Here is a 115,343-nt window from a genome sequence, read left to right as displayed (position 1 = left end):
AACTTCTCGATAAGCGTAGTGGCGATGCGCTGGGCGCCGCCGCAGTCCGCCAGCAGCTTGCCCAGCATGGCGCCGAAGCCCATGATCAGCGCCAGGCTGCCCAGGGTGCCGCCCACGCCGGCCTTGATGGAGCCGATCACTTTATCGACTGGCATACCCTGAGCGATACCCACCGCCAGAGCAACCAGAACCAGAGAGATAAAGCCGTTCAGCTTAAAGCGGATCATCAGCAGCAACAGCAGCGCGACGCCGCCTGCAACAATCACTAATGGCATAATTTTTCTCCAACCTTTTTATCGCAGACTCTCTTTACGATAGGCCGTAAAGCGCGCGTTTGTTGTATTTTTAGGCTCTTCCCGGTGTTAGAAGACGAGCTGTAGGTGGTGCTGAGTCAAGGGTTCTATTTCTCCCTGTAGCGACCCTATCGCGCCGCCACAAGGTCATTGACCTCGTTGTTACCGGTATCATGATACCGGTAACAACAGCAGTGTCGGAACCGGGTAACGGGCTAAAATTCGCGTTCTGGGATAGAGATCAAACTTATGGGGGTAACGCGCGGTGGGCTTACAGATGACTAGCAAAACGCGCCGGGCGGCGCGATTTTCAAATTAAAATTGATGAAACAAAGAGTTAAAAGCGATCAGATGCTGCCGCCGGGGATCACGGTAAAACCGACGTCCACCATGCGCGGGCTGACCGTTTCGCCCCGCAAACGCGCCAACAGGCGTTCAGCCCCGATCTGCCCCATACGTTCACGCGGCGTCAGGACGCTCGCCAGTTTTGGCACCATCACCTGACCGATATCGTGGCCGTGAAAACCGGCAATCGCCATATCTTTGGGGATCGACAGCCCTTGGCGCTGGCACTCAAAGGTCGCGCCAATCGCCAGGTCATCGTTGGTGCAGAAAATACTGTCGATCTGCGGATAATCGCGCTGCGCCTGACGCAGCAGTTCGCCACCGGCGGAATAGGACGACGAACGCGCGGTCATGACGCTGTACGGCTCGAGACCGGATTCGCGCATCGCCTGTTCATAGCCCTGTTGCTTGATAATGGTACGTTCATCCTGACGCGCCCCGAAATACACCACGTGGCGATGACCGTGCGCGATGATTTGCTGGGTCATCTGGCGTGCCGCCTCAAAGTTGTTGAACCCCACGGCCAGGTCAATGCACGGTGAAACGCAGTCCATCAGTTCGACAACCGGGATCCCTGCCACCTCAATCATCTTCATGGTGCGCGGCGTATGGTGGCGTTCAGACAGGATCAGCCCATCAATGTTGTAAGACAGCAGCGAGGTCAGGCGCTGTTCTTCGCGCTCCGGCAAATAGCCGTAGTGCGCCAGCATGGTCTGGTAATTGTGCGCATCGGTGACGCTCTCGATGCCGCGCAGCACTTCAGCAAACACCTGGTTGGTCAACGACGGCAGCAATACGCCAATGGCGCGACTGGTGGAGTTGGAAAGGATATCCGGCGCACGGTTGGGAATGTAGCCCAGCTCATCCAGCGCGACGGCAATTTTTTGCTGCAAGATGGCAGAAACCTGCTCGGGATTACGCAGATAACGGCTCACCGTCATCTTGGTAACGCCAACCTTGTCTGCGACATCTTGAAGTACCGGCCGTTTTTTCTTCATTATCAATGAACTGGCTAACCGTGAATGGGCGCTCATTTTAGCAAAAAAAAACCGCTGCCGATATTGTTGGTTATCGGACGTCACAACGCAAAAAGGGCTCACTGTGTGAGCCCTCAGTATTTACCGCTTTATCAGACCGGCGGCAGATCGAACAGCAGAATTTCACTGTCTTCATCGGCATGAATCGACAGCGCAGCTTCATCCCACACCGCGAACGCATCGCTGGTGCCGGCCTGCTGACCATTGACCACTACCTTGCCACGCACCACCTGGATCCACACGCGACGACCGGCTTCAATCGGGCATTCTGCCTGTTCGTCTTGCTTCAATGCCCAGCGGGACAGCGTCATGTCCTGGAACACTTTCAGTGAACCGTCGCGCGCATCCGGCGACAACACCAGTTGGCGGCCCTGTGGCGCATCAAACATGCGTTGCTCATAGCGCGGCTCCAGCCCGACCCGATCGGGAATGATCCAAATCTGGTACAGGTGCAACGGACGATCGTTATTGCCGTTGTACTCGGAGTGACGCACCCCGGTGCCGGCACTCATGATCTGAAACTCACCGGCCTGGATCTGCTCTTTATTGCCCATGCTGTCCTGATGTTCTACCGTGCCGCTCAGCACGTAGGTCAGGATTTCCATGTCTTTATGCGGGTGGGTGCCAAAACCCTGCCCTGCGTCGATCACGTCTTCGTTGATCACCCGCAGCGCCGAGAAGCCCATAAAATCGGCATCGTAATAGTTGGCAAAGGAGAAGGTGTGCCAGCTATCCAGCCAACCATGATTGGCATGACCGCGATCTTCTGCCTTACGTAAATAAATCATATTCAACTCTCCTCAATGTTTTTTTACAGTCTAGTCCTGGCAGCAGAATATGAAAGCGTAAAAAACTCATCCCTCTGTTCAAAAATTTAGATGGAGTTGCAAAGCCATTGGCAGGGAATTTGTTGAAGGCGGGTGAGCTGAAAACAGGCAAAAAAAAAGCCAGCACCCGAGCTGGCTAAGTAATACTTGGAAGCAATGTGAGCAATGTCGTGCCTTCGCAGCGAGGGTATCAAAGGTTGATACTCTCCCCGGAACACATCGCAATAATAATCATTATCATTCGCACCTGTAAAGCGTTTTTTTAACCAATCCGGAATAATATTGACTCGACACAATAAACCGATAAATTCAGAGGTTATTCAACCGGTAAGCCAAAGGAGCAGCGTAATGAGTGAAATCGTAGTTCGTCACGTGGAAACGGCAGATGCACAGGCCCTGCATCAACTCTATTCTCAGCCGAAGGCTTACCGTGACACGCTACATCTTCCGCTACCGTCGGTCGAACTATGGCACAAGCGCCTCGCCAACCTCGAACCGGGCACGCATAGCCTGGTGGCCTGCATCGACGGACAGATTGTCGGTCAGTTGAGCGTGATGCTGAATCAGCGTGTGCGCCGCCGCCACGTGGCGACCTTTGGCATCGGCGTCGATGACCACCACCACGGCAAAGGTGTCGGCAGCAGCCTGATGAAGGCGATGATTGACCTGTGCGACAATTGGGCAGACATCGAACGCATCGAGCTGACGGTATTTACCGATAATCAGGCGGCCATCGCGCTATACCGCAAGTTCGGTTTTGAAATCGAAGGGACCAGCCGCGCTTACGCCATGCGCGACGGCGTACTGGTAGATTCTTACCATATGGCTCGCTTTCGCAGTGAACAGCAGAAAAAATCAGCCTCATGAGTGAGATAAAAAGTGAACCAGGGGCGGCAAACCGCCCCTTCACCGTCAGCCGTCGCACCTTCGTGCAAACGCTGGCCTGCGTAACGGGTGCTATCGGCATCCTCTCTCCCACCACCTTCCTGGGGGCCGCAATGCCAAGTTCTCCCGCCGTTCGAACCGGCACCCGTAACCTGATTACCGACGTGCCCGGCCTGAAGGTCGGGGTCGCTCAGGACAGCCGGGTGCGTACCGGCACCACGGTGATCCTGCCGGATAGCCCGGCGATCGCCGCCGTCGATGTGCGCGGTGGCGGCCCGGCAACCCGCGAAACCGATGCGCTGGGGGAAGACAATCTGGTGCAAACCCTTGATGCACTGGTGCTGAGCGGCGGTTCGGTGTATGGCCTGGCGGCGGCAGATGGCGTCGCAGCCTGGCTGGGGCAACAGGGGCGTGGTTACGCCCTGCGTCCGGCACCGGGCGTACCGGTCTCTCCCATCGTACCCACCGCCTGCCTGTATGATCTAAGCAACGCTGGCGAGAAAAACTGGCAGCTCGACCCACCCTATCGCCAATTGGGGATAGAGGCCGCCGGTAAGGCAGGCCTCGACTTTCCGCTCGGCACCGTGGGTGCCGGCTATGGTGCCATGACCGGCATGGGCAAGCTGAAAGGCGGGCTGGGTTCGGCGTCGATCGTGGCGACCAATGGCGCTACCGTCGGCGCACTGGTGGCGGTCAATAGCCTGGGGTCGGTCGTCGCCCCCGGGACACGTGCCTTCTGGGCGACGCCTTATGAAATCGACGGCGAGTTTGGCAATGGCGGTGCCGCAGCGCTGGCGCAGTTGAATGGCCAGGGCGAAGACTGGATGCCAGAAGAACCGACGGGCGGCAGGAAGAACACCACCCTGGCTTGCATCGCCACCGATCTGGCGTTGACCCGGGTGGAGCTGAAACGCGTGGCGATGATGGCGCAGGACGGCATGGCACGCGCTATCCGCCCGCTACACAGCCCGTTCGACGGCGATGTGGTGTTTGCCTTATCCACCGGGCAGCGTGAGGTGCAAGGCAGCCGAGAGCTGGCGGTGCTGCAGATAGGTGCACTGGCGGCGGACACCCTGGCACGGGCCATCGCCCGTGGTGTCTATGCGGCGACCCCATGGCCCGGCGGACAGGTAACCACCTGGAAAACCCTCGCCTGACGTTGCCAATAAAAAAGGGCGCATCGATGACTCGAGCGCCCCTTGCCGATCGCCTGCGAATTAAATGCCGGCGGTCTCTTTAATATAACGGCGCGCCTTCACCGCATACTCAAACGGGTTGGCCACCGCCGGATCCTGCTCGGCCTCCACCACCATCCACCCTTTGTAACCGCGCTCATCCAGCAGTTTAAACACCGGACGGAAGTCGATCACCCCATCACCCGGCACGGTAAAGGTGCCTTTCTTCACGCCGTCGAGGAAGCTGAGTTTGTTGGCCTTTACCTCGGCCACCACGTCGTCACGCACATCTTTCAGATGCACATGGTTAATACGCGGCAGGTATTTTTCCAGTATCGCCATCATCGCCTGCTGGCTGCCTTCTGAATAGTAAGCATGGCCAGTATCAAACAGCAGGTAGACGTCGTCGTTCACCATGCTCATGTAGCGGTCGATCTCGGCGGTAGTTTGAATGCCGGTACCCATATGGTGGTGCAGACAAACCTGCATGCCCTTGCCGGCAGCAATCTTGGCCAGCTCATTGTAGCCATCGGCCACTCGCTGCCACTCTTCATCGCTGAAATACGGCTTCTCTTCGAACACCCCTTTGGTGGTGCCCTGAATGCTTTTGCTCTGCTCGGAGCAGCCAATCACCTTGGCACCCATCGCATGCAGGAAATTCATATGGTTAATAAATTCATCAATGGTTTTTTCTTTCAGACCATCGGCGAAGAAGGTGCTGAACCAGGCGTTGCAGATTTGAATGCCGCGGATATCCAGCATCGGCTTGAGCACCGCCGGATCGCGCGGATACTTGCTGCCCACTTCGCTGCCGGTAAACCCGGCCAGCGCCATTTCACTGACGCACTGCTGGAAAGTGTTCTCTTTGCCCAGGTCGGGCATGTCGTCGTTGGTCCAGCCAATCGGGGCGATGGCCAGTTTTACGTTGTCTTTATTCATTTTCAGCCTCAATCATAGGAGCAGCACGCCGGTGATTTCACACCCACGCAGCCGAGAAATTTATTTACCCAACAGCTCTTTTTCGATGCGCTCTCGGGTCGCTACCGCCTGAGTTTTCATTCGTTCCGGATAGCCAAACAGCGAGGTGCAGATAATGGATTCGCCGCCCACCTTAAAATTACGATTGGCAAATTCCATATCGCGCAACGTCTGGAACAGGGCATCGAAATCCACTTCCCCTTCGCCGATACCCATATGCTGGTGCACGGCGGCGTCTACACCCGGCGGGTTGACGATATAGCGGCAGTGCTTGGTATGGTTCATGGTGTCGGCGATCAACACGTGCGAGAGATCGTCACCGGCATATTTCAGCATGCCGGCCACGTCGCCCTGACCTTTGTCGTAGTAGAAGGTGTGCGGCACGCTGTAGAGATACTTCACGTGATCGCTGCGTAACGACTTGACGATATCGGCGGTTTCGTTGCTCAGCTCGCAGAAATCCCACGGGTGCGATTGGATTTCCATGCGGATGCCTTCGCGCTCGATAATCGGCAGCAGCTCCTCCATTGAGCGGTACCACAGTTCTTCACAGATCTCCGGCTCATTGGGGTTACCCGCCAGCTCGGTATTGATCACCTGCACGCCCATTTCCACTGCGATTTCAATCATCCGGCGCCAGTTTTTGACCGCCGCCTGGCGGCGATCTTCGCCCGGACCGGACCAGCGATACACCACGATAAACGAGGAAATCTCCACGCCGGTGGCCTTCAGCGCATTTTTGTATTCCGCCATCACTTCGCGCCCGGCTTTCGGATGCTTGTAGAACGGATTGATCTGCGGGTGTGGCGACTGCTCAATATACTGATAGCCCCAGTCCGCCACCTGCTCAACCATTTTAGTGATGCCAAGGTCCCTGATGACATCCACATCAAAAGCGATCTTCATGGTCATTCCTCTTTAAACGTAAGTGCGGCGCTCAACCCATCAGTTGCCGTAAAAAGCCGGCCGCGGCGGCAAGGTCACCGGCACAATTTCACCGCTGAGTTGCGCGGCCACGCAGGCGTCGGCAGTGACAGAAGCGGCATAACCATCCCAGGCGGAAGGCCCGGTCAGCTTGCCGGCCAAGACGTCATTGATAAAGCCTTGCAGCTCGACGTCATAAGCATCGATAAAGCGGTCTTTCCAGTCGGTCAGAATTTCGGTAGACAGTCGGGCGCCGCTGCGCATCTGCACCGAAGACGGCTCTGGCAGCTTGGCAATGCCGGTTTCACCCACCACCTCACACTGGATGTCATAGCCGTATTGGCAGTTAACGAAAATTTCGACGTCGATGCGCGTGCCTTTGGCGGTTTCGAACAGCACAATTTGCGGATCTTTCAGGTGCGGGAACGCCTTGGGGCTTTTACGCGGGAACACGACCTGCACCGAGACATAGTCGTCATCCAGCAGCCAGCGCAGCACGTCAATCTCGTGGATCAGGGTGTCGGTGATCGCCATATCCGTGGTGTAAGCTTCGCCGACGGTCGGGTTGCGGTGTGCGCAGTGCAGCATCAGCGGTTCGCCAATTTGCCCGCTGGTCAGCACCTGTTTTAACGCGCGGTAACCCTGATCGTAAGGGCGCATAAAGCCCACTTGCACCAGACGTTTACCGTGTTTCGCTTCGGCCTCGACGATGTTTTTGCAGCCCTGAGCGGTGACCGCCAGCGGCTTTTCACAGAATACCGGCTTACCGGCGGCAATCGCGGCCAACACAAACTCTTCGTGACTCGGGCCCCAGGAAGTGACCAGCACCGCCTGCACGTCCGCCGCATTGACCAGATCGTGGCCGTTGTCATACACCTTGGCGTCCAGCTTCAGGTCGCTCACCACCTTGGCGGCGCTGTCGCGATTGATGTCGTTGACCGCCACGATACGGCTGCCCTGCAACACTTTGCTGCAGCGGCGAATGTGATCCCGACCGATTGCACCGGTGCCAATAACCCCAATGTTCAATGTCATTTTCGTTATCCTCTTCAAATAGTTGCGGCAGACGCAAGGTCTGGGTAATCAAACGGGATCCTGATCAGTAGTCGCGGGCCTTATCGATGTTTTCCTGCAGCTTGCGGGCCACGGCGACGATTTTTTCGCTGTCGGCAACCTGGGCACCGCCCACGCGCCACCAGCTGAGATATTTGTGCACCATGGTTTTTGGCAGCACCTTGATGTCCAGCAGGGTCGACACGGTTTGCCGACGGGCATCGGCCAGCGCTTCGATCAGCTGCTGCTCGGTGGTCACGCTGTAGGTCTTGCAACCGTAGGCCGCAGCCAGCATGGCAAAGTTGACCGGCACCAAATTGCCGTCGAGCTTGCCGCCCTGCGGGTCGCGGAAGCGGAACTCGGTGGTGTAGCTGTCCATGCCGTGTTCCATCTGCAGGTTGTTGATGCAGCCGTTGGTCATGTTGTCGAGCAGCACCACGTTGATTTTGCAGCCTTCCTGAATCGAGGTGACCAGTTCGGAATGCAGCATCATAAAGGCGCCGTCGCCAACCATCGCATACACCTCGCGGTTCGGCTCAGCCAGCTTGACCCCCAGCGCGGCATTGACCTCATAGCCCATACAGGAGTAGCCATATTCCACGTGATAACCCTGCTCGCCGTGGTTGTGCCACACCCGTTGCAAATCACCCGGCAGGCTGCCCGCGGCGGCGACGATCACGCTGTCCTGCGGCAGATGCTGGTTCAGCACCCCCAGCACCCGGCTTTGGGTTAACAAGGAGTCGGTCTTTTCGATAAATTCGGCAAACACGCGGTCACGATCGAGGTGATCGTCAATTTCAGGAACAAAACCTTCTCCGGTGTATTCCACCGCATAAACCCGGGCGGTTTCCTGCTGTTGCGCGCTGCGTGCGTCGGCAATGGCATTACCCCAGCCGGCGCGATAATCTGCCTGTGCCAGCCGTTCGTTCAGTGCGGACAGCGCTTCGCGGGCATCGGCCAACACCTGCACGCCGTCGAGCTTGCCGGCGTCAAAAGCGCTGACGTTAATATTGAGGAAATCGACGTCCGGATCCTGGAACAGCCATTTTGACGAAGTGGTGAAGTCGGTATAACGGGTGCCCACGCCAATCACCAGATCGGCCTGACGGGCCAGCGTATTCGCCGCCAGACAGCCGGTTTCACCGATGCCCCCCAGGTTGAATTCATGGCTGCTAGGCACCGTGCCTTTGCCCGCCTGAGTTTCGGCAAACGGGATGTGGAAACGCTCGGCGAAGTCACGCAGTGCCTGGCCGGCCTGCGAGTATTTCACCCCGCCACCGCACACCAGCAGCGGGCGACGTTTAGCGGTCAGCAGCGCCAACGCATCCTCCAGCATGCCTGCAGTCGCCGGGCGGCGATCGAGCCGATGCACACGCTTTTGGAAGAAATAGTCCGGGTAGTCATAGGCTTCGCCCTGCACGTCCTGCGGCAGGCACAGCGTCACCGCGCCGGTTTCCGCCGGATCGGTCAGCACGCGCATCGCATTGATGCAGGCGCTCATCAGCTGTTCAGGGCGCACTATGCGGTCCCAGTACTTGCTCACCGCACGGAAGGCGTCATTGGTGCTGATGCTGAGATCGTAAGACTGTTCAATCTGTTGCAGCACCGGGTCCGGCTGGCGTGAGGCGTAAACATCGCCCGGCAGCAGCAATAAAGGAATGCGGTTGGCGGTGGCGGTCGCGGCGGCGGTGATCATATTGGCGGCGCCGGGCCCGACGGAAGAGGTGCAGGCATAGATCTGCTGACGCAGCTTCTGCTTGGCGAAGCCGGTCGCTGCGTGGGCCATACCCTGCTCGTTACGCCCCTGATGCACCACCAGCTCACCGCTGTCCTGCTCCAGCGCCTGCCCCAGACCGAGGACGTTGCCGTGGCCGAAAATCGCAAAGATGCCTTTGACGAATTTGGTTTCCACGCCGTCGACCAACAGGTACTGGTTGTCGAGGAACCTGACGAGTGCCTGTGCCATGGTTAACCGGATCTTGCCCATTTACTCACCCTTTTAGATTAGTCTCGCCCGCGCCGGCACCAGCTGCATGCCGAACCAGATAAGCTGTGTGATACTCGCCGTCAGCAAGCGCTGTGTCCTGCTTAAGCCGACAACCTGAAACGTGTTGGGATTATAAACAAATATATTTTTCATAAAATCACATTACAGAAGAAACATTTCATTTTGCGATAAAGATCCCATAATGATGAAAACCCCGTTTCATCCATGCCTTTAGAATTCACTGACTTAGCCACCCTTTCACCCGTTGAGGCGTCCACCCAACACCGCCTGAACTCACAGCAACCCTTGGCACCATCAGCCTGTGACACCAAGGATATCCTTGCCGACCCTCGGCGTTTTCACCTCAGGGCGGGCGGGGTTTTCGATGCCCTTTACCGTTGTAGCAACGGGGTTTTAAATGCATCACATTTTTGGGGTGTAAATTTCATTCAATCTTGAAATTGAAATTTTTATTCCTCATACTCCAAAAATGCTTCGCAGTCGGGGTTTCGCTTAATACAGAAGGAAACGGGTATGGCTACACAAGAAAAACAGCTTGATGTCATTTGTCTCGGGCGTATCGCCGTCGATTTCTATGCACAGCAAATCGGTGCACGCCTGGAAGATGCCAGCACATTCTCAAAATATCTCGGCGGCTCTTCCGGCAATGTGGCTTACGGCACGGCCATTCAGGGTCTGAAGTCCGGCATGCTGGCCCGCGTCGGCGACGAACATATGGGCCGTTTCCTGCGCGAAGAACTGCAGCGCGTTGGGGCCGACACCCAAAGCCTGATTACCGACCCCCAGCGCCTGACCGGCCTGGTGATCCTCGGCATTAAAGATCAGGAAACCTTCCCGCTGATTTTCTACCGCGAAAACTGCGCCGATATGGCGTTGACGCCGGACGATATCGACGAGGCCTACATTGCATCGTCGCGGGCATTGGCCATCACCGGCACCCACCTGTCGCATCCGAACACCCGCGCGGCAGTGTTGAAGGCGCTGGAATACGCCAGACGCCACGGTCTGCGCACCGCGTTGGATATCGATTATCGGCCGGTGCTGTGGGGCCTGACATCGCTGGGCGACGGTGAAACCCGTTTCGTCGAGTCAGAAAAAGTGACCCGCGAACTGCAAGAAGTGCTGCATCACTTTGATCTGATCGTCGGCACCGAAGAAGAGTTTCATATTGCCGGCGGCAGCACCGATACCCTGACCGCGTTGAAAAACGTGCGCAAGGCGACCCAGGCCACGCTGGTTTGCAAACGCGGCGCCCAGGGCTGTTCGGTATTTGAAGCGGAGATCCCGACAAGCTGGCAGCAGGTCAAACTGCACTCCGGCGTAAGGGTTGAGGTACTGAACGTACTGGGTGCGGGCGATGCCTTTATGTCCGGCCTGCTGCGCGGTTACCTGAACGATGAAGGTTGGGATCAGGCCTGCCGCTATGCCAATGCCTGCGGCGCACTGGTGGTTTCGCGTCACGGCTGTGCGCCGGCGATGCCGACCAAGCAGGAACTGGATGACTACCTGCAGCGCGAGCAGGAAGTGAAACGTCCGGATCGCGATGCGCGGCTTAACCATCTGCACCGGGTCACTACCCGCAAACAGCAGTGGCCGGAGCTGTGCGTGTTCGCTTTCGACCACCGCAAACAGTTGGCGGACATGGCGCGAGAAGCCAACGTCAGCGAGGAACGCATTCCCAAACTGAAAACCCTGCTGCTGACCGCGGCGCAACAGGCCGCCGAGGTTGCCGGGTTGCAGGGCAACAGCGGCATTCTGGCCGATACCACCTATGGGCAGGCGGCGCTGAACAGCATCACCGGCCAGGGCTGGTGGATTGGCCGACCGATCGAGCTGCCCAGTTCACGCCCGCTACGACTGGAGCACGGCAATATTGGCTCGCAGCTGATCGACTGGCCGCAGGAGCACGTGGTGAAGTGCCTGGTGTTTTACCATCCGCATGACGCCGCCGAGCTGCGTCGCGAGCAGGATGAACTGATTGGCGACGTGTATCGCGGTTGCTGCAAGTCCGGCCACGAACTGTTGCTGGAGGTGATCCTGCCGGAAAGCAACGCCGACAAGGCCGAAAGCTACTATCTGGAGATGTTGCAATATTTTTACACGCTGGGCATCAAGCCCGACTGGTGGAAATTGCCGCCGCTGAGCGCAGAAAATTGGCAGCGGGTGGGGGCTTTGATAGAGGCGAACGATCCATTCTGCCGTGGCGTATTGATACTGGGGCTGGACTCACCGGAAGAAACGCTGAAGGCCGGTTTCGCCGCGGCGGCAGACGCCCGTTGGGTAAAAGGTTTTGCCGTCGGCCGCACCATCTTCGGCCAGCCTTCACGCCGCTGGTTGCAGGGCGAACTGGATGACGCCGGCTTAATCGAGCAGGTGAAACAAAAATACCTGACGCTGATTGGCTTCTGGCGCCAATACCGCCCAACCTCTCACTCGTCTTAATCGACAAACCCTCCCCTTAAACGATTTTCGCCGCTTTAAGGGGATTTTTTTGCCGGTTTTCTGTGAAGTAACGCAACTTGCAATCGAATAAATCGCTTTTTGGTGAAATGAAACTTCCGCTCCATCTGTTAGAATGAGCTGTCAATAATTCAGGCGTCAGGCCAATACGCCTTAGCCCACACTGCGAGCCGAATGGATGAACAACCCAACTCAACTTTCGCTGTTACAGGACGAGATCCGCCACCGTTATGAAACGCTGAGCAAGCGTTTGAAACAGGTGGCGCGTTACATTTTGGATAACAGTAACAGCATTGCTTTCGATACCGTCGCCTCCATCGCCGCACAGGCCAGCGTCCCGCCGTCGACCCTGATCCGCTTTGCCAACGCGTTTGGCTTCAGCGGTTTCAACGAAATGAAACAGGTTTTTCGCCAGCACCTGATGGAAGAAACGGTCAACTATACCGAGCGGGCCCGCCTGTTTCGCCAGACCTCTACCGACGATAACGTTGCGCCGGAAAAGCCGGCGGAAATTCTTAACGTTTTCACCATGGTCAATGCTCAGGCCCTGCAACAGCTGGCGATGCAAACCAGCCCCGAGCAGTTGGATCGCGCAGTTGAGTTGCTGAACAACGCCGAAAATATCTACGTGATCGGTTTGCGTCGTTCATTCAGCGTCGCCTCGTACCTCACCTATGCCTTGCGTCACCTGGAGCGCCGGGCCTTTCTGATCGACGGTTTGGGCGGCATGTTTACCGAGCAACTCAGCATGGTGAAACCCAATGACGTCGTGATCGCCATCAGCTATTCGCCGTATGCGCAGGAAGCGTTGGAACTGGTGGAGTTGGGCGCCAAGCGTGGCGCACAGCAGATTGCCATTACCGACAGCCAGGTCAGCCCGCTGGCCGCCTTCAGCGACGTGTGCTTTGTGGTGCGCGAAGCGCAGGTGGACGGTTTCCGCTCCCAGGTCGCCTCTATGTGTCTGGCGCAAACCCTGGCGGTATCGCTGGCGCTGAATAACGCCAAAGAAGAGTAATACTTGCAGGATCAACAAGGCCCGGCTAGCCGGGCCTGATGCGAATTATTTCGCCGCTGGGTATCCGTCGCTATTAATCCAGGCGTGGTCTTTTTCCCAGGTGAATTTCCACAGGCGCACCGGCCCGGCCATCACGTTGAGATAGTAGTTGTCGTAACCGGCCAGCGTTGCCACCGGGTGGTAGCCGCGCGGCACCTTGACCACGTCGCGGTTATAGACCGCCATGCACTCGTCCAGCGACCTGTCGTCGGTATAGACCCGTTGCATGCAAAAGCCCTGTTCCGGCTGGATCCGGTGATAGTAAGTCTCTTCCAGATAGGTTTCATCCGGCGAATCTTCCTGATCGTGTTTGTGGCTAGGGTAAGAGCTGGTATTGCCCTCATCCGTGTACACTTCCACCACCAACAGGCTGTCGGCCGGCGCGCTGTCCGGCAAGATATTGTGTACCAGACGCTGGTTGCGCCCTTTACCGCGCCGCTCTACGCCCACGTCTGCCGGGGTGATCAGCCGCGATGGCAGGTGCCCGTGGCTCGGCGCGCTGCAAACCGCCAACTCCAACGCACTTTCCGCGCGCACTTCAATTCGATCGTGATGCGGCACATACACCGCATAAGGCGGGGTGCGCTCAAACGGGCTCATCCGTTTACCGATGCTCGGGTATTCCGCTCGCAGGGTAGCGACAGAAGCGATACCGGCGACCAGCACCAGGCACAGTTCTTTGTCGCCGCTTTCCAACTGCAGCGACTGACCGGCTTCGAGACGATAGACGTCAAACCCGACAAAGCGCCAGTCGGCATTCTCCGGGGTGACGTGCTGGATGCGCCCCTCGGCATTTGGCTGCTGACATTTGGCGAGCAATGAAGACATGGTAATTCTCCCAATTAAGTATGAATAGACCCCAAATAATTGGCGTTGCATCATCGTAGGGGCGCTGCATGCAGCGCCCGCATAATCGGGGCGAATTTATTCGCCCCCTACCGGGTGACTGGGCCAAATACACGCAGCCAACACAGATGCGGCTTGAAAGACGACGGGTATAGTGCCTTAACCCAGCGTCGGCATACTGTATTCAGACACCGTTTGCTGCCCGGTTGGCCAGCGGGCGGTGGCGGTTTTCATCCGGGTGTAGAAACGCACGCCGTCGGTACCGTGAACGTTTAATGCACCGAACACCGAGCGCTTCCAGCCACCAAAGCTGTGGAACGCCATCGGGACAGGCACCGGGACGTTGACCCCCACCATGCCGGCCTGCACTTCCTGCACGAACTGGCGCGCATAGTGACCGTTACTGGTAAAGATAGCGCTGCCGTTACCAAATTCATGGCTATTCACCGTATCGATGGCGGTCTGGTAGTCCGGCACGCGGACAATGCCCAACACCGGCCCGAAGATCTCTTCACGATAGATACGCATTTCCGGCGTAACGTGGTCAAACAGGGTACCGCCAACGTAGTAGCCGTCCGGGTAACCCGCCACTTGATAGTTGCGGCCATCGGCCACCAGGGTAGCGCCCTCTTCCACGCCCAGATCGATATAACCCAGGACTTTCTTCTGATGCGCCGAGGATACCAGCGGCCCCATCTCGTTTTCTTCGCCACCCTGTTTAAGCCCTGGACCAACGCGCAGCTGAGCGATCAGCGGCTTCAGTCTGGCAATCAGTTTATCGGCCGTGTCGTCGCCGACGACCACCGCCACCGGCAACGCCATGCAACGCTCGCCGGCCGAGCCGAATGCGCCGCCCATCAGGGCATTGACCGTCGCGTCCAGATCGGCGTCAGGCATGATGATGGCCTGGTTTTTCGCCGCGCCGAAGGCCTGCACCCGCTTGCCGTGGGCACTGGCGGTAGTATAGATATGTTCAGCCACCGCAGAGGAGCCGACAAAGCTCACCGCCTGAATGTGGGGATCGGTGCACAGCTGCGCGGCTTCTTCGTTTGCGCAATGCACCACGTTGAATACGCCGTCCGGCAGCCCGGCTTCTTTCAGCAGTTCGGCCATGCGAACCGAGGCCGAAGGCACCAGCGCCGGGGGCTTGAGCACAAAGGTATTGCCGCAGGCCAGCGCGATAGGGAACATCCACATCGGCACCATCGCCGGGAAGTTGAAGGGGGTGATACCCGCGACCACGCCCAATGGCTGCATCAGCGAGAAGCTGTCAACGCCGCTGCCGACGTCCGCAGAATATTCGCCCTTGATCAGATGTGGAATGCCGCAGGCAAATTCCACCACTTCGATGCCGCGGGTCAGTTCGCCCAGCGCATCGGAATACACCTTGCCATGCTCGCTGACAATCAGCGCCGCCAGCTCGTCGCGATGCTGTTCCAGCAGCGCCTTAAAATTGAACATGATGCGCGCACGGCGCAGCGGTGTGGTGCGCGACCAGTCGGCAAATGCCTGGTGGGCCACGTCAATGGCCTGCTTCACCTCGGCGGCAGTGCTCTGCGTCACGCGGCGTTCAACCTGCCCGGAAGCCGGATTATGCACGTCGACGGTTTGATTGCTGCTGCTCAGGCACACCTGCCCGCCAATAAAGTTACCCACGGTTTTCATGTCTCACCCTCTTTTAAGTCCGCTGTCGCCTGACCGTCTGCGGCCGTAGCGTTTTCATCACACCGCTTGCCGGAGACTGCCCGCAAGCAGGCTAAATCCTGACCGGATGAAGCAAACTCTATTTCATTGAAAAAAAAGTTTCAAATAAATTATTTTAGAAAATTTGTTTTTAGTGCGGAAGGTCGCAGTTTTGCCACGTCACCGTGCAAGGCCATTACATGAAGGAAAAAAAGCGGTCCCTGTGTTCACGCGCCAACGGCAGGGAATTAGCCCTGACTTTTATACAGAAACAGGCAGCCCACGGGGAAAGACGACCCGGCTAGACGCTAAAGGATCGCGCGGTAACGCTTGAGGGGCATTTGCGGTTTTTTTTGAACTGGATCTAAAAATCAATATTTCATTATTCACTAATTATGAAATAAATGTTCTTGTTTACCGAAGCGTTAATTCGACTATCACCGCCTTAATGACAGGCAGGGTCCAACCCCTTCCGCCTCCTCTTCCCTACAACCAACAGCGCGGGTGGAAGCCAGGAAAAAAATCGGAGCAACACATGTCATCTCAGCGTAAGCATAATACCGGGTACATACTGCGAATATGCGGCATTGCGGCACTTGGCGGCATTTTGTTCGGCTACGACACCGCCGTGATCTCCGGCGCGATCGAATCCCTGAAAACCTATTTTAATCTCAGCCCCGCCGAAACCGGCTGGGCCGTTTCCAACGTGGTGATCGGCTGCGTGGTCGGTGCCTTTGCCGCCGGGCCACTGGCCGGGCGATACGGTCGTAAGAAGGCCCTGATGCTGGCGGCAGTGCTGTTCACCATTTCGGCGGTGGGTTCTTCACTGGCGCCCACTTTCACCTGGTTTGTGATTTACCGCATTATCGGCGGTTTGGCGGTGGGTATCGCCGCGACCGTTTCGCCGATGTACATGTCGGAAGTCTCACCCAAAGACATGCGTGGCCGTGCGCTCAGCATGCAGCAATTCGCCATCGTGTTCGGCCAAATCGTGATCTTCTACGTTAACTTCAAAATCGCCAGCATCGCCAGTGAAGCCTGGCTGGTGGAGATGGGCTGGCGCTGGATGTTCGCCTCCGGCGTGCTGCCCTGCATCCTGTTTTGCATTTTGGTATTTATCATTCCAGAGTCGCCACGCTGGAGCGTGATGGTCGGCCGGGACGATCAGGCGCTGGCGATGCTGACCAAAGTGTCCAACGCCGAACATGCGAAAAAAGTGCTGCAGGAAATCAAAGACTCGATAAAACAGGATCAACAAGCCAGCCAGAAAAAACTCAGCTATGCCGATAAACGGGTACGCTTCATTCTGTTCGTTGGCTGCATGATCGCCATGCTGCAGCAGGTCACCGGGGTTAACGTAATGATGTATTACGCGCCGGTGGTGCTGAAAACCGTCACCGTAAACGCGCAGGAAGCGCTGTTCCAAACCATCTGGATCGGCGTGATGCAGTTGGTCGGTTCCGTCATCGGTGCCATGTTGATGGATCGCATGGGCCGCATCCCGCTGATGCGTTGGGGTACGCTGGGCGTCATCGCCGGCCTGCTGATCACCTCCTATGCGCTCTATACCGAGGCCACCGGCTACTTCGCGCTGTTTGGCATGCTGTTCTTTATGGTGTTCTATGCGCTGTCGTGGGGCGTGGGCGCCTGGGTCCTGGTGTCAGAAATCTTCCCCAATCGCATGCGCTCTCAGGGCATGAGCATTGCCGTCGGCTGCATGTGGCTGGCCAACTTTGTCGTGTCTCAGACCTTCCCGATGATCAACGATAACCCTTATCTGTTCTCCAGCTTCCACGGTGCCTTCCCAATGTGGGTGTTCGCCGTCTGCTGCCTGTTCAGTTACTGGTTTATCGGCCGCTATATTCCTGAAACACGAGGGGTATCGCTGGAAAAAATGGAGGACGTGGTCATGGCAAAACGCTATCGCCAACCTCAACCCGAAATACAACGCACGCCGCTATAGACCTGTAAATATCAGGCTTTATCAACTCATTCAGGAGTAATGCATCATGACCATTGCGCCAGACCGTTTTTGCATCAACCGCAAGATCGCGCCAAATCTCGATTTGGAACAGTTTTTCAGCTTGGTGAAAAAGTGCGGGCTCAACAAAGTAGAGCTGCGCAACGATATGTCGAGCGGCAAGGTGACCGATAACCTGAGCAACGATCAATTAAATGCGTTGGCAGAAAAATACGGTATCGAAATCGTCACCATTAACGCGCTCGGCATGTTTAACCTGCTGGACGATCAAGCCGCGTTGCTGAAAAACGCCGAGGCGCTGTTGTCACAAGCTCAGGCAATCCGCAGCAAGGCGCTGGTACTGTGCCCGCATTGCAGCGCGGGCGATAACCGCAGCGAAGAGCAGAAAAAAACCGACACGCTGGCGGCCCTTAAGCTGCTGGCTCCGCTGTTCAGGCAATACGGTGTACAGGGCTATGTGGAGCCGTTGGGGTTCGGTATCAGCTCACTGCGCTCATCGCTGCTGACGCAGTCCCTGATCCGGGATTCTGGCGCGCCGTACAAAATCGTGCTGGATACCTTCCACCACTATTTAAGCGACGTCACGCAGCCTGAATTTGATGCGCAAATTCAGATCGACGGCATTGGGCTGGTGCACCTTTCCGGGGTGGAAGATCTGCGTGCTAAAAGCGCATTAAGCGACGAAGAACGCATCATGCTGAGTGACAAAGATCGGCTGGAGAGCAAAAAGCAGGTGCAGGATCTGGAGCGCCTGGGCTACACCGGCATTTACGCCTTCGAGCCGTTTTCGTCGCAACTGGACAGCTGGACGGCAGCGGATATAGAACGTGAAATCCGTCAGAGCATCGCTCTGCTGCAAGGGTAGCGGCCGCAAAGGGGCGAGCATGCTCGCCCCTGATTTAACCGGGCGCCCCTACCCTTATTTTCTCCAGATTATTTCAACGTGCTGACCACCAGCTGATGGCGCTCGTTGTAGAACTTCCGGTAGGCCAGGTAGCAGGCGATGATGGTCGACAGGCTGGCGGTCGACAACAGCATGAAAGTCACCATAATCTGGTACTTAATCGCCTTGACCGGATCGATACCGGCGAAGATCAGACCCGACATCATGCCCGGCAGGCTGACCAACCCCACGGTTTTGGCAGAGTCCACCGTAGGGATCAACGAAGCACGGATACTGTCGCGGATCAGCGCCGCCGAAGCGAACTTCGGCGAGGCGCCCAGGCTCAGCATCTCCTGAATCTTCTGCTGATCGCTTTTGAAACGCTGCCCCAGGTTGTTGTAGCACAGGCCAACTGCCACCATCGCATTGCCGGCCACCATGCCGGAAATCGGGATCACCTGCATTGGGGTAAACTCAATCGAACCGGTCAGTACCAGCACCGCCAACGTTAATACCGCGCCGGTGGTTATGGCAATAAACGACGTCATAAATGCATGATCGATATATTTACTGCGCTTTTGCGCGTTGTAGGCGGCGTTAAAGCAGATAAACAGCACCATCAGCACCGTCAGAATGGCGTTATTTACATCAAAAATGTATTTCAGCACGTAGCCGACAATGATCAGTTGCACCACCGCCCGGCAAATACTCCAGATAATGTCTTTTTCCAGCGCCAGCTTTTCTTTATGGCTGATTAAAATAGCAATAATCACCAATACCATCGACAAAGCCAAAGATTCATTGCTGATGTTATGCTGGTTCATTGGTCGTCTCCTGCGCCCGAGCGCCATGCGCACTCAAAGTAATCACATCATCCGCATGTTTGATTTCATCTTTATCATGCGTAACCCACAACACCGCGACGCCATGCTGCGCGACCAGTTGATGAATAATTTCATTAACGTTGCGTTTATTATCTTCATCCAGCGCACTGGTGATCTCATCCAATAACAGAACCTTGGGCATAAACTGCAGGTTACGGATCAACGAAATTCGCTGCTTCTCGCCGCCCGATAATTCGTTAACGCTTTTATCCAGCATATTTTCCGCTAGCCCAAAGCGCACCAGGTCGGCCTGCATCTTTTTCCTGTCCGGTTTTTGTTTGCGAATCTGGTAGGGCAACGCGATATTGTCATACACGCTGTCGCCAAACAGCGAAGGGGTTTGAAAACAGTACGACACCTGTTGACGATACTCTTCCGGCGGTATATCGGTAATGGCCTTACCGGCAAAGATAATTTTTCCACGGGTTGGGTCGATCAAGGAAGATACGATTTTTAGCAGGGTACTTTTTCCGCAGCCAGACGGGCCGGTAATCAGTTTAAATTCGCCCTGATTCAGACCGAAAGACACGGAATCTAAAATAACCTGCTCGTCTATTTGATAATGAATATCATCCAATAACAGTATTTCTTTGCTTTCCTTCATTATAAGCACGCATCCCTCATGAAAATATTTGCACCCAGGCCCTCAGTATACGGCCTCAAAAATTGCACTGCCAATGGCTGGTCATTAGTCGTAACAAAGGAGTCGGGCTGAGGCGCTTTTCGCTCCGTCAGCCCTGTGTTGATCCGCTGTGAAGGGTAGTCAAAATGACGAAACAGGAAAGGAATTACATTTTTTTGGGTGATGCACAAATATACCAGCGTAACGAATTATTGATGCTGCGATGAGTACAACGAACTTTACCCTCTTTTTCCAATGCCAATAACAGCGTGCGCGTGGTGTAAATATTTTCACCGCATTTGTCTGCCAGCTCCCTGGTTTTAGGCCAGTGTTCCGGTGCCGGAGGGTGATGTTCCCCTGCACCCGACGCACGCTCCATACAGAGTTTTCGTAACACGTTTAGCATATGTGACTTCCTGATTTCATATGTTATCGGCGCCTTGGCCATCGCGTACTCCTTGGGTTACTTTTGCCTGCTCCTGTCCTGCGGCAGCACGTCGGCCACGCGCAAGGTGTAAATCATCGTGGCGCCCGGGGGGATTGCGGGCGGGCTTCCTTTGTCGCCGTATGCCAGAACTGGCGGCACCACCAGCGTCATGGACCCATGCTTGTTCAATTTGCCGATGGCGGCGCGAAACAGCGGTGGATATTGCGACAAAGGCAAAGAGATAGTGGTGCCGGCCAAGTCCATATCCTTGATCACTTGCCCATCGGGCAGGCTCTCGCGTACCACGATATCGACGTTATCATTGGCGTTTATCTGCCCGCTGCCGGCATAGTCCACACGGTAATAAAAACCGAGCGCATCTTTTTGCACGCCAGGCTGCTTGGCGAAATCGGCGAGGTAGGTTTTACCCTCCCCCCGTATCGCCTCCTGTCGCTGCTGTTGGGCCTGCTGCAAGGCAGCGTCTGCGGCCTTTAGCGCGCGGTCGATGGCGGCATCATCCAACCGTTGCTGCCCCGCCAGCGTATCGGCAATGCCCGCCAGCAAGCGCGGGCGATCTGCTTCAATTCCCAAGCGGCGGTTCTCTTCCTGTAAATGCAGAATGTCACGCCCCAGCGAAACCCCGGCGGCGTAGGCCTGCTTATCGGCATCGCTGGCCAGCTCCGGCGGTTGTCGCTGCGCGGCTAGCTGACGGTTGAGCTGCAGCAACTGCTGCTCTTGCTGCGTGACGATCCGCTGCTGCCGTGCCAGAGCCGCCGCCATGGCGATCAAGTCTGGTGGCGTGGCGATAGCCTTACGGATCCCTTTTAACGCGGCCACCAGCGGCCGGATATCAATCGGGTCTGGTTTGGGTGTTGCCTTGAGGGCTGGCGCCGCCGGTTGAGCCTGAGCCGCCAGCTGCTGTTCCAATTGGCGGATGGTTTCGGCTTGCCGTTGCAGGGCCTGATTCAGCGCAGTCAGACGGGCGTTGTCTCCGCGCGTAACAGCGGCGGGCCTGGGTTTGGCAGTCACCGGCTGAGGCGCTGCAGGTGCACTTTCCACCACCGGCACCGCCTGCTGTTGCTCGGCAAATTTCAGCAATGCGGGAATGCCGTCATCCTTGCCAGGTGCAGTCTCTGCCGCCGATGCAGCGCCCCCTACCAACAACAGCAGCAAAGCAGCGGCTCCTTCCGCATACCTTCTCATGATTACAGGCTCTCCACCCGGCTCGACAGATCGGACATCAGCTCATGCTCAACGTCGGCGCAGAATTTCTCGGTTTTATATTTATAAAGCGCATCTATGGCTTTACGGGTGCTTTCATCGACATTACTGCGAATGCCGGCATATCCCGAGGCGTTGGACAACAGCCCGTTAAAATAAGCAATCCGTTTCTGATAGCTTTGCGGATTAATATTCTTAAGTGAGTTGACCCGTTGCTGACAAAGCGCGATCCGTTGCTCATCAGTGTTTTCCTTAGGATTACTCTGTGAAACTTTTTTCATGGCAACCGTGCCGGTGCCATTTTTTCCTACGCAACCGGACAGCAGTAAACAGGACATTATCATCAGCGCCGTAGCGACGGCGGAACGGCGAGTTGAATCATTAATTATGGTAATCATTCCGTTTATCATCCCTTAATTATCACTTAGGTCATTATTATGTCGCGAAGCCCTGCTTTATCTGACTGCTTCTGATTAATCCTAACGAGTTAAATAACAAAAACGCACAATAACAGTCGGGCATTGGTAATAATCCGATACACATCTGTATTGTTATGTTTTTGTTAAAACTCAAAAAGAAATTATCGTAGCCACAATGAATGAAAGTCACATCCCAGGCCAGTATTACCGACGCGTTCACCCATAAAAACAAAGAGTTAACTTTTTACCCGCGATTAACGCGCAGAATTCATCATCTGCTGTCTGAGGGCGATATTATCAAAACAATATTGCTAATTGTAGTGCGAACACTAATTCTGGCGATCTAATATCTCGCATATTGCTATTTATATAGTCATTTATTCTGGATAATATTTGTATACGATCTATTGATTTTCAATTATATATATTTCTTTTTCCTTTTGGTTTTATATTCTGTATTTGACTTAACTTAATAAAAGCTATTTCCAACCGCACCTATTATTTGCAAGAATAATCCCAGCAAGACGCTATGGTGATATACCTATTTTTCTTTTATGGATTTCGCTTGTACGACTTCCAAAATATTTCGTTATTCACTCATGAATAACGGAGGGTGGCGTATTGCCCAGAGCAAAAGGATCTGGCTCCAACTACGGCGTCGGCGACATGACGTTGCCGCTGTTGTGGGGGATTTAGATGTGCTGTTCTTTTTATTTAAATACTCTCTACAGGAACTTGAGAAATGAAACTGAATAAATTAATGCTGGCAACCGTGATTGCTTTCGCTTCTGCATCTGTTGCTCACGCCGCATCTAACCAGGGCAGCGGTAAAGTCACTTTTACCGGTGAAATTATTGATGCGCCATGCAGCGTAGCACCGGAATCTGTTGATCAAACTGTCCCTATGGGCCAAATCAGCAGCCGTCTGCTGGCTAAAGAAGGCAAATCCAGCTCTGAGCCATTCAGCATCGAACTGAAAGATTGCTCTATTGCGACCATGAAGAACGTCCAGGTGACCTTCACCGGTACGCCGGATCCAGATAACAGCAAACTGCTGGCACTGAGCGGCACCGCAACCGGCGCTGGCATCAGAATCTATGACAACCTGCATTCCAAAGACGTTGAACTGGGCACCGCAACCGATGGTCAGGGTCTGACCGAAGGTAATAACTCTCTGAAATTCGCCGCTTATCTGCAAGGCAGCAGCGCTTCTGGCGCCGTGGTCCCAGGCGAATTCACCAGCGTTGCAAACTTCACACTGGCTTACCTGTAATCCCCCCTCGGGGACGCTACTTTGGTGTCCCCGTTTTACCTGCACGGACATTGGGTAACGGGACCAACGGCTACAGGGAGACGCCAGCATGACAAACCGGATTTCGGGCGTACTGCTTATCGCGCTCAGCCTTTGCAGCGCAGAGGCGACGGCGAAAAATCAGGGCCACGGCACACTCAACCTGGGTGGCGAAATCGTCGAAACCCCCTGCGGGATTGCCAGCGAAAGCCTGGACCAGACCGTTGATTTCGGCCTGATCTCGATGACCGATGCGGCATTGGATACGCAGCCGGTACTGATCGGCAGCCGCCGCAACTTTGAGATCAAGCTGGTGAACTGCGAATTGGCCAGCATCGTGAAACCCGACTTTATCTACCGCGCGGCCACCGTCACTTTCAACGGCATCGCCGACAGCCGAGATCCCGATCTCTTGGGGGTTTATGGCGAAGCCCAGGGCGTGGCTATTGAGCTACTGACCGCCAACGGCGTTCAGATACCGCTGGGCAGTACCACCGCGGATTACCAGATTGTCGCCGGCGACAACACGCTGCGCTTTGGCGCTCAGTTACGCATTCATCCCGACAGGGCCAGGGCCGGCGGATTCAGCTCACTGGCGAAATTCACCCTGTCTTATCTGTAAGTAACGCCTCGTTAGGCGGGTGCCGCCGTCAGGCACTGAATGACATCACGTATTACGTATTCAGGTCGTACAGGATGACCTGCTATTGGGCGCGGATTTGCCATGAGTGATTATTCTATGACGTCATTACTGACACGGAAAAAAATACCCCTTACCGTCATTCTATCTTTCCTCTGGGTGCATTCGGCTTTTTCCGCCACGGAATTCAATACCGACGTATTGGATATTGGCGATCGCAGCAAAGTGGATTTATCGCGTTTTTCCGACGCCGATTACGTCATGCCCGGCGCCTATTTGCTGGATATCAAAATCAACCAGAAAACCTTGCCGCAGCGCAGCATTCAATATTATCCGTCGCCGGATAAAAAGGATCGCTCTCGCGTCTGCCTGCCGCCGGATCTGGTCGAGAAAATGGCGCTGAAAGAAGACGTCCTCAAAAAAATCACTCTGTGGCACGACAACAGCTGCGCCGATATCAGCGGCATCAAAGGGGCAACCATCTCCGACCGCATCGGCGGCGGCGTCTTGGCCATCACCATCCCGCAGGCCTGGATGAAATATTCCGATCCGGACTGGACACCGCCGGAGCAGTGGGACGACGGCATTCCCGGACTGCTGCTGGACTACAGCATCAGCGGCCAGGTCGGCAAGCAGAGCCACAATAACAACACCGCCGAAAATCTCAGCAGCTACGGGACGGTGGGGGCTAACCTGGGCGCCTGGCGTCTGCGCGCCGACTATCAGGCCAATTACAATCAGCAGGCCGGCGAGCGCGATAACAACTTCGACTGGAACCAGATCTACGCCTACCGCGCGCTGCCGATGCAGGCTGCCAAGCTGACGCTCGGTGAAATCTTTCTCGACTCGGGGGTCTTTGATTCTTACCGCTTTACCGGTCTGAATCTGGCCAGCGACGAGCGCATGCTGCCGCCAAACCTGCAGGGTTATGCGCCGGAAGTACGCGGCATTGCCAAGAGCAACGCCAAGATCACCGTCTCGCAAGAAGGCCGTACGCTGTACGAAACCACCGTGCCCGCCGGGCCGTTTGCCATTCAGGATCTCAACAGTTCGGTACGTGGCCGGTTAGACGTGAAGGTGGAAGAACAAGACGGCACCGTCTCCACTTTCCAGGTCGACACCGCCACCATCCCTTACCTGACGCGCCCCGGCTATGTCCGCTACAACGTCGCGGTGGGTAAGCCTTCGGCATACGATCACCGCACGCAAGGGCCACTGTTTTCCGCCAGCGACTTCTCCTGGGGGCTGACCAGCGCCTGGTCGCTGTACGGCGGCGCCCTGCTCGGCGGCGATTACAACGCCTGGGCGCTCGGCCTGGGTCGCGATCTTAACGTGTTCGGCGCCATGTCGGTGGACGTGACGCAGTCCATCGCCCGTTTGCCCAATGAGCCTACCGCCAGCGGCATGTCGTTCAAGGTCAACTACGCCAAGCGCTTCGATGAGCTGAACAGCCAGATCACCTTCGCCGGCTACCGCTTCTCACAGCGCAAGTTCATGAACATGTCGCAGTATCTGCAAGAGCGCTACAACGACTATGACGAACGCTACAACGGCCGCCAAAAAGAGCTGTACACCATTACCGCCAGCAAAACCTTTATGGCGGAAGACAGCGCCAAGGCGATCACCGCTTACCTGACCTATTCGCACCAAACCTATTGGGATGCCAGGGCGCAGGATCGCTACGGGTTATCCGCCAGCAAGCTGTTCAACGTCGGCAATGTCAGCAACGTGACCGCATCGCTGTCGGCCTACCGTACCACCTATCACGGCCGCACCGATGACAGCGTGATGCTGAACTTCAGCGTGCCGATCGGCGATCGCCGCCGGCTCGGTTACTCACTGCAAACCAGCAACAGCGACGTGACGCAGATGGCGTCTTACAACGATTATACCGACCCGAACAACACCTGGCAGGTCAGCGGCGGCTTTAACCAGTCCGGCAAATCGCTGGCCCGCGGCTACTACAGCCATAACGCCTCGTTCGGCTCGCTCAACGCCAGCGCCTCTTACCAGCAGGACAGCTATTCGTCGATCGGCGGGACCTTCCGCAGCGGCATTACCGCTACCCGACACGGCATAGCCGCCCACCAGAACTCCAGCAACGGTGGCAGCCGGATGATGCTGGACACCGACGGCATCGCCGGGGTGCCGATCAACAACGGCCGCGCCTACAGCAACCGCTTCGGCCTGGCGGTGATCTCCGATATCACCAGCTACTACAACACCGACACCCGCATCGACGTCAATACCCTGGCGGACGACGTGGAGGCCACCCGAGCGGTGGTGCAAGGCACGCTGACTGAGGGCGCCATCGGCTACCGCCACTTTGAGGTGGTGAAAGGCAGCAAGCTGCTGGCCACCATCAAGCTTGCCGATGGCAGCGAACCGCCGTTCGGCGCCACGGTGCTGAGCGAAAAAGGCCGTGAGGTAGCGGTCGTGAACGACGGCGGCTCGGTCTACCTGACCGGCGTGCAGCCGCAAGAGCAGCTGGACGTCGCCTGGGAAGGCCAACGCCAGTGCCGCATTGTTATACCGGGCGCCGCCAAGCCGCTGGACCAGCTACTGCTGCCGTGCGCCAAACTGTAATCCGTAACGCAGAGAATTGATGATTATGAACAACGTTCCGTTAGCAAAAATGGCCGCGCTGGGCCTGGCTTTGACCGCAGCAGTACCGGCCGCCAACGCAGCGATATCGCTGGATCGTACTCGCGCCGTTTACCTCAGCGACGCGAAATCAATCAGCCTGAATATCGTCAACGAAAACAAGGAACTGCCTTTCCTGGCGCAGTCCTGGCTGGAAAACGAGCAGCACCAGAAAATCACTTCGCCGCTGGTGGTGTTACCGCCGTTGCAGCGGGTTGAAGCCAATGAACGCAGCGTGGTGCGCATCACCAAGACGCCGGAGGCCGATCGTCTGCCGCAAGATCGCGAGTCGGTGTTCTATTTCAACCTGCGTGAAATTCCGCCGAAAAGCAGTAAAACCAACGTGATGCAGTTGGCACTGCAAACCCAGATCAAACTGTTTTATCGGCCAAAGGCCATCGTCGCGCCAAAAGGCGAAGTGTGGCAGGAGAAGCTGGTATTTCGCAAAAGCACCGGCGGTTTCACCGTTGAAAACCCTACGCCGTTTTACATCACCCTGACCGGCATGACTCGCCAAACGCAGAAACAGGGCGGCGGCGCGCTGGGCGACTTCCAGCCGGTGATGCTGAAACCGAAATCGAGCGAAACCATTAAGGTGCGCGACAACGGCCTCAACAGCTTTGTCATCACCTATATCAATGACTACGGCGGTCACCCGGAGCTGCGCTTCGCCTGTAACGGCAGCGTGTGCAACGCCGTGCCCGAGACCAAAAAATAAGGAGATTCCGCATGGCTGAATTCACCGGCGGCCGCCTGCGGCCCCTGCTGATCGCCGCGCTGCTGGTTAGCGGCAGCGCGACGGCGGCAACGCCACTGGGCGTGATCCAAGGCACCACCGGCACCGTCAGCTTTCATGGCGGCCTGCTCAGCTCCCCGTGCAGCCTGACGCCGGACAGCCAGGATCAGTCGATTGATTTGGGTGATGTTAACGCGCGCGATTTTCAAAACGCCGGCGATCAGAGTGCGCCGGTACGTTTTCGCCTCTCGTTCCGCAACTGTCTGCTGGGGGCCAAAGCCTTGGCGGATAACCCGGCAGGGCAACGTAACGGCGATGCCGGGCAGCTCTATTTGCAGGGTGAACAGGCCGCCACGCTGGTGTTTCTCGGCGAAAGCGATATCAACAACCCCGACCTGCTGAAACTGAACGGCGGCGTACAGGGCATCGGCCTGCGTTTGAAAGATCAGCAGGGCCATGCGCTATCGCTCAACCAGCAGAGCCGGCCTTACATTCTGCAGCCCGGCAGCAATACGCTGTGGTTCAGCGCCAGCGTGGAATCCACGCAGCGGGCAGTGATGGCGGCCGGTTTTTCCGGCGTGGCGCACATTCAGGTGATTTACCTGTGAGGTTCACAAACGTGATGAAAAAAACCTACCTTAACTCCTGCCTGCCGCTGGCACTGGCGCTGACGGCTCCAGCCGTGTGGGCCAACGGCTACGTCACGCCGGACGGCGGAGCGAAACAGTTTTATATCGACCTGAATGAAAGCAATATCACCAACAAGGTCGGTTTTACCAAAGAGTTTCCCTATTCGTTAGGCGGCACTTATACCGGCAAGGTCTATTGCGACACCCCGATCCCCGTTAGCCCACACTTTTATAAGTCGGATTCGGCATTGCCTGCGTCCGAATACGGCAATGGCTATTTAAAACTGAATGACTTCCTGGACTTGAAAGCCGAAGTTTGGATCGCCGGCAATAAAAACGCCTATATCACCGTACCGTTTTATAACGAGTCCAATCTGCTCAACCAGCACTCCTGCAAACCGCCTTATTTGCAGGTCAATAACTATGGCAGTGGCTCCAAAGGCAAAATCACCTTCCGGGTACGCAAAAAAATTATTAACGGCGTACAGATCAATGACCGGCAGATCATCGAGATGTATGGCCGTTTGGGGTCAACCGACGCAGGTTTCGGCCCCAATCCGATGGCGCAGGTGTTTATTCAGTCCGCCATTCTCTACGTGCCGGATAAATGTGTGGTGAACGAAGGCCAACTGATCAACGTCGAGTTCGGTGAAATCGGCGGCAGCAATCTGAACGGCGCCAGCTACCCACAAAGTATCCCGGTGCGCTTCCAATGCGAAGGCGGCAGCTTCGAAGACGGTACGCTGAACATCAAACTGGCGGTCTCCGGCACCCCGGCGCCCTTCACCAATAACGCATTTAAAACCGATAAAACCGACCTCGGTATCGAGATCAAACATAACGGCCAGTTGGTGATCCCGAATGAGTTTTACCCGGTGCCAAATATCGGTAACGGCGGTAGCTGGAACCTGGTTGCCGCGCCATTGGCCAACGGCGGTAAAGAAATCGCGGAAGGGGAATTCAACGCCTCTGCCACCATTGTGGCGGCTTTCGAGTAATTCAGGGAGAAACAGACGATGCGTTTACGCGCTTTAGCGATGCTCAGTTGCACGCCGCTACTCTTTTCGGCACTGCCGACGCTGGCGGATACCGAGCTGGTCGGCTCACCGCTGCAGTTCCACGGCACCGTGGTGAGTCGCCCCTGCAATATCGAACCGCAATCGGCCGATCAGGTGGTGGAAATGGACACGGTGATCGTCAAAACCCTGTACCGCTATGGCCATAGCAACCCGGTGCCGTTCAACATCAAGTTGACCGACTGTAAAACGGCGGTGTTTAAAACCGTCAATGTCACCTTCAGCGGGAACGAGGACAGCGAACTGCCGGGCAAGCTGGCGATCAATAACGGCGCCAACGGTGCCGCGATCGCCCTGTTTGACAGCAAGGGCGCGGACATTGATTTGAACCAGGCCACCAGCGCGGTGACGTTGCAAGACGGTGCCAATATTCTGAATTTCACCGCCTATGTGCAGGGCCATCCCAGCGCGATACAGAATAAAACCATTACCGAGGGTGAGTTCAGTTCGGTAGCCAATTTCGTACTGGCTTATCAGTAAGTCGGCGCCGCAGGAACACGTCATGATGTCCAAATCTAAAGCAGCCTGGTTATTCGGGTTGGCGGCATTTTATTGCCTGATCGCCATGCACATTTACTGGCCCAATCGCGGCGGCAGCGGATTCTATCTGCCGTGGAATCTGGTCGGCGGGATCTTCATCGCCCTGTTGATCATAGGTGCGATGCTGTTCAGCCGTCCGCCGCTGGCCACCTCCGGCTTCTTTAACCTGCTGGCGTCCGGCAGCCTGATTTTACTCCTGCCGCTATTGTGGGCTCAACAGCCCTGGTTAAGCGAAGCCTTGCCGCGCCTGATGGGATTGGTGCTGGGTGTTCTGGCCTACTTTGCGCTGCTGCAAATCCCGCTCGATCGCCGGTGGCGGCGCAGGCTATTGATGCTGCTGCTGGCAGCGACGGTTATCGAAGCCTTGCTGGGCCTGGTGCAATACAGTTTGCTGCAGCCGGGCAACTGGATGGGCTACAACACCCTGAAAAACCGCCCTTACGGCATCTTCCAGCAGTGGAACCTGATGGCCAGCTTTATGGCCACCGGCCTGGCGTTGGCGCTGTATCTGCTGAGCGCCCGTCGCCCTTTGTCGCGCAGTTTGCAATGGCTGGCCGCCGCCATGCTGCTGCTGGCACCGCTGTTGTTGATCGTTATCGCCTCCCGCGTCGGACTGCTGGCGGCCCTGCTACTGTCTCCGTTCCAACTGTGGATGCTGTACCGCCTTAACCGCCGCCGCGCCGGCATCGCCCTGCTGTTGTTGATGGCCGGGGTAAGCGCCGGGCTGTTGCTGGTGATGCTAAATGGCGCTACGCGGGCGCTTATGCTGCCGGAACCGATTTTTTACCGACTTACCTACTGGCAAGAGGCGCTAGACATGATCGCCGAACGTCCCTGGTTAGGTTGGGGTTACGGCCATTTTCAGCACGATTTTCTGCATCATTTTTACACCACTCACAGCAGCGGTATGGAAAGCGTTGCCATCAGCCACCCGCACAACGAGATATTGCTGTGGGGCGTCGAAGGCGGTCTGCTGAGCCTGAGCGGTATCGCCCTGATCGTCTGGGGACTCTGGCGTTTGCTGCGGCACAGCCGCCCCGTTCCGCTACGGCCCGCGCCCTGGCTGGCGGCATTGCCGATCCTGCTGCACATGATGGTGGAATACCCGCTTTATCTCTCCGCCGCCCACTCGGTGCTGCTGCTGGTGATTCTGCGCGTTAGTGACCTCCGACGCCGTTTGCGGCTGCCCTCCCATTCGCAGCTCCCGCTGCGGCTGACCACTGCGGGCATCGCTGCATTGATGGTGCCGTATCTGCTTAACGGCCTGCACAGCGCGCTGATCATTACCGCTGTGGAAAAAAGCGGCCTGCGGCAATTCGGCCCCATGAGCCAGGTCATCACACCGACGCCCTGGCAGGTCCGTTACGACTATGACATGCAGTTGCGACAGCTGCTGCAATACCCGCAAACCCGCGATATGGCTACGTTGCTGAGCTACCAGCAATGGGCTGAAAACGAAATCCGCGTGCGGCCAGACGCCAATATTTACATCAATTTGATGGCGGTCAGCCGGCTACTGCAACAGCCCCAGCGAGCCGCCGATCTGCAACGCCAGGCCAAGCGACTGTTTCCGCACGATGCGCGCTTTGAGGAGTAACTATGCTTAATATCCGGTTCACCCTGTTGGGCAGCGATAACTTTTATCAGCTCGGACTGCGCCTGCTGGTAGAGGATTACCTCCATAACCTGAATGCAAGCAGCCGCGGCGCCTCGGCCGATTTGCTAAATATGGAGCCGATAGAAATCGTCTTCCGCACGCTGGAAGACAGCTGCGGCTGTGCCCGCTGCTACCAGAGCCCTTATCAGACGCCGCGCCATCGGCAAATGACCGTGCTGATCCTCAACGACCGAGATGCTCACTACGAGCACAAGCATCCGGCGCTGTTTAGCATTAATCGGCGCGATGATGATGCCGTCGTTCGCGCAAAACTGCAGCTGGCGCTGGAGCGCTTCTGCCAGCAGCCCTGGGTCGCCCTGCACGCCAGCGGCATCTGGAAATGCCGACAGTGCCGTATTGCCGCCCTGAGCAGCTGCGAAAAGAAGGTGCTGAAGCTGATGAGCTCCGGCATGTCCGCCTGTACCATCGCCGGTATGCTGCAGCGCAGCCAGAAGACCATCAGCGCCCATAAGCGCTCGGCGATGCGCAAGCTGAACGTCCACAAAAGCATTGAATTGAACAAGATGCTGCTGAATCAATTGGGATTGAACTGAGTGGCCGGCGCAGTCAGGCCGGTGCGAATTTACGCTGCAGGAAAATTTCCGCCAGCATGCACCGCGCCCCGCCGCCGCCCAGATCCTCAATGATATCAATAGGTCCAAGCGCCAGGCGCGCATAGCTGCCGATCAGCGTTTGCTGCTTCGGGGTGAAATGAGCCCAGGCCCGGGTGGACATGGCGTAAACCGGGTGGCCGTCTTTGGCGCGCAGCTCCAGCACGTTGCACGCAAAGGCCTCCATCTGGGCAAAACTGACATCGATAATGGTTTTTCCGCTGCGTGTGAGCGAGACGATCAGCGCACTTTTTTGCGTTTCGTTGCGAATGCTTTCAAGGCAAACAAAGGCATATTCCGCACCGACGCTCAGCATCACGTTGGTGTGATAGATGGGCCGATTATGGCGGTCCGCAGCCTCGAACCAGACAATCTGGTAGCCGGAGTGTCGTTCAAATTCGCGGCCTACCTCCGGCGAACTGCGTGAAGACCGGCAGGCGTAAGCCAGCTTATGCCGGTGATCCAGGATCAGCGATCCGGTACCCTCCAGAAAGCGCCCCGCCAGTTCGTGGGCGGAAAGATCAATTTGCCGTTCAACCACAAAATCATTGGCGAGCTGCGTGATAATGTCCTGGCGGCGCTCCCGTCGTCGGTTCTTCGCTTCCATCGGAAAGGTGAACAGGCTGCCGTCCCCCAGCAGAGCAATCCAGTTATTGGGAAATAACGCATCCGGCGTTTCCTGCCCGCCAGTATCCTCTATCACCGTAACGTCAATACCGGCTTGCGTCAGTGCGTCGACGTAATCATTGAAGGCAGTTAATGCCAACGTTGCCTGATTTTCATTATGTTCCGTGATTTTTTGAAAGAAGTTGCTGTGCCGGGTTTCTTGATTGGCGGCGAAGCCGAATGGCCGCACCATAAAAACGGATTGGGTGGTTTGCATGATGTTTCTCACAGGGTTCGGGATAGCGACGCCGCCCTATTATGGAAAATCAATTTGACGCCAAACAGTGTGATAACTGGCTAAATTGCTCTATATTTTTACAAATCGCCACTTCAAACCGAAACTTTGCCACCATGAACGATACCGACCGCCAAATCCTCGCGCTGCTGCGCGAAAATGCCCGTAGCTCGGTGACCGAACTGGCCAATAAGGTCCGGGTATCACGCGCTACGGTGCAAAAAAGAATTGAGGCGCTGGAGGCGCAAGGGATCATTACCGGCTACACCATCCGTGTAAAACCGGGGGTGGAACATAACCGCATCCGCGCCTGGATGTCCGTGGCGGTCGAAGGCACCAAGGCGCAAAGCGTGTTGCAACAGCTGCGCGGCGAGCCCGCGGTGTTTACCCTGCACACCACCAACGGCAAGTGGGATATTTTGGTGGAGATCCGCACCGACAGCCTGGAGAACTTCGACAAAATCCTGGGGCGAATTCGGCGCATTGCCGGCATTTCCAGCACCGAAACCAGCATCCTGCTGTCGACACACAAGGCCTGACTTAAGGTTTGTGCTGATGGAACATCGCCGCGAGCATTTCCACGATCAATGCCGCGTAGCGGTTATCGGGATCCAGATCCGGGTCGAATACCGATACCGTCATGCCGCAGCACAGCGGATTTTGCAGCAGCTTAGCCCCGATATTTTCCAGCCAAAGACGATCGATACCGGGGCTGCCGGGGGAATCCACCGCCGGCATCACGGCCTGATCCAGCACGTCCACATCAAGGTGCAACCAAAATCGCCACGCTGGCTCGGCGGCCAGCATCTGGTCGATATGCCGTATAATTTCCGCCCTGCCCATCAGGTTGGCGGCAAAAACATCGATACGCGTGATGGCAGTCTGATTGATATCCGGCCAGGCGAAGTCCGCGTCGCGGCACTCTCGCTCACCCAATTGTAAAACCTGGCGATCCGGTACCAACGGCCCCACCACGCCGGGCCATTCGGTCAACAACGCCTCCCCGCGGCCGGTTGCCAATGCCAGATCCATCCCCGCCACCGCGCCCAACATCTGCTGAGGGTCGTAGTTGCCGGGATGACGAAAGTCGCTGTGCCCATCAATGTGCACCAGCGAAAGTGGCCCTGCGCGGCGCGCCCCCGCCAGCGCGCCCAACAAAATTGAGCAGTCACCGCCAATCACCAGCGGGAAGTCACCACGCGCTTGCACCGCGGCCACCTCTGCAGCCAGCTCTAAATTGAAAGCGCGAATGGCATGGCCATTCCGTATGCGGGTGCCCGAGGGGGCCAGCGGAGAATAGGTCGGCGACACTAACTCATGGATGGCCTCAGCCGCCAGCCGTTGAGCCAACCCCTGTGCCATCAGCGCCTGTGGCGCTCGCCAGGTACCGGGGATATGGCCGGGCCACAGAGGGCGCAGCCCCAGATTGGTCGGGGCCAGAATGATCTGCATGCGGGTCACCTAATGAAAAACTCTCTTCAAGCCAGCTTAGCCTATGAGTCGGTTTTCGCCTCACGGCATCAGGAAACAGGCTGCGGTATTGCCACGATAAACCGGCTCTATGCGTTTTCTGCCTCGCCCATTAAAGCAAGAGGTGCCTTTTTACGCCTGTCCTTGGCCGTTTGCCGCTTTAGTTCGCGGGTTACCATGACCGTTTATGCGTTTATCGGTAACAGGACAAGGTGCTTGGCAGTGGGAAAACCCTTTTTACGCAGTGGCCGTTTGGATGATGTGCTTGCATTGGGCGAGAATGGACAGCCGGTTTACGCCTGCGCGTTGCAGCTGCGGGAAACTCTGCGCATTCGTCAACAGCAGCCGGCCGCTGATTGTCTGGCTATCCCGCAACCTAACGAGGCGGGCACTCACATTGACTGGTACTCGCCTTTCCCTGGAAAAGTCACCTCCTGGCTGGCAGCGAACGAGGCTCAACGCGCTCAGGCGGTGCACCTGTTGGAGCGCAGCCTGGCAACCTTCAACGCCCTGATCGCCGAGACACAGACGACCGACCATCCCAGCCAACGCCTTTTCGGCGCCTTGTTAAGCAAGGCGATGCAAATACCCGATCCCAACCATGTTTATCTGGTCGACGATAAACCGGTGCTGACCTTTTGGGGCTTTATCAGGCCACAGGCACAGTGTCAGGACGATCCGCTGGCCTGCCTGCGCCCAGCCGAAGAGCCGGCAGAAAAACCGACGCCAATTGCCGCCAGTCCGCGCGTAGAGGTGGCCCCCGAGCCTCAACCTGCTGCGGAACCCGCATCCCTGACGCCAGAAATTATCCCCGCGCCGGTGCGCCGGCCGTGGCGCCGCTATGTGTGGATGGCGCCAGTGATAGCGATCATGGCCTTGCTGGCGGGTTGGCTGAGCCAAACGAATCCCCCACCAGCCACATCTCCGGCGGTGCTGGTACCACCACCTTCGCCTGTCGGTGTCGCCAAGCCGATCCCCACGCTGCATCTGCCATTGGCACACGCCACGCTAATGCCGCCGCCGCCCGTCCCGGTGGTGTTGCCGCCGGCGGACAAAAATTCGCTGGTACTGCCAGCCGAAGCGGTCAAGGCCGGCTCCACCCGTTTTCTCAACGGCAGATGGCGCGCGACGGTGGCGTTGAAAGATCCGCTGACCGGCAAACGGCCCAGCCTGCAATACCGTCTCAATAACGGCAAAGGCACCGCCAGCATCACCTACGGCGACGCCATCACCTGCCGGGCGCCGATAGAGGCCGGGCTGATGCAGTCAGGCAATCTGGTGATCAACAGCCGCACCAAAGCGCGTTGCAGCGACGGCAGCCGCTACCCACTGCCGGAAATCGTCTGCAGGCAAAATGAGACCGGCCCGGCGGAATGCACCGGCCGTTACGCTGCGGACACGGTTTATCCCATGACGTTAAAGCGCGAGAGTAAATGATGCTGGCCCCCCTTACGGACTATAAAAACGCCATTACGCTGATTCAGGACAGCGGCATCCAATTTCTGGACTTTGCCCTGACGCCGGTTTTGGATGCCGATTTTCCGGGCAAGTTTGTCCGCCAGACGGCGAGTGGCCCACTTTTACGCCTGCAGTGGCATGCCGACAGCGGCAAATACCTGTTGCCCGCGCAGCCGGGGCAGGTCGATGAAGTGGTGCGCCCTGAATTCAGTTATCCCCTGCAGCAATCTTTGCGGCTGTTGGATAAGACCTGGCTGCCACTGCCGTTCTTTCGCTACACCCCTTCCGGGGCGTTTCTGGCCGGGCCGGAGAACTGGGCACGCATGCAGCTCCTTCAGTTGGACACCCCCGATCAGGACGGCAACTCGCTGCGGGTGGTGCTGGCATTCGATACCCGTATCGCGACGCCAGGCCTGGAGGCGTTAGCCCCGAGCGAAAGCGATCTCGACACCGGACTAAGCTTCGCGCTGGCCCACCGCAATCACGATCTGGGCGAGTTTCTCGATCTGACCTGGGTGGACGGTTGGCTGCGCGAAGTCTTTACCGAAGGCGCCACCACGCTGGAACAACGTGCCGAAGCTCAGATCTACACCGGGTTGAAAACTTTCGAATATCAGGCGCACTACCTTAACGTGTTGAACATGCTCGGCGACCAACTGGCGGTGCCGCAGATAAAGATCATCGCGGCTACGCTGCAGCAGCCCGCGGTCAACGTGGACGTGATTCTGGACGTCGGCAACTCCCATACCTGTGGCGTGCTGGTCGAAGACCATCCGGAAGAAAGCAACGGCCTGAAGCAGACCTATGAACTGCAGCTACGCTCGCTCAGCGCGCCGCACTGCGTGTACAACGAACTGTTCGAAAGCCGGGTCGAGTTTTCTCAGGTCTCGTTCGGCAAACCCGGCCTCTCGTTCCAGAGCGGGCGCGACGACGCCTTTGTCTGGCCTTCCATCACCCGCGTGGGCCGCGAGGCCGCACAGCTGGCGCAACAACGGCAGGGCAGTGAAGGCACCACCGGTATTTCCAGCCCCCGCCGCTACCTGTGGGACGAAGAACGCTATGCGCCTGGCTGGCGTTTTAACGGCAAGCAGGAGCCGATGGCCACCGCCGCTCCCTTGACCACCCTGTTAAACGATGAAGGCGTTCCGCTTTCTGCGCTGCCGTTAGCGGAACGGCTACCGGTATTCGCCGCCCATTACAGCCGCAGCGCGGTTATGACGCTGATGCTGACCGAGTTGCTGGCGCAGGCGCTGATGCAAATCAACAGCGTCGCCCAACGGGCAAAAATGCCGAATGCCACCGCCCCGCGCCGCCTGCGAACTCTCATCCTGACATTGCCTTCGGCGATGCCGAAACCGGAACGGGAAATTTTCCGCCGCCGTATGCAGGAGGCGATTGGCCTGGTGTGGAAAGCCATGGGCTGGCACCCGCTGGACGCACCGTTCGACGGCAAGCAAACCCGCTTCCCCGTTCCGCAGGTGCACATGGAATGGGACGAGGCGACCTGCGGCCAGATGGTTTATCTGTACAACGAAACCCAGGTGAACTTCGCCGGCCGTACCGACGCCTTTTTTGCCAGCATGGCCCGGCCGGATCGCCCTTTGGCAGCCGATGAACCGGCAGGAAAAACGCTGCGTATCGCCTCCATCGATATCGGCGGCGGCACCACCGATCTGGCAATCACCCAGTACAGGCTGGACGATGGCGTAGGCAATAACATCAAGATCAACCCTCGCCTGCTGTTCCGCGAAGGCTTTAAAGTCGCCGGTGACGATATTTTGCTGGACGTGATCCAGCTGTTTATCTTGCCCGCCGTGCAGCAGGCTATCGAGGACGCTGGGGTCGCGGCCCCGGTGGCCGTGATGGATAAGCTTTTCGGCAATGAAGGCCGCATGGACGGATTTTCCACCCTGCGCCAACAGGCCGCGCTACAGATTTTCATGCCTGTCGGGCGTGCGTTGTTGGCAGCCTATGAGGATTACGACCCGCTGGATGCCCAGGCCGAAGTGGCCGCCAGCCTGGGCGATCTGTTACCTCAAGCCCCAACCCCGCAAGTGCTGGCGTTTATCAACGGCGAGATCCAGCGCGAAACCGGCACTTCTTCTTTCGATATTTTGCACACGCCGCTGGTCGTCCGCCTGGGTGACTTGCACAGCGCCTTCTTGTCTGACCGGATCGGCATTGGCCGCTGCCTGCGGCTGCTGTGTGAAGTGGTGGCGCTGTACGCCTGCGATGTGTTGCTGCTGACCGGCCGCCCGGCACGTTTCCCCGGCGTCCAGGCCCTGCTGCGCCATCTGCAGCCGCTGCCCGCCAGCCGCATCTTGCCGCTCGAGGGCTATCACACCCGCAGTTGGTATCCGTTTAACAAGCGTGGGCGTATCGATAACCCCAAATCCACCGCCGCCGTGGGAGCGATGCTGTGCCTGCTGGCCATCGACCTGCGCCTCGAGAGTTTTTACTTCAACGTTGGGGATTTCCAGCCCTATTCCACCGTTCGCCATCTGGGCATGCTGGACGGCAATAACATGCTGGCGGACGATAACGTCTACTATCGCGATATCGATCTGGATCGCGCCGATTTTGCGCTGGATCCCGCCGGCTGCTTCCAGTTGCGCGGTCCTTTGCGCCTTGGGTTCCGTCAGTTGGACAACCCGCGCTGGCCGGCATCGCCGTTATATACGCTGACCATCACCGATCCCCTGTTGGCACGCAAGCTGGCTGGCGATGCGGTCATCAGCCTGCGGTTGGCCATTACCGGCAGTGAAGCGCAAGGTGCCGAGGGCGTTAAAATTGCCCAGGCCATGCTGGCCGACGGCAGCCCGGTTCACGCACATCAGCTACAGCTTAAACTCAATACCCTGGCTGCCAGTGCCTCTGGTGCAACCCATTACTGGATCGACAGCGGGAGCATTTATCAACGATGAAACCTATCACTTCAGACCCGATAAACCGCCTCAGCGACGGAATTATCCAGGCCATTGACTGGGTCGCCGGCGCACGGCAACAGTCCGCTCGCCTGGACCGGGAAGCCGATAACCTGACGATCCGTTTGCGCCGCAGCTATAATCAGGCGCGGAAGTTGGACACCGCCACACCTCACCGCGTCGCCATCGGCCTTTATGGTCATAACGCGGCTGCCAAAGCCCACCTCTTGGCGGCATTGGCCCCCGGCGCCGCGCTGCTTTCAGAGGATTGCCCGCTGGCAGTACGCTACTGCGCGCCCGCCGTCGTAACATCCCCAGCTTATCCGGTGAGCATCACCTTGCTGGATAACGCGCAGTTGCTCGCCATAACGGCCAGTGCAGTATTGATGAACGGCTTTCGCCCGGATGGAGACGCACGAGCCATTGCCGCACACCTGAATACATTGGAACGCCATCGCCAGCCCATGGCGATTGACGGCATGGACAGCAATGCCATCGTGGCGCTGTGGGACACTCTTCGTCACCACGGCGGCAAATGGCAACAGGCGCTGGACCGCCACTTCTGGCCGCAGGCCGTCTCATTGGCCCCCTATCTGAGCATTGACGACCGGGCCCGCCTGTTCGCACCGCTGTGGGGTGAAGACCCGGCGCTGACCATGCTCTATCGTCAGTTGGCGCATAGCCTCCAGACGCTGGGCTGCAGTGAACGCGTACAGGCCGCTCTGCAAGCTTTGGATCCCGATACGGGTATTCAGCATGCCCACGCGGTCACCACGCCAGCCGAGGTGAAACTTTCTGTAATGACAGAAAACGGCGCCGTCGTGGATGTCGCGCAGGCCGATCTCGCGTGGTTAGCTGCCGAAGTGACAACACCTCTGCCCGCTGGGCTGCCCGTCGACACTGAGCTTCTCGACATTCCAGCCAGCCTCCGTCGTTCAGAAGGCGATCTGACATGGCGTATGCAACAGGCCAAACGCGTCAATCTGCTGACCCACTACGCCGATAATCTACAGACCAGTCTGTTGCTGGTCAGCGATGCCGCCGGCACGCCACAGGAGGCCAGTCGAACCGGCCATGCGCTGGCCTATTGGGTTAAACGCACCCAGGGGGAAAGTGCTGCGGTACGCAGCCGTCGTAAGCCCGGTTTAATCTGGGCAATCACGCCGTTCGACGCGTCGCGCGAAGGGAAAGCCCGCCCCGACGACGCCGTTCAGCGCTACGTCGGTGAGCCCGGCGACAGTTGGGCCACCCTGTTGGCCATGGATGAACGCGACTGCCGCCGCATGACGGACTATTTGATGGCGCAGGCGCGCCCGGCATTGAAACAAGCGCGCATTCAGGAACTGCAACAAGAATTGCGGCGTGAGCTGAGTGAAAGCCTGCTCGGCAACTGGCTTGCCGCTGCGGATCCGCAGCGTGTGCAACAGCGTAGCCAACAACTGCTGCGAGCCTTGCAGGCGCAGGCTGGAGCGCATGGTGAATTGCTGGAATGGCTGTTGCCGCAGCGCGACAGGCTACGCCAACTCTTCGTGCAGCAACAGCATGCTTCACCGGCACCGACTGTCGCCGCACCGCCGTTCGATATGGAGATCGACCTGTTTGGTGAGGAAGATAGCGCCGCGACCGGCTCGGTGGAACATGGGCGTTCTTCCTTTGCCCAAAAGGTATTCGCCGACTGGGTTAACCATCTGCGTTGCCTGCCGGACAATGCCCAACTGCTGACCCTGTTGGGCGTCGAAAAACCGCAGCTGGAACTGCTGGTCGATGCGCTGATTAGCGCCGCCTGCCGTCTGGAGATTGACGCAACGCTGGAGCGCGCATTGGCTGCAGGTACCCTGCCGGAACAGGGGGAGGATCGTCAGGTCAGCCAGGCGCTGACGGTATTGAGCGATTTCGTTGCCTGGCTGGGCTTCCAGCAGCGCGAGGCGGCTTTACGCCCCGCCAGCCGCATCAATCCCGGCCAGCCAATCTTTACCCCACCACCGCAGCCCGCGGTCGACTGGGGCAATCAGCAGCGCTTGACCAAACTGGCGCCCACGCCGGCGAAAAATGCCGCCTTCTATATCTACGACTGGCTGGTCGGGCTGCAGCGGCTGCTGGCGGAAAATGCGCAGGCGGGCTCTACACTCGCAGCCGCGCCGCATGCCGCGCTGGAAGCCATAGTGGCAACCCTTGCCGGCAATGACGGGCACTGACAAATTCAGGTAGGGCCACGTAACTTAGTGCAGGTAACGACGCTGCAACGTGAAAGGCGACGGGTATATTATACTGATTAATTATCCGTCGATCTGAGGACATCAGCGTGCGCCCATTCAGCCTGAAGAAAATCGATCACCTGGTACTGCGCGTCACCGACCTGGAAAAAAGCCTTCAATTTTATACCCAGATACTGGGATGTGAAATCGCCAGACGGCGTCCCGATCTGGGGCTGGTGCATCTGCGCGTCGGCGTTTCCATGCTTGATCTGGTCGACGTCGAGGGCGTGCTGGGTAAAAAAGGCGGCCAGCATCCCGATGCTCGCCAGCAGAATGTCGATCATTTCTGTTTGCGCATCGAACCTTTCAACGAGGGCGAACTGTTAGCGTATTTGCGATCGCAGGGGATCAGCGTTGATCCCCCCGAATCCCGATTTGGCGCAGAGGGCGACGGGCCGTCTCTCTATTTCACCGATCCAGACGGCAATCGCGTGGAGCTGAAAGGCCCAGCGGCGTAGCGTCGCAAGGATATTCCGCAGTATTGAATGATTGGTTCCCGCCGCCGGCTTAACCCTATTGCCTGATACCGTGCAGCGCCATCAGCGCCTCGACGCAGGGCTGATGCTCAGCCACCCACCTGCGCGCCGTATTGTGCTGCTCCCACTTGATGTCCGTCAGGTGCGCCATGTCAAAACGCGGCATATCCTGCTGATCCAACGGATAAAGGTGCGGGCGTACGATTTCAAACATCGCCTGCCCGCAGGCTGAGATTGCCGCGATGACTTCGGGATCCTGCGTGGCAAGATCCTGTTTGAAGTAAAACCGGAAAGGATAAGCCGATGCAGGCGGCTGGACATGCCGGGAATCCAGCCCCAGGCTGCTGAGATAGGTATGCGTAAGCGAAGGAGCTTGCTCATTTGCGCTACGGGGGATCATGATCACCGGATAACTTTCCAGTACGCCGGTCTTGGGCGAGTCTTGCTTGAAAATAGAGTTGAAGAACGCCTGATCGACCGGAATTTCCGACGTATCCATGCCATTTTCAAGCCGATCGCGATAATACTCGCGCATCTGCGAAGAGAACATCACGCCGTAGCCGCTTTTTCCTGTGGGTTGAATATCGATTTTGAGGAAATCGTAAACAGGTAATGCCTGGCTATCCGCTTCATGTTCCGCACGGCAAAAAACCGACAAATACGACAATTGCAATGAGGCAGTGGGCAGCGCAGAAGGATAATTGGTTTTAAACAGCGTATTGGCGCGGTTCAGGAACCAGGTCAGGGCTTCTGGACCACTGTGTGCCAGATCGTTGATATTGTTATAGCGCAGGAAACCATTGGCGTGGTTTTTTAATTCTGTAACCTGAAGTTCTGGGGTAATAGGTATTTGCCGAACAAAGAAAACGCCATTCATAATAATTTCTCACTCGAAAACATGAAAAATAATTATAGATGAGGTTTTTCACTCGCTGTAAATAATAAAAATCAGGTTATCCACCATTAATTAAATCAATTTAGACAGAATAATTAAACTAAAAATAATACCAAAAAACTTGATTTACAAATAATTTAAATACCGCTAAATACAATAAATTGAATATCGACGGATTACTCTGTTTCGTGCGGTACGCATGATTTATTTATCGGTCTTACACCATAATTTTATTTGCTGCGTCGGTTCCGCCCGACGCAGCAAATGCCGGCTTTTACATCATCCCGGCAGAAATTATTGCTTTTGAGCCGCCAGCGCCTGAGCGCAAGCCCAGGCAGAACTCCAGGCCCACTGGAAGTTATACCCCCCCAGCCACCCTGTCACATCCACCACTTCGCCAATAAAGTACAGGCCCGGCACCTTGGCGGCCTCCATGGTCTTGGAGGACAGCTCTTTGGTGTCGACACCCCCGAGCGTCACTTCCGCCGTGCGGTAGCCTTCGGTACCGTTGGGTTGTACGCGCCAATTCTGCAAGATTTCCACCAACGCTGCCTGCTGCGTCGGGTTCAGTTGCTTTAATGTCGCTTCCGGCAGTTGGCCCAAGGTCTGCAAACATTCCACCAACCGCTTCGGCAGGTGCAGCGCCAGGGTATTTTTCAGGCTTTGATTAGGGTGTGCCTGACGTTGCTCATTGAGGAAGCCCGCCAGATCAAGCGTAGGAAGTAAGTTAACACTCACAAACTCACCGGGCTGCCAGTAGCTGGAAAGTTGCAATACCGCCGGCCCGGACAGGCCACGATGGGTAAACAGTATGCTTTCGCGGAAGCTGACGCCGTTTTCTGCGGTGATCACTGCCGGCACAGAGACACCAGACAGGGTCTGCAAATGCTCCAGCAGCGGTTTATGCAGCGTAAAAGGCACCAGCGCGGCGCGCGTCGGCAATACCTTCAGGCCAAACTGCTCCGCCAGCTTATAGCCGAACGGCGTCGCGCCCAGGCCCGGCATCGACAATCCACCGCTGGCCACCACAAGTGAGCGAGCGCTCACTTTCTCACCATTCAGCGCCAGTTCGAAGCCTTCTGCGATTTTTTCTACGCCCAGCACTTCGCTGCGCAGGCGTGTCGTCACCTGACCCTGCTCGCACTCTTTCACCAGGAGTTCGACCACCTGCTGCGCCGAGTCGTCGCAAAACAGTTGCCCCAGGGTCTTCTCGTGGTAGGCGATGCCATGACGGTTGATCAGATCGATAAAGTCCCACTGGGTGTAGCGTGCCAGCGCAGATTTGCAGAAATGCGGGTTATTCGACAGATAAGCGGCAGGCTCCGTGTACATGTTGGTAAAGTTACAGCGTCCGCCGCCGGACATCAGGATTTTGCGCCCCGGTTTTTTGCCGTTGTCGAGCAGCAGCACCCGGCAGCCGAGTTGCCCTGCCTGCGCCGCGCAAAACATGCCCGCTGCGCCCGCACCTATTACCACGACATCAAACTGTTCCACCTGCGCCTCTCTGAATAAAAACCACAATCGCGACAAAAGGCCGCTATTTTACGCCGTATCGCTACCGGTAACCGACAACTTTACGGCGGCAGATTGTAAAGCCATGCCGCCCTCAACGCCATAGTAAGAAAATATTACAGCGAGACATTCAGCATAACGCGCTGATATTTCATGTATTTGTCATACCAACGCCATCATTTCGTCATATCGAAATCAAAAAAACGTCATATTTTCCTTTTCCCCGGCCCCGGTTGTCACTGATAATGCGCGGCGTTCATGTCCACAAACTGGCGTAACGCTTATGCTGCATTTGTTCGCTGGCCTGGATTTCCATACCGGCCTGATGTTAATTCTCGCATTGTTGTTCGTGTTGTTTTATGAAGCCATTAACGGTTTTCATGACACGGCCAATGCGGTTGCTACTGTAATTTATACCCGTGCCATGCGTTCGCAACTTGCGGTTGTGATGGCTGGCTTGTTCAACTTTCTTGGCGTTATGCTCGGCGGTTTGAGTGTTGCTTACGCCATTGTTCATCTGCTGCCAACCGATCTGTTGTTGAACGTCAGTTCAGCGCACGGATTAGCCATGGTGTTCTCCATGCTGCTGGCGGCTATCATCTGGAACCTCGGCACCTGGTATTTCGGTCTGCCGGCCTCCAGCTCTCATACGCTGATTGGCGCAATTATCGGTGTGGGTTTAACCAACGCACTGATGACCCACACTTCGGTGGTGGATGCGCTTAACGTCCCGAAAATGATCGGTATTTTCCTGTCATTGCTCATCTCGCCGCTGGTCGGCATGATGGTCGCCGGGTTGATGGTGTTTGCCTTGCGCCGCTATTGGAGTGGCACCAAGAAACGCCAGCGTATGCACATGACCCCTGCGGAACGTGAAAAGGTCGACGGCAAACGCAAGCCGCCGTTCTGGACCCGTATCGCACTGATCCTGTCTGCTATCGGCGTTAGCTTCTCGCACGGCGCCAACGATGGTCAGAAAGGCATCGGCTTGATCATGCTGGTGCTGATCGGCGTTGCGCCGGCCGGCTTCGTGGTCAATATGAATGCAACCGGCTATGACATCACCCGTACGCGTGATGCCGTGACCCACCTGCAGCAATATTACCAGCAGCACAGCGACGCCTTGGCGCACGTGGTCACTCTGACCCCACTGGTGCCAAGCCCGGATGAGGACGTCTCGCCGGATAAACCTATCGAGTTCCACTGTGACAGCGCGCGCGCCATGCCGGCGATTGAGCTGACCCAGGGCTTGCTGAACAATCTGCAAAGTTACGATCAACTGACGGTAGAACAGCGTAGTCATCTGCGCCGCCTGCTGATGTGCGTAACGGATACCGCAGACAAGATCGCCAAGCTGCCGGAAACCTCGGCCCAGGACCAACGTTTCCTGAAAAACCTGCGTCAGGATCTGCTGCAAACCGTTGAGTATGCACCGATCTGGATTATCGTCTCGGTTGCTCTGGCGTTGTCACTCGGCACCATGGTCGGCTGGCGTCGCGTCGCCACCACCATCGGCGAGAAAATCGGTAAGAAGGGCATGACCTACTCTCAGGGCGTGTCGGCTCAGATGACCGCTGCCTTGTCGATTGGCGTTGCCAGCTATACCGGCATGCCGGTTTCCACCACCCACGTACTCTCTTCGGCGGTAGCCGGGACGATGATCGTGGACGGCGGCGGCGTGCAAAGCAAAACCGTGAAGAACATCCTGTTGGCCTGGTTGTTAACCCTGCCAATCTCGATTCTGCTTTCCGGTTTGCTGTACTGGTTGGCGCTTAAGGTGATCTAAGCAGTTTGCCTGATGAGAAAGGCGGCCCTGGTGGCCGCCTTTTTCTTTGTCTGTTACAGAAAGAATCGGCCGGATTCAATACCAAATCATCAGCGCAACCAGGCTGATCACCACCAGTCCGCACAGGGCTGAGGTCAGCATAAACTGCCCGCGCACACGCTCACAGCGGCGAATAAACTCCGGATCATGGTGCTCGACATAACGCTGCGAGAAGATATAGCGCACCAGCCGTATCTGCTTGCTCGGCTGGCCATGAGCGGTAAAGAAACCACCGCCGTCGACATATTGATACAGCAGCGGGTCACAGCCGCGCAGAACCACCAACAGCGCGCGCAGAGAAGAGTAATACCGCACCATGTTTAACACACACACCACACACAGAGCCCAAAACAGCGCGACGGTACTGATCATGATTGCCTCCTCAAGGCGTTGTTATCCACGGCGCTCCGCCGGGTCCAACTGCCCTACCTCTATCACCCATTACTGCTGGAGCTTACCGCTCCGATCCCCTTTGCACAGCACAGGCCGCGCATAACCCACCGCCTCTGGAAACACCCCATCGCCATGCAGATGCACACGCGCAGGTTTGATACAGAGGAGAAATGATAAGGCCTATAGTCATTATTGTAGGTTAATGAAACGCAAACTGGCCTGAGCAGTAGATAAAATTTACCGCAAGCCATCCATTTGTCATCCATCTATTGGTTATAACTGATAACCGCCCTGCCTGAGGCCGCCGGAGTTTTCCACTGCCCTAAAGGGCATTTGGGGCTATACTCTGTTTAAGAATGCTTATATTTCAATCGGTCAACCCAGCAACCGCATCATGGGCGATAGGCTTTTCTGCCCAGCGGGTGTAAAACTGACGGTAGGAAGATAAAGAGAGTTTTTTGATGCGGTGCAGTGTGATCGCCTCAACATATCATTGTGTTATCTGAATGATAAAATGAAACCTGAAGCGCCAGGCTGGTACGCTAAATGCCTGCTAACCTTTTAATCGGCATTATATGGAAGGAGTATTCTCATGGCTTACAAACACATTTTGATTGCGGTAGACCTATCCCCGGAAAGTAAAATCCTGGTGGAGAAAGCCGTATCTATGGCGCGTCCGTACAACGCCAAAGTTTCCCTGATCCACGTAGATGTTAACTATTCCGACCTGTATACCGGCCTGATCGACGTTAATCTCGGCGATATGCAAAAACGCATTTCCGAAGAAACTCACCACGCATTGACCGAACTGTCGCAGAATGCCGGCTATCCGATCACCGAAACCCTGAGCGGCAGCGGCGATTTGGCGCAGGTATTGGTTGATGCCATCAAGAAATACGATATGGACCTGGTCCTGTGCGGCCACCATCAGGATTTCTGGAGCAAGCTGATGTCCTCCGCACGTCAGTTGATCAACACCGTGCACATCGACATGCTGATTGTGCCGCTGCGTGACGAAGACGAAAAAGCCGAAGATTAAGTCGGCGCCGCTAAACAGACTTGCCCAACGCCCGCGATTGCGGGCGTTTTTCATTCCGCCGACATCAATAATCGCTTGATAATCAACCGCCCTCCAGTGATATAGTCGCTAAAGACACAACATCCTCCCCCAGGTTTTATCCATACCAATATTTATAAAAATAGTGGGGGAAATTAATAGTATTACCCTATGAATTTCGGGCTGTAGCCGGGCAACAACGCTGCAGCTTGAAAGACGACGGGTATAAAGGAGTTATCCATGGAAAATACCGTATCGGTAGAGTCTTTCTTGTCCTCGCTTCAACAACATAATCCCCATCAGCCGGAATTTTTACAGGCGGTCAGGGAAGTCTTCACTTCGCTGTGGCCTTTTATCGAGCGTAATCCGCGCTATCGCGAATATGCGCTGCTGGAGCGTTTGGTAGAGCCCGAGCGTACCATCCAGTTCCGCGTCAGTTGGGTCGACGATCGCGGCCAGGTGCAGGTCAACCGCGCCTGGCGCGTGCAGTTCAACTCAGCCATCGGGCCTTATAAAGGCGGCATGCGCTTTCATCCTTCGGTCAATTTGTCGATTCTGAAGTTCCTCGGCTTCGAACAGACGTTTAAAAACGCCCTGACCACCCTGCCGATGGGCGGCGGAAAAGGCGGTTCGGACTTTGATCCCAAGGGGAAAAGCCAGGCGGAGATCATGCGTTTCTGCCAGGCGCTGATGACCGAACTGTACCGTCACCTCGGGCCGGATACCGACGTGCCCGCCGGCGATATCGGCGTTGGCGGCCGTGAGGTCGGCTTTATGAGCGGCATGATGAAAAAGCTGTCCAACAACACCGCCTGCGTGTTCACCGGCAAGGGGCTTTCATTCGGCGGCAGCCTGATCCGTCCAGAGGCCACCGGCTATGGGCTGGTCTATTTCACCGACGCCATGCTGCAACGTCACGGGCTGGGTTTTGAAGGCATGCGGGTTGCGGTTTCTGGTTCAGGTAACGTGGCGCAATACACCATTGAGAAGGCACTGGAGCTGGATGCGCGTGTGATCACCGTATCAGACTCCGGCGGTACTCTGGTCGATGAAGCCGGCTTTACCACCGAAAAACTGGCCCATTTGGTGGAGATCAAGAATCAGCGCTATGGTCGCGTGGAAGATTATGCCCGCGAACGTGGCCTGACCTATCTGGCCGGCCAGCAGCCCTGGAACGTGCCGGTGGATATCGCCCTGCCGTGCGCCACCCAAAACGAGCTGGATTTGGCTGCAGCACAGACGCTGATCCGCAACGGGGTTAAAGCTGTGGCGGAAGGCGCAAATATGCCGACCACCATTCAGGCGACCGATGCATTCCTGGACGCCGGGGTGCTGTTTGCGCCGGGCAAGGCGGCCAACGCCGGTGGGGTTGCCACCTCCGGGCTGGAGATGGCGCAGAACGCCGCGCGCATCGGCTGGCGCGCCGAGAAAGTGGATGTACGTTTACAACATATCATGGCGGATATTCATCATGCCTGCGTGGAATACGGCGGCGAGGGTAAGCAAACCCACTACGTACACGGCGCCAATATCGCCGGATTCGTCAAGGTAGCCGACGCCATGCTGGCGCAGGGCGTGTTGTAACAGGTTCATAAGGTGATCTTGTTCACACATTGCTAAAATGCTTCAATGCCGGCGCTCAGTCCGGCATTTTTACCCCTGCAAAACCCGATTGCCCCGCCTCATTTGTTTTATATATGTAAATAATTATGGTTTTTATTGTTAATTTTATGATGATTTTTCGTGGTAAAATTACCACCACTGAATTATTAAACAATTAATTAACATTAAAACCGTCATATTTTTACTCCAATGTGCACAGATCACAATTTCCCAACTCTCGTTACGTCCCCTCTTCCATTCCTTTGTAATCTGCTCAGGTGGAAAAACAGCCACCCCTACAGATAAAAAAGGTACAGCGAATGAAATTTAACCTCGCATTATTAAATGCATGTGTGGTTTCTGCGTGCATGTTATCGACAACACCTGCCTTTGCTGCTGAAAAGTACGAGATTGCCGTGGTTGCCAAAGTGACCGGCATTCCCTGGTTCAACCGTATGGAAGTCGGCGTTAACGACGCGGCCAAAAAGCTCGACGTCAATGCCTACCAGACCGGGCCGTCCACCCCAGACCCAGCCGCACAGGTGAAAGTGATTGAAGACCTGATCGCCAAGAACGTCAACGCCATCATCGTGGTGCCTAACGACGCCAAGGTGCTGGAGCCGGTGCTGAAGAAGGCGCGCGAGAAAGGCATCGTGGTGCTGACGCATGAATCCCCGGACCAGCAGATTGGCCAGTGGGACATTGAAACCATCGACAGCGAGAAGTATGCGCAGGCCAACGTCGATGAGCTGGCGAAAGACATGGGCGGCAAAGGCGGCTATGCCATTTATGTCGGCTCGCTGACCGTGCCGTTGCACAACGCCTGGGCGGATTCCGCCATCAAGTACCAGAAAGCCAAATACCCGGACATGTTCGAAGTCACTTCGCGCCTGCCGGTGGCGGAAAGCATCGATAAGTCCTACGCCACCACGCTGGATTTGATGAAAACCTATCCGCAGATGAAAGGCATTATCGGCTTCGGCTCCCTCGGCCCGATCGGTGCCGGCCAGGCAGTCGCCAAGAAACGCGCCAAGGACAAGATCGCCGTAGTCGGTATTGCCATGCCGGCACAGGCCGCGCCTTACCTGGCACGCGGCGACATCAAGAAAGCCCTGTTGTGGGACCCGAAAGACGCCGGTTATGCCCTGGTGACGGTGGCCGATCAACTCTTGCAGGGCAAAGAAGTGACCAAAGATTTGTCGATCGAAGGTTTGGGTAAAGCCGACGTCGACATGGATAAAAAAGTGATTCGGTTTAATAAAATTCTTGAAGTCACCAAAGATAATGCCAAATCGCTAGGATTTTAATTTTCAGTAATATTACGCCACACCGGGAAAGTCATGAAACAACGAAGGGCGCAATATAGTGCGCCCCGAGTTTCAGTCACTACCATAATAAAAACCTGCACAGGTTAACGCTATGACCACATCCACCGCATTTATCACCCTGGAAAATATCAGTAAGAGATTCCCAGGCGTGCTGGCCTTGGACCAGATCAACCTGACGCTAAATATTGGCGAAGTGCATTGCCTGGCCGGGCAAAATGGCTGCGGAAAAAGCACCATCATTAAAATTATTTCCGGCGTTTATCAGCCGGAAAAAGGCGCCAATATTTCGCTTGAGGGTAAACTTTTTCATTCTCTGACGCCGCAGCTGTCCGGCTATTACGGTATTCAGGTAATTTATCAGGATCTGTCGTTATTCCCCAACCTGACCGTGGCGGAAAATATCGCCATTCACCGCTACCTGCCCGGCGGCCATTTCTGGGTGCGCAAGCAGGTGATGCGCCAGACGGCGCTGGATGCCATGGCGCGCGTCGGCGTGCGTATCGATCCCGACAAGAAAGTCGAAAAACTGTCGATTGCCGATCGCCAACTGGTGGCCATATGCCGTGCCATTGCCGCCGACGCACGGCTGGTGATCATGGATGAGCCAACCGCTTCGCTGACGCGGCAAGAGGTCGACGGCCTGCTGCGGGTGGTCAACGAACTGAAAGCGGCGGGCATCTGCGTGGTGTTCGTCAGCCACCGACTGGATGAAGTGATGGAGGTCGCCGACCGCATCAGCGTGATGCGCGACGGCAAGCTGGTCGGCACTTATCCCGCCAGCCAGTTGGACAGCCATGAACTGGCGTTCCTGATGACCGGCCAACGCTTCCATTACAGCCAACTGCCGGCGCTGGCGTCCACCGACAGCGCACCGCTGCTCGAGGTTCGCAATCTCAGCCGACGCGGAAAATACCAGGACATCAATCTTTCACTGCACGGCGGCGAGATCGTCTCGATCGTCGGGCTGCTTGGCGCGGGCCGTACCGAGCTGTGCCTCAGCCTGTTCGGCATGACCCGTCCCGACAGCGGAGAAATTCGCATCGACGGCCATCCGGTCCAACTGCACAACAACCGTGAAGCGGTGCGCCAGGGTATCGGCTATGTGTCGGAGGATCGTCTTACGCAAGGGCTGATCATGGAGCAGTCGATCTACGACAACACCATCGTCACGGTCTTCGATCAACTGCACACCTCGCTCGGGCTGCTGGACCATGCCAAAGCGACCGAGCTGGTTAACCGGCTGATTCGCGATCTGAACATCAAGGTTTCCGACAGCGCGCTGCCGGTAAAAACCCTGTCGGGCGGCAATGCGCAACGTATCGCCATCGCCAAGTGGGTGGCAACGCAGCCGAAGATCCTGATCCTTGATTCGCCTACCGTCGGAGTGGACATCGCCAACAAAGAGGGGATCTACCAGATCGCCAAAGATCTGGCCGCGCTCGGCATGGCGGTGCTGATGATCTGCGACGAAATCCCGGAAGCCTATTACAACAGCCATCGGGTGATGGTGATGCGCAAGGGCGAGCTGATCGCCGAGTTTTCGCCGCACCACAGCACCGAACAACAGATCGCCGAGGTGGTGAATGGATAAGTCATTATTGGCCCGCCTGGCCGGCCGGCACGAGTTTTACCTGGGCCTGCTGGTGTTGTTGCTGGCAATAGGCCTGAGCGTCAGCACCAGCGAGTTTCTGACGCTGGGTAACCTGACGGATGTCGCCACCAGCTACGCCATTCTCGGCATTCTCGCCTGCGGCCTGTTCGTGGTGCTGATAGCCGGCGGCATCGACATTTCATTCCCGGCGATCACCGCCATCGCGCAGTACGTGATGGCCAGTTGGGTCATTCAACACGGTGGCGGCTTCCCGCTGGCGTTCGCACTGGCAATGGGCGTCGGCCTGCTGCTCGGGCTGGTGAACGGTTTTCTGGTCTACTGGCTGAAGGTGCCGGCGATCATCATCACCATCGCCACGCTGAACCTGTTCTACGGCTTACTGGTTTACGCCACCAACGGCACCTGGCTGTACGGTTTCCCCGACTGGTTTATGGATGGCATCAGCTGGTTCTCATTCCAGGGGGCCGACGGTTATGACTACGGCCTGACGCTGCCGCTGCTGTGCCTGCTGGCGGTGATTATCGTCACCGGTGTGCTGATGAACTTTACCCGCCTCGGCCGCCAAATTTTCGCCATGGGCGGCAACCGCGATGCGGCGTCACGCCTGGGGCTGAACCTGCTGCGGCTGCACTTCTACGTTTACGGCTACATGGGCATTCTGGCGGGTATCGCCGCGGTGGTGCAGGCGCAGATAACCCAGTCGGTAGCCCCCAACTCCCTGCTCGGTTTTGAGCTGACGGTGCTGGCTGCGGTGGTGCTGGGCGGCACCAGCATGACCGGTGGGCGCGGCTCCTTGACCGGCACGCTGCTGGGCGTGGTGCTGTTGGCCTTCCTGCAAAACGGCCTGACGCTGCTCAGCGTGTCGGCCTATTGGCACCAGGTGTTCAGCGGCGCGATCATTTTGATCAGCATCAGCAGCACCGCCTGGAATGAAAAACGCAAGCTGGCCAAGGAGCTATGACATGATCCAGTTAACCCGTCTGATCCCCAACGATCGGATCATCCGCCTGCAGAGCGCGATCATTATCGCCGTGGCGCTGCTGTTCGCCGGGCTGCTCGGATCGCGCTTCTTCAGCCTCGGCAATTTCCAGTCGATCGCCTCGCAGCTTCCGATCCTCGGCATGCTGGCGCTCGGTATGGGCATCACCATGCTGACCGGCGGCATCAATCTGTCGATTATCGCCGGTGCCAACGCCTGCTCGCTGGTGATGGCAGCCATTATCGTCAGCCACCCGGACCAACCGCTGTTTCTGGCGCTGGCACTGCTGGCCGGGCTGCTGGTCGCCGTCGCCATTGGCGCGCTTAACGGCGTGCTGGTCGCCTGGATTGGCGTTTCGCCCATCCTCGCTTCGCTCGGCACCATGACGCTGATCACCGGCCTGAATATTCTGCTGTCCAACGGCGCGGTGATCTCCGGCTTCCCGGCGGCGATTCAGTATCTCGGCAACGGTAGTCTGCTCGGCATTCCGGTAGCGCTGCTGCTGTTCCTGCTGGTATCCGTTGGCCTGTGGCTATTGCTGGAGCACACCACGCTCGGACGCAGCCTGTATCTGATTGGCTCCAACGAGCAAGCCACCCGTTTTAGCGGCGTAAACACCGCCCGGGTACAGATTGCGGTCTATATTTTGTCCGCCCTGCTCGGCTGGGGTGCGGCGCTGCTGATGATGGCCAAATTCAACTCGGCCAAGGCCGGTTACGGCGAATCCTATCTGCTGGTGACCATTTTGGCCTCGGTGCTGGGCGGCATTAACCCGGACGGTGGGTTTGGCCGGGTGCTGGGTCTGGTGCTGGCGCTGATTGTGCTGCAAATGCTGGAAAGCGGCCTCAACCTGCTGGGCGTCAGCAGCTATCTGACCATGGCCCTGTGGGGCGGTGTGCTGATCCTGTTTATCGCATTACAGAATCGAAAAGCCTGACTGGAGAAAAACAATGGCGAGCTATTTTATTGGCGTAGATGTAGGCACCGGAAGTGCGCGCGCAGGGGTATTCGATCTCAACGGTCACATGGTCGGGCAGGCCAGCCGAACCATCGACCTGTATCGTCCGAAAGCGGACTTCGTTGAGCAGTCTTCGGACAATATCTGGCAGGCGGTGTGCAACGCGGTGCGCGATGCGGTCAACCAGGCCGACATCAACCCGATTCAGGTTAAAGGACTGGGTTTTGACGCCACCTGTTCTCTGGTGGTGTTGGACAAAGAGGGCCAACCGCTGACCGTCAGCCCGTCCGGCCGCACCGAGCAGAACATCATCGTGTGGATGGATCACCGGGCCATCACCCAGGCCGAACGCATCAACGCCACCAAACACCGGGTGCTGGATTTCGTCGGCGGCATCATTTCGCCGGAAATGCAGACCCCCAAAATGCTGTGGTTGAAACAGCATATGCCGACCACCTGGGCCAATGCCGGTTACCTGTTTGACCTGCCGGACTTCCTCACCTGGCGGGCCACCCAGGACGCCACCCGTTCACTGTGTTCGACGGTGTGCAAATGGACCTATCTCGGCCATGAACAGCGCTGGGACAAAAGCTATTTCAAACAGATTGGATTGGAAGACGTGCTGGAGCACGATGCCGCCAAGATCGGCAGCGACGTCAAAATGATGGGCGAACCGCTCGGCCACGGCCTCACCCAGCGTGCCGCCAGTGAAATGGGCCTGATTGCCGGCACGGCGGTCAGCGTCTCGATCATTGACGCCCACGCCGGGACGCTAGGCACGCTTGGCGCTACCGGGGTTTCCGGTGAAGTGGCAGATTTTAACCGCCGCGTTGCGCTGATTGGCGGTACTTCCACCGGCCATATGGCGATGTCCCGTACCGCGCGTTTTATTGGCGGCGTATGGGGGCCGTATTACTCGGCGATCCTGCCGGAATACTGGCTGAACGAGGGCGGCCAGTCCGCCACCGGTGCGCTGATTGACCACGTGATCCAGTCGCATCCTTGTTACCCGGAGCTGCTGGCACAGGCAAAAACCCAGGGACAGACGATTTATGAAGTGCTGAATGCCCTGCTGCGCCGCATGGCAGGTGAGCCGGAGGAGATTGCCTTCCTCACCCAGGATATTCATATGCTGCCGTATTTCCACGGCAACCGTTCACCACGTGCCAACCCGACGCTGACCGGTACTCTGACCGGGCTGAAGCTGTCGCGTACCCCGGAAGATATGGCCTTGCATTATCTGGCGACCATCCAGGCGATTGCGCTGGGTACCCGCCATATTATTGAAACCATGAACCAAAGTGGCTACAGCATCGACACCATCATGGCCAGCGGCGGCGGTACCAAAAACCCGATTTTCGTGCAGGAACATGCCAATGCCACCGGCTGCGCCATGCTGTTACCGGAAGAGAGCGAGGCGATGCTGTTGGGGGGAGCGATGATGGGCACGGTGGCGGCCGGGGTATACGACACGCTGCCGGAAGCCATGAGCGCCATGAGTCGCATAGGTAAAACCGTGACGCCACAGACCAACAAAATCAAACGCTATTACGACCGTAAATACCGCGTGTTCCATGAGCTGTATAACGACCACATGAAATACCGCCAACTGATGCAGGAGGAAGCCTGATGCAGCAGGAATGGCAGCGGGCCACTGAAGCCTGGGCAATCTACAGCCGGGAACTGGCACAGCTGAGCCAGCGCATCGACGCACAAAGCTGGCAACGGTTGCTGACGGCATTGGCCGAGTGCCGGGGGAAAATCGTGGTTACCGGCGTCGGGACTTCCGGTATTGCGGCACGCAAGATAGCCCATATGCTGGCCTGCGTGGAACGGCCAGCCATCTACCTGAACGCCACCGATGCAGCCCACGGCGATCTGGGCTTTTTGCGCAGCGACGATTTGATGATTCTGATTTCGCGCGGCGGAAATTCCGACGAATTGACCCGCCTGCTGCCAACGCTGCAGGCCAAGGGTGTGCCGCTGATCGGCGTGACGGAAAATCCGGATTCGGCGATCGCCAAAGCAGCACGGTTGGTGATCCGCACCGGAGTAGAAAATGAGATAGATCCACTGAATATGCTGGCAACGACGTCTATCGTGCTGGTATTGGCAATCTTCGACGCGGCCTGTGCCTGCCTGATGGAACGCAGTGGCTACGACAAAGAAACGTTGCTGGCGGTACACCCAGGCGGTGACGTCGGCAAGCGCTTGCTGCAGGGGAAGTAATCCACGGGTGTTGTTGGTAGGGCTCAGCATACCTACGCCGAGCCCATTATCTCTATCAGGCTTTGTTAATCGCCTCGAGAATCACTAACCGATCGCTCAGGCGTTTTTTTGCCACCGGATCGCTGGCGGCGGCCAATTCTGCCTTCAATGCCGCCTGTTGCTGCTGACGGGCCTTCGGCTCGCCGATCAGCAGTGGCTTCACGTTGAACGACGCGACATTACCGTAGCGCCCATCTTCACTGGTAGGTACGCTGATTTTGCCGTCGTTCAGCAGTTTTTCGACGATTTTACGCTCACGTTCGTAGCCTTCCAACCCAACCAACTGCCAGCGCTGCACCGCCTGTCCCTGATACTGGCCTTTTTTCACTTCGGTCAGATAACGGATAGTCAGGTTGCGGATGGTTCCGGCCTCTTCGCCATATTCAGCCTTGCTGTCCGACAATACCGGGAACTGCATACCTTCCAGTGCGCCGCCTTTTTGCGTCAGGTGCCCCATGCGATAGCTGTTCATGCCCAGACGGATCGGCGTGCTGTCAGTCACCGGCGTGCCGTCGGCCATGCGCAAATCACGGATGCGCTGCCCGACCGGTTGGCGCAGGTCGATTTTATAGGTCACGCCATCGAAGAAATCATTGGTGGAATACTTGGACGCGCGGCGCTGCGGGTTGAAGCTGTAGGTGACATCGCCGTCCTGCAGCTGATTGAAGTAGCCCGCCGACCATTCCATGTACTTCTTCAGCTCTTTGCCACTGAGTTGGTACACGGTGATCTCGCCGCCGGCATATTGATAATTGAAGGCGATATCTTTGGCCGTAATGGTACCGACGTTTAATTTCGGCCGGTCATTATCAATCTGCAGCGCGATCACCTGCGCCTGTGGCGCATAGTAACGGCTTGCTTCCTGATACAGTTTGCTGATGCCGGTATCCTGCACGTGTACCTGCGGGATCCCCTTCACGGCATCCGGCGGCACCAGATCCTGGCCGCTGAGCTGGGCAATCGGCCGGTTGGCGTTGGCGCGCAAAATCTTGTGATAAGGCTGATAAATCTCTTCCAGCTTTTTATCCGACGCGATGCCTTTGATTGGGTAGGTATAGCTGTCTTTGTTGATCAGCACGTACTTGCCGTTGTGCTGCTCAAACTGCAAATCGATGCGCGACAGCGCACGGCCATATTTGTCCGGTTCGGTAACGATCACGCCGTTAATCACTTCTTTATCGACTTTGACGTGCATGTGCCCGGCGACGATCGCCGCCAGTTCCGGGTTCGCACGAGCGATATCGCCAACGCCGGTGCCAGGGCGCTGGTTCTCGTTGTCGATGCCCATGTGCGCCACCAGCACGATAGCGTCCACTTCACCCTGAATTTGCTGAATGACCTGCTTCACCGCCTGTACCGGATCGGTAAAGTTCAGCCCTTTCACCCGGTCGGTGCCTTTGGCGAACTCTGCGGTCATCGGCGTATCCATGCCAATAATGCCGATTTTCACTCCCTGACGTTCAATGATTTTATACGCTGGCAGGTAGGGTTTGCCGCTCTCCCACAGAATATTGCCGGCCAATGCCGTGCCCTTGAACTGGTTCAGTGAGGTGGAAAGCGGTTTGAGGCCGAAATCGAATTCATGGTTACCCATCACCCAGACGTCATAGTCCAGCGCGTTAAACCCGAGGATCATCGGGCTGGTTTTGTCGTTTTTAAAAGTCTCGACAAAGTTGCCCTGGATGGTGTCGCCGGCATCGACCAGGATCACGTTGGGCTGCTTCGCCCGTACCTGTTGCACCTGAGTGGCGATTTGGCTCAGGCTGCCGGCCAGGTTTTCGGTGTCGGTCGAATAATCCCAGGGCACAAAGGTACCGTGCAGATCGGACGTGCCGAGGATGGTGATATTGACTGGTTCAGAAGCCATTGCAGAGGTACCCAGGCAAAGCAAAACAGCAAGGAGTGTCTTCTTCATTATCATCTAATTATAGGGAGGGGAACGAACAGGAATCATGCGATCTGGAACACAAGCTTGCCAGTATCTTTGCAAGGTAAAAAATAAAATTGGGAGGTGGATCAATGAATACCTCCCTATTTCGCCCTCTATGCCCTAAATAATTGGCGTTGTATCAAGGCGGCAAGTTTGTAAGTCCCCAGGAGCTTACTCAAGTAAGTGACTGGGGCGCACAACAAATCTGTCGGGAACAGATTTGAACAACGTTTGCGTTGGCCCCGTTAAGGGGCGAGGCCCATGGACGGGCCGAGTAATGCAGCCAACACAGATACAGCGTCAAGTATGAAGAGGATAGGGCATATAAATATCGAAACGGTGACTTTTGGTGGTCGAGGCCGCATGCGCGGGCACGTTAGCCAATGGTGGAGCATAATCCGGCCGTTTAACCACCACGCGCTTGGTCGCCAGACGGCGTGCCGGCTCCAGCAGACCATCGGCATCGTCGTCGCTGCCCACCAGCGACTGGAACACCCGCATCTCTTTCTTCACCAGCGCGCTTTTCTGCTTGTGCGGGTACATGGGATCCAGGTACACCACCTCGGGGGGGAATCGAGCTCGGCTAACGCCGTCAGACTGGAGGCATGCAGCAGAGTCATGCGCTCGCGCAGCCATGGGCCGATTTCCGCATCCTGATAGCCGCGTTGCAGTCCATCGTCCAGCAAGGCAGCCACCACCGGATTACGCTCCAGCATCCTCACCCGGCAGCCCAGCGAGGCCAGCACAAAGGCATCGCGCCCCAGCCCTGCCGTAGCATCCACCACGTTTGGCCGATAGCTGCCCTTGATGCCGACCGCTTTCGCCACCGCTTCGCCACGCCCGCCGCCAAAGCGGCGTCGGTGCGCCATAGTGCCGGAAATGAAATCGACGTAGATCGCCCCCAGCTTGGGTTCGTCACGCTTACGCAACTCCAGACGTTGCGGCGTCAGCACCAGCGCCATCGTCGCGTCGTCGTCCGAAACCAACTGCCAGCGTTCCGCCAGAATAGACAAGGCGCCGGGATCGGCGCCTTCTTCACACAATAAACACACGCTCACCGGTGGGGTTATCCTTTAATGCCGTAATGGCGCAGCATAGCATCCAGCTGCGGCTCACGGCCACGGAAGCGTTTGAACAGTTCCATCGGCTCTTCGGAACCGCCACGCGACAGGATGTTGTCGAGGAAGGATTTACCGGTTTCGGCGTTGAAAATCCCCTCTTCTTCAAAGCGCGAATAGGCATCTGCCGACAACACTTCTGCCCACAGGTAGCTGTAGTAACCCGCCGCGTAACCACCGGCAAAGATGTGGCTGAAAGCGTGCGGGAAACGGCCCCAGCTTGGAGAAGGCACAACCGCCACCATTTTTTTCACTTCTGCCAACGTCGGCAGGATCTGCGCACCTTTCTCAGGGCTGTATTCGGCGTGCATGCGGAAGTCGAACAGGCCAAACTCCAACTGACGCAGGATGAACAGCGCAGCCTGGTAGTTTTTGGCGGCCAGCAACTTGTCCAGCATCTCCTTCGGCAGCGGCTCACCGCTTTGATAATGGCCGGAGATAAATGCCAGCGCTTCCGGCTCCCAGCACCAGTTTTCCATAAACTGGCTCGGCAGTTCGACCGCATCCCATGGCACACCGCTAATACCGGAAACACCGGCGGTGTCGATTTGGGTCAGCATATGGTGCAGACCGTGGCCGAACTCGTGGAACAGCGTGGTCACTTCGTTATGGGTGAACAGCGCCGGCTTGTCGCCCAGCGGACGGTTGAAGTTACAGGTCAGATAGGCAACCGGTTTTTGCAGCTCGCCGTTGGCCTTGCGCAGGCTACCGACACAGTCATCCATCCAGGCCCCGCCGCGCTTGTTTTCGCGGGCATACAGGTCGAGGTAGAAGCTGCCGCGCAGCTCACCGTTAGCGTCGAACAGATCAAAGAAGCGCACTTCTGGATGCCAGGTATCCACATCCTTACGCTCTTTGGCAGTGATGCCATAAATGCGTTTCACCACTTCGAACAGGCCTTGTACCACACGTTGTTCCGGGAAGTAGGGGCGCAGTTGCTCATCGCTGATCGAGAACAGGTGCTGTTTTTGTTTTTCGCCGTAATAGGTGATGTCCCAGGCTTCCAGCTCATCCACACCGTAATGCTGTTTGGCAAAGGCACGCAGCTGCGCCAGTTCCTGCTCGGCCTGCGGACGGGCGCGTTTGGCCAAATCACTCAGGAAACCCAGTACCTGCTCCGGGTTTTCAGCCATTTTGGTCGCCAGCGACTTGTCGGCGTAGCTGTCAAAGCCCAGCAACTGGGCCAATTCGTGACGCAACGCCAGCGTTTCCGCCATCACTTCACTGTTGTCCCATTTGCCGGCATTTGGCCCCTGATCGGAGGCGCGGGTAGCGAAGGCACGATACATTTCTTCACGCAGCGCGCGGTTATCGCCATAGGTCAGCACCGGCAGATAGCTTGGCATATCCAGCGTCAGCAACCAGCCTTCCTGCTCTTTGGCCTGCGCCATCGCCTGAGCCTGAGCCAGCGCGCTTTCCGGCAGGCCGCTCAGTTCGGCTTGATCGGTGATCAACTTGCTCCAGCCCATGGTGGCGTCGAGCACGTTGTTGCTGTAAGTGGAACCCAGTTCGGAAAGGCGGGCGACAATCTCGCCATAGCGACGCTGTTTTTCCGGCGACAGGCCAATGCCCGACAGTTCGAAATCACGCAGCGCGTTTTCTACCGACTTGCGCTGCGGCACTGTCAGTTGATTGAAGGCTTCGCCTTCTTTCAGGCTACGGTAAGCCTGGTATAGCCCTTCGTGTTGCCCTACCCAGGTGCCGTACTCAGACAGCAACGGCAGCGCCTGCTCATAGGCGGCACGCAGTTCCGGGCTGTTTTTCACCGAGTTCAGATGGCCGACCGGCGACCAGATGCGCGACAGGCGATCGTCAGACTCCGCCAGCGGCTGACACAGGTTATCCCAGGTAAATGGCCCCGGTTGCGCGACAACGCGCTCTACCGCAGCGCGACAGTCGTCCAAGGCGGATTGCACCGCAGGCACGATATCTTCTGGGCGAATGGCGGAAAACGGCGGCAGGGAAAACGAAGTCAGCAACGGATTTGTCATAGGGCAGTCCTGATTAGCGTTGGGGCCCGCCACGACGGGCAGGCCTTAAAATGCGTATGAATATCTAACATGGTGCCAAGCGGCAGGAAAATCAATGGCCCGGCGTTGATAGATAGTGCCTTAAACCGCACTCTGACGGATCTTCGCAGCCAGCACGGCCAGATGCTCATCGTCAGCGCGCGCCGCGTCGTGGGACGAAAGGTAACCCTCATAGCGGTCGAAGAATTTCGCCGAGGTCGATTCGATAGGCTGCCACTGTTCCAGCGCAGCGGTACCGTGCATCGGGATCAGCTTGGCATGCACATGGTCGACGCCAAAACCTTCGAACACCATGCCGCAGCGGCCCACGTCGTCAAACGCCCGGTCGAGCAACTGCGCTACCCGCTTGGTCGCCAACATCAGCTCGCTGAGTACCTCGTCCGGCAACGCAAAGGCATAGCTCTCATAGTGCGCCTTGGGGATCACTACGCTGAAACCCTCGGTATTCGGATAAATGGAAAGGAACGCCATATGGTTCTCGTCTTCCCAAATTTTATGGCACGGCACTCTGCCCGCCACCATTTCGCAAAAGATGCAGCTCATCGTATCCTCCTGAATGGGACGGCGAGCCAAGAGCCCGCCGCAAAAAGCCTTTCAGCAACATAGCGGATATTTTGCCTTTTGACTGCTATTCCCCTGCATTTCCCGCCCAAACGGCCGGACGCCGTTGATGCCACGGCGCTGCCCGTTCAAGCTGCCCTGCCAACCGCAGCAGTTGATCTTCGCGGCCAAAACCGGCAACAAATTGCATGCCTATCGGCAGATTGTGCTGCGCATCATGCGCCAGCGGCACCGACATCGCCGGCACGCCTGCCACATTAAACACCGGCGTGAACGGTGAATGATCGAATAAATGCGCGGTCCACTCCAGGCCACTCATATCCGCCGTTCCGGTACCGTAGCGACCAATGCGCCAGGGCAAGTCAGGCATGGTCGGGGTCAACAACAGATCGTACTGCTGGAAATAGGCGCCCACGGCACGAGTCACCCGGTTACGCACCTCAAGCGCCGCAACCATATCCACCGCCCTGGCGGCCAACCCGTAGTGGTAACAGGCCAGCGTTTCCGGCTCCAGCATGTCGGTTGAAATCGCGCGTCCGGTGGTTTGGCTCAACCCCTCAACCCAACCGACCAGATTGGCGCACCAGATCTGCGCATTGGCGAATACCAGTTCCTGCCAACTGACGCCGATCGGCATCTCCGCCTCAGTGACCTGATGGCCCAGCTCGCTCAGCAGCACTGCGGTGTCGTTGGTGGCCTGAACGATTTGCGGTGCAGTTTTCCCGCCATTCCACGCCTGAGTCATCATGCCAATACGCAACCGACCAGGCTCGCGGGTGACCTGTGACAGCCAGCTTTCTGGCTGCGGTGCCGTGTAATAAGGTTCGCCGGGATGGGGATGTTGTAGCGCATCCAGTAAAGCGGCACTGTCGCGTACCGTGCGACTCAGCCCCAATTGAACGCCAAAGCCGTTGAACACTTCATCCATCGCCGGACCATGTGATACCCGGCCGCGCGTCGGTTTAAGGCCGAACAACCCATTGGACGAAGCAGGCACGCGAATAGAGCCTGCAGCATCAGTGGCATGCGCCATAGGCACGACCCCGGCAGCAACCGCCGCGCCAGCACCGCCGCTGGAACCGCCCGCGCTGAAATCAAGGTTCCAGGGATTGCGCGTAGCACCGTAAAGCACCGCTTCGGTGGTGGTGCTGAACGCCATCTCCGGCGTGGTGGTTCGGCCAAAGGTCACCAGCCCCGCGCGATGGATATTGCGCATCAGATAACTGTCTTCCGCGGCAATCTGCCCCTGCGCCAACCGGCTTCCCAATTCAAGACGCTTGCCGGCCATGCTGATGGCGATATCCTTGATCAGAAAGGGAACGCCTGACAGCGGGCCGCGCCTCTCCCACTGAGGTTGTGGCCAATGCCCCACCACCGCGTTGATCGCCGGGTTTACCGCCTCAACCGCAGCCCTCGCCGTTTGCTGCAGCTCTTGTGCACTGACTTCACCCGCCTGTACCAATGCTGCCAACCCCAGCGCGTCGTAGCTAACGTACTCGCTCAGTTTCATCGTCTCTTCCTTCATCCGTTATGGTTTCGCCGGCTTTTCCGACGTCCGTTCCACGGTAGGAGGATTGGCGCTATAGTTGAAATTGATAGATTTAATACGAGGAATAGTTATCAACAATTTAAAGCGGGTCGATCTCAACTTGCTGGTCACGCTGGAAGCGCTGCTCAGCGAACGCAACGTGACGCGGGCGGCGGCACGCCTCAATCTGAGTCAGCCGTCGGTCAGCATTCAACTGGCCAAACTGCGCGAGATTTACCATGATCCCCTGCTGCTGCCCGGCCCGCGAGGGATGTTGCCCACGGCGCGCGCGCTAAGCCTGTTGACGCCTCTGCGCCAGACGCTGGCCGACCTCGGCCGCCTGCTGGCGCCGGAACACCCCTTTGATCCGCTGCTGGCTGAAATGACCTGGCAACTGGCCGCCGCCGACGCCGCCGAATATGCCATCCTGTTGCCGATGCTGCCCAAACTGCGGCAGGCAGCACCCCAATCCCGCCTGGCGATCCGCGAAGCATCGCCGAAACACATGAGTCGCGATCTGGCGGATGGCGTGATCGACCTCGGTTTTTTGTCCCGGGAAGAAGCCCCCGCCGAGCTGCGCCACCGGCAGTTGTTTCGCGAGGAGTACCTGCTGGTAGGCCGCCGTGACCATCCGTTGTTGCAAAGCCCCCCTTCGCTGGAGCAGTTTTGTCAGTTGGAGTTCGTGATGGTTTCGCAAGACGGCGGCGGTTTTCGCACCCTGATTGACACGCTGTTGGAAGCGCAGGGATTAGCGCGGCGTGTAGTGATGTCACTGCCGCACTTCCTGTTCATCCCCGCACTGCTGGCGAGATCCGATATGGTCGCGATGCTGCCTTCACGCATGCTGGGCGAACTGCTTGGCGACCTGCGCACCTGGCCGGCCCCCTTGGCAATACCCGGCTATGACATGGTAATGGTGTGGCATGAACGCTCGCACCTGGATCCGGCCCATGGCTGGTTACGTGAGCAGGTGGTCAACGCCCTGGAGTCCCCGTCGATATCACTGTAAAACTTCAACCAGCTCAAACTGTTGAAACACCAGCCACATCTGGGGCGAGAACGTGCCTTCACGCGTAAAAAAATCCTGGTGCCCCTGCCGCCAGAACGCCAGGCTCTTATCCCCCTCACCTTCCTGTGCCGCCATCTCGGCCGTAACGTCACAATAGCGAATCAGCTTCAATGACAGGATCCTGATGACGCAGGCCGGTTCGCCGCGGCCGTCAAGCACGACGTTGTAATCCCCGAGCATCGGCTCTTGCTCTTGCCGATATGCAAGATAAGAACAGCAGGTGGCGGTTTTTTGCCCCTCAAGCACCCGTTGCAACAGCTCGTCCGCCAGCATGGGGCTGTCGCCGAACGCCCAGCGAGACGCGCCAGGGTATTTAGCCAAAATGGCCGCTTTAGTCATCGCCTTTCTCCTTGATTGAAGGGCTGAGGTCACGCATTTCACTTTTTCCCGCCCAGACAGTTTATACTGTGCAGAATATAAGCCTTTATTCTGTTCAGCAGGCTCCGTCGGGAGCACAAGGAATTACCACAAGCCATGTTAAGTTACCGCCACAGTTTCCACGCCGGCAACCACGCCGACGTGCTTAAGCACACCGTTCAAAGCCTGATCATCGAATCGCTGAAAGAAAAAGAGAAGCCGTTCCTGTACCTGGATACCCACTCCGGCGCAGGTCGCTATCAGCTGAGCGGTGAACACGCCGAACGCACCGGGGAATACCTGGAAGGCATCGGTCTGCTGTGGCAACGTGATGACCTGCCGCAAGAGCTGGCAGCCTACATGAGCGTAGTGCACAACTTTAACCGCACCGAAAGGCTGCGTTACTACCCTGGCTCGCCACTGATTGCCCGTCAGCTGCTGCGTCCGCAGGATAAAATTCACCTGACCGAACTGCACCCGAGCGACTTCCCGTTGCTGCGCAGTGAGTTCCAGAAGGACGAGCGTGCCAAGGTGCAACGCGCCGATGGCTACCAACAGTTGAAATCCCAACTGCCGCCGCTGTCGCGCCGCGGGCTGATCCTGATGGACCCGCCGTACGAAATGAAAACCGATTACCAGGACGTGGTAAAAGGCCTGCAGGAAGGCTACAAGCGCTTTGCCACCGGCACCTACGCGCTGTGGTACCCGGTGGTGATGCGCCAGCAAATCAAGCGCATGCTGAAAGACCTGGAAGCCACCGGCATCCGCAATATTCTGCAGATCGAACTGGCGGTAAGACCCGACAGCGACCAGCGCGGCATGACCGCCTCAGGCATGATTGTGATTAACCCGCCGTGGAAGCTGGAACAGCAGATGAAAAACGTGCTGCCATGGCTGCACAAAACCCTGGTGCCGTCAGGCAATGGCCACCATTTGGTGAACTGGGTAGTGCCGGAATAAGCTTCCGGGGCGCGGCCTGCCGCGCCTTTACCCCACCTATCACAGCCATTGACGCAATCTTTGCGACAAACCTGCATCAGGCGTTAAACTCTTACGCTCTTCGATTCACACAATTCATGGAAATCCCAGATGACCAAACATTACGATTATCTAGCAATTGGCGGCGGCAGCGGCGGCATCGCATCGATCAACCGGGCAGCCATGTACGGCCAGAAATGCGCACTGATTGAAGCCAAAGAACTGGGCGGCACCTGCGTAAACGTGGGTTGTGTACCGAAAAAAGTTATGTGGCATGCGGCGCAAATCGCCGAGGCCATCCACCTGTACGGCCCGGATTACGGTTTCGATACCACCGTCAACGCGTTTGACTGGAAGAAGCTGGTCGCCAACCGCACCGCTTATATCGACCGCATTCATAATTCCTACGACAACGTGCTGGGTAAAAACAAAGTCGACGTGATCAAAGGCTTCGCGCGCTTTGTCGACGCCCACACGGTGGAAGTGAACGGTGAAAAAATCACTGCCGACCATATCCTGATCGCCACCGGCGGCCGTCCAAGCCACCCTGACATTCCGGGTGCAGAATACGGCATCGACTCTGACGGTTTCTTCGATCTGGACGCCATGCCAAAACGCGTTGCGGTGGTGGGTGCTGGTTATATCGCTGTAGAAATCGCCGGCGTGCTGAACGCGCTGGGGGCTGAAACCCACCTGTTCGTGCGTAAACACGCGCCACTGCGGACTTTCGACCCGATGGTTGTCGAGACCTTGGTGGAAGTGATGAACACCGAAGGGCCAAGCCTGCACACGGAATCCGTGCCAAAAGCCATCGTCAAAAACGCCGACGGCAGCCTGACGTTGCAGTTGGAAAACGGCAAGGAATTCACCGTCGACAGCCTGGTGTGGGCGATTGGCCGCGAACCGGCAACCGATAACCTGAACCTGGCCGTTACCGGGGTGAAAACCAACGAAAAAGGCTACATCGACGTCGATAAATATCAAAACACCAACGTAAAAGGGATTTACGCCGTGGGCGACAACACCGGCGCCGTCGAACTGACTCCGGTTGCCGTAGCCGCAGGCCGTCGCCTGTCCGAACGCCTGTTCAACAACAAGCCGGAAGAGCACCTGGATTACAGCAACATCGCCACCGTGGTGTTCAGCCACCCGCCGATCGGCACCATTGGCCTGACCGAACCGGAAGCGATTGAGAAATTCGGTGAGGACAACGTGAAAGTGTACAAATCTTCCTTCACCGCCATGTACAGCGCCGTGACGCAGCACCGTCAACCGTGCCGCATGAAGCTGGTCTGCGTGGGTAAAGAAGAGAAAATCGTCGGCCTGCACGGCATCGGTTTCGGCATGGACGAGATCCTGCAGGGCTTTGCCGTAGCCATTAAAATGGGCGCGACCAAGAAAGACTTCGACAACACCGTGGCGATCCACCCGACCGCCGCAGAAGAGTTTGTGACCATGCGCTAAGCTTGGGCACCCGCTAAAACTCAGGCCAGGTTAACCCCCTGGCCTTTTCTTTTGGTCCTCTTTACCCTTTACTTCGACACAAACCTTCATTTTCTGCCATTATTTTGCCTGATATATGGGCAAGGCTCATGCAAGCATCCGCGACTCTGGAGAACATTGATGCTGTTCAATCTGTTTAAAAACACGCTGTGGGCATTTTTTGCGCTGGCCATCCTTCAAACCAGCGCGCTAAGTTTCACCCTGGAAGTCGCGGGAAACATCGAAAACACCACCGATCCGGTAAAGAAAAGCTATCTGTTTACCGATAAACAACTGTTGGCAATGCCGGTGCGCAGCATCACCACCTCTACCTCCTGGACGCCGCAAAGAAAGTTCGAAGGGATTGGCGTGGCGGACATTTTGGCGCGCGTCGGCGCCAAAGGCAGCACGCTGACATTTTATGCGCTGAACGATTATTACATCGACGTGCCGCTGTCAGATGTCGAAAAATACAACATGATTTTGGCTTACAAAATGGACGGCGTCATGCTGAAGATCAGAAACTTCGGCCCGCTGTTTTTGGTTTACCCGAGGGATGCCGCCGGGCCTGAGTTAAATTCTCCGCTCTACAACTCGCGCTTCATCTGGCAAGTGGACAGGATCGTAATCAAATGAAGCTCACAGGGTTTAAAAGCGGCAGCAGGCTGGCGATCCCGGCTATCTTTGCCGCACTGTTTCTGGTTGCCTCTACGGTGACGCTGTATTACTACAGCGCGACCCTGTCGAAAAAAGGGTTGTATGCTATCGCCGGCACGCAGGAAAATTACTCCTGGTCGATCGCCAAATTCTCGATCAAGCTGGCGGAATTCGACACGCTGGTCGAACAGTTGAAAAACGCACCGCAGGTGGATAGCGAAGATCTTCGGCTCAAATTTGAAATCCTTTATTCGCGTTTTTACGTGCTGGAAACGGTCTCCGAATCCACCCAGCCGCTGTATGCCGAACCGGGTTATCCCGAAGTCGTCACGCACATGCGCGAGAAAATGGATCAGATTGATAATTTGCTGAACAGCCCGAAAATTGATTTCTCTCTGATTTCGCAGGCGATGAAGCAAATCAAGCCCTATGCGATTGAGATGGCTAACCTGACCGATCATGCCGAAGTGAAGCAGCGCACCGCGGCCTACGAAGACTATATCGAGAAACGACACATCATTTTCTATGGTCTGGTGATCGTGATGTTTTCAGTGATCGCGCTGATCGCCATCACGCTGATTGTGCTGCGTCAGCAGCGCCTGACCATCCGCCAGCAGGCCAAGGCGATTGAGGCGGAAAAAGCCACCCGCACCAAAAATGCCTTTCTGGGCGCCATCGGTCACGAGCTACGCACCTCGCTACAGAGCATCATGTCCGCCATTGATGTGCTGGTGAATACCCAGGTGTCGGCCGAGCACGCGGACACTTTCCAAAGGCTGGAAACCGCCGCACAGCAAATTGAAAGTCAGATGAAAGACCTGACCGATTACGCCCATCTCGACAGCGGTATGATGGAACTGCGTATCGCTCCCTTCGATGCCCAGCGGCTGGTTGAAGAAACGGCGAATGAAATCAAAACGCTGCGCCAGAAAGATCAGGTCACTTTGCTGTGTGAAGTGGAATGCGGCCATCTGCAGATACATTCCGATCCGCTGCGTATTCGGCAAATTATCGTCAATCTGCTGACCAATGCGTTCAAATACACCGAAAGCGGCACCATCACGCTGCATAGTTGCTTGCGCAGCCAGGCTACCGGCAGTTCGCTGATTATTGAGGTCACCGATACCGGGATTGGTATCGAAAAGGGAATGCTGGATCAGATATTCCGGCCCTTCACCCAGCTTGATCAATCACATACCCGCCAGTATGGCGGCGTCGGCATGGGGTTGGCGATTGTGCACGGGCTGGTGACGCTGCTCAACGGCACCATTACCGTCTACAGCGAGATCAAAAAAGGCAGCACCTTTATCGTCAGCATTCCGGTAGAAGTCAGTAACGAGGAAAAGTTGGGTGAAACACCGCTCCACCAGCAAAGTTTGCCGCAGAAACAGCAGCATATTTTGGTCGTCGATGACAATAAATCGGTGAGTGACGCCTTCTCGGCGCTGCTGGACAAGCTCGGCTATCAGCATGAGCTGTGCAACTCGTCTGAAAGAGCGCTGCAAAAACTGCTGCGGCGTCCTTACGACGCGTTGCTGCTGGATCTGCAAATGCCGGGAATCGATGGGGCCGCACTGGCTAAAAAACTGCGTGACCAACGTGGCCCCAACCGCCATATCCCGATTATCGGCATCAGCGCCTACACCCCTGAGCAACTGTCTGTCGAACAGCGGGCGCTGTTCGACAACTATTTAATGAAACCGGTTCGGCTGGACGCCTTGTCTTCCGCACTGGCTTCACTGCTCGCTACTAAAGGTTGAAGCACCGCAACAGTGCGGCTTCGATAACGTGAAGCCGCACGGGTTTTTCATAAGGGCCCAGCACATCATAGTCACGCATCGCCCTGGCGATTTCAGACTCCCGCTGGTCGGTACCCAGCTGACCGGTCAGCACTAAAACCGGCGCGTCTGGGTTATCCGACGCGCGGATGGTTTCAATACAGCGATCTGCCGTTTCCTGACCGATCAACCAGTCGACCACGTAACCATCGAACAGGCTTTGCTGCAGTGCCTGACAAAAGCTGCTGACGTCGTAAAATGCCACGGCATGGAAACCGCGCCCGTTTAGGTATTTGGTCAACTCATCGGCCGCCAGATGCGAATCATCGAGCACCGCAATGCTCAAACGCTCGTCTTCGACGGCGGCGGGGCGAACCTCTATCAGTTCCACACAATAGCGTTGCCCTTGCGGTGCATCATCCGCGCGATAAATGCCCCATTGCCCAGCCTGCTGCAGTGCGACATATTCCGCAGTCCGCCCGCCAATCAGCTCATGGCCGATATAACCGACGCAGGCTAATTCCACCCCGCCCACGTAAAAGATGGCATCACGTGCAATAGTTTGCGCGGAGACGTCATGTTCAGCACCGGTATCTACGATCGCAGCTGGCGTTTCCCCTAATGCCGCCGCGACGTCGTTAATCTGCTCCAGAGTCCAGGGACTTTGCCCTTTCAGCTTGCGATGCGCATGCGAAAAACTCAGATCCAGAATACGGCTGAGTTCCTTGGCATGCTGCCGCTTACCAATCCCATAATGTACAAACAGTTCCCTGACCCGGTTTGCAATCGACTGTGAATCGAATTTCTGATGATTGTTATCCATTTTTTCCTTCGATTTTTTTTGCTGTTTTTTCAGTCGTTTTCATACTTGCCGTGCAAAAAAGCGATCTAAAACTGGTATATGGTACAATGTATTATCTAAACATTGCTTGACATACCACATTATATAGTCAAACATGGTATCAGAAGAGACACACAGCAACACCACAATAAAAATATAACAATAGTGAAATCGCATCACCAATAATCACAATAACACCAGGGAAAGCTCATTTCGGTTGCTGTACTGAGAGAATGTATGCAACAGACCCTCACCGAAACTTGAGCCGTAGCGCTAATCTGTTTTACCCGCATTTGAACCGAGATCCGCAAGGGTCTCGGTTTTTTCTTGCCTTATTTTTACCTTAACCCTGCCGCTCCACACCGCCGCCTGCGGGGAAACCATGCAAAAAAATAGGGCCAGCAAGCTGGCCCTATGGGTTTAAATCCCGAAAGTGAAATGTGTTGGATCAGAACTTCCAGGTAAAACCGGCGTTGACGCTGTTGTCCTGGTAGTTTTGCGACAGCAGCCCGCCATAGCCCAGCGACAGCGTGGCGTTCTTGTTCACCGCCACTTCCGCACTGGCTTTCAGCACCGCACCGTCACGCGACGCCGACACGCTGTTCACCACGAACGGTGAGCTGCCGCCGTTGAACTTCAGCCCGGTACCGCGATCCAGATCGCCGTACTGATGCTGCCAACCCAGCTCGCTGCGCAGCGCCACCGCGGTGGTTTTGCTCGCTTGCCACTCGGTGTCCGCACGCAGCCCCAGCGTCGAGACCGTCGCGTCGGTGTGTTGCTTGTCACCGTGCAGCGCCGCCGCCCCACCGTCTTCCGCGATGCCGTTGTTCTGGAAGTTGATGTACGCCAGGTTGGCGAACGGCTCCAGATTCACCCAGGCCGCTTTTATGCTGTATCCCGCTTCGGCGAACACCTGCTCGGTGCGCGCACTGTACTTCGCAGTTTCGCGATCTGACTGCATGCCGTAGTTCACCGAGCGTGAGGTATCGAAACGGTGCCAGGTGTAACCCCCACCGGCACGCAGAGCCAGTTCACCAAACTGTTTGCCGCCGTACACCGCCAGGTGGTAGTTGTCGCTGTCAGCATTCGAGCCATAACCGCCGTCCAGCGAAGTGCGGGTATAACCGGTCGCGACCCCTAACCGCCATTCGTCCGCCAGCGCCGAGTCCAGCCCCACCAGCACGCCGTAGGTGGATGCCTGATAGCCCGTGGCATTGGCATCGCCCGACGCGTGGTCCCAGGCCCCCAGCAGCTGCGCCCAGGCGCCACCGTCGTCGTCAGCTTTGATGTCCGGCGAGGTCGCCAGCCCTTCCGCCTGACGCAAACGGCCGTTCAGCGCGTCGCGCAGGTAGCGGCTGTCGTTCACCTGTGCCGAAGCGATATCCGCGTGGATCTGCCCCGACAGTTGGCGGAACGCCTGCCGCGCTTCCCCCGCCGAACCGGCGTTGAGGATGCTTTCAAACACCGGATTGCCCGCCGCCAGCGCATCTGCCGCTGCCGCCACCGCCCGCTCGTTCTGCGTTGCCGCCACGCTGGCGAAACTGGTGTCATTACGGCCGACGTTGAGCGTTACCTGATTTGGCTGATAGGTCAGCCCGGTGCCCAGGAACAGGTAGTTCGGCGCCACGGAATCAAACTGCCCACGGATACCCTGCTGGGCGGTCAGAATGTTGTACTGCTGACCCAGCAGGCTGCGAACCTCGTTTTGCGACAGCAGGTTGCTGCTGTTTTCCAGCGATACCGTCACTTCACCGCCGCCGATCGTCGCCGATCCGTTACTTTGGATCCGATCGCTTTGGCCGTTCGCCGCCACTTCCACCGCGTAACGGGAGCCTGGTTCGAAGCGGACGTCACGAGTCACGTTCAGCGTACCGATCGAATTGCCCGGCGCCACGGTACCGCCGCTGCGGGCAGTTAACGACCCTAGCGTACCGGTGCCGCCCAGCACGCCGGCGCTTTGCACCGTCACGTCCGAAGTCACCGAACCATTTACCGCCAGCAGGCCGGTATTGACCCACGTCGGGCCGGAGTAGGTGTTGTTACCGGTCAGTACCAACGCCCCCTGGCCCTCTTTGGTCAGGCCGCCATGGCCGTTGATATCATTGGAATACACTTCAAGCGAGCAGTGGTAGTCATCGCAGACTCTGGCATGCAACGTACCCTCATCGATGATCGCCCCCATGCCAGGAATGTTGGCGACAAATTGCGACGAGCCATAAGCCACGCCCGTCGGGTCCGGAATACGAAACTCCTCGGGGATATCATCGACGGTATAGAACATGCCCGGACCGTTAATCGCCTTGCCCAGATTGATCATCCCCCAGCCATACAAGGCATCGATGCCCGGAGCCCCCATATCGGTCGCGGTCGTTTTAAGCACATCGGCAATTTGCGCCGACGTCATGTACGGGAAACGCTGCAGCAATACGGCGACTGCGCCGGTCACGTGCGGCGTCGCCATTGAGGTACCGTTTTTATTGCCATAGTCGGAGACCAACTGGTTCGGATCTGAACCGTTGGCTACGGTGCTGTAGATTTTACTCCCCGGCGAGGAGACGCAGAAGCTGGCGGTATAGCCGCAACGCGAAGAGAAGCTGCTGATGGTGTAAGGCACGCTGTTGGTGGAGGCGTCATCCTGCGCGACGCTGGCAACCGACAGCCAGTTAGGCGCAATATCCGGCACAAAATAGGCCAGGCCGCTGATCACATCCGGTTGGTTGTAGTTACCGTCGTTACCGGCGGCGAACAGCACCAGAATATTTTTACGTGCCGCATCGATAGCCCCCTGATAACCCGCCCCCGCCAGGCTGCCCAGCAAGGGTTTCACCTGATCAAACTGTTCCTGCGCGTCCTTCAGCTCGAAATGCAGCGCATCGGGTTTCTTGCCATTATCCGAGAGAAAATCCGGAATGCTGACGCCCCAACTGTTGTTGATCACCCGCACGCCGTTGTTGATCATCGCCTGCCAGCCCGCGTTGGTCACGCTGCCATCCAGCCCGAGGAACTCACCGTAGGCCGGGCCGTCATTGTCGTTATCGACGCTGATGATTTGCGAATCAAAGGCGACGCCGTGCATGCCGGTGCCGTCACGGTTGGCACCGCTGATACCGGCAACGTGGACGCCGTGGTTACTTAACTGCCCCTGTGAACCACTGTAAAAATGGAAAGTACCGTCAAAGTAAAAGCGATCGCCGGCCTTAATCCCCTCACGATGCGGATCGGTATAGGCGCGATAGCCTTCGGTGACAACGTTAGTCAGCTTGCCGTCACCGGCAAATTCCGGATGCTGGTTCACCGGGGTATCGAAGATCCCCACCTTTTGCCCTTTGCCGGTATAACCTGCCGCGTAAGCCTCGTCGGCATGGATAGCCCCCAACCCCCAGTTAGCATTGAATTCATTGCTGCGCCAACTGGCCGGATCGCCGCTCTTCCCCCCTTCGGTATAGGTCGCGGCCTGTGCACCACCGGCGGCCAACAACGCGCATAACAGGGCGTTCAGTTTCCATGTCGGCGCCAATGCCGGTTTGTTGTTTCCTGCAGATTGCTTCATTCCCTTATCCCTTGTTGTTTTTGGTAAAAACCGCCCCAGCGGGACGGTTGTTCCGTTTGTTTTTTAAGATCAGAAATGCCAGGTAAAACCGGCGTTGACGCTGTTGTCCTGGTAGTTTTGCGACAGCAACCCGCCGTAGCCCAGCGACAGCGTGGCGTTCTTGTTCACCGCCACTTCCGCACTGGCTTTCAGCACCGCACCGTCACGCGATGCCGACACGCTGTTCACCACGAACGGTGAGCTGCCGCCGTTGAACTTCAGCCCGGTACCGCGATCCAGATCGCCGTACTGATGCTGCCAACCCAGCTCGCTGCGCAGCGCCACCGCGGTGGTTTTGCTCGCCTGCCACTCGGTGTCCGCACGCAGCCCCAGCGTCGAGACCGTCGCGTCGGTGTGTTGCTTGTCACCGTGCAGCGCCGCTGCCCCACCGTCTTCCGCAATGCCGTTGTTCTGGAAGTTGATGTACGCCAGGTTGGCGAACGGCTCCAGATTCACCCAGGCCGCTTTTATGCTGTATCCCGCTTCGGCGAACACCTGCTCGGTGCGCGCACTGTACTTCGCGGTTTCGCGATCTGACTGCATGCCGTAGTTCACCGAGCGTGAGGTATCGAAACGGTGCCAGGTGTAACCCCCGCCGGCACGCAGCGCCAGTTCACCGAACTGTTTGCCGCCGTACACCGCCAGGTGGTAGTTGTCGCTGTCAGCATTCGAGCCATAACCGCCGTCCAGCGAGGTGCGGGTATAACCGGTCGCGACCCCTAACCGCCATTCGTCCGCCAGCGCCGAGTCCAGCCCCACCAGCACGCCGTAGGTGGATGCCTGATAGCCCGTAGCATTGGCATCGCCCGACGCGTGGTCCCAGGCCCCCAACAGCTGCGCCCAGGCGCCACCGTCGTCGTCAGCCTTGATGTCCGGCGAGGTCGCCAGCCCTTCCGCCTGACGCAAACGGCCGTTCAGCGCGTCGCGCAGGTAGCGGCTGTCGTTGACCTGTGCCGAAGCGATATCCGCGTGGATCTGCCCCGACAGTTGGCGGAACGCCTGCCGCGCTTCCCCCGCCGAACCGGCGTTGAGGATGCTTTCAAACACCGGATTACCCGCCGCCAGCGCATCTGCCGCTGCCGCCACCGCCCGCTCGTTCTGCGTTGCTGCCACGCTGGCGAAACTGGTGTCATTACGGCCGACGTTGAGCGTTACCTGATTTGGCTGATAGGTCAGTCCGGCCCCCAGGAAGGGAGAGAAGGTAGATGTGGAGGTAAACTGCCCACTGATACCCTGCTGGGCGGTGAGAATGTTGAACTGCCGGCCGATCAGACTGCCTGCGTTGCCCTGCGAAAGCAGATTGACGTTTTTTTCTTGCAACACCGCCACCTCACCGCCGCCGATCGTCGCCGATCCGTTACTTTGGATCCGATCGCTCTGGCCGTTCGCCGCCACTTCCACCGCGTAACGGGAGCCTGGTTCGAAGCTGACGTCACGAGTCACGTTCAGCGTGCCGATCGAATTGCCCGGCGCCACGGTACCGCCTCTGCGCGCGGTCAACGAACCCAGCGTACCGGAACCGCCCAGCACGCCGGCGCTTTGCACCGTCACGTCCGAAGTCACCGAACCATTTACCGCCAGCAGGCCTTGATTGACCAGGGTTGGCCCTGCGTAGCTGTTATTGCCGGTCAGCACCAGTGTGCCGATGCCCAATTTGGTCAGGCCGCCATGGCCGGAAATATCGTTGCTCCAGACATCCAACCCACAATGAATATCGTCACACACACGCTCGGTAGGTTTGCCTTTGTCCAGTACTGCACCGATGCCTGGCAGATTCACCACAAATTGGTCCGGGCCGTAGGCACCGCTCACGCGGAACTCCTCCGGGATATCCTGTTCGGTGACAAACATCCCCGGGCCGTGGATCGCTTTGCCCAGATCAATCATCCCCCAGCCGTAAAGCGCATCGATGCCCGGCGCGCCCATATCAACCGTGGTGGTCTTCAGCACCGAAGCCACCTGTGCGCCGGTCATATAGGGGAAGCGTTCCATCAGCACTGCAATGCTGCCTGCCACGTGCGGTGCGGCCATTGAGGTTCCGCTGTATTTGGCATAGCCGGTGGTCAGGTTATCTACGCTATTGCCTTCGATAATCGAGCTGTACACCTTGCTGCCCGGAGCGGAAACACAGAAGCTGGCGGTATAGCCACAGCGGGAGGAGAAGCTGCTGATGCTGTAATCACCGGTGTTATTCGGATCCTGCAGGCTGGCGACCGACAGCCAATTCGGCGCGATCTCCGGCACGAAATAGGCCAAACCGGCCATCGCGTCCGGGTTATTCAGGTTGTAATCGTTACCGGCGGCAAAGATGGTGACAATGCCGCTGCGCGCCGCATCGATCGCCCCCTGATAAGCACCACCGGCTTTAGTACCGAGGATCTGTTTGATTTGGTCGAACTGTTTCTGCGCGTCGGCCAGGGTGAAATGCGGATAGGCTGGATCTTTACCACCCTGATCAAATTTCTCGGTAATGCCGATACCCCAGCTGTTATTGATGATACGCGCACCGCTGGCGATCAACGCGTTCCAACCGGCCTGATATACCGCGCCATCGTTGCCGAGAATGATGCCGTCTTCCGGCCCCGGATCCCCGTTCTCCGCACTGATGATTTGCGCGTTAAACGCCACACCGTGCATCTCGCCGCCGTCGCGGTTACCGGCGGCGATGCCGCCTACGTGGGTCCCGTGCGAGCCGAGAGTGCCGTCGGAATCCACGCTTGGCGTGCCGTCATAGCGAAATGCATCGCCTTTCTTCACCGGGATATAGGGATCGGTATATTCGCGGATCCCCGTCGTGACCAGGTTGATCACTTTGTCCTGACTGCCGAACTCCGGGTGTTTGGCATATACCGGCTGATCGAAAATGCCGAGCTTAACGCCTTTGCCGGTATAACCGGCGGCGTAGGCCTGATCGGCGTGGATGGCCCCCAGCCCCCATTCGGCATTAAATTCCTTACTGCGCCAACTGGCGGGATCGCCCTGCTTTCCGCTCTCTACATAGGGCGCAGCCTGCGCCCCACCGATGGTTGCCAGGCAAAAAAGCATCGCGCTCCACTGGGCGCGGCTAACGCCAATTTCAGGCCAGCCGAAGGCCGCCTGAACAGGCTTGACTCCTCTACGTTTATTTTCCATCCCAGATACCGTCCATTGTTGTTTGCAAATGTTTTATTGGTTTTTTTGTGTAACAGTTTCGTAACACCAAATAAATAAAGCACAACAATCTCAAGCGCGCCTTATGGGTCAATAAGGCAAACGCCTAACGGGGGAACGTCATTGTTAGAAAAAAGGAAGGAAAGACATAAGGATTTTGAATGACCGAAAACGGGCGAGAAGAATGAGCCCCTCCTGGCGAGATGAAAAGCTAATTAAATGATAAATAGAAATAAATCAAATAACAAAAGCCGACAAACTCGCCTCCGTCGATCATTAAAAAAAAGCATAAAATGCGTTTATTATTTCTTTTAATTATAAGAATTATCAATATTCACTCAGTGAAATATGCTGGTTTACACGGAGCAGACCATTGAAAATTGGATTATCATGCTAACGGTTTTTTGCTGTTCATCGCATCTTCTTCAGCCTGCGGAATAATGACTTTCGCCAGTAATGAATGCCTGCACAGGCGAAGTGCGCTTCATGATCCCGGCTTGCGGTGGACCCACATTGGACGCGCCGCGGCAGCCGTTTCGGGATCCACAGGCACTGGCCGCTTTTATCGATGCGCCGGGAACCACTGTGCTGCCCACCAGCAAAAGATGTGTTGGTAAAAACCGCTTATCATATTAACGATCCGCATTTTGCCCAGATCGTGATCGAACAATTCCGCTCGGTTACTGGCGTGCCGAATGAGTTTCTTCCACGGGCCTTATCAACGGAAAGGTTCTTTAATCCAAAAAAAGGGCCAGATAATTAATCTGGCCCTTTTTACTTACCGCATGAAATTATTTCTGTTCAGTCGTCATTTTCGACTTCATGTTATTCATGTGGTCCATCATTTTCTGTTCGCGTTTCTGATAATTCTCATTGTATTGTTTTTTCTGCTCTGGGGTCAGCAGGTTGTACATTTTATTTTCAGCTTTGGCGCGCTCCAGCATATGCTCGGACTGAGTTTTGCTGATGGCGTCAATTTGGGCTTTCGCTTTGGCTTCATCGAAGCTGTCGGAGGCGACCAGGCTATGCAAGGCCTGACGCTCCTCTTTCATGCCCGCACCGCGTTTCTGATGCGACTCTTTCATGATATCGCGCATTTGTTGGCGCTGCTGTTCAGTCAGGTTCAGACCGGCGAATGGCCCGCCTTTACCCTCGCCCTTGTGGTGCATCATTTTCATCGAAGTGGCATCTGTCGTCGCAGGTGCCGCTGTCGTATCTGCAGCGAAAGCCATGGAAGCAGAACCCAGAGCCAGAGTAGAAGCGACAAATAAAGCGGTCAGTTTACGCATGATCATTTCCTTAAAATTATTCTTCATCAGGAGCGCTGTACGTGAACAGGCTCATCTTTCGTCGGAGATAATAATAGGCCGATAAACATATAGTAATGCGATGGTGTGTAAATTTATTAAAGCCCGAAACAGGTTTATTCGACAATAATGAATGAATTATGGAGATGTTGTTTATTATCTGGAAATTTTGGTTTCCCCTGGCCTGACGATCACCTGATTTTGCTTTCCCCCCGATGGGGTTATTCCTGTCAAAGCCCGTCTTTATTATAATTTAGGCTTATCCACTGCAACCGTCCTGCAACAAGATGACGACGGCATCGAAAGCAGCAATCGTACGAATCTCTCGAAAGCGCAGGTTCTCACTTACACTTAAGATTGTATCCACCCCCAGTGAGATCGTCAGGATCCGCTGCGCAACGCAGCCTTCTGCAGCGGCGGCAACGCGACGTTTACACTGCAAAACTAATTATTGGTTATATAATAGTTTCATCCTCTGCCCGTGAAAAACGTGTTATATGATGGAGATACGTGCACTACGGCCACTACCGAGCCAGAATTTGCTGCTGTGCCCATCGCACAGGCTGGCTGTCGTGCCATTTTGAGGAATCATCATGTTCGCAGACCAAGGCCCTATGCTTCTTAATGCCCACTTCGGCACCAACAGCCCATATTGGCGGTTGGCGTTTGACAGCAATGCCCTGGCGCTGTCGGCAGTGAAAGGCAAAACCCATATGGCCGTGGCGCTCAGCGCCATGCAGGCAGCCAAAATCCGCCGTCTGACCGGCATTACCGCCAGCCTTGATATCACCATCACGCTGGGGGGTGAGCCGATACATCTGCATCTGGTCGGGCGCAGGATCAATAATCAGGAATGGGCGGGTACCGCCTCGGCCTTCAGCGACACCCAATCGGTCGCCCGCGATCTGGTACACGGCCTGTCTTTTGCCGAACAGGTGGTGTCAGAAGCCAATTCGGTGATTGTGATTGTTGACCAACATGGTCGTATTCAGCGCTTTAACCGACTGAGCGAAGAGTACACCGGCCTGCACGAACATGATGTTATTGGTAAAAACGTCTTTCAGCTGTTTATGAGCCCGGAAGAAGCGGCGGCATCGCGGCGAAACATCGCCGGTTTTTTTCGCAACGGATCATCCTATGAGGTGGAACGTTGGATCAAAACGGTGAAGGGGGAACGGCTGTTCTTGTTTCGCAACAAGTTCGTCCACAGCGGCAGCGGTAAAAATGAGGTGTTCCTGATTTGCTCCGGCACCGACATCACCGAAGAGCGTCGCGCTCAGGAACGACTGCGGGTGTTGGCCAATACCGACATTATTACCGGCCTGCCCAATCGCAATGCCATTCAGGACAAAATCACCCAGGCAATCGCCGCACGCGACGGCAATCATGTCGGTCTGGTGTATCTCGATCTCGACAACTTTAAAAAAGTGAATGACGCCTACGGCCATATGTTCGGCGACCGTTTATTGGTGGAGGTGTCGTTGGCGGTGCTTGGCTGTCTCGCGCCAGACCAAACCCTGGCCCGTCTGGGGGGCGATGAGTTTCTGGTGCTTGCCCAGCAGGCCGATCGCGAGATGCTGCAACGGCTGGCCCAGCGCATTATCGACCGCTTGAAGACCCCCTTTCGTATCGGCCTTATCGAGGTCTATACCGGCTGTTCGATTGGCATTGCGCTATGCCCCGAACATGGCAACGATCTCGACAGCCTGATCCGCAGTGCTGATACCGCCATGTACGTCGCCAAAGAGCACGGCAAACGCACCTATACCGTGTTCTCGCCGGAAATGAACAAACGCGTCGCGGAATACATGTGGCTGGATACCAACCTGCGAAAGGGGTTGGAACAAGATCAACTGGTGGTGTACTACCAGCCCAAAATCGAGGCGCTCAGCGGCAAGGTGTGCAGCGTAGAAGCTTTGGTGCGTTGGGATTCACCCGAGCGCGGCCTGATCCCACCGTTGCAGTTTATCTCTTATGCCGAAGAATCCGGTCTGATAGGCCCACTCGGGCGCTGGGTGCTGCAAACCGCCGCCAGACAGGCCGCACAGTGGCAACGACAAGGCTTGAATCTGCGGGTGGCAGTGAATCTTTCCGCACGGCAGTTGGTTGATGATTCCATCGTTGAAGATCTCGCTCAGGTATTGCAGTGCAATCACCTGGCCCCCTGCCTGCTCGACTTCGAACTCACGGAAAGCAGCCTGATTGAGGATGAAAAACGTGCCCGCGAAGTGATCACGCGGTTACGCGATCTGGGGGCGCAGGTGCATCTCGATGATTTTGGCACCGGCTACTCTTCTTTGGCCCAGTTGGCCCGCATTCCGCTGGATGCCATCAAGCTGGATAAAAGCTTCGTGCGCGGGGTGAATTGCAATCCGGTTTCGCAGTCGCTGGTGCGCGCCATCGTCGCGGCGGCCGAAGCGCTCAGGTTCCGGGTGATTGCCGAAGGTGTAGAGACCGAAAGCGAAAATCAGTTTCTGGATGAAGTCGGTGTGGATGAGAAACAAGGATTTCTGTTTGCGCGGCCAATGCTCCCGGACCAGTTGGAACATTGGCTGCAATCTTATTGCCCGCATCCCTCCTCAGCCTGATGCGGGCCAGGTAATGTTAGCCTGCACGACGCAGGTTTAGCGTGTGGCGGTCTTGTAGCATAACCAGACGCTCGATATAGGCACGATCTTTCTCCTCGATGGTGAAGGCCGAATGCACCCAATCCTCGGTAATATCCATCAGCTCCGAACGCGTGAGCTGCAGCACCCGCTGACGGGCGCGTAGCATGGCGCGCATCCCGTTCAATTTGGGCCGGATGGTATCGATGAAGGTGCGGGTCGCCACATAAGCATCGCCGGGCTGGAACAACTGATCGACCAGGCCACGGCTTTCAAACCATTCAGCGGTGTGCGACTCGCCCCCCCAGATCAGCTCTTCCGCCAGGCGCATACCTGCCTTGCGTGCCACCAGCGAATATCCCCCCATGCCGGGGAACAGGTTGAACGCAATTTCCGGAAAACCCATCCGCGCGTTGTTCTGTGCCAGCACGAAATGGTGTGCCAACGCCGCTTCGAAGCCGCCCCCCAGAGCGCTGCCCTCCACCATCGCAATGCTGACCGCACCGGTATCAAACCCGCGCGCCGCCGCATGCACGCAGTCAATGCAGGCACGTGCGTAAGCCATCATCGCCTCGCGCTTGCGGTTTTTAATGGCCTCGGCAAAGAACTGCAGATCGCCACCGACGTTGAACATATTGGGCACCAGCGATCCGGTGACCCAAAAATCAAACTGCAATGAAGACTCTTTTGCTGCCTGCGCCAGCGTCATGATGTCTTCGATTAACGCCTGATTGAAGCAAGGGCGCGGTTCAGCACGCAGCAGCATCCACATGATGTGCCGTTCCTCCTCATAGTAGGCGGATATCTGGGTCAAATTGCCCGCTTCGGTAAACGGGCGACAGGTGGGGTGATTAAGTAATTTCATATGACCTTCCATTTTCTCTCGTGTTAACAGTTGAAACCGTTCCAGCCCCTACGGCTGCAGTTGCGCGGCGACTGGTAAACCGTCGCGCCACATCATGAGTAAACGCTTTCTTGGTGATGAAACAGATAAAAATTGAAGGTCGGAGAATGAAAAAAACCGCGCTGGAACGCGGCTGACATAAGAATTTTACCTATCGGCAGGCTGCAACATTTCACCGGGGGAGTGAACGCGCTAAGCTCACAAATTAGCCGGTTACCGGCCCCGGCGGCCAAAACGGCAAGCCTTTTGGCTATAATCACATTGAGACAGCCTATTTATCGTTAAGGATATCGTGACGTAATGCCTACAGGATCAGATAAAGACCCCCGTCAGCCCAACAGTGAAGCGCCGCAAAAACCGCTGATCGACATCAAGACCGGCCACCAGACCCTTGACCGGCGCATTTCCGGATTTTCACGCCTGGTCGAACGCATCAAGGCCTGGCCAAGCATCGCTCACCTGCTGCGCGCCACCGAGCGCTTTAACGATCGCTTGGGCAGCCAATTCGGCGCTGCCATCACCTATTTCTCGTTTCTTTCGCTGATCCCGATTCTGATGGTGTCGTTTGCCGCCGTCGGTTTTGTGTTGGCATCCAATCCGGACCTGCTAACCGGGCTGATCAATAAAATCGTCGGCAGCATCAGCGATCCGACCCTGGCCGGTACGCTGAAAAACACCGTCAATACCGCCATTCAGCAACGTACCACCGTGGGGCTGACCGGCCTGGCGCTGGCGCTGTATTCGGGGATCAGTTGGATGGGCAACCTGCGAGAGGCGATCCGTGCACAGTCGCGTGACGTCTGGGAGCGCAATCCGCAGGATCAGGAAAAAATCTATTTCAAATACACCCGCGATTTTATCTCGCTCACCGGTCTGGTGGTGGCGCTGATTATCACCCTGACGTTGACCTCCATTGCCGGTTCGGCGCAGGCGGCGATCGTGCAGGCGCTGGGTCTGGAAGGCATAGAATGGCTGCGACCGGCCATGACGCTGATTGCGCTGTCGATCTCCATCTTTGCCAACTACCTGCTGTTTTTGTGGATCTTCTGGATGCTGCCACGGCATAAGCCGAAGAAAAAGGCGTTGCTGCGGGGCACGCTGCTTGCCGCTATCGGTTTCGAAGTGATTAAGTTTGTGATGACCATGACGCTGCCACAGGTGGCTAAATCCCCTTCCGGGGCCGCCTTTGGTTCGGTGATTGGGCTGATGGCGTTTTTCTATTTCTTCGCCAGACTGACGCTGTTTTGCGCCGCCTGGATCGCCACCGCGCAATATAAAGAGGATAAAACCCTGCCAACCTCAGAACAATCCGCGCCGTAAATCAACGCAATCATACCGGCCACTTTCCTGTGGCTGGTTTTTTATTTTGCATTTAAGCAATTAAACCAGCATATAAAACCAATAAGAAACCCGCTCTCCTGCCAAAACCAGCATAACAAACTACAGCCTAACTTTTCTTTTCGCCTTTTACAGATGTTCAGTCTGCGAATCATTCATTTGGCAACGTTAAAATCTATGCAGAAACGCAGTGATGAAACATTAAGCTTTTTAACCGGTTAATCGCCGCATTGTACAAAGTTTCGTCATTGAAAAGGCATTTTGCTGTGACTAAGATGGATTTTTACAAATTCAAAATATAAGAAATATTATGCAAGCCTCCATCGCACCAACTCTGGACGCCGACGACGCGTCAACACCGGTTAACTCACGCGGAAAAGTGATTGTCGCCTCGCTGGTCGGGACCGCTATCGAGTTTTTCGATTTTTACATTTACGCCACCGCTGCGGTGATCGTTTTCCCGCATATCTTCTTCCCACAGGGCGATCCCACCACCGCCACGCTGCAGTCGCTGGCCACTTTCGCCGTCGCTTTCGTTGCGCGCCCTATTGGTTCGGCGCTGTTCGGCCACTTCGGCGATCGCGTTGGGCGTAAGGTGACCCTGGTCGCCTCGCTGCTGACCATGGGGATTTCCACCGTGCTGATCGGCCTGCTGCCAAGCTACGAAACCATTGGTATCTTCGCACCAATCCTGCTGGCGCTGGCGCGCTTCGGTCAGGGTCTGGGCCTGGGCGGGGAATGGGGCGGCGCAGCCTTGCTGGCCACCGAGAATGCCCCGGCCAGAAAACGGGCGCTGTACGGTTCCTTCCCGCAGCTGGGTGCGCCTATCGGCTTCTTCTTCGCCAACGGGACCTTCCTGCTGCTCTCCTGGTTGCTGACTGACCAGCAGTTTATGGAATGGGGCTGGCGCGTGCCGTTTATTCTGTCCGCCGCGCTGGTGCTGATCGGGCTGTACGTACGAGTGTCACTGCATGAAACACCGGTATTCGCCAAGGTGGCAAAAGCCGGCAAGCAGGTGAAAATTCCGCTCGGCACCCTGCTCAGCAAGCACCTGAAGGTGACGATCCTCGGCACCTTCATCATGCTGGCAACCTATACGCTGTTCTACCTGATGACGGTCTACTCGATGACCTACGGCACCACGCCGCAGCCGCTGGGCTTGGGCTATTCGCGCAACAGCTTCCTGTGGATGCTGATGGTGGCGGTGATCGGCTTTGGCGTTATGGTACCGATTGCCGGTCTGCTGGCCGACGCCTTTGGCCGTCGCAAGACCATGATCGTCATTACTCTGCTGATGATCGCCTTCGCCTTCCTGTTCCCGAGCATGCTGGGTTCCGGAAACCAGGCGCTGGTGATGGGCTTCCTGCTGTGCGGCCTGAGCATCATGGGGTTGACCTTCGGCCCGATGGGCGCGCTGCTGCCGGAGCTGTTCCCGACGGAGGTTCGCTATACCGGCGCATCCTTCTCCTATAACGTCGCGTCAATCCTCGGGGCCGCGGTAGCGCCTTATATCGCCACCTGGCTGGCAACGCACTACGGCCTGTTCTATGTCGGTCTGTACCTGGCGGCCATGGCCAGCCTGACGCTGATCGCCCTGTTGTTGATGAAAGAGACCCGAGACAAGTCGCTGTAACCCCGCTTACGCGGCCCCCATCAGGCGGGCCGCACTTCCCGTATTGTCTCCTGTCATAAAATCGGACTATGCTGAACCCTTCCTCTTTGACAGAAATGGAAATCAATAATGTCTCTGCGCCGCAGACTGTTTTGGTACGTTGTGCCATTGGTGGTGATCGCCATTGCGCTGGCTGGCTGGTTCTGGCTAATACCCTCCAATTCAAACGCGCTATGGCGTATCGTCAGCCAACAGTGCCTGCCCAACCAACAAACGCATAACAACCCAGCACCTTGCGCGCAGGTAGACCCACAGGCCGGTTTTGTGGTGTTTAAGGATCGCAACGGGCCACTGCAGTATTTACTGATGCCAACGGCCAAAATCACCGGCATTGAAAGCCCGCAAGTGCTGGAAGCCACCACCCCAAACTTCTTTGAGCAAGCCTGGGCCGCACGGCATTTTATGGCGGATAAATACGGCAAAGAGATTGATGACGCCGATATTTCGCTGGCGATTAACTCGCAATATGGCCGAACGCAGAATCAGTTGCATATTCATATCTCCTGCCTGTTACCGGCGGTAAAAACGCAGTTGGCGCGATATGCGACAGAATACAGTGAACAGTGGGAACCCATGCCCGGCGGCTTGCTGGGGCACGACTATCTGGTACGTAAGGTCACCGCTAGTGATCTGAAAAAACAGGGGGCTTTCCGCCTGCTGGCAGAAGGGGTACCACGATCCGAAGGCCGCATGGGCAGTTTTGGCCTGGCAATGACCGCTTTGCCGGGCGGCGACTTCCTGCTGCTGGCCACCGAGCGCAGTTTGCTGCCGTTTACCCTGGCCTCGGCGGAAGAAATTCAGGATCACGACTGCCGGGTTCTGCAATAAAAATGGCCCGCAGTGCGGGCCATTAACGGTCATTTTTTCTTCTTCATCTGCTGCAGAATTTGTCCGCACTGGTTCTCCTCACCGCCTTCGCTCGGCGAAACCAGCGCCAACAATGCCGCTGCCGGCGTCAGTACCACGCCCAACGCTACCGCAGCCGCACCGCGCGCAATCAGCGGACCAGCCTTCACCCCAGCGTCCGGATGCGCGAAGGTGCCTTTCACATACAGCGGCGAACGCAGCGTCAGCACGCGCATCCCCTTACTTTCCGGATCGATGGACAGGTCCAGCCGCTCCGTGGCCAGATTGGTATTGCCGCTGATATTGATAATCGCGTTCTCGGTATCGAACACAAACAGCCGCGGTGCCGCCACGCCGGTGCTGATCCCGATGTCCGCCGCCGCACAGTTAATGCCCACGACGTCGTCGCCAAAAAGCTGCGCTACCAGATAGTTACCGACGTTGAGCCCGAGAATTTCCATCAGGCTACGGCTGATAACCCCATTGTTAATCACCATCCGCAGATCGCCGCTGCTGGTCGCCAGCAAGTCCGCCACCGAGTTGCCCGTGCCGGTGAGCTTGGCATCGCCGTTCAGCTGCCCCAGGCTACGTTTCATCGATCCCACGTTCGGCAACAGCTGCTTGAGCTGGAATTTCCGCGCGTGCATATCCACCCGACCCTGCATCGGATTCTTGCTGCCGTCGAGGCGCAGGGTGGCGTTGAGGTTACCGCCCGCCACGCCGAACCGCAGCGGATCCATCAGGATGGCGCCGTTGTTCAACTGCAGATGGGTATAGAGGTCGCTCAGCGGCAGCGAGCTGCCGTGCTCAATGCGCTTGGCGGTGAATTTGACGTCCGCATCCATCACCTTCCAGCTTTGGGTTTCAAACTTTTCTACCGGCAGCACCTTGCCAGCCGGCTGACGGCTTTTTTCGCCGCGTCCGGCTTTTTCGGTGTTGGAGTCCGCGCCAATCAACGGCGCCAGATCGGCGAAGCGCAGCTGCTTCGACAGTACCTCACCGCTTAGCTTCGGCCGGGGTTTGCTGGCGACATAGGTCAAATCACCGTGAATATCGCTGTCGCCGATTTTGCCGTCGAATTTTTGGTACTGGAATACGGCTCCGCCTTTCTCGTGCAGGCGAGCACTCAGGTGACCATCGGTGGAGTAAGGCGGAGTATTCGGCAGCAGCACGCCGGTAAGGCCATACAGATTCCCCAGGCTGTCACCGGAGAATTTAAGCTGCAAGTCCAGCCCGCCGAGGTTCATCGGGTCGGACAGCGTACCTGCTACCACTACCCGGGTTGAGCCGGAACGCACATCTGCCTGCAGCGGGAATGGCGAGTCGGCACTTTGTAACGACAGCATACCGCCGATCTTGCCGCTGCCCGCCAGCGGCTCACCGTTATAGGTCCCCTTCACCTTCCAACCGAAAACATAGTCAGGCGTGATGGCTTTGCTGGCGTCTTTTTTGCCCGTCACTTCGCTGAACGGCAAAGGTTTGCCGAGCGGGTCAATCTCAGCGCGGAAATCGGCCTTCAGCGTGGCGTCTTTAAAAGCAATCTGACCCTTATCGAATACGATGTCATGAACGTTCACCGTCCAGTCGGACGGGGGCTGATTGGGATCGCCGGCCAAGTTAAAGGTCCAGTTATTCTCGCCATTGGCCAGACGCCGCAGGCTCGCGTTCGGCTGCTTCAGCCAAATACGCGGGATCAGCACCTCTTTGCCCAACAACGCCAATGGCGAGATGCTGGCTTCGACGCGCTGCAACTGGACCATAGTGTCGCCCGGGATATTTTCCGGGTTACCCAGTACGATATCTTCGGCATGAATACGCGGCCATGGCACCCAGGCACGCCAACCGCCTTCATCCTTATCACGTGTCCAGGCCACACCCAAGTCGCCACGGATAGCGAACGGACGGTGCAATTCGGCAGACACCTTGTCATTAATGGTCGGTTTGAGGCGATTCCAGTCGAAGGCCAGCGCAAAGATCACCAACGCAACGATGATCAGCAGCACAATACCGCCCACCCAAGTGAACGCCTTTCCTGTTTTTGTCATAATGGCTCCCTGAACGCGAAACTTGCCAACAATTGATAAGCAACTGTTATCAAGCCTAGCCGAGGATAGGCCAGAGTTCACGCTTTAGGGGACGAGGATCAGGCAGCCGGCACGGAAAACAATCTGGGCAAGGTTTGCAGAGTGTCGAAATGGGCGGGACGGGAAAGGTAGTACCCCTGCGCCGCCAGGGCACCAGAGCGCTGCACCAGCAGCCATTCCTGCTCGGTTTCCACCCCTTCAACAATCACTCCTTCGCTGTGCTGGTTCATTATTCTGACCAGCGTGGAGAGCAGTTGAATGCCATCCTCCGTCTGCTTAAGCAGGGTGAACAATTCACGCGCCACCTTGATGTATTGATAGCGCCAGGTACTGACGGCGGAGAAATTCGCCAACCCGCTACCGAAGTCATCCAACCACAGCCGCTCGGCCCCGGCAATTTGCTGCAACGGGCCGTTCAACGCCATTCCCGCGTGCTCCACCAGCTCGAAGCGCAGATAAGGCATGCTGGCAATCTGTCGTTGCAACACGTCGTGCCGCTGAAGCGCCTGCAATGCAATGCCGTCGATATTGACCGACACCATCAACGCGTGACGGGTCAACAACGGCTGCCAGTGCTGGAGCAACGTCAGCTGTTCCTGAATGATCTGCAGGCGCTTGCGCACGTCAAGGGCAGCAAAATAGTGCTCCGGCGACAGCGGTTTGTCCGGTGCGTCAGGATGAGACACCGCCGTCAGCAGTTCGAGTGCCAGCAGAGTGCCACAGGTGCGGTAGATCGGCTGAAAAGTATACTGCCGCCGGCATTGCCGCCAAAAATGCTGTGCTTTTATATGTGTGCATACGGCAAGGAATGGCGCCAGCAGACCAGAAATCATCTTGGTTGTCATTGGGACTATCGCCATCGAAGGGACATGAAAACGCTCAGTCTGCGTGATTGCTTCCCTGGGTTTATCGGCAGCAGGCGATAAAACTTTAAGCGGCGGCAAAAGCCTTCTACAGTGAATAGCGATAACAAAAAACCAAGGAAAAAAACATGCCCTACGTAAATATCAAAATTACCCGTGAAGGTGCGACAGCGGAGCAAAAGAAACAGCTGATCGCCGGCGTGACACAACTGCTGGTGGATACGCTGGGGAAGAATCCGGCCACCACCGTGGTCGTCATCGATGAAGTAGAAACCGACAACTGGGGCATCGGCGGCAAATGCGTCACCGAGCTGCGCGCAGCCGCTAAATAACGGCGGACTCTTGTCTGCGGATCGGGAAATTTTTCAGTTTCCCGATCGTCGTCATAATTAAATTAAAACGTTGTTTTATTTTCGTTGACTCCCTCGCCCCTTGCCTTGAGACTGGATGGGTTTCGCATTCATTCACCTTCTTCTTTCAGCCAGGGCTCGTTGACTATGACCACCCAGAATCTTGCCGTGATCGGCGAATGCATGATTGAACTGTCGCAAAAAGGCGCGGACCTTAGCCGCGGCTTTGGCGGCGATACGCTAAATACTGCCGTATACATCGCCCGCCAGGTGGCAGAAAGCACGCTGCAGGTGCATTACGTTACCGCGCTCGGCACCGACAGTTTCAGCGATGAGATGCTGCACGCCTGGCAACAGGAGAAGGTCAATACGCGCCTGGTTCAACGGCTGGAAAACAAGCTGCCGGGCCTGTACGTGATCGAAACCGATGAGGCCGGCGAACGCACTTTCTATTACTGGCGCAATGACGCCGCCGCCCGTTACTGGCTGGCCAACCCACAGGCGGAGACGTTATGCGAACAACTGGCCCACTTCGATTATCTATACCTTAGCGGCATCAGCGTGGCGATCCTCGACGCGGCCAGCCGCACCAAGCTGCTGGCATTACTGCGCCAGTGCCGCGCCAACGGTGGCAAAGTCATTTTCGATAACAACTATCGCCCGCGGCTGTGGCAAAACCGGGAAGAAACGCAGCAGGCTTATCGCGAGGTGCTGGCCTGCACCGATATCGCCTTCCTGACGCTGGATGACGAGGATTTGCTGTGGGGCAAACAGCCGGTGGAACAGGTGGTGCAGCGCACACAGCAGTTGGGCGTAATGGAGATTGTGATCAAACGCGGGGCAGAGGCCTGCCTGGTGTTCAGCGCCGAAGGCACCGAATTTGAAATCCCGGCGGTACGGCTGCCGAAAGAAAAAGTAGTGGATACCACGGCGGCCGGGGACTCTTTCAGCGCGGGTTACCTGGCGGTACGCTTAACCGGCGGCGACGCCGTGCAGGCGGCGCAGCGCGGTCATCTCACCGCCAGCACGGTGATCCAGCATCGTGGCGCCATTATCCCACTCGCAGCCATGCCGCAATGAATCCTGTTCCGTACAAATGCGAAAGGCCAGCAATAATGCTGGCCTTAGTCTGATGACAAACACCCGAAAAACGTGGTTTTCGGATGTTTGGGGTAAATCAGAAGACATAATCCTTTGTTTTTATTCGTCCTCAGATCAGGACTTTTAACTGCATAGGACTTTGTCAGCAATCTGAGGCCAGCAATAATGCTGGCCTTTTTATTGGGCTCGAAAACCCATCTTAGTACCCTATGGATTTCAGGTTGTAGCCAGGTGCCAAGCTATCTCATCCCCAGGAGCTTACCTTGGTCAGCGACTGGGGTGTGATAGTGCAGGTAACAACGCTACAGCCTGAAAGACGACGGGTATTTAGCCTGCTACCGCGATACGTTTCATATCCGTCATATAACCACGCAGCTTACGGCCAACGGATTCGATTGGGTGATTGCGCACCGCTTCGTTCACGTCACGCAGTTGCGCGTTATCTACGGAAGTCCCGGCCACGGATTTGCCCAGATCACCCGCCTGCAGGGTAGTCATGAACTCTTTCAGCAATGGCACTGCCGCGTTGGCAAACAGGTAGTTGCCGTACTCGGCGGTATCAGAGATAACCACGTTCATTTCGTACAGACGCTTACGCGCAATGGTGTTGGCGATCAGCGGCAGTTCGTGCAGTGATTCGTAGTAAGCGGATTCTTCGATGATACCTGCGTCAACCATGGTTTCAAACGCCAGCTCAACACCTGCTTTCACCATTGCCACCATCAGTACGCCGTGGTCAAAGTATTCCTGCTCGCTGATTTTGCCTTCGAACTGCGGCGCGTTTTCGAACGCCGACTTGCCGGTCTCTTCACGCCAGTTCAGCAGCTTCACGTCATCTTCTGCCCAGTCGGCCATCATGCCGCTGGAGAAGGCACCGGAGATGATGTCGTCCATGTGCTTCTGGAACAGCGGCGCCATGATCTCTTTCAGTTGCTCGGACAGCGCATAAGCACGCAGTTTAGCCGGGTTGGACAGACGGTCCATCATCAGGGTGATACCGCCCTGCTTCAGTGCTTCGGTGATGGTTTCCCAACCGAACTGGATCAGTTTTTCTGCATAAGCCGGGTCGGTACCTTCAGCAACCAGTTTATCGAAGCACAGCAGTGAACCCGCCTGCAGCATGCCGCACAGAATGGTCTGCTCGCCCATCAGGTCAGACTTCACTTCAGCGACGAAGGAAGACTCCAGAACGCCGGCGCGGTGACCGCCGGTCGCGGCAGCCCATGCCTTGGCAATCGCCATGCCTTCACCTTTAGGGTCGTTTTCCGGGTGAACCGCAATCAGGGTCGGTACGCCGAAACCACGTTTGTATTCTTCACGCACTTCGGTGCCCGGACATTTTGGCGCAACCATCACCACGGTAATGTCTTTACGTACTTGCTCACCCACTTCAACGATGTTGAAGCCGTGAGAGTAGCCCAGCGCCGCGCCGTCTTTCATCAGCGGCTGTACGGCACGCACTACCGAGGTGTGCTGCTTGTCCGGCGTCAGGTTAACCACCAGGTCGGCCTGTGGGATCAAGTCTTCGTAAGTCCCTACTTTAAAGCCGTTTTCGGTCGCTTTACGCCATGAAGGACGCTTTTCGTCGATAGCTTCTTTACGCAGGGCATAAGCCACATCCAGCCCCGAGTCACGCATGTTCAAGCCTTGGTTCAGACCCTGTGCGCCACAGCCGACAATCACCACTTTTTTGCCTTTCAGGTAGCCGGCTTCATCAGCGAATTCTTCACGTGCCATAAAACGGCATTTACCCAATTGCGCCAACTGCTGACGCAGGTTCAATGTGTTGAAATAGTTAGCCATGGTGGTACTCCAGTTAGATGTTGTGTCTTGCATGTTATTTTCATTCCCCGCCTGTCTGTGCGGAGATTCGTTAAACTCAATGTATAACAGGAAACGCGTTGCTTAAATTGATATATTACGAATGTGATATTGCAATTTATGCAACACTCTTGCTGCGAGCGTACTGATATGGATTTGCGTGATTTAAAGCTGTTCCTTCATCTGGCCGAAAGCCACCATTTTGGCCGCACCGCCAAGGCGATGCACGTCAGTCCGTCGACGCTTTCCCGCCAGATCCAACGGCTGGAAGAGATCCTCGGGCAGCCGCTGTTTTTACGCGATAACCGCACCGTGCAGCTCACCGATGCCGGCGAGCAGCTAAAAGACTTTGCCCAGCAGACGCTGTTGCAATACCAGCAACTGAAGCATTCTCTCGGCCAGCACGGCCCTTCGCTGAGCGGCGAGCTGCGGCTGTTCTGCTCGGTCACCGCCGCCTACAGCCACCTGCCGCCGATCCTGGACCGCTTCCGCGCGCAACATCCGCTGGTGGAAATTAAACTCACCACCGGTGACGCTGCCGACGCCGTCGATAAGGTTCAGTCCAACGAAGCCGATCTGGGCATTGCCGGCCGGCCTGAAACCCTGCCCACCAGCGTAGCCTTCACCAAAATCGGCGAGATCCCGCTGGTATTGATTGCCCCGGCGCTGCCCTGCGCCGTGCGCAGCCAGGCATTTGCCGAGCAGCCCGACTGGGCCAATATTCCGTTTATCCTGCCGGAGCATGGCCCGTCGCGAAAACGTATCGAGCTGTGGTTCCGTCGCCAGCGCATCGCCAATCCGCTGATTTACGCCACCGTCGGCGGCCACGAGGCGATTGTTTCCATGGTGGCACTGGGCTGCGGCATCGCACTGATCCCCGGCGTGGTGGTGGACAACAGCCCGGAGCCGGTACGTAACCGCATCTCACAGTTAGAAAATATCTCTATGGTCGAACCGTTCGAACTGGGCGTCTGCGTGCAGAAAAAACGCCTCAGCGATCCGCTGATCGACGCTTTCTGGCGCTTGTTATTAACGGTCAAAAATCCTTAACACGACACCATTGCTTTTAAACACGATCATTTGAAATGCGAGATAGAAATACCCCAAAGATTTCATGTTGCAGCTAGTGCAGCCAACAACGCTGCAGCTTGAAAGACGACGGGTATTTAGAGATCTGCCGGATCGACTTGTTTCATCGCCTCTACCTGCATCAACCAATGGTAAAGCGGCTCCAACTGCTGAAAAGCTTGCGCCAGCTTCTGCGTCAGCCCGGCGTTGAATAACGTCTCCACCTGGCTGTCGGTAGCCATCACCGCAAAAGATTTGCGGTTGTACCAGGTGGCAATGTCTGCCGCCTGCTCTTTAACCAGCGGGCGTTTGTAGCTTTCTCCCACCAGCTCGAACGGCGGCTGACAACAGGCCGCGACCTCGAGAAAAGGCTGCGGACGACGCTGCAGCGTATGACGAAACAGATCCATGGTTTGCTTGTTGGCACTGTAATAACCCAGCCCATAGCGCAACATGTCCGGCCCCAGTTCGAAGAAATAAACCGGGGCATCCTTCCAGTCTTTGCTCGGCCGTTTGAACGTTAACCACATGCGGCTGCGATAACGTGATTTATCATGAGAAAAACGCGTGTCGCGGTGAATGCGCGACAGCGTTTTACCGATCGCCGGGCGGGTTTCAAACTGCGGATCGATCGCCAGCATCGTCGGGGCAAGCTCAGCCACCAGCGAGCGGAACGGCGTCAGCAGCTCACGATCGTAAACGCCGCGGTTGCCTTCAAACCATTCCTTGTCGTTCTCGATCCGCACCTGCTGAAGAAAATTCAGGCCCTGCTGGCTAAAGCCGTTAAATTTATCCGTCATGCGCCGTCCTTGTCGGTTCCCTTAGCCCTGCAAAAAGAAGCGGAACGCCGGGTTATCGGTTTCATCGTGGCAGTCGTAGCCCAGCGCCTGCAAATGCTGCTCAAACTCAGGTTCGGTCTGCGACAGCTCAAAACCAGCCAGCACGCGGCCAAAATCGGTGCCGTGGCTGCGGTAATGGAACAGCGAGATGTTCCAATGGGTGCCCAGAGTTTGCAGGAACTTCAGCAGCGCGCCCGGCGACTCCGGGAACTCAAAGCTGTACAGCCGCTCGCGCAGGGGTTTCGAAGGACGCCCACCGACCATGTATCGCACATGCAGTTTGGCCATTTCGTCATCGGACAGATCCACCACCTGATAACCGTCGGCGTTCAGCTCGTCGATGATTTCCAGGCGTTCGGCATGGCCACGCGTCAGGCGGACACCGACGAAGATGCACGCGTTGTCCGCATCGGCGTAACGGTAGTTGAACTCGGTCACCGACCGGCCGCCCAGCAGTTGGCAAAACTTCAGGAAGCTGCCTTTCTGCTCAGGAATGGTCACTGCCAGCAGGGCTTCGCGTTGTTCGCCCAATTCGCAGCGTTCAGATACATAACGCAAGCCGTGGAAGTTCAGGTTGGCACCGGACAGCACGTGCGCCAGGCGCTCGCCCTGGATGTTGTGCTGCTGAACGTATTTCTTCAGCCCGGCCAGTGCCAGCGCGCCGGAGGGTTCGGCAATGGCACGCACGTCTTCAAACAAATCTTTGACCGCCGCGCAGATAGCGTCGCTGTCGACGGTGATCACGTCGTCCAGATATTCCCGGCACAGGCGGAAGGTTTCATCACCGATGCGCTTCACCGCCACGCCTTCGGCAAACAGTCCGACTCGCGCCAAATCTACCGGATGCCCGGCATCCAGCGCTGCGCGCAGGCAGGCGGAGTCTTCCGCCTCCACGCCGATCACTTTGATCTGCGGCATCAGCTGTTTGATTAACACCGCAACACCCGCCGCCAGACCACCACCGCCAACCGGAACAAACACCCGGTCGAGATGCGCGTCCTGTTGCAGAAGCTCCATCGCCAACGTGCCCTGCCCGGCGATCACCGTTGGGTGATCGAACGGGGGAACGAAGGTCATGCCCTGCTTGTGCGAAAGCTCAATTGCCCTGGCCTTGGCTTCATCAAAGTTGGCGCCGTGCAACAGTACTTCGCCGCCGAAACCGCGTACCGCATCCACTTTGATGTCTGCGGTGGACACCGGCATGACGATCAGCGTTTTGATCCCCAGACGTTTTCCGGAGTAGGCCACGCCCTGCGCATGGTTGCCGGCCGAAGCCGTTACCACGCCGCGCGCTTTCTGCTCTTCGTTCAGGCTGGCGATCATGGCATAGGCCCCGCGCAGCTTGAAGCTGTGCACCGGCTGACGATCTTCGCGCTTCACCAGAATGGTGTTGCCGAGGCGCGAAGAAATTTTGCTCATGGCCTGTAACGGAGTGACCTGAGCCACCTCGTATACCGGCGAGCGGAGCACCGCTCGCAAATACTCCGCGCCGCAGGGGGCGTCGGGTAGGGGTTGCGATACCGCCATGATGCTTAGCCTCCCAGCTTGCTCTTGTCGCGTACTGCACCTTTGTCAGCGCTGGTTGCCAACATGGCATAGGCACGCAGCGCCAAGGAAACCTGACGCTCACGGTTTTTCGGTGTCCAGGCGCGATCGCCACGTGCCAGCTCAACTTCACGGCGTGCCGCCAGTTCGCTGTCCGAAACGCCCAGCACCATGCTGCGTTGAGGAATATTGATGTCGATCATGTCGCCATCTTCGATCAGCGCAATCAGGCCGCCGCTGCCCGCTTCCGGTGAAACGTGGCCGATTGACAGGCCCGAGGTGCCGCCGGAAAAACGTCCGTCGGTGATCAGCGCACAGGCTTTGCCCAGGCCCATGGATTTCAGGTAGGTGGTTGGGTAAAGCATTTCCTGCATGCCCGGCCCGCCTTTCGGCCCTTCGTAGCGGATCACCACCACGTCACCGGCAACCACTTTGCCGCCGAGGATAGCGTCCACCGCCGAGTCCTGGCTTTCGTACACTTTGGCCGGACCGCGGAAGGTCAGGTTGTCTTTATCGACGCCGGCGGTCTTAACGATGCTGCCGTCCTGCGCCATGTTGCCGTACAGCACGGCCAAGCCGCCATCCTGGCTGAACGCATTTTCCAGCGAGCGGATACAGCCCTCTGCGCGATCGTCGTCCAGCGTATCCCAGCGGCAGTCCTGCGAGAACGCCTGGGTGGTACGAATGCCCGCCGGGCCGGCGCGGAACATTTTTTTCACCGCCTCATCTTTGGTCAGCATGATGTCATACCGCTCCAGCGTCTGTGGCAGGGTCAGGCCCAGTATGTTGTTCACATCGCGGTTCAACAGGCCTGCGCGATCCAGCTCACCGAGGATCGCCAGCACGCCACCGGCACGGTGCACGTCTTCCATATGGTATTTCGGGGTGCTTGGCGCCACTTTACACAGGTGCGGCACCTTGCGTGACAGGCGGTCGATATCTTCCATGGTGAAATCAATTTCGCCCTCCTGCGCTGCAGCCAACAGGTGCAGCACGGTGTTGGTCGAGCCGCCCATGGCGATATCCAGCGTCATGGCGTTTTCAAACGCCGCCTTGTTGGCGATGCTGCGCGGCAGTGCGCTTTCATCGTCCTGTTCGTAATAGCGCTTGGTCAGGGCAACGATGCGTTTACCTGCGTTGAGGAACAGATCCTTACGGTCGGCATGGGTCGCCAGCAGCGAGCCGTTGCCCGGTTGCGACAGGCCCAGCGCTTCGGTCAAACAGTTCATTGAGTTGGCGGTGAACATGCCGGAACAGGAACCGCAGGTCGGGCAGGCGGAGCGTTCGATTTGTTCGCTGTCGGCGTCGCTGACGTTCGGGTTAGCCCCCTGGATCATTGCGTCCACCAGATCCAGCTTGATGATTTGATTGGAGAGCTTGGTTTTACCGGCTTCCATCGGGCCGCCGGAAACGAAGATCACCGGAATGTTCAGGCGCAATGACGCCATCAGCATGCCCGGGGTGATTTTGTCGCAGTTGGAAATGCACACCATCGCATCCGCGCAGTGGGCATTCACCATGTATTCCACCGAGTCGGCGATCAGTTCGCGTGACGGCAAGGAATAGAGCATACCGCCGTGGCCCATGGCGATACCGTCATCCACCGCAATGGTGTTGAACTCTTTGGCAACGCCGCCTGAGGCTTCGATCTGTTCTGCAACCAGCTTGCCCAAATCACGCAGATGCACATGGCCCGGAACGAACTGGGTAAAAGAGTTGACCACCGCAATAATGGGTTTGCCAAAATCGTCGTCGGTCATTCCGGTCGCGCGCCATAATGCGCGGGCACCCGCCATGTTGCGGCCGTGGGTGGTGGTGGCGGAACGGTACTTAGGCATGCTCTTCACTCCAAATGTATTTATTACAGGCGGCGAACGAACCGCCTGGATATTCTTGTCTGTCTGTCGTTTTACCCTAACAGGTAACGTCGTTCTTTATGGGTTTACCGGATCCAGCCAGCCGTATTTGTCTTCGGTCTTGCCGGTAAACAGGCCAAAGAACGCCTGTTGAATTTGTTTGGTCACCGGGCCACATTTGCCAATGCCGACCTGGATGCCGTCGACGCTGCGCACCGGGGTGATTTCCGCCGCGGTGCCGGACATGAACACTTCGTCGGCCAGGTACAGCGATTCGCGGGACAGCACCTGCTCACGCACTTCGAAGCCCATGTCTTTCGCCAGTTTGATGATGGCGTCGCGGGTAATGCCCGGCAGCGCGGAAGAGGTGAACGGCGGGGTGAACAACACGCCGTCTTTCACTTCAAACAGGTTCTCGCCTGCCCCTTCGGAAATATAGCCGTGCACGTCGAGCGCAATCCCTTCCTGATAACCGTGGCGGCGCGCTTCGCTGCCCACCAGCAGGGAGGAAAGGTAGTTACCACCGGCTTTGGCCGCGGTGGGGATGGTATTTGGCGCCACGCGGTGCCAGGACGAAACCATCGCATCGATGCCTTGCTCCAGCGCCTCTTCACCCAGGTACGCGCCCCAAGGAAACGCCGCGATAATCACGTCTGTCTTGTAGCCGGCCGGCGGGTTAACCCCCATGCCGACGTCGCCCACAAACACCAACGGGCGAATATAAGCGCTGACCAGGTTGTTTTTACGCAGCGTAGCGCGACAGGCTTCCATCAGCTCATCAACGCTTTGTGATACCGGCATGCGGTAGATTTTTGCCGAGTCGTGCAGGCGTTGCATATGCTCGCGGTGACGGAACACCACCGGGCCTTTATGGGAGTCATAGCAACGAACGCCTTCAAACACCGAAGTGCCGTAGTGCAGCGCATGCGACATCACGTGCACTTTGGCGTCAGCCCAGGGAACCATCTCACCATTGAACCAAATGTAATCGGCTTTCTTCGTCATTGTTCTTTATCCTTCTCACGCATCAGGCGCTTATTTGTTGTGATGTTTGCTGTTGGATCTCAACGCAGGAGACGTCCATCAGTTTGCTCAACTGAGATGACAGTAGATCCACCGGGCGCTGGCTGGCAACGGTCAATTCAATATTAATCTTGTCGGTATTTGACGCCGAAACCATATTCATAGCACAAACCTGAAAGCCACGATGACGCACGACGCGCAATACGCGCTCTAACATTTCAGGGCGAAAACGGGCCTGGATCGAGAGTTGATGCTGCATCATGAGATTTTCTCCAACATGGTTTCGTTACCGGCACCCGGCGGCACCAGCGGCCAGACGTTTTCGAGTTCATCGATCGATACGTGCAGCAGGTAAGGCCCTTCGCTGTTGAATAAGGCGTCGAGCGCGTCTGCCACCTGGTCCTTACGGGTGATACGCTGGCCGGGAATGCCAAAGGCGTTGGCCAACATCAGGAAATCGGGGTTATCGGAGAGATTGGTTTCGCTGTAACGCCCGTCAAAAAACAGCTGCTGCCACTGGCGAACCATGCCTAAACGCTGGTTATCCAGTAATACGATTTTCAGCGGCAGCTGTTTGCGTTTTATGGTGCCCAGTTCCTGTACGTTCATCATGAAGGAACCGTCGCCCGATACGCAGATCACCGTATCCTCAGGGCGCGCCATCTGGGCACCAACCGCGGCCGGAACGCCGAACCCCATAGTGCCCAGACCGCTGGAAGTGATGAAATTCTCCGGGCGCTCGAAGGTCATGTGCTGCGCACTCCACATCTGGTGCTGGCCCACGTCGGTAGTCACCACGCTGTTGGCCGGCTTGCGCTCGGACAGCTGTTTCAACAACAGCGGCGCGTAGATCGGCTGGCCCGGATGATCATAACGCCAGGTGTGGGCTTCCTTCAGCTCAACCACCCGCTGCTGCCAGGCGGCAATCTTCAGCGGCTGCTGCAACGCCGGCAGCAAGGCCTTCAAGTCGCCCTCCAGCGCGACGTGTGCCTGACGCAATTTGCTCATTTCCGCCGGGTCGATATCCATGTGGATCACTTTTGCATGCGGCGCAAACGCATTCAGTTTCCCGGTCACGCGATCGTCGAAACGCGCGCCGACAGCGATCAGCAGATCGCACTCCTGCACCGCCAGGTTGGCGCCCTTGGTACCGTGCATGCCCAGCATACCGAGGTAATACGGGTGAGCAGCATCCGCCGCGCCCAACCCTTTCAGCGTGACAACGTTGGGCATTTGAGTCACCGCGATAAACTCACGCAGTGCCGGTACCGCCTGCGCCATGCCTACGCCGCCGCCGATGTATAACATCGGTTTGTGAGCCTGCGCCAGCAACTCGGCGGCCTGCGCCACCTCCGCCGCCGGGTAATGCAACTCTTCGACGACCGGCACCAGGTGCGGGTGCAGCTCGCCGTGGGCCAGTTGGATGTCTTTCGGGATGTCGATCAGCACCGGGCCAGGGCGGCCGCTACAGGCGATGGCAAAGGCTTCTGCCATGATGCCCGGCAGCGCGTCCAGTGATTCCACCAGGAAGCTGTGTTTGGTGCAGGCCAGAGACAGGCCGAGAACATCGATCTCCTGAAAGGCATCGGTGCCAATCAGCGCGGAACCCACCTGGCCGGTGATGGCCACTACCGGAACCGAATCCAGCAGCGCATCGGCCAGGCCGGTGATCAAATTGGTGGCACCGGGACCAGAGGTGGCGATACAAACACCGACTTTGCCGGTTGCGCGGGCATAACCAATGGCAGCCATTGCGGCGCCTTGTTCGTGGCGGCACAGTAGGTGTTCTACCCCACCGTCATACAATGCATCGTAGACCGGCATGATTGCGCCACCTGGATAGCCGAATACCTTATCAACTCCCTGTGCACGCAATGCTTGTACTACCCACTGAGCCCCGTTCATAGTTATTTCCCCGCCTTACTTCGACAACTGCAGGATTTTGTTCTGTTATTCATATTCTTATCCTCGCTTCACTTTTCTCTTGCCAATAAAAAACCCCCGGACCTTTCGGTGCGGGGGTTCTCTTGCGATTCCGGCTTGTTTTCTAAGCCATTCTTCGTCCAAGTGCAGCCCCGCACGGTGGGATAATAATCACCACCACGCTAATCACGACTAGGCTAATCACTTGGGCAAAGGCTTTCATAATGGGTTTGTTCACTGTGCTCGTTTCGAACTAATACCTACAGAGGTACCATAGTCCCGCGCGGCATGACAACACTTTTTTTGCGTTATTATTCGGCGCAATCTGGTCATACCTCGTGCAAAATGTCCGGTATTCAAACGTTAGCCTGCACCCCTGAGGACTTCACGGCACCCGAGATCGCTTTACCGCGCGTGTCCTTGCCGAAGAACACCAACAACGCAATCACGATCGCCACCGTACCGGCAATAATCGCCATTGCCAGCCCATAATTATGGCCATGATGCTCGGCTATCGTCGCCTGCAGCGTGGCGTTGACCGAAGCAATCAGATTACCCAATTGATAAACAAACCCCGGCAGTACCGCGCGGGTATTGGCCGGCACCAATTCGGTAAGGTAAGTCGGCACCACGCCCCAGGCCCCCTGCACCATGAACTGCATCAGGAATGCGCCAATCCCCAGCATCAGCGAACCGCTGGAAAACGCCCACAGCGGGATCACCGGCAACGCCAGCAAGGCGGCAATGATGATCGCCTTCTTACGGCCGATTTTTTCCGACAGTGCCCCAAAGAAAACGCCACCAATGATTGACGCGATATTGTAGCTAATGGCAATGATACTGACGGTTTTAGGGTCGAAACCGTGCTGAACTTTCAAAAACACCGGATACATATCCTGAGTACCGTGTGAGAAGAAATTGAACGCCGCCATCAGCAGCACCAGGTAGCCGCACAGTTTCCAATGGCTCTTCAGCACCGGCAGCAATGCGCTGCTTTCCTTGCGTTCTCGGGCCGCCAGCCACACCGGCGATTCCTGCACGCAGTAGTAAATAAACGGCAGCAATAAAATGGGTGCCGCGCCGATCACGAACATGCCGCGCCAGCCGATAATTTCAAACAGCAGGCCATACACTACCGCCGCCAACAGGTAACCAAAGGGGTAGCCGGCCTGGAAAATCCCCGACATCAGGCCACGCGAACGATCGGGAATGGTTTCCATCGCCAGCGATGAGGCCACACCCCAGATCCCGCCCATCGCCACGCCGTACAGTACCCGCAGCAGCAGGAATATCGTCAACGAGGGTGCCGCCGCGGACAGCAGTTCAAACACCGAGAAGAACACGATATTCAGCATCAAAATCGGTTTGCGGCCATATTTTTCCGCCGCACGGCCAAAGATCAGCGCACCAATCGGGCGTACCGCCAGCGTCAGCAGGATCGCCAGCGTGACCTCTTCCATGCCAACATGGAAAGATTGCGCGATATCGCTGAGCAGAAAGACCAGCACGAAGAAATCGAAAGCATCAAGCGTCCAGCTTGAAAAGCTGGCGATAGCTGCATTGCGTTGCAGCGGTGTCCAACCAAACATAATGTTATCCCTACCGTAGAGTACGAAGTCATGAGGTTTAGCGGCTGCCGCGGCAGAATGCAGCGGCGGTCGGATTGTGTTAAATAGGTGATTTTTATTTTAATCAATTGTTAAATACACCCATTTCCCCTCCGGTCGCAACATGGTTAGCCTGCTAATTTGTTGCAGCGTTCGCGTAATTGTTAAGGGGTATTGCCGCCCTTTGCGAAGCCCTGCACAAAAAAAGGCTATCTATCTGAAACCAATAATTTTAATTACGGCTTATCGCGCAAATATTCCAAGGGTAAAGCGCGACGTCGCAACACATCCCGCATCATGTTGCCTTCAGCAAGGAGAGCAATATGTCACTGGCAGTGATCTATACCCGGGCCACACTGGGCGTTCAGGCCCCTTCGGTTACGGTGGAAGTGCATATCAGCAATGGGCTGCCCGGCCTGACGATGGTCGGCCTGCCGGAAACTACGGTTAAAGAGGCGCGTGATCGAGTGCGCAGCGCCTTGATCAATAACAGTTTCACCTTTCCCGCACGGCGTATTACCGTCAATCTGGCACCGGCCGATCTGCCCAAGGAAGGCGGTCGCTATGATCTACCGATTGCGCTGGCTATCCTGGCGGCTTCCGAACAGCTGCCAGCCGATAAGCTGGCTCACTATGAATTCCTTGGCGAACTGGCATTATCTGGCGCTCTACGGGGCGTCAGCGGAGCCATCCCCGCCGCGCTGGCCGCCATGGAGTCAGGACGGCAATTGGTTTTGGCGGCCGCCAATGGGCCGGAGGTGGGGCTAATTACGCAGAGCAAAACCCTGGTGGCGGACCACCTGTTGGAGGTGTGCGCCTTTGTGTTGGGTAAAGCGGATTTACCGGTAGCCCATGCGCCGCCGGCAATGAACAACGCGCCCGAACCGGCCGATCTGCAGGATATTCTGGGTCAGGAACAGGCAAAGCGCGCGCTGGAAATCGCCGCGGCCGGCGGCCACAACCTGCTGCTGGTGGGCCCGCCAGGGACCGGGAAAACCATGTTGGCCAGCCGCCTGAATGGCCTTCTCCCGCCGCTGACCGATCAGGAAGCACTGGAAAGCATCGCGGTGGCCAGCCTGCTGCATCATGCTGCGCAAGCTCTGCCGTGGCGACAGCGGCCGTTTCGCGCACCGCACCATAGCGCCTCGATGGCCGCTCTGGTCGGCGGGGGTTCGCTGCCGAGGCCGGGTGAAATTTCCATGGCGCACAATGGCGTCCTGTTCCTGGATGAACTGCCCGAATTCGAAAGGCGGGTACTGGATGCGCTGCGCGAACCGCTGGAGTCCGGCGAGATCGTGGTTTCACGCGCCAGCGCCAAAGTCTGCTTCCCGGCACGGGTACAGCTGATCGCCGCCATGAACCCCAGCCCTACCGGGCATTACCAGGGCATGCATAACCGCGCATCGCCACAGCAGGTCCTGCGCTATCTGGGGCGGCTTTCAGGGCCCTTTCTCGATCGTTTCGATCTCTCGATTGAAGTGCCATTGTTGCCACCAGGCCTGCTTAGCAAAAAGCGCATTGCCGGTGAAAACAGCGCTCAGGTACGGGAACGAGTGCTGTTGGCGCGTGAAAGGCAGCTCAGTCGAGCGGGGAAGATTAATGCCCTGCTGAACAATCATGAGGTCGAACGGGATTGCCGACTTAACGACGCGGACGCGGATTTTCTTGAAACGACGTTAAACAGGTTGGGATTATCGGTTCGCGCCTGGCAGCGGATCCTGAAAGTGGCTCGCACGCTGGCGGATTTGGCGGGAGATCAGGCTATTGATAAGCGACACTTGAGTGAAGCGCTTGGCTACCGCAGTATGGATCGCCTGCTGCTGCAGCTGCACCGCAGCCTTGAATAATAATGGGGCCCAAAGGCCCCATTAAAATCAATCCTCGCTGTCGGTGTAATCTTCCACCGCATCAGCCTGCGGCTTACCGCCGGACAGAGTATGGAATTTTTTCGGGCGACGTGTGCGCGCCAGATATTTGGCCCATACTTTTTCCTGCTCGGTAACCGGCTCGCGCTCACCGTGGCACACTGCGACGAACAACTGTTCTTCTTCAGTGGCCGGCTGGCGTTTACCCGTATCCAGCTCGTTGAACGCATACCCGAAACGCTCTAGCAATTGCGCTTCTTTAATGGTGAAATCGCCGTGACGGGAGAACCCGCGAGGGTAATGTTTATTATCAAAAAATCGACTGGTCGTGGTGAAGCTATCCGCCATCTGACACGCTCCTAATTCTCTCATGGCCGTGCTGTTTATGGCGCGGAGTATTAGATAGGCTTGACATTGTGTAAAACAAAACATTTAAATCTTAACGATAAAAATTACTGGAGATGGGTGTGGATACCGAATTACTGAAAACCTTTTTGGAGGTCAGTAGAACGCGTCACTTTGGCCGAGCCGCAGAATCCTTGTACTTAACGCAGTCCGCCGTCAGTTTCCGCATCCGCCAGTTAGAAAACCAATTGGGCGCGAATCTGTTCACCCGTCACCGCAACAATATCCGCCTGACGCCTGCTGGAGAGCGGCTTTTGCCCTATGCAGAGAGCCTGATGATGACCTGGCAACTGGCGAAAAAAGAGGTGGTGCGTTCACTGCAACATACCGAGTTATCCATCGGTGCCACGGCGTCATTGTGGGAGGCTTATTTGACCCCCTGGCTGCAGTCGCTCTATCAGCAGCGTGAGGCGTTGCAGCTGGAGGCCAGGGTGGCGCTACGGCACTCTTTGGTAAAACAGCTGCATGAAAGACAGCTCGATTTGCTCATCACCACTGAACCGCCAAAGATGGATGAACTGGCCAGCCAGCTGTTGGGGAATTTCTCGTTGCGGCTGTTCTCTTCCACCCTGCGCGATCAACATGCGCCGATGCCCTATATCAAGCTGGAATGGGGGGCTGATTTCCATCAGCAGGAAAGCCGCATGCTGGAGAGCGACACTCTGCCGGTGCTCACCACTACCTCTGCGCATCTGACCCGGCAACTGCTGGAAACCACCGGTGGCTGCGCCTTCCTGCCCAGTCAGTGGGAGAATGATTACCCGCAGTTAACCGCCATCGCCGAGATCCCGGCCATTATCCGCCCGCTGTACGCCGTCTGGCTGCAAAATAGCGACCAGCAGCCGCTGATCCGGCAACTGCTGAAAATACCTTTGAAAACCTCAGCATGAGGCGCTATAACGGCTTCAAACGAGGATGCCGGGGTTGGGTTCGCCTGCTGAGCCAAAACGCGCTTATCGCCTTCTGAAGGCCGATAAAGCAGAACAGCAGAATACCGATAACGATTTTGGTCCACCACGAACTGAGCGTGCCGTCGAAGGTAATGTAGCTCTGAATCAATCCCTGGATCAGCACGCCAAACAGCGTGCCCAAAACGGTGCCCACGCCGCCGGTCAACAAGGTACCGCCAATCACGACGGCAGCAATGGCATCCAACTCCACGCCGCTGGCCGCCAGGGCATAACCTGCCGAGGTATACAGCGAGAAAATGATCCCGGACAATGCCGCCAGCGTGCTTGAGAGCATATAAATCAGCACGGTGGTACGCTGTACCGGTACGCCCATCAGCGCGGCAGAGACCCGATTACCGCCGATGGCGTAGACGTTATGCCCAAAGCGCGTACGGTGCGCCAGCACCATGCCGACCGCCACAACCAATAGCATCACCAGCGCCAACAATGTAAAGCGCCCACCGCCCGGCAGTTTCCAGGCATAGTTCGCCAGCGTCACATACAGCGGATGATCGATGGGAATCGACTCCTCTGAAACAATAAAACTCATGCCCCGTACGAAGAACATTCCGGCCAGCGTAATAATAAACGCCGGTAGCTTCAGTACATCAATGATCCAACCCATCAGCGCGCCGAACGACGCCCCCATCAACAGCGCGATGATGAACGCATAACCCGGTGCAATGCCGTAAGTTCCGATCAACTTGGCCAGCAGCACCCCGGTGAAGGCGATCACCGAGCCGACAGACAGATCGATACCGCCGGAAAGGATCACAAACGTCATGCCGACCGCGACGATGCCCAGAAAGGCGTTGTCGGTCAGCAAATCGCACCACACCCGCGTTGAGGCAAAGCCGGGAAACTGCGTCAGACAAAAAGCGTAGCCCAGAAGGAACACCAGGACGGTAATCAGCAGCGGAAGATTACGTTTGATCATGGTTTTCTTCTCCCAAGCAGGTGGCGCAGCGTGAAGCTGGGCGATTGCACCATCAACACCGCCAACACCACAATCGCCTTCAACACCAGATTAAACTCAGGCCGATAGCCGGACAGCAGAATGCCGGTATTCATCCCCTGAATAATTAATGCCCCCACTACCGACAGCAACAGGTTAAAACGACCGCCCAACAGTGAACCGCCGCCAATCACAACCGCCAGGATCGCATCCAGCTCCAACCACAACCCGGCATTGTTGGCATCAGCGCCACGGATATCCGCCGTGACGATAACGCCGGCAACGGCGGCGCACAGCCCGCAGATCACATACACCGCCATCACCACCCAGCCGGTGCTGACACCTGCATTACGCGCGGAACGCAGATTGATGCCTACGGCTTCGATAAACAGTCCCAACGCCGTTTTACGCGTTAACAGCCAGATCAACAGCAGCATGACCGCAGCAATGATCGCCGGCATCGGCAAATACATCAGCGTACCGCTGCCGAGCCACGCCAACCCCTCTCGCTCAAAGGTGACGATTTGCCCTTCGGTAATCAGTTGGGCAATGCCGCGCCCAGCCACCATCAGCATCAGCGTGGCAACAATCGGCTGTATCTGCAGCACCGCCACCAAAAACCCGTTCCACAGGCCACACAGTGCGCCAACCGCCAGGGCGGCTGCCAGTACATAGCTCAGCGGATAACCGGCGCTGGTCAGCGTTGCCGCCGTAGCACCGGCTATCGCCATCACCGCTCCCACCGAAAGGTCGATACCACCGGTGGCGATTACCAACGTCATACCCAATGCCAATAACGCGACCGGTGCGCCGCGATTAACAATGTCGATTACGCTGCCAAACAGTCGACCGTCTTGAATATGCAGGGAAAAGAAATTCGGGGCGACCAGACTGTCGATAAGCAAAATCACCGCCAGCGCCCCCAGTTGCGTTGCTCCGGCAGGGATGACCCACCTGACTTTACGCGGCCCACTGGTCATGGAGAAACTCCTGAGGTTCATCCTGCCCCCTGTTGTGCGGCTATTACCTGCATGATTGCAGGCACCGTAATGGCGTTATGTTCAAGCTGCGCTACGTGTTTCCGGTCTCGAAGCACAACGATGCGATCGGCATAACCCACCAGTTCTTCCAGTTCGGAGGAGATCACCAACAATGCCAGACCTTCATCACAGAGCTTTTCGATCAAGCGAATGATTTCGGCATGCGCACCAACGTCAATGCCGCGCGTCGGTTCATCCAGGATCAGAAAACGGGGTTTCGTCGCCAGCCAACGTGACAACAGCACCTTCTGCTGATTACCGCCGGACAGATACTGGATTTGCTGTTCTGGCCCAGGAGTACGAATGCCCAACAGTTGGATATAGCTTTCAGTAATGCGGGTTTGCTCTTTCAGCGAGAGCGGCCTTAGCCAGCCGCGTTGAGCCTGCAGGGCCAAAATGATATTTTCCCGCACGGTCGCAGCGCCGATGATTCCATCGGTCTTACGATCTTCGGGGCAATACCCGAAGCCGAGGCTGGCAGCGTTACGCGGCGTCCGGATGTTCACCGCACGCCCTTCGACTTTTACACTGCCGTTGTCGCGCGGTTTGATACCGAATATGAGCTGGGCCGTTTCGGTACGCCCCGATCCCAGCAGCCCGGCCAGCCCTACAATCTCACCCGGACGAATCTGCAGATCAAAGGGCTCAACCATCCCGCGCCGCCCATAACCGCTGAATTCAACCAACGATGGCGCCTTTGAGGGCGTATGCTCGCTGCGTTTCAGTAATGACTCATCAAACGCGTGGCCGAGCATCATCTGTACCAGTTCCATACGCAGTAAGTCGGCGGTGGCTTTCGTTCCCACTAACTTGCCGTTGCGCAGTACGGTGATGCGATCGCTGATGCGGTAAACCTGATCGAGAAAATGGGTAACAAAGATCATTCCCATTCCCTGACTACGGAGCTGGCTGAGAATGTCCAGCAGCATGCTGACCTCTTTGGCATCCAGGCTGGCGGTTGGCTCATCAAGAATCAAGACTTTGGCGGACAGATCGACGGCCCGCGCGATAGCGATAATCTGCTGGATGGCAATGGAGTAATTACCCAGCGGCTGGCTGACGTCCAACTGCAGCCCATACCCCAGTAAAAGCTGCTGAGCCTGGCGCAGCAGTTTTTTTGATCGATCAGGCCGAAGCGCGTGGGCTCTCGCCCGATGAACAGGTTGGCGGCCACCGAGATGTTCGCCAGCAGGTTAACTTCCTGATAAACCGTACCAATGCCCAGTGTCTGCGCCTGCGCGGTGCTCTGCGGGGCAATGGCGATGCCTTCCAGTAATACCTCGCCGGCGGAACGCTGATAAACCCCGGTCAACGCTTTGATCAGCGTGGATTTCCCCGCGCCATTTTCGCCCAGCAGCGCCATGATCTCTCCGCGCTGCAACGTGACATCAACCTGCTCCAGCGCTTTTACGCCAGGAAATTCAACGGATAATCCCTTAATCGTCAATAATGTCGTCTGAGAGTTAGCCATCTGCTGCTCCGCCGGTGAGTAGATTAATAGCCCATGCTTTTCTTCAGCTCGAACTCCTGTTTAGCCGTATCCGGTTGCAGCAGCTTGGACTCGGTCTGGATAAACTTCGGCGGCGGGGTACCGTCTTTCTTCATCGCCAGCAGCGCATCAAACGCCGGCCCGGCCATATTCGGGGTTAGCTCGACCGTGGCATTGGCTTCACCGTTCATCATTGCCTTAAATATGTCAGGCACACCGTCGATAGAAACGATTTTGATCTGTGAGCCCGGCTTTAAACCCGCCTCTTTGATCGCCTGGATGGCGCCGATTGCCATGTCGTCGTTATGTGCATAAACGGCGCAAATATTTTTGCCGTTTTGCTCAGCCTTGATGAAGCTTTCCATCACTTCTTTACCTTTGCTGCGCGTAAAATCACCAGATTGCGAGCGGATGATCTTAACGTTGGCGGCGGAGGCTATGCCGTCAGCAAAACCTTTCTTACGGTTGAGGGCAACGCTGGCGCCCACGGTGCCCTGTAGCTCGACTACGTTGCAAGGCTTGCCGGCGACCTCTTTCACCAACCATTCTCCTGCGACTTTACCTTCGTGCACGCTGTCAGAAGCCACCGCCGCGGTATACAGCGAAGGGTCGTTTACCTCAATCATTCGGTCGAGCAGGAATACCGGGATCTTGGCCTCCTTGGCTTCCTGCAGCACAGGCGTCCAGCCGGTGGCGACAACCGGTGCAATGAAAATGGCGTCAACACCCTGAGCAATGAAAGATCTGACTGCTTTGATTTGGTTTTCCTGTTTTTGCTGCGCATCGGCGATTTTCAGCGTGATACCCCGCTTTTCCGCTTCCTGTTTCGAAACCTTGGTTTCCGCCGAACGCCAACCCGATTCGGAACCAATCTGTGAAAAGCCGACGACCAACGGTGCCGCCTGTCCCGTACCTACCAAAGCGCCAGTAATGGCGGCCGCTAACAGCAGACGTTTAACCATGTTGTTCTCCTCGCGTTGCCTTGGCATGGAACCACGCCGGGCAGGGATTATCGTTGTTGTGTATGCTGCATTTTTTTCTGGTGAAGTGGATGTCCTTAGGGTTGGACACACATAAGGTGTAGTCGAAAATCGGGCAGGAATAATGCGCGGCATCACATCACGGCAGAACAACCATTTTGTACATGGATCCAGCTAAAAATGTCTAAATTGGGAACGATTTCGGTGGGAGTTTTAAGCGATCTTTCAGGGGAATTATGGGGAATGGGGAAATTTCACGCAAAAAAAACCCTTCGCTTTCGCAAAGGGTTTCTAATATGGCAGGGGCGGAGAGACTCGAACTCGCGACACCCGGTTTTGGAGACCGGTGCTCTACCAACTGAGCTACGCCCCTAAATCTCGCTTAACATTATGCCCGCTAAGATAGCAGGCATAATTTAAATAAGTGGCGGAACGGACGGGGCTCGAACCCGCGACCCCCTGCGTGACAGGCAGGTATTCTAACCAACTGAACTACCGCTCCACCGATTCTTTTACGTCACATCTTTCGATGTGGGCAAAACCGCGCTTGGCGATCCTGCTCATTACCAGTTGTCAGGCTGATAACGTTTATTTGATGCCTGGCAGTGTCCTACTCTCGCATGGGGAGACCCCACACTACCATCGGCGCTACGGCGTTTCACTTCTGAGTTCGGCATGGGGTCAGGTGGGACCACCGCGCTATTGCCGCCAGGCAAATTCTGTTTCATTCCAACCGCTACTCCCGTAGCCATTGAAACCAATCTCGGAACTCGCTGAAAATCTCTACAATCTCTCTAAAACACCTTTGGTGTTGTAAGGTTAAGCCTCACGGATCATTAGTACTGGTTAGCTCAATGCATCGCTGCACTTACACACCCAGCCTATCAACGTCTTAGTCTTAAACGTTCCTTCAGGGACCTTAAAGGCCCAGGGAAGACTCATCTCGAGGCAAGTTTCGCGCTTAGATGCTTTCAGCGCTTATCTTTTCCGCACTTAGCTACCGGGCAGTGCCATTGGCATGACAACCCGAACACCAGTGGTGCGTTCACTCCGGTCCTCTCGTACTAGGAGCAACCCCTCTCAATCTTCCAACGCCCACGGCAGATAGGGACCGAACTGTCTCACGACGTTCTAAACCCAGCTCGCGTACCACTTTAAATGGCGAACAGCCATACCCTTGGGACCTACTTCAGCCCCAGGATGTGATGAGCCGACATCGAGGTGCCAAACACCGCCGTCGATATGAACTCTTGGGCGGTATCAGCCTGTTATCCCCGGAGTACCTTTTATCCGTTGAGCGATGGCCCTTCCATTCAGAACCACCGGATCACTAAGACCTACTTTCGTACCTGCTCGAGCCGTCACTCTCGCAGTCAAGCTAGCTTATGCCTTTGCACTAACCTCACGATGTCCGACCGTGATTAGCTAACCTTCGTGCTCCTCCGTTACTCTTTGGGAGGAGACCGCCCCAGTCAAACTACCCACCAGACACTGTCCTCACCCCAGATTATGGGGCCGAGTTAGAACATCAAACATTAAAGGGTGGTATTTCAAGGTTGGCTCCACGCAGACTGGCGTCCACGCTTCAAAGCCTCCCACCTATCCTACACATCAAGGCTCAATGTTCAGTGTCAAGCTATAGTAAAGGTTCACGGGGTCTTTCCGTCTTGCCGCGGGTACACTGCATCTTCACAGCGAGTTCAATTTCACTGAGTCTCGGGTGGAGACAGCCTGGCCATCATTACGCCATTCGTGCAGGTCGGAACTTACCCGACAAGGAATTTCGCTACCTTAGGACCGTTATAGTTACGGCCGCCGTTTACTGGGGCTTCGATCAAGAGCTTCGCCTTGCGGCTGACCCCATCAATTAACCTTCCAGCACCGGGCAGGCGTCACACCGTATACGTCCACTTTCGTGTTTGCACAGTGCTGTGTTTTTATTAAACAGTTGCAGCCAGCTGGTATCTGCGACTGGCTTCAGCTCCGAGAGCAAGTCTCTTCACCTACGCGCCAGCGTGCCTTCTCCCGAAGTTACGGCACCATTTTGCCTAGTTCCTTCACCCGAGTTCTCTCAAGCGCCTTGGTATTCTCTACCTGACCACCTGTGTCGGTTTGGGGTACGATTCTGTGTTACCTGATGCTTAGAGGCTTTTCCTGGAAGCTTGGCATCAACTACTTCTGCACCGTAGTGCATCGTCATCACGCCTCAGGGTTGACAAGTAACCGGATTTACCAGGTCACTCCCCCTACACGCTTAAACCGGGACAACCGTCGCCCGGCTAGCCTAGCCTTCTCCGTCCCCCCTTCGCAGTAACACCGAGTACAGGAATATTAACCTGTTTCCCATCGACTACGCCTTTCGGCCTCGCCTTAGGGGTCGACTCACCCTGCCCCGATTAACGTTGGACAGGAACCCTTGGTCTTCCGGCGAGCGGGCTTTTCACCCGCTTTATCGTTACTTATGTCAGCATTCGCACTTCTGATACCTCCAGCAACCCTCACAGGTCACCTTCAACGGCTTACAGAACGCTCCCCTACCCAACAACGCCTAAGCGTCGCTGCCGCAGCTTCGGTGCATGGTTTAGCCCCGTTACATCTTCCGCGCAGGCCGACTCGACCAGTGAGCTATTACGCTTTCTTTAAATGATGGCTGCTTCTAAGCCAACATCCTGGCTGTCTATGCCTTCCCACATCGTTTCCCACTTAACCATGACTTTGGGACCTTAGCTGGCGGTCTGGGTTGTTTCCCTCTTCACGACGGACGTTAGCACCCGCCGTGTGTCTCCCGTGATAACATTCTTCGGTATTCGGAGTTTGCATCGGTTTGGTAAGCCGGGATGGCCCCCTAGCCGAAACAGTGCTCTACCCCCGAAGATGAGTTCACGAGGCGCTACCTAAATAGCTTTCGGGGAGAACCAGCTATCTCCCGGTTTGATTGGCCTTTCACCCCCAGCCACAAGTCATCCGCTAATTTTTCAACATTAGTCGGTTCGGTCCTCCAGTTAGTGTTACCCAACCTTCAACCTGCCCATGGCTAGATCACCGGGTTTCGGGTCTATACCTTGCAACTATTCGCCCAGTTAAGACTCGGTTTCCCTACGGCTCCCCTATACGGTTAACCTTGCTACAAAATATAAGTCGCTGACCCATTATACAAAAGGTACGCAGTCACACCACGAAGGTGCTCCCACTGCTTGTACGTACACGGTTTCAGGTTCTATTTCACTCCCCTCGCCGGGGTTCTTTTCGCCTTTCCCTCACGGTACTGGTTCACTATCGGTCAGTCAGGAGTATTTAGCCTTGGAGGATGGTCCCCCCATATTCAGACAGGATGTCACGTGTCCCGCCCTACTCATCGAACTCACAATTAATGCATTTTAGTGTACGGGACTATCACCCTTTACTGTGCGACTTTCCAGACGCTTCCACTAACACAAGAACTGATTCAGGTTCTGGGCTCCTCCCCGTTCGCTCGCCGCTACTGGGGGAATCTCGGTTGATTTCTTTTCCTCGGGGTACTTAGATGTTTCAGTTCCCCCGGTTCGCCTCATACGACTATGTATTCATCGTATGATAGTGCAACGAATTGCACTGGGTTTCCCCATTCGGGTATCGCCGGTTATTACGGTTCATATCACCTTACCGACGCTTATCGCAGATTAGCACGCCCTTCATCGCCTCTGACTGCCTAGGCATCCACCGTGTACGCTTAGTCACTTAACCTCACAACCCGAAGGTGTTTCCACTTTCGTGCTGCTACATTTGAGAGACTCTATGACAGGTTAATCCTTATCCCAATACTTCTACGGAGGGATAAGTTTCAGCTGTCATGTTTCAATTTTCAGCTTGTTCCAGATTGTTAAAGAGCAAAATACTTCGCAGCATACTGTTGCCAGTACACTCTGAAGTATTGAAATACAGGACTATATGGTGGAGCTAAGCGGGATCGAACCGCTGACCTCCTGCGTGCAAGGCAGGCGCTCTCCCAGCTGAGCTATAGCCCCATACAGTCACGTGCAGTACCTTTTCCACTTCAAGAAGTGGTAGGCCTGAGTGGACTTGAACCACCGACCTCACCCTTATCAGGGGTGCGCTCTAACCACCTGAGCTACAAGCCTATAAAGGTATTTCTGCTCGTTACTTTTTCATCAGACAATCTGTGTGAGCACTTCACGCGAATCAATATCATTAGGTAAGGAGGTGATCCAACCGCAGGTTCCCCTACGGTTACCTTGTTACGACTTCACCCCAGTCATGAATCACAAAGTGGTAAGCGCCCTCCCGAAGGTTAAGCTACCTACTTCTTTTGCAACCCACTCCCATGGTGTGACGGGCGGTGTGTACAAGGCCCGGGAACGTATTCACCGTAGCATTCTGATCTACGATTACTAGCGATTCCGACTTCACGGAGTCGAGTTGCAGACTCCGATCCGGACTACGACGTACTTTATGAGGTCCGCTTGCTCTCGCGAGTTCGCTTCTCTTTGTATACGCCATTGTAGCACGTGTGTAGCCCTACTCGTAAGGGCCATGATGACTTGACGTCATCCCCACCTTCCTCCGGTTTATCACCGGCAGTCTCCTTTGAGTTCCCGCCATTACGCGCTGGCAACAAAGGATAAGGGTTGCGCTCGTTGCGGGACTTAACCCAACATTTCACAACACGAGCTGACGACAGCCATGCAGCACCTGTCTCAGAGTTCCCGAAGGCACTAAGCTATCTCTAGCGAATTCTCTGGATGTCAAGAGTAGGTAAGGTTCTTCGCGTTGCATCGAATTAAACCACATGCTCCACCGCTTGTGCGGGCCCCCGTCAATTCATTTGAGTTTTAACCTTGCGGCCGTACTCCCCAGGCGGTCGACTTAACGCGTTAGCTCCGGAAGCCACGCCTCAAGGGCACAACCTCCAAGTCGACATCGTTTACAGCGTGGACTACCAGGGTATCTAATCCTGTTTGCTCCCCACGCTTTCGCACCTGAGCGTCAGTCTTTGTCCAGGGGGCCGCCTTCGCCACCGGTATTCCTCCAGATCTCTACGCATTTCACCGCTACACCTGGAATTCTACCCCCCTCTACAAGACTCTAGCTTGCCAGTTTCAAATGCAGTTCCCACGTTAAGCGCGGGGATTTCACATCTGACTTAACAAACCGCCTGCGTGCGCTTTACGCCCAGTAATTCCGATTAACGCTTGCACCCTCCGTATTACCGCGGCTGCTGGCACGGAGTTAGCCGGTGCTTCTTCTGCGAGTAACGTCAATGCACAGTGCTATTAACACTGAACCCTTCCTCCTCGCTGAAAGTGCTTTACAACCCGAAGGCCTTCTTCACACACGCGGCATGGCTGCATCAGGCTTGCGCCCATTGTGCAATATTCCCCACTGCTGCCTCCCGTAGGAGTCTGGACCGTGTCTCAGTTCCAGTGTGGCTGGTCATCCTCTCAGACCAGCTAGGGATCGTCGCCTAGGTGAGCCATTACCCCACCTACTAGCTAATCCCATCTGGGCACATCTGATGGCATGAGGCCCGAAGGTCCCCCACTTTGGTCCGTAGACATTATGCGGTATTAGCTACCGTTTCCAGTAGTTATCCCCCTCCATCAGGCAGTTTCCCAGACATTACTCACCCGTCCGCCGCTCGTCACCCAGGAGCAAGCTCCCTGTGCTACCGCTCGACTTGCATGTGTTAGGCCTGCCGCCAGCGTTCAATCTGAGCCATGATCAAACTCTTCAATTAAAAGCTTGATTTGCTTCAACTCATGAAGCGATGCTCGAAAATTAACTTTCGTAATAATTCAACTAAATGAATTACTGCTTGGTCACTCTTCAAGACTTGATATTTTTTTGAACCCGAAGGTTCTGGATATCGTCTTGTGGAGTGCCCACACAGATTGTCTGATAAATTGTTAAAGAGCGTTCGTTACTAAGATGTTTCTCGGTAACGCGGGAGGTGCATATTACGCTTTCCCGCTGAAGAGTCAAGCTTTTTTCTTATTAAGAAACGGTGTTTTCACCGGCTTGCTTCTTCCTGGCTGGGCGACTGGTTCTCGTTAGAGGAGTCGTTGTTCCCGGTCAGTGGAGGCGCATTATAGGGAGTTCG

Annotated in this window: 86 protein-coding genes, 4 tRNA genes, 3 rRNA genes and 3 pseudogenes (1 of these 96 running past the window's edge); 43 read left to right on the top strand and 53 right to left on the bottom strand. The window is 56.5% G+C overall.

Going from position 1 to position 115,343, the window contains the following annotated elements; all coding sequences use genetic code 11:
* From gntT to ACMGG1_RS00470, 3 genes are all read right to left on the bottom strand, one after another.
* Positions 1-275, bottom strand: partial view of a gluconate transporter gene (gene gntT, locus ACMGG1_RS00480; protein WP_046372451.1) — the 5' end (the start) only. It extends 1,042 nt beyond the left edge of the window; only the first 275 of its 1,317 coding nucleotides appear in the window; the start codon lies at positions 273-275; the stop codon falls past the left edge of the window.
* Positions 276-640: 365 nt separating this feature from the next.
* Positions 641-1,636, bottom strand: coding sequence for a gluconate operon transcriptional repressor GntR (gene gntR / locus ACMGG1_RS00475; RefSeq protein ID WP_020837390.1), 996 nt, complete (start codon positions 1,634-1,636; stop codon positions 641-643).
* 131 nt (positions 1,637-1,767) lie between these two features.
* The gene (locus tag ACMGG1_RS00470) at positions 1,768-2,463 is read right to left on the bottom strand and encodes a pirin family protein (RefSeq protein ID WP_122080406.1); all 696 of its coding nucleotides are present in this window, start codon (positions 2,461-2,463) and stop codon (positions 1,768-1,770) included.
* 387 nt (positions 2,464-2,850) lie between these two features.
* Here ACMGG1_RS00470 and ACMGG1_RS00465 point away from each other — a divergent pair, with 387 nt between their 5' ends.
* Entirely contained in the window at positions 2,851-3,369 is a 519-nt protein-coding gene (locus ACMGG1_RS00465) for a GNAT family N-acetyltransferase (protein WP_046372450.1), read from the top strand.
* Entirely contained in the window at positions 3,366-4,544 is a 1,179-nt protein-coding gene (locus ACMGG1_RS00460) for a P1 family peptidase (protein WP_414161092.1), read from the top strand. Before ACMGG1_RS00465 ends, ACMGG1_RS00460 begins: the two co-directional genes overlap by 4 nt.
* Positions 4,545-4,604: 60 nt before the next feature.
* Here the strand turns inward: ACMGG1_RS00460 and iolE are convergent, their stop codons facing one another.
* The 4 genes from iolE to iolD form a co-directional block, all read right to left on the bottom strand.
* Complete coding sequence (iolE, locus tag ACMGG1_RS00455) at positions 4,605-5,501, bottom strand: myo-inosose-2 dehydratase (protein WP_217331877.1); 897 nt, start codon at positions 5,499-5,501, stop codon at positions 4,605-4,607.
* Between the two features lie 60 nt (positions 5,502-5,561).
* Entirely contained in the window at positions 5,562-6,446 is an 885-nt protein-coding gene (locus ACMGG1_RS00450; RefSeq protein WP_044554812.1) for a sugar phosphate isomerase/epimerase family protein, read from the bottom strand.
* Between the two features lie 39 nt (positions 6,447-6,485).
* Positions 6,486-7,499, bottom strand: coding sequence for a Gfo/Idh/MocA family protein (locus tag ACMGG1_RS00445; protein WP_046372447.1), 1,014 nt, complete (start codon positions 7,497-7,499; stop codon positions 6,486-6,488).
* A gap of 64 nt (positions 7,500-7,563) precedes the next feature.
* Positions 7,564-9,504 (bottom strand): 3D-(3,5/4)-trihydroxycyclohexane-1,2-dione acylhydrolase (decyclizing), encoded by a 1,941-nt coding sequence (gene iolD / locus ACMGG1_RS00440; protein ID WP_217331876.1) that lies wholly within the window; start codon positions 9,502-9,504, stop codon positions 7,564-7,566.
* Positions 9,505-10,038: 534 nt separating this feature from the next.
* Here iolD and ACMGG1_RS00435 point away from each other — a divergent pair.
* Positions 10,039-11,967, top strand: coding sequence for a bifunctional 5-dehydro-2-deoxygluconokinase/5-dehydro-2-deoxyphosphogluconate aldolase (locus tag ACMGG1_RS00435; RefSeq protein ID WP_020837399.1), 1,929 nt, complete (start codon positions 10,039-10,041; stop codon positions 11,965-11,967).
* A gap of 196 nt (positions 11,968-12,163) precedes the next feature.
* Complete coding sequence (locus ACMGG1_RS00430) at positions 12,164-13,000, top strand: MurR/RpiR family transcriptional regulator (protein ID WP_020837400.1); 837 nt, start codon at positions 12,164-12,166, stop codon at positions 12,998-13,000.
* Positions 13,001-13,045: 45 nt separating this feature from the next.
* On the opposite strand, the gene iolB is transcribed toward ACMGG1_RS00430, so the two are convergent.
* Both iolB and ACMGG1_RS00420 read right to left on the bottom strand, forming a co-directional pair.
* On the bottom strand, positions 13,046-13,867 hold the full coding sequence (iolB, locus tag ACMGG1_RS00425; RefSeq protein ID WP_044554816.1) for a 5-deoxy-glucuronate isomerase: 822 nt from the start codon (positions 13,865-13,867) through the stop codon (positions 13,046-13,048).
* 177 nt (positions 13,868-14,044) lie between these two features.
* Positions 14,045-15,550, bottom strand: coding sequence for a CoA-acylating methylmalonate-semialdehyde dehydrogenase (locus tag ACMGG1_RS00420; protein ID WP_020837402.1), 1,506 nt, complete (start codon positions 15,548-15,550; stop codon positions 14,045-14,047).
* A gap of 553 nt (positions 15,551-16,103) precedes the next feature.
* Here ACMGG1_RS00420 and ACMGG1_RS00415 point away from each other — a divergent pair.
* Both ACMGG1_RS00415 and ACMGG1_RS00410 read left to right on the top strand, forming a co-directional pair.
* On the top strand, positions 16,104-17,531 hold the full coding sequence (locus tag ACMGG1_RS00415) for a sugar porter family MFS transporter (RefSeq protein WP_046372444.1): 1,428 nt from the start codon (positions 16,104-16,106) through the stop codon (positions 17,529-17,531).
* Between the two features lie 46 nt (positions 17,532-17,577).
* Positions 17,578-18,414: a TIM barrel protein gene (locus ACMGG1_RS00410; protein ID WP_122080411.1), complete on the top strand. Its 837-nt coding sequence runs from the start codon at positions 17,578-17,580 to the stop codon at positions 18,412-18,414.
* 68 nt (positions 18,415-18,482) lie between these two features.
* On the opposite strand, the gene fetB is transcribed toward ACMGG1_RS00410, so the two are convergent.
* The 5 genes from fetB to ACMGG1_RS00385 all read right to left on the bottom strand — a co-directional run bounded on the left by fetB (position 18,483) and on the right by ACMGG1_RS00385 (position 21,984).
* Positions 18,483-19,256, bottom strand: a complete 774-nt coding sequence (gene fetB / locus ACMGG1_RS00405; protein WP_020837408.1) for an iron efflux ABC transporter permease subunit FetB — start codon at positions 19,254-19,256, stop codon at positions 18,483-18,485.
* Complete coding sequence (fetA, locus tag ACMGG1_RS00400) at positions 19,243-19,920, bottom strand: iron efflux ABC transporter ATP-binding subunit FetA (RefSeq protein WP_020837409.1); 678 nt, start codon at positions 19,918-19,920, stop codon at positions 19,243-19,245. The genes fetB and fetA overlap by 14 nt, the downstream gene beginning before the upstream one ends.
* Positions 19,921-20,104: 184 nt before the next feature.
* Complete coding sequence (locus tag ACMGG1_RS00395; RefSeq protein WP_041415077.1) at positions 20,105-20,386, bottom strand: FaeA/PapI family transcriptional regulator; 282 nt, start codon at positions 20,384-20,386, stop codon at positions 20,105-20,107.
* Positions 20,387-20,401: 15 nt separating this feature from the next.
* Complete coding sequence (locus ACMGG1_RS00390) at positions 20,402-21,568, bottom strand: FKBP-type peptidyl-prolyl cis-trans isomerase N-terminal domain-containing protein (protein ID WP_400827771.1); 1,167 nt, start codon at positions 21,566-21,568, stop codon at positions 20,402-20,404.
* 2 nt (positions 21,569-21,570) lie between these two features.
* Complete coding sequence (locus tag ACMGG1_RS00385) at positions 21,571-21,984, bottom strand: hypothetical protein (protein WP_020837412.1); 414 nt, start codon at positions 21,982-21,984, stop codon at positions 21,571-21,573.
* Positions 21,985-22,747: 763 nt separating this feature from the next.
* Between ACMGG1_RS00385 and ACMGG1_RS00380 the strand changes: the two genes are divergently transcribed.
* The 9 genes from ACMGG1_RS00380 to ACMGG1_RS00340 all read left to right on the top strand — a co-directional run bounded on the left by ACMGG1_RS00380 (position 22,748) and on the right by ACMGG1_RS00340 (position 31,771).
* Positions 22,748-23,278, top strand: coding sequence for a fimbrial protein (locus tag ACMGG1_RS00380; RefSeq protein ID WP_020837413.1), 531 nt, complete (start codon positions 22,748-22,750; stop codon positions 23,276-23,278).
* 88 nt (positions 23,279-23,366) lie between these two features.
* Entirely contained in the window at positions 23,367-23,918 is a 552-nt protein-coding gene (locus tag ACMGG1_RS00375; protein ID WP_048760457.1) for a fimbrial protein, read from the top strand.
* Positions 23,919-24,020: 102 nt separating this feature from the next.
* Complete coding sequence (locus tag ACMGG1_RS00370; protein ID WP_046372439.1) at positions 24,021-26,522, top strand: fimbria/pilus outer membrane usher protein; 2,502 nt, start codon at positions 24,021-24,023, stop codon at positions 26,520-26,522.
* A 19-nt stretch (positions 26,523-26,541) separates the two neighbouring features.
* A complete protein-coding gene (locus ACMGG1_RS00365) occupies positions 26,542-27,297 on the top strand; it encodes a molecular chaperone (protein WP_020837416.1) in 756 nt (251 codons plus the stop codon).
* Positions 27,298-27,308: 11 nt separating this feature from the next.
* Positions 27,309-27,923: a fimbrial protein gene (locus ACMGG1_RS00360; RefSeq protein WP_116691625.1), complete on the top strand. Its 615-nt coding sequence runs from the start codon at positions 27,309-27,311 to the stop codon at positions 27,921-27,923.
* Positions 27,924-27,937: 14 nt separating this feature from the next.
* Positions 27,938-28,942, top strand: a complete 1,005-nt coding sequence (locus ACMGG1_RS00355) for a fimbrial protein (protein ID WP_020837418.1) — start codon at positions 27,938-27,940, stop codon at positions 28,940-28,942.
* Between the two features lie 18 nt (positions 28,943-28,960).
* Positions 28,961-29,500, top strand: a complete 540-nt coding sequence (locus ACMGG1_RS00350) for a fimbrial protein (protein ID WP_020837420.1) — start codon at positions 28,961-28,963, stop codon at positions 29,498-29,500.
* A gap of 22 nt (positions 29,501-29,522) precedes the next feature.
* Positions 29,523-31,157 (top strand): PglL family O-oligosaccharyltransferase, encoded by a 1,635-nt coding sequence (locus ACMGG1_RS00345; protein WP_217331873.1) that lies wholly within the window; start codon positions 29,523-29,525, stop codon positions 31,155-31,157.
* 2 nt (positions 31,158-31,159) lie between these two features.
* Positions 31,160-31,771, top strand: coding sequence for a helix-turn-helix transcriptional regulator (locus ACMGG1_RS00340; protein ID WP_122080418.1), 612 nt, complete (start codon positions 31,160-31,162; stop codon positions 31,769-31,771).
* 13 nt (positions 31,772-31,784) lie between these two features.
* Here the strand turns inward: ACMGG1_RS00340 and ctlX are convergent, their stop codons facing one another.
* Entirely contained in the window at positions 31,785-32,711 is a 927-nt protein-coding gene (gene ctlX, locus ACMGG1_RS00335; protein WP_400827776.1) for a citrulline utilization hydrolase CtlX, read from the bottom strand.
* A 134-nt stretch (positions 32,712-32,845) separates the two neighbouring features.
* On the opposite strand from ctlX, the gene ACMGG1_RS00330 reads away from it, so the two are divergent.
* The gene (locus ACMGG1_RS00330; RefSeq protein WP_041415738.1) at positions 32,846-33,268 is read left to right on the top strand and encodes an Lrp/AsnC family transcriptional regulator; all 423 of its coding nucleotides are present in this window, start codon (positions 32,846-32,848) and stop codon (positions 33,266-33,268) included.
* 1 nt (position 33,269) lies between these two features.
* On the opposite strand, the gene ACMGG1_RS00325 is transcribed toward ACMGG1_RS00330, so the two are convergent.
* On the bottom strand, positions 33,270-34,181 hold the full coding sequence (locus tag ACMGG1_RS00325) for an arginase family protein (protein ID WP_400827778.1): 912 nt from the start codon (positions 34,179-34,181) through the stop codon (positions 33,270-33,272).
* A 240-nt stretch (positions 34,182-34,421) separates the two neighbouring features.
* On the opposite strand from ACMGG1_RS00325, the gene ACMGG1_RS00320 reads away from it, so the two are divergent.
* From ACMGG1_RS00320 to ACMGG1_RS00305, 4 genes are all read left to right on the top strand, one after another.
* Positions 34,422-35,636 carry an SrfA family protein gene (locus tag ACMGG1_RS00320; protein ID WP_400827780.1) on the top strand — a complete coding sequence of 405 codons (1,215 nt, stop codon included), beginning with the start codon at positions 34,422-34,424 and terminating at the stop codon, positions 35,634-35,636.
* A complete protein-coding gene (locus ACMGG1_RS00315; RefSeq protein WP_400827810.1) occupies positions 35,636-38,581 on the top strand; it encodes a virulence factor SrfB in 2,946 nt (981 codons plus the stop codon). Before ACMGG1_RS00320 ends, ACMGG1_RS00315 begins: the two co-directional genes overlap by 1 nt.
* Positions 38,578-40,776 (top strand): virulence factor SrfC family protein, encoded by a 2,199-nt coding sequence (locus ACMGG1_RS00310; protein ID WP_400827782.1) that lies wholly within the window; start codon positions 38,578-38,580, stop codon positions 40,774-40,776. Before ACMGG1_RS00315 ends, ACMGG1_RS00310 begins: the two co-directional genes overlap by 4 nt.
* A gap of 107 nt (positions 40,777-40,883) precedes the next feature.
* Positions 40,884-41,294: a VOC family protein gene (locus tag ACMGG1_RS00305; protein WP_130016908.1), complete on the top strand. Its 411-nt coding sequence runs from the start codon at positions 40,884-40,886 to the stop codon at positions 41,292-41,294.
* Between the two features lie 55 nt (positions 41,295-41,349).
* Here ACMGG1_RS00305 and ACMGG1_RS00300 read toward each other — a convergent pair whose 3' ends face one another.
* Both ACMGG1_RS00300 and ACMGG1_RS00295 read right to left on the bottom strand, forming a co-directional pair.
* Positions 41,350-42,189, bottom strand: a complete 840-nt coding sequence (locus ACMGG1_RS00300; RefSeq protein WP_130016909.1) for a putative oxygenase MesX — start codon at positions 42,187-42,189, stop codon at positions 41,350-41,352.
* Positions 42,190-42,501: 312 nt separating this feature from the next.
* On the bottom strand, positions 42,502-43,701 hold the full coding sequence (locus ACMGG1_RS00295; protein ID WP_128865299.1) for an NAD(P)/FAD-dependent oxidoreductase: 1,200 nt from the start codon (positions 43,699-43,701) through the stop codon (positions 42,502-42,504).
* 301 nt (positions 43,702-44,002) lie between these two features.
* Between ACMGG1_RS00295 and pitA the strand changes: the two genes are divergently transcribed.
* Entirely contained in the window at positions 44,003-45,505 is a 1,503-nt protein-coding gene (gene pitA / locus ACMGG1_RS00290) for an inorganic phosphate transporter PitA (RefSeq protein ID WP_414161091.1), read from the top strand.
* A 75-nt stretch (positions 45,506-45,580) separates the two neighbouring features.
* Here the strand turns inward: pitA and uspB are convergent, their stop codons facing one another.
* Positions 45,581-45,916 (bottom strand): universal stress protein UspB, encoded by a 336-nt coding sequence (gene uspB / locus ACMGG1_RS00285; RefSeq protein ID WP_020837437.1) that lies wholly within the window; start codon positions 45,914-45,916, stop codon positions 45,581-45,583.
* Positions 45,917-46,529: 613 nt separating this feature from the next.
* Between uspB and uspA the strand changes: the two genes are divergently transcribed.
* The 8 genes from uspA (at position 46,530) to ACMGG1_RS00245 (ending at position 55,702) form a co-directional block, all read left to right on the top strand.
* Positions 46,530-46,976 (top strand): universal stress protein UspA, encoded by a 447-nt coding sequence (gene uspA, locus ACMGG1_RS00280; protein WP_012147365.1) that lies wholly within the window; start codon positions 46,530-46,532, stop codon positions 46,974-46,976.
* A gap of 258 nt (positions 46,977-47,234) precedes the next feature.
* A complete protein-coding gene (gdhA, locus tag ACMGG1_RS00275) occupies positions 47,235-48,578 on the top strand; it encodes an NADP-specific glutamate dehydrogenase (RefSeq protein ID WP_020837438.1) in 1,344 nt (447 codons plus the stop codon).
* 338 nt (positions 48,579-48,916) lie between these two features.
* A complete protein-coding gene (locus tag ACMGG1_RS00270; protein WP_020837439.1) occupies positions 48,917-49,903 on the top strand; it encodes an autoinducer 2 ABC transporter substrate-binding protein in 987 nt (328 codons plus the stop codon).
* 112 nt (positions 49,904-50,015) lie between these two features.
* Positions 50,016-51,515 carry a sugar ABC transporter ATP-binding protein gene (locus ACMGG1_RS00265; protein ID WP_400827787.1) on the top strand — a complete coding sequence of 500 codons (1,500 nt, stop codon included), beginning with the start codon at positions 50,016-50,018 and terminating at the stop codon, positions 51,513-51,515.
* Positions 51,508-52,497, top strand: a complete 990-nt coding sequence (locus ACMGG1_RS00260; protein WP_046374939.1) for an ABC transporter permease — start codon at positions 51,508-51,510, stop codon at positions 52,495-52,497. Before ACMGG1_RS00265 ends, ACMGG1_RS00260 begins: the two co-directional genes overlap by 8 nt.
* 1 nt (position 52,498) lies before the next feature.
* Positions 52,499-53,452 (top strand): ABC transporter permease, encoded by a 954-nt coding sequence (locus tag ACMGG1_RS00255; protein WP_020837442.1) that lies wholly within the window; start codon positions 52,499-52,501, stop codon positions 53,450-53,452.
* A 13-nt stretch (positions 53,453-53,465) separates the two neighbouring features.
* Entirely contained in the window at positions 53,466-55,103 is a 1,638-nt protein-coding gene (locus tag ACMGG1_RS00250) for an FGGY-family carbohydrate kinase (protein WP_020837444.1), read from the top strand.
* On the top strand, positions 55,103-55,702 hold the full coding sequence (locus ACMGG1_RS00245) for a KpsF/GutQ family sugar-phosphate isomerase (RefSeq protein WP_020837445.1): 600 nt from the start codon (positions 55,103-55,105) through the stop codon (positions 55,700-55,702). The genes ACMGG1_RS00250 and ACMGG1_RS00245 overlap by 1 nt, the downstream gene beginning before the upstream one ends.
* Before the next feature lie 55 nt (positions 55,703-55,757).
* On the opposite strand, the gene ACMGG1_RS00240 is transcribed toward ACMGG1_RS00245, so the two are convergent.
* The 5 genes and pseudogenes from ACMGG1_RS00240 to ACMGG1_RS00220 all read right to left on the bottom strand — a co-directional run bounded on the left by ACMGG1_RS00240 (position 55,758) and on the right by ACMGG1_RS00220 (position 62,890).
* Complete coding sequence (locus ACMGG1_RS00240) at positions 55,758-57,656, bottom strand: bifunctional metallophosphatase/5'-nucleotidase (protein ID WP_262259545.1); 1,899 nt, start codon at positions 57,654-57,656, stop codon at positions 55,758-55,760.
* A 315-nt stretch (positions 57,657-57,971) separates the two neighbouring features.
* A pseudogene (rsmJ, locus tag ACMGG1_RS00235) lies at positions 57,972-58,729 on the bottom strand (16S rRNA (guanine(1516)-N(2))-methyltransferase RsmJ).
* Positions 58,730-58,737: 8 nt separating this feature from the next.
* Positions 58,738-60,780 carry an oligopeptidase A gene (prlC, locus tag ACMGG1_RS00230; RefSeq protein ID WP_217331869.1) on the bottom strand — a complete coding sequence of 681 codons (2,043 nt, stop codon included), beginning with the start codon at positions 60,778-60,780 and terminating at the stop codon, positions 58,738-58,740.
* 120 nt (positions 60,781-60,900) lie between these two features.
* Positions 60,901-61,362: an HIT family protein gene (locus ACMGG1_RS00225; RefSeq protein WP_128865302.1), complete on the bottom strand. Its 462-nt coding sequence runs from the start codon at positions 61,360-61,362 to the stop codon at positions 60,901-60,903.
* Between the two features lie 85 nt (positions 61,363-61,447).
* On the bottom strand, positions 61,448-62,890 hold the full coding sequence (locus ACMGG1_RS00220) for an amidase (protein WP_128865303.1): 1,443 nt from the start codon (positions 62,888-62,890) through the stop codon (positions 61,448-61,450).
* A 109-nt stretch (positions 62,891-62,999) separates the two neighbouring features.
* Here ACMGG1_RS00220 and ACMGG1_RS00215 point away from each other — a divergent pair, with 109 nt between their 5' ends.
* Positions 63,000-63,917 (top strand): LysR family transcriptional regulator, encoded by a 918-nt coding sequence (locus ACMGG1_RS00215; protein WP_165366311.1) that lies wholly within the window; start codon positions 63,000-63,002, stop codon positions 63,915-63,917.
* Here ACMGG1_RS00215 and ACMGG1_RS00210 read toward each other — a convergent pair.
* Positions 63,909-64,316 carry an ASCH domain-containing protein gene (locus ACMGG1_RS00210; protein WP_337048027.1) on the bottom strand — a complete coding sequence of 136 codons (408 nt, stop codon included), beginning with the start codon at positions 64,314-64,316 and terminating at the stop codon, positions 63,909-63,911. The genes ACMGG1_RS00215 and ACMGG1_RS00210 overlap by 9 nt on opposite strands.
* Before the next feature lie 135 nt (positions 64,317-64,451).
* On the opposite strand from ACMGG1_RS00210, the gene ACMGG1_RS00205 reads away from it, so the two are divergent.
* The 4 genes from ACMGG1_RS00205 to ACMGG1_RS00190 all read left to right on the top strand — a co-directional run bounded on the left by ACMGG1_RS00205 (position 64,452) and on the right by ACMGG1_RS00190 (position 69,211).
* On the top strand, positions 64,452-65,294 hold the full coding sequence (locus tag ACMGG1_RS00205) for a 23S rRNA (adenine(2030)-N(6))-methyltransferase RlmJ (protein WP_020837454.1): 843 nt from the start codon (positions 64,452-64,454) through the stop codon (positions 65,292-65,294).
* A 129-nt stretch (positions 65,295-65,423) separates the two neighbouring features.
* Complete coding sequence (gene gorA / locus ACMGG1_RS00200; protein ID WP_020837456.1) at positions 65,424-66,776, top strand: glutathione-disulfide reductase; 1,353 nt, start codon at positions 65,424-65,426, stop codon at positions 66,774-66,776.
* A 159-nt stretch (positions 66,777-66,935) separates the two neighbouring features.
* Complete coding sequence (locus ACMGG1_RS00195) at positions 66,936-67,430, top strand: molybdopterin-dependent oxidoreductase (protein ID WP_020837458.1); 495 nt, start codon at positions 66,936-66,938, stop codon at positions 67,428-67,430.
* A complete protein-coding gene (locus ACMGG1_RS00190; RefSeq protein ID WP_201895911.1) occupies positions 67,427-69,211 on the top strand; it encodes a hybrid sensor histidine kinase/response regulator in 1,785 nt (594 codons plus the stop codon). The genes ACMGG1_RS00195 and ACMGG1_RS00190 overlap by 4 nt, the downstream gene beginning before the upstream one ends.
* On the opposite strand, the gene ACMGG1_RS00185 is transcribed toward ACMGG1_RS00190, so the two are convergent.
* The 4 genes from ACMGG1_RS00185 to spy form a co-directional block, all read right to left on the bottom strand.
* Positions 69,201-70,052, bottom strand: a complete 852-nt coding sequence (locus tag ACMGG1_RS00185) for a helix-turn-helix domain-containing protein (protein WP_044554851.1) — start codon at positions 70,050-70,052, stop codon at positions 69,201-69,203. The two genes, ACMGG1_RS00190 and ACMGG1_RS00185, sit on opposite strands and share 11 nt — an antisense overlap.
* Before the next feature lie 466 nt (positions 70,053-70,518).
* Positions 70,519-73,620: an autotransporter outer membrane beta-barrel domain-containing protein gene (locus ACMGG1_RS00180; RefSeq protein WP_400827793.1), complete on the bottom strand. Its 3,102-nt coding sequence runs from the start codon at positions 73,618-73,620 to the stop codon at positions 70,519-70,521.
* Between the two features lie 69 nt (positions 73,621-73,689).
* Positions 73,690-76,704 (bottom strand): autotransporter outer membrane beta-barrel domain-containing protein, encoded by a 3,015-nt coding sequence (locus ACMGG1_RS00175; protein WP_400827812.1) that lies wholly within the window; start codon positions 76,702-76,704, stop codon positions 73,690-73,692.
* Positions 76,705-77,600: 896 nt separating this feature from the next.
* A complete protein-coding gene (gene spy, locus ACMGG1_RS00170; RefSeq protein ID WP_400827795.1) occupies positions 77,601-78,098 on the bottom strand; it encodes an ATP-independent periplasmic protein-refolding chaperone Spy in 498 nt (165 codons plus the stop codon).
* A 611-nt stretch (positions 78,099-78,709) separates the two neighbouring features.
* Between spy and pdeR the strand changes: the two genes are divergently transcribed.
* The gene (gene pdeR, locus ACMGG1_RS00165; protein ID WP_046374906.1) at positions 78,710-80,704 is read left to right on the top strand and encodes a cyclic di-GMP phosphodiesterase; all 1,995 of its coding nucleotides are present in this window, start codon (positions 78,710-78,712) and stop codon (positions 80,702-80,704) included.
* 16 nt (positions 80,705-80,720) lie between these two features.
* Here pdeR and ACMGG1_RS00160 read toward each other — a convergent pair whose 3' ends face one another.
* On the bottom strand, positions 80,721-81,587 hold the full coding sequence (locus ACMGG1_RS00160; protein ID WP_020837470.1) for a crotonase/enoyl-CoA hydratase family protein: 867 nt from the start codon (positions 81,585-81,587) through the stop codon (positions 80,721-80,723).
* Positions 81,588-81,926: 339 nt separating this feature from the next.
* Here ACMGG1_RS00160 and yhjD point away from each other — a divergent pair, with 339 nt between their 5' ends.
* The 3 genes and pseudogenes from yhjD to ACMGG1_RS00145 form a co-directional block, all read left to right on the top strand.
* Positions 81,927-82,946: an inner membrane protein YhjD gene (gene yhjD / locus ACMGG1_RS00155; RefSeq protein ID WP_020837471.1), complete on the top strand. Its 1,020-nt coding sequence runs from the start codon at positions 81,927-81,929 to the stop codon at positions 82,944-82,946.
* Between the two features lie 328 nt (positions 82,947-83,274).
* Complete coding sequence (locus ACMGG1_RS00150; RefSeq protein ID WP_020837472.1) at positions 83,275-84,597, top strand: MFS transporter; 1,323 nt, start codon at positions 83,275-83,277, stop codon at positions 84,595-84,597.
* Positions 84,598-84,696: 99 nt separating this feature from the next.
* Positions 84,697-85,464, top strand: a pseudogene (locus ACMGG1_RS00145) (CDP-diacylglycerol diphosphatase); the annotation flags it as partial.
* A gap of 29 nt (positions 85,465-85,493) precedes the next feature.
* Here ACMGG1_RS00145 and ACMGG1_RS00140 read toward each other — a convergent pair.
* On the bottom strand, positions 85,494-87,527 hold the full coding sequence (locus ACMGG1_RS00140) for an AsmA family protein (RefSeq protein WP_187962047.1): 2,034 nt from the start codon (positions 87,525-87,527) through the stop codon (positions 85,494-85,496).
* A 98-nt stretch (positions 87,528-87,625) separates the two neighbouring features.
* Entirely contained in the window at positions 87,626-88,411 is a 786-nt protein-coding gene (pdeH, locus tag ACMGG1_RS00135) for a cyclic-guanylate-specific phosphodiesterase (RefSeq protein WP_082144866.1), read from the bottom strand.
* A gap of 146 nt (positions 88,412-88,557) precedes the next feature.
* On the opposite strand from pdeH, the gene ACMGG1_RS00130 reads away from it, so the two are divergent.
* Positions 88,558-88,761, top strand: a complete 204-nt coding sequence (locus tag ACMGG1_RS00130; RefSeq protein ID WP_020837477.1) for a 2-hydroxymuconate tautomerase family protein — start codon at positions 88,558-88,560, stop codon at positions 88,759-88,761.
* Positions 88,762-88,926: 165 nt separating this feature from the next.
* Positions 88,927-89,859, top strand: a complete 933-nt coding sequence (locus ACMGG1_RS00125; RefSeq protein ID WP_414161090.1) for a sugar kinase — start codon at positions 88,927-88,929, stop codon at positions 89,857-89,859.
* A 348-nt stretch (positions 89,860-90,207) separates the two neighbouring features.
* Here ACMGG1_RS00125 and ilvC read toward each other — a convergent pair whose 3' ends face one another.
* Positions 90,208-91,683, bottom strand: coding sequence for a ketol-acid reductoisomerase (ilvC, locus tag ACMGG1_RS00120; RefSeq protein ID WP_046374902.1), 1,476 nt, complete (start codon positions 91,681-91,683; stop codon positions 90,208-90,210).
* 168 nt (positions 91,684-91,851) lie between these two features.
* Here ilvC and ilvY point away from each other — a divergent pair, with 168 nt between their 5' ends.
* The gene (ilvY, locus tag ACMGG1_RS00115; RefSeq protein ID WP_020837481.1) at positions 91,852-92,751 is read left to right on the top strand and encodes an HTH-type transcriptional activator IlvY; all 900 of its coding nucleotides are present in this window, start codon (positions 91,852-91,854) and stop codon (positions 92,749-92,751) included.
* A gap of 116 nt (positions 92,752-92,867) precedes the next feature.
* Here the strand turns inward: ilvY and ACMGG1_RS00110 are convergent, their stop codons facing one another.
* The 8 genes from ACMGG1_RS00110 to ACMGG1_RS00075 form a co-directional block, all read right to left on the bottom strand.
* Positions 92,868-93,569: a DUF2461 domain-containing protein gene (locus ACMGG1_RS00110; protein WP_142816227.1), complete on the bottom strand. Its 702-nt coding sequence runs from the start codon at positions 93,567-93,569 to the stop codon at positions 92,868-92,870.
* A gap of 21 nt (positions 93,570-93,590) precedes the next feature.
* Complete coding sequence (gene ilvA / locus ACMGG1_RS00105) at positions 93,591-95,135, bottom strand: threonine ammonia-lyase, biosynthetic (protein WP_041415091.1); 1,545 nt, start codon at positions 95,133-95,135, stop codon at positions 93,591-93,593.
* Positions 95,136-95,140: 5 nt separating this feature from the next.
* Positions 95,141-96,991, bottom strand: coding sequence for a dihydroxy-acid dehydratase (gene ilvD, locus ACMGG1_RS00100; protein ID WP_414161089.1), 1,851 nt, complete (start codon positions 96,989-96,991; stop codon positions 95,141-95,143).
* 96 nt (positions 96,992-97,087) lie between these two features.
* Complete coding sequence (ilvE, locus tag ACMGG1_RS00095) at positions 97,088-98,014, bottom strand: branched-chain-amino-acid transaminase (RefSeq protein ID WP_020837487.1); 927 nt, start codon at positions 98,012-98,014, stop codon at positions 97,088-97,090.
* 22 nt (positions 98,015-98,036) lie between these two features.
* On the bottom strand, positions 98,037-98,294 hold the full coding sequence (gene ilvM / locus ACMGG1_RS00090; RefSeq protein ID WP_020837489.1) for an acetolactate synthase 2 small subunit: 258 nt from the start codon (positions 98,292-98,294) through the stop codon (positions 98,037-98,039).
* Positions 98,291-99,937, bottom strand: coding sequence for an acetolactate synthase 2 catalytic subunit (gene ilvG, locus ACMGG1_RS00085; RefSeq protein WP_020837490.1), 1,647 nt, complete (start codon positions 99,935-99,937; stop codon positions 98,291-98,293). Before ilvG ends, ilvM begins: the two co-directional genes overlap by 4 nt.
* 142 nt (positions 99,938-100,079) lie before the next feature.
* Complete coding sequence (gene ilvL, locus ACMGG1_RS00080; protein WP_015962288.1) at positions 100,080-100,178, bottom strand: ilv operon leader peptide; 99 nt, start codon at positions 100,176-100,178, stop codon at positions 100,080-100,082.
* Between the two features lie 133 nt (positions 100,179-100,311).
* Positions 100,312-101,544: an MFS transporter gene (locus ACMGG1_RS00075; RefSeq protein ID WP_020837491.1), complete on the bottom strand. Its 1,233-nt coding sequence runs from the start codon at positions 101,542-101,544 to the stop codon at positions 100,312-100,314.
* 341 nt (positions 101,545-101,885) lie between these two features.
* Between ACMGG1_RS00075 and ACMGG1_RS00070 the strand changes: the two genes are divergently transcribed.
* Entirely contained in the window at positions 101,886-103,409 is a 1,524-nt protein-coding gene (locus ACMGG1_RS00070; protein WP_414161088.1) for a YifB family Mg chelatase-like AAA ATPase, read from the top strand.
* Positions 103,410-103,436: 27 nt separating this feature from the next.
* Here ACMGG1_RS00070 and ACMGG1_RS00065 read toward each other — a convergent pair whose 3' ends face one another.
* Positions 103,437-103,775 (bottom strand): DUF413 domain-containing protein, encoded by a 339-nt coding sequence (locus ACMGG1_RS00065; RefSeq protein ID WP_020837497.1) that lies wholly within the window; start codon positions 103,773-103,775, stop codon positions 103,437-103,439.
* Positions 103,776-103,894: 119 nt separating this feature from the next.
* On the opposite strand from ACMGG1_RS00065, the gene hdfR reads away from it, so the two are divergent.
* Positions 103,895-104,722, top strand: coding sequence for an HTH-type transcriptional regulator HdfR (gene hdfR, locus ACMGG1_RS00060; protein ID WP_041415741.1), 828 nt, complete (start codon positions 103,895-103,897; stop codon positions 104,720-104,722).
* A gap of 4 nt (positions 104,723-104,726) precedes the next feature.
* Here hdfR and yjfF read toward each other — a convergent pair whose 3' ends face one another.
* From yjfF to ACMGG1_RS00005, 11 genes and pseudogenes are all read right to left on the bottom strand, one after another.
* Positions 104,727-105,719: a galactofuranose ABC transporter, permease protein YjfF gene (gene yjfF / locus ACMGG1_RS00055; RefSeq protein ID WP_115060804.1), complete on the bottom strand. Its 993-nt coding sequence runs from the start codon at positions 105,717-105,719 to the stop codon at positions 104,727-104,729.
* On the bottom strand, positions 105,716-106,717 hold the full coding sequence (gene ytfT / locus ACMGG1_RS00050) for a galactofuranose ABC transporter, ATP-binding protein YtfT (RefSeq protein WP_020837503.1): 1,002 nt from the start codon (positions 106,715-106,717) through the stop codon (positions 105,716-105,718). The genes yjfF and ytfT overlap by 4 nt, the downstream gene beginning before the upstream one ends.
* Positions 106,718-106,734: 17 nt before the next feature.
* Positions 106,735-108,248: pseudogene (ytfR, locus tag ACMGG1_RS00045) on the bottom strand (galactofuranose ABC transporter, ATP-binding protein YtfR).
* 23 nt (positions 108,249-108,271) lie between these two features.
* A complete protein-coding gene (ytfQ, locus tag ACMGG1_RS00040; protein WP_020837505.1) occupies positions 108,272-109,228 on the bottom strand; it encodes a galactofuranose ABC transporter, galactofuranose-binding protein YtfQ in 957 nt (318 codons plus the stop codon).
* Positions 109,229-109,543: 315 nt separating this feature from the next.
* A tRNA-Trp gene (locus tag ACMGG1_RS00035) sits at positions 109,544-109,619 on the bottom strand.
* A 52-nt stretch (positions 109,620-109,671) separates the two neighbouring features.
* Positions 109,672-109,748, bottom strand: a tRNA-Asp gene (locus tag ACMGG1_RS00030).
* Between the two features lie 95 nt (positions 109,749-109,843).
* Positions 109,844-109,959: ribosomal RNA gene (gene rrf, locus ACMGG1_RS00025) — 5S ribosomal RNA — on the bottom strand.
* A gap of 102 nt (positions 109,960-110,061) precedes the next feature.
* A 23S ribosomal RNA gene (locus ACMGG1_RS00020) occupies positions 110,062-112,969 on the bottom strand.
* Between the two features lie 205 nt (positions 112,970-113,174).
* Positions 113,175-113,250 (bottom strand) — tRNA-Ala (locus ACMGG1_RS00015).
* Between the two features lie 37 nt (positions 113,251-113,287).
* Positions 113,288-113,364 (bottom strand) — tRNA-Ile (locus ACMGG1_RS00010).
* 75 nt (positions 113,365-113,439) lie between these two features.
* A 16S ribosomal RNA gene (locus ACMGG1_RS00005) occupies positions 113,440-114,980 on the bottom strand.
* The 16S, 23S and 5S rRNA genes sit together here with 4 tRNA genes alongside, the layout of an rRNA operon.
* Between the last annotated feature and the right edge of the window lie 363 nt (positions 114,981-115,343).

It is taken from the genome of Serratia sp. BNK-12 (assembly GCF_047456085.1).
Lineage (GTDB): Bacteria > Pseudomonadota > Gammaproteobacteria > Enterobacterales > Enterobacteriaceae > Serratia > Serratia liquefaciens.
This window is presented reverse-complemented; position numbering and strand designations above follow the sequence as displayed.

What these genes read in the sequence shown, in the direction of transcription:
- gntR (WP_020837390.1), bottom strand. Translation starts at nt 1,636, where the DNA reads ATGAAGAAAAAACGGCCGGTACTTCAAGATGTCGCAGACAAGGTTGGC.
- ACMGG1_RS00470 (WP_122080406.1), bottom strand. Translation starts at nt 2,463, where the DNA reads ATGATTTATTTACGTAAGGCAGAAGATCGCGGTCATGCCAATCATGGT.
- ACMGG1_RS00465 (WP_046372450.1), top strand. Translation starts at nt 2,851, where the DNA reads ATGAGTGAAATCGTAGTTCGTCACGTGGAAACGGCAGATGCACAGGCC.
- ACMGG1_RS00460 (WP_414161092.1), top strand. Translation starts at nt 3,366, where the DNA reads ATGAGTGAGATAAAAAGTGAACCAGGGGCGGCAAACCGCCCCTTCACC.
- iolE (WP_217331877.1), bottom strand. Translation starts at nt 5,501, where the DNA reads ATGAATAAAGACAACGTAAAACTGGCCATCGCCCCGATTGGCTGGACC.
- ACMGG1_RS00450 (WP_044554812.1), bottom strand. Translation starts at nt 6,446, where the DNA reads ATGAAGATCGCTTTTGATGTGGATGTCATCAGGGACCTTGGCATCACT.
- ACMGG1_RS00445 (WP_046372447.1), bottom strand. Translation starts at nt 7,499, where the DNA reads ATGACATTGAACATTGGGGTTATTGGCACCGGTGCAATCGGTCGGGAT.
- iolD (WP_217331876.1), bottom strand. Translation starts at nt 9,504, where the DNA reads ATGGGCAAGATCCGGTTAACCATGGCACAGGCACTCGTCAGGTTCCTC.
- ACMGG1_RS00435 (WP_020837399.1), top strand. Translation starts at nt 10,039, where the DNA reads ATGGCTACACAAGAAAAACAGCTTGATGTCATTTGTCTCGGGCGTATC.
- ACMGG1_RS00430 (WP_020837400.1), top strand. Translation starts at nt 12,164, where the DNA reads ATGAACAACCCAACTCAACTTTCGCTGTTACAGGACGAGATCCGCCAC.
- iolB (WP_044554816.1), bottom strand. Translation starts at nt 13,867, where the DNA reads ATGTCTTCATTGCTCGCCAAATGTCAGCAGCCAAATGCCGAGGGGCGC.
- ACMGG1_RS00420 (WP_020837402.1), bottom strand. Translation starts at nt 15,550, where the DNA reads ATGAAAACCGTGGGTAACTTTATTGGCGGGCAGGTGTGCCTGAGCAGC.
- ACMGG1_RS00415 (WP_046372444.1), top strand. Translation starts at nt 16,104, where the DNA reads ATGTCATCTCAGCGTAAGCATAATACCGGGTACATACTGCGAATATGC.
- ACMGG1_RS00410 (WP_122080411.1), top strand. Translation starts at nt 17,578, where the DNA reads ATGACCATTGCGCCAGACCGTTTTTGCATCAACCGCAAGATCGCGCCA.
- fetB (WP_020837408.1), bottom strand. Translation starts at nt 19,256, where the DNA reads ATGAACCAGCATAACATCAGCAATGAATCTTTGGCTTTGTCGATGGTA.
- fetA (WP_020837409.1), bottom strand. Translation starts at nt 19,920, where the DNA reads ATGAAGGAAAGCAAAGAAATACTGTTATTGGATGATATTCATTATCAA.
- ACMGG1_RS00395 (WP_041415077.1), bottom strand. Translation starts at nt 20,386, where the DNA reads ATGGCCAAGGCGCCGATAACATATGAAATCAGGAAGTCACATATGCTA.
- ACMGG1_RS00390 (WP_400827771.1), bottom strand. Translation starts at nt 21,568, where the DNA reads ATGAGAAGGTATGCGGAAGGAGCCGCTGCTTTGCTGCTGTTGTTGGTA.
- ACMGG1_RS00385 (WP_020837412.1), bottom strand. Translation starts at nt 21,984, where the DNA reads ATGATTACCATAATTAATGATTCAACTCGCCGTTCCGCCGTCGCTACG.
- ACMGG1_RS00380 (WP_020837413.1), top strand. Translation starts at nt 22,748, where the DNA reads ATGAAACTGAATAAATTAATGCTGGCAACCGTGATTGCTTTCGCTTCT.
- ACMGG1_RS00375 (WP_048760457.1), top strand. Translation starts at nt 23,367, where the DNA reads ATGACAAACCGGATTTCGGGCGTACTGCTTATCGCGCTCAGCCTTTGC.
- ACMGG1_RS00370 (WP_046372439.1), top strand. Translation starts at nt 24,021, where the DNA reads ATGAGTGATTATTCTATGACGTCATTACTGACACGGAAAAAAATACCC.
- ACMGG1_RS00365 (WP_020837416.1), top strand. Translation starts at nt 26,542, where the DNA reads ATGATTATGAACAACGTTCCGTTAGCAAAAATGGCCGCGCTGGGCCTG.
- ACMGG1_RS00360 (WP_116691625.1), top strand. Translation starts at nt 27,309, where the DNA reads ATGGCTGAATTCACCGGCGGCCGCCTGCGGCCCCTGCTGATCGCCGCG.
- ACMGG1_RS00355 (WP_020837418.1), top strand. Translation starts at nt 27,938, where the DNA reads ATGAAAAAAACCTACCTTAACTCCTGCCTGCCGCTGGCACTGGCGCTG.
- ACMGG1_RS00350 (WP_020837420.1), top strand. Translation starts at nt 28,961, where the DNA reads ATGCGTTTACGCGCTTTAGCGATGCTCAGTTGCACGCCGCTACTCTTT.
- ACMGG1_RS00345 (WP_217331873.1), top strand. Translation starts at nt 29,523, where the DNA reads ATGATGTCCAAATCTAAAGCAGCCTGGTTATTCGGGTTGGCGGCATTT.
- ACMGG1_RS00340 (WP_122080418.1), top strand. Translation starts at nt 31,160, where the DNA reads ATGCTTAATATCCGGTTCACCCTGTTGGGCAGCGATAACTTTTATCAG.
- ctlX (WP_400827776.1), bottom strand. Translation starts at nt 32,711, where the DNA reads ATGCAAACCACCCAATCCGTTTTTATGGTGCGGCCATTCGGCTTCGCC.
- ACMGG1_RS00330 (WP_041415738.1), top strand. Translation starts at nt 32,846, where the DNA reads ATGAACGATACCGACCGCCAAATCCTCGCGCTGCTGCGCGAAAATGCC.
- ACMGG1_RS00325 (WP_400827778.1), bottom strand. Translation starts at nt 34,181, where the DNA reads ATGCAGATCATTCTGGCCCCGACCAATCTGGGGCTGCGCCCTCTGTGG.
- ACMGG1_RS00315 (WP_400827810.1), top strand. Translation starts at nt 35,636, where the DNA reads ATGCTGGCCCCCCTTACGGACTATAAAAACGCCATTACGCTGATTCAG.
- ACMGG1_RS00310 (WP_400827782.1), top strand. Translation starts at nt 38,578, where the DNA reads ATGAAACCTATCACTTCAGACCCGATAAACCGCCTCAGCGACGGAATT.
- ACMGG1_RS00300 (WP_130016909.1), bottom strand. Translation starts at nt 42,189, where the DNA reads ATGAATGGCGTTTTCTTTGTTCGGCAAATACCTATTACCCCAGAACTT.
- pitA (WP_414161091.1), top strand. Translation starts at nt 44,003, where the DNA reads ATGCTGCATTTGTTCGCTGGCCTGGATTTCCATACCGGCCTGATGTTA.
- uspB (WP_020837437.1), bottom strand. Translation starts at nt 45,916, where the DNA reads ATGATCAGTACCGTCGCGCTGTTTTGGGCTCTGTGTGTGGTGTGTGTG.
- uspA (WP_012147365.1), top strand. Translation starts at nt 46,530, where the DNA reads ATGGCTTACAAACACATTTTGATTGCGGTAGACCTATCCCCGGAAAGT.
- gdhA (WP_020837438.1), top strand. Translation starts at nt 47,235, where the DNA reads ATGGAAAATACCGTATCGGTAGAGTCTTTCTTGTCCTCGCTTCAACAA.
- ACMGG1_RS00270 (WP_020837439.1), top strand. Translation starts at nt 48,917, where the DNA reads ATGAAATTTAACCTCGCATTATTAAATGCATGTGTGGTTTCTGCGTGC.
- ACMGG1_RS00265 (WP_400827787.1), top strand. Translation starts at nt 50,016, where the DNA reads ATGACCACATCCACCGCATTTATCACCCTGGAAAATATCAGTAAGAGA.
- ACMGG1_RS00260 (WP_046374939.1), top strand. Translation starts at nt 51,508, where the DNA reads ATGGATAAGTCATTATTGGCCCGCCTGGCCGGCCGGCACGAGTTTTAC.
- ACMGG1_RS00255 (WP_020837442.1), top strand. Translation starts at nt 52,499, where the DNA reads ATGATCCAGTTAACCCGTCTGATCCCCAACGATCGGATCATCCGCCTG.
- ACMGG1_RS00250 (WP_020837444.1), top strand. Translation starts at nt 53,466, where the DNA reads ATGGCGAGCTATTTTATTGGCGTAGATGTAGGCACCGGAAGTGCGCGC.
- ACMGG1_RS00245 (WP_020837445.1), top strand. Translation starts at nt 55,103, where the DNA reads ATGCAGCAGGAATGGCAGCGGGCCACTGAAGCCTGGGCAATCTACAGC.
- ACMGG1_RS00240 (WP_262259545.1), bottom strand. Translation starts at nt 57,656, where the DNA reads ATGAAGAAGACACTCCTTGCTGTTTTGCTTTGCCTGGGTACCTCTGCA.
- prlC (WP_217331869.1), bottom strand. Translation starts at nt 60,780, where the DNA reads ATGACAAATCCGTTGCTGACTTCGTTTTCCCTGCCGCCGTTTTCCGCC.
- ACMGG1_RS00225 (WP_128865302.1), bottom strand. Translation starts at nt 61,362, where the DNA reads ATGAGCTGCATCTTTTGCGAAATGGTGGCGGGCAGAGTGCCGTGCCAT.
- ACMGG1_RS00220 (WP_128865303.1), bottom strand. Translation starts at nt 62,890, where the DNA reads ATGAAACTGAGCGAGTACGTTAGCTACGACGCGCTGGGGTTGGCAGCA.
- ACMGG1_RS00210 (WP_337048027.1), bottom strand. Translation starts at nt 64,316, where the DNA reads ATGACTAAAGCGGCCATTTTGGCTAAATACCCTGGCGCGTCTCGCTGG.
- ACMGG1_RS00205 (WP_020837454.1), top strand. Translation starts at nt 64,452, where the DNA reads ATGTTAAGTTACCGCCACAGTTTCCACGCCGGCAACCACGCCGACGTG.
- gorA (WP_020837456.1), top strand. Translation starts at nt 65,424, where the DNA reads ATGACCAAACATTACGATTATCTAGCAATTGGCGGCGGCAGCGGCGGC.
- ACMGG1_RS00195 (WP_020837458.1), top strand. Translation starts at nt 66,936, where the DNA reads ATGCTGTTCAATCTGTTTAAAAACACGCTGTGGGCATTTTTTGCGCTG.
- ACMGG1_RS00190 (WP_201895911.1), top strand. Translation starts at nt 67,427, where the DNA reads ATGAAGCTCACAGGGTTTAAAAGCGGCAGCAGGCTGGCGATCCCGGCT.
- ACMGG1_RS00185 (WP_044554851.1), bottom strand. Translation starts at nt 70,052, where the DNA reads ATGGATAACAATCATCAGAAATTCGATTCACAGTCGATTGCAAACCGG.
- ACMGG1_RS00180 (WP_400827793.1), bottom strand. Translation starts at nt 73,620, where the DNA reads ATGAAGCAATCTGCAGGAAACAACAAACCGGCATTGGCGCCGACATGG.
- ACMGG1_RS00175 (WP_400827812.1), bottom strand. Translation starts at nt 76,704, where the DNA reads ATGCTTTTTTGCCTGGCAACCATCGGTGGGGCGCAGGCTGCGCCCTAT.
- spy (WP_400827795.1), bottom strand. Translation starts at nt 78,098, where the DNA reads ATGCGTAAACTGACCGCTTTATTTGTCGCTTCTACTCTGGCTCTGGGT.
- pdeR (WP_046374906.1), top strand. Translation starts at nt 78,710, where the DNA reads ATGTTCGCAGACCAAGGCCCTATGCTTCTTAATGCCCACTTCGGCACC.
- ACMGG1_RS00160 (WP_020837470.1), bottom strand. Translation starts at nt 81,587, where the DNA reads ATGAAATTACTTAATCACCCCACCTGTCGCCCGTTTACCGAAGCGGGC.
- yhjD (WP_020837471.1), top strand. Translation starts at nt 81,927, where the DNA reads ATGCCTACAGGATCAGATAAAGACCCCCGTCAGCCCAACAGTGAAGCG.
- ACMGG1_RS00150 (WP_020837472.1), top strand. Translation starts at nt 83,275, where the DNA reads ATGCAAGCCTCCATCGCACCAACTCTGGACGCCGACGACGCGTCAACA.
- ACMGG1_RS00140 (WP_187962047.1), bottom strand. Translation starts at nt 87,527, where the DNA reads ATGACAAAAACAGGAAAGGCGTTCACTTGGGTGGGCGGTATTGTGCTG.
- pdeH (WP_082144866.1), bottom strand. Translation starts at nt 88,411, where the DNA reads ATGACAACCAAGATGATTTCTGGTCTGCTGGCGCCATTCCTTGCCGTA.
- ACMGG1_RS00130 (WP_020837477.1), top strand. Translation starts at nt 88,558, where the DNA reads ATGCCCTACGTAAATATCAAAATTACCCGTGAAGGTGCGACAGCGGAG.
- ACMGG1_RS00125 (WP_414161090.1), top strand. Translation starts at nt 88,927, where the DNA reads ATGACCACCCAGAATCTTGCCGTGATCGGCGAATGCATGATTGAACTG.
- ilvC (WP_046374902.1), bottom strand. Translation starts at nt 91,683, where the DNA reads ATGGCTAACTATTTCAACACATTGAACCTGCGTCAGCAGTTGGCGCAA.
- ilvY (WP_020837481.1), top strand. Translation starts at nt 91,852, where the DNA reads ATGGATTTGCGTGATTTAAAGCTGTTCCTTCATCTGGCCGAAAGCCAC.
- ACMGG1_RS00110 (WP_142816227.1), bottom strand. Translation starts at nt 93,569, where the DNA reads ATGACGGATAAATTTAACGGCTTTAGCCAGCAGGGCCTGAATTTTCTT.
- ilvA (WP_041415091.1), bottom strand. Translation starts at nt 95,135, where the DNA reads ATGGCGGTATCGCAACCCCTACCCGACGCCCCCTGCGGCGCGGAGTAT.
- ilvD (WP_414161089.1), bottom strand. Translation starts at nt 96,991, where the DNA reads ATGCCTAAGTACCGTTCCGCCACCACCACCCACGGCCGCAACATGGCG.
- ilvE (WP_020837487.1), bottom strand. Translation starts at nt 98,014, where the DNA reads ATGACGAAGAAAGCCGATTACATTTGGTTCAATGGTGAGATGGTTCCC.
- ilvM (WP_020837489.1), bottom strand. Translation starts at nt 98,294, where the DNA reads ATGATGCAGCATCAACTCTCGATCCAGGCCCGTTTTCGCCCTGAAATG.
- ilvG (WP_020837490.1), bottom strand. Translation starts at nt 99,937, where the DNA reads ATGAACGGGGCTCAGTGGGTAGTACAAGCATTGCGTGCACAGGGAGTT.
- ilvL (WP_015962288.1), bottom strand. Translation starts at nt 100,178, where the DNA reads ATGAAAGCCTTTGCCCAAGTGATTAGCCTAGTCGTGATTAGCGTGGTG.
- ACMGG1_RS00075 (WP_020837491.1), bottom strand. Translation starts at nt 101,544, where the DNA reads ATGTTTGGTTGGACACCGCTGCAACGCAATGCAGCTATCGCCAGCTTT.
- ACMGG1_RS00070 (WP_414161088.1), top strand. Translation starts at nt 101,886, where the DNA reads ATGTCACTGGCAGTGATCTATACCCGGGCCACACTGGGCGTTCAGGCC.
- ACMGG1_RS00065 (WP_020837497.1), bottom strand. Translation starts at nt 103,775, where the DNA reads ATGGCGGATAGCTTCACCACGACCAGTCGATTTTTTGATAATAAACAT.
- yjfF (WP_115060804.1), bottom strand. Translation starts at nt 105,719, where the DNA reads ATGATCAAACGTAATCTTCCGCTGCTGATTACCGTCCTGGTGTTCCTT.
- ytfT (WP_020837503.1), bottom strand. Translation starts at nt 106,717, where the DNA reads ATGACCAGTGGGCCGCGTAAAGTCAGGTGGGTCATCCCTGCCGGAGCA.
- ytfQ (WP_020837505.1), bottom strand. Translation starts at nt 109,228, where the DNA reads ATGGTTAAACGTCTGCTGTTAGCGGCCGCCATTACTGGCGCTTTGGTA.